Consider the following 113,681-nt stretch of genomic DNA (forward strand, 5'->3'; position numbering starts at 1 on the left):
CAGAGGCGTTCTTTGGAGTCGGCGATGGGCAGTGCGCCCACATTCAGCTCGCGCATGAGCTGCGCGGCCCGGTCGAGTGTCTCGTGCGCGGGGATCCACTGCGCCCCGCTGTGCATGATGTCCTTGGCGGTGGTCATGGCGTTCGTCCCTCCGGATGCCGGTACGGGAACCACTACGGAACCCTTCTGGAATCACTTCCGGAACCATTGACGGTCCGAGCGCATCAATCGTCGTCGGGCCCGTCGGCGCACGCGACCGCTGTAGGCCAAACGGGTGAACGCGGATGGTCGGGGGCAGCCGCGGGCGGCCCGGTGCTCCCGCGCGGGCGGAGGGGCGAATCGGAGAGGCGAACCGGTGCGCGCGAGCGGCTGCGACCGGCGCAGGGGAAGGGGTCGCCCGAGCACCGTCCGTCGGTCCGGACGCGCCCGGACCGACGGACGTGCCCGGACCCGCCCGGACCTGGCTCACTCGCTCGGACGTGCCCGCCCCGCCTTCTGCGGGCGCTGCGGGCGGGGCCGGCGCCCCCCAGGGCCTTCCCGGCCGTCAGGGGCTCTGCGTACGCACCTGCGCGCCCCGCTTCTTCAGCAGATCCACCATCAGCTCGACCTCGGACCGCTGTGCCGCCACCATGCCCTCGGCCAACTCCTTCTCCGGGGCCACGGTGCAGAGCTTCACACAGCCCTCGGCCATCGCCACCCCGCTGTTGTGGTGGACGATCATCAGCTGGAGATACTCGATCTCCGCTTCCTTGCCGTTCAGCTTCCCCAGCCGTTCGAGCTGCGCCGGTGTCGCCATGCCGGGCATCGGCGAGCCGTCCGACGACGCCTCATGGCCCGCGTGCCCGCCCTGACCACCCTCGTCGGCCATCCACGCCATCGGCTCGGCGTCCGCGTCGACCTTCGGCAGACCCCACAGATCCAGCCAGCCCAGCATCATGCCGCGCTGATTGGCCTGCGTATTGGCGATGTCGTACGCCAGCCGGCGCACTTCCTCGTCCTCGGTGCGGTCCCGCACGATGAACGACATCTCCACCGCCTGCTGGTGGTGGACGGACATGTCCCGCGCGAACCCCGCTTCCGCCGAGTCCGACGCGGGCGTACGCGGGCCGGAACCGTCGCCGTCGCCCGCGGTGGCGACCGTGGCCGCGCCCGCGAAGAGAAGCGCCAGGACGACCGCGGTGATCGCCGCCCAGTGGGTACGGGTCATACCCCTCATTTACCGCTCAGCCCGCTCGTGCACGCCGCTCCCGGCTCGGGAGTCTGCGGGCCCTGGATGTACTTCGTGAAGAACTTGCCCACCTTCGGGTCATCGGCCGACTCGACGGTGAGCTGCTTGCCCCACGCCGTGAGCATGATCGTGCCCGCCTGGTCCTTGACCGGGCTGATCATCGAGTAGGAGGTCTTCTTGACCTTCTCCTCCAACTTGGAGACCTCGGCCTTCGGGGCCTTGTCGTTGTAGGTCACCCAGACCGCGCCGTGCTCCAGCGAGTGCACGGCGTTCTCGTTCGGGATGGGCTCCTTGTAGACATTGCGGTCGCAGTTCATCCACGCCTGGTGGTGGTCCCCGCCGACCGGGGGCTTCTCCGGGTAGCTGACCGCCTTGGTCACATGGTTGCGGCCGAGCTTCTTGGCGTCCCAGCTCTTCTCGCCCTCGATGGGCTGCTTGGCCTCGGCGGCCTTCTGCTGCTGCTCGTCGTTCTCCTTGTTCAGCACATAGCCGCCGAAACCCACGAGACCGGCGACGACCAGGCCGCTGATGGTGATCGTGATGATCCGGTTGCGGCGCTCGCGGGCCTGCTCGGCCTTGCGCATGGCCTCTATGCGGGCGCGGCGGTCGTTGGCGGCGGAATTCTTACGGGAAGCCATCTGTATGTCGTCCTTCGTCATGAGGCGACCGGAACCGATACGGAGCCGGTTGAAAGGGGGATGCCAGGGGCAGGGTCCGAACCAGAGGCCCTAGGCCGCTTCTGATGGATCTTGCTGGGCTCGCGTGCCCTGGCACCGCGCTCCCCCTGGGCCTGGCGGCCCGGGAGGTGCCCCCACGCCGCGTTGTCGTCGGTCGCCTATGCTCCGCATGGACTCCCTCCTCCGCCTTGCGATCCACGGCACCAGACCCCGCTCACTGATCCAGCCTGATCCATCAGAAACGACCTAGATTCGGAGCACCTGAAGGACGTGCAGGCCGGGGGCGCGCGGCAGAGCGTCGGAACGGGGCCGACCGCCGGAACCCGACGGCTGGTCGAGACGCGGGGCCTGATCCGCTTCGACGGGAGGATCGTCCAGCGGCGGCGCGGTGAGCACGGCGGCGTCGAGCACCGGCCGCAGACCGCAGGAGCCGTTGTCGTACGGACACGAGAAAGCGGTCACCGGGTAGCCGGAGGCCGGCGGATGCTCATCAGCGGGCGGACTCAGACAGATGAAGAGCGCACCGATGAGCGTCGCCGCGGCACTCAGCAGTGCCATGGGACGCGTGCTACGCGCGGTGCGGTTGTGCCGCCGAGCCCCCATGTCCGCAGATCGTAGCGAGCGAGTGCTCCGTACACCTCATACGGGGCGGTAATACGTCCATCGCACAGCCGTTCCGCCCCTTCCCGCCGCCGTCCGGCGGCTCGCCCTTCGCTGTCCCCGAGCCGCCCCGCCGTTCGTTCCGCCGCCCTTCCCGGCACCGCCCGGCGGCCCGCCTTTCGTCTGTCCCGAGCCGTTCCGCCACCTGTGCCGTCGCCGTCCCGCCGCGGCCATTCCGGTCGCGCGCCGCCCGGCCCGCACGGTCCGGAGACCTCGGGCTCGTCTCCGAGTGGGCCCTGACACACAATGGGGCTCGGGCCGGGTTCGCAATGTGCCGGAAACCCGAGGCTGCGATGCTCGCGGGAGCAGGTCGGCTTGACCAGCAAGGATTGGGTGGAAATGGATAAGCAGCAGGAATTTGTGCTCCGTACGCTGGAAGAGCGCGACATTCGCTTCGTGCGCCTGTGGTTCACCGACGTGCTCGGTTTCCTGAAGTCCGTGGCCGTCGCCCCCGCCGAGCTTGAACAGGCGTTCGATGAAGGTATCGGTTTCGACGGCTCCGCGATCGAGGGCTTCGCCCGCGTCTACGAGTCCGACATGATCGCCAAGCCGGATCCGGGCACGTTCCAGATTCTGCCCTGGCGTGCCGAGGCCCCCGGCACCGCGCGCATGTTCTGCGACATCCTGATGCCCGACGGCTCGCCCTCCTTCGCCGATCCGCGCTTCGTACTGAAGCGGATGCTGGCCAAGACCTCCGATCTGGGGTTCACCTTCTACACCCACCCCGAGATCGAGTTCTTCCTGCTGAAGAACAAGCCGCTGGACGGCTCCCGCCCGGTGCCCGCCGACAACTCCGGCTACTTCGACCACACCCCTCAGAACGTCGGCATGGACTTCCGCCGCCAGGCGATCACCATGCTCGAATCCATGGGCATCTCGGTCGAGTTCAGCCACCACGAGGGCGCGCCGGGCCAGCAGGAGATCGATCTGCGGTACGCCGACGCGCTCTCCACCGCCGACAACATCATGACCTTCCGCCTGGTCATGAAGCAGGTGGCCCTGGAACAGGGAGTCCAGGCGACCTTTATGCCGAAACCGTTCAGCGAGCACCCGGGCTCCGGGATGCACACCCATCTGTCGCTGTTCGAAGGCGACCGGAACGCGTTCTACGAGTCCGGCGCGGAGTACCAGCTCTCCAAGATCGGCCGCTCCTTCATCGCGGGCCTGCTGCGGCACGCGGCCGAGATCTCGGCCGTCACCAATCAGTGGGTCAACTCCTACAAGCGCATCTGGGGCGGCTCCGCCCGCAGCGCGGGCGCGGGCGGCGAGGCCCCCTCGTACATCTGCTGGGGCCACAACAACCGCTCCGCCCTGATCCGCGTCCCGATGTACAAGCCCGGCAAGACGGGCTCCTCCCGCGTCGAGGTCCGCTCCATCGACTCGGGGGCCAATCCGTACCTCACGTACGCCGTCCTGCTGGCCGCCGGCCTCAAGGGCATCGAGGAGAGCTACGAGCTTCCCGCCGGTGCCGACGACGACGTCTGGGCCCTCAGCGACGCGGAACGCCGGGCCATGGGCATCGAGCCGCTGCCGCAGAACCTGGGCGAGGCCATCTCGCTGATGGAGCGGAGCGAACTGGTCGCGGAGACGCTCGGCGAGCATGTCTTCGACTTCTTCCTCCGCAACAAGAAGCAGGAGTGGGAGGAGTACCGCAGCGAGGTCACCGCCTTCGAACTGCGCAAGAACCTGCCGGTGCTGTAGTCCCGTTCCGCAGTCCCGTTCCGCTCCCGTCGCCCTGGTGCGGCGGCCGGACGGCGCGGCCGGCGGAAGCCGGCGTCAGCCTGTACGGCCCCATCGCACGCGAGCCCCGACCCTTCCCCGACATGCGAACCCGGCGGTGTCCGGCGACCCTGGAAGGGCGGGGGAAATGTGCGGCGAAAGGGTGACCCCATGTCCGTGATGGACAAGCTCAAGCAGATGCTGAAGGGCCATGAAGCCCAGGCCGACAAGGGCGTCGACAAGGCCGGCGACGCCGTCGACACCAAGACGCAGGGCAAGTACAGCGGCCAGGTCGACCAGGCCCAGCAAAAGGCGAAGGACGAGTTCGGCCAGGGCGGCCAGGGCGGTCAGCCGCCAACTCCCTGATCCGACACGGGAATCCGGGCACGGCTCTGGTCCGGTACGGCTCCGAAGCGAGTACGGCTCTGGTCCCGTATGGCTCCGAAGCGAGTACGGCTGTGACCTGAGTACGGCTGTGATCCGAGTACGGCTCTGACAAGGCGCGTCCCGACGCGATCACGCTTCGGGAGCGGACATCGGTCCGGGCCGGAGGTCTGCGCCTCCGGCCCGGACCGATGCGCGGGGCCACGGGCCGTACGGCCTCACCGTCGGCAAGCGGCCCGGACGGCTCGGGGTGCGATCAGCGCTCCGCGAGCGGCGTGGGCGCCTCCTGGACCGTCCAGCCGTTGCCGTCCGGGTCCTTGAAGAACAGGAAGCTGTTCCAGACGCCTCCCGGACCGTCCTCCCAGCCGCTGTCGCCCACGTGCTGGATCGGGCTGACGTCGACCGAGCCGTTGAGCAGGGCCTCGCGGGCCGCCGCGATGTCCGTCGTGCAGAGCTGAAGGCCCTGGAGCTGTCCGGGAGCCAGCGCCTCCTGGCCGGGGTTGCCGGGCATGCCGCTGCTGAGGGTGATCGAGCAGCGGGAGCCGGGCGGGGTCAGCTGGATGATCCTGATGCCGGGAGCCACCTCCTGGTCGACGTCCACCTTGAAGCCGCAGCCCTCCTCGTAGAACCGCTTGGAGCGGTCGAGATCGGTGGCCGGGACCATGATCACTTCAAGTGTCAGTTCCATCGTCGGGGTTCCCTTTCGAGGTGGGGGCGGTCTTCGGTGCGCACGGCCGAGACCCGGAAGACCTCGGTGGATCCGGGCCGGACCGCCACGCCGGATCGGTCCGACGCCGCCGGATCGGTTGCTGGATCGGTCGCCGGATCGGGGTCGCCGCAGCGGGTGTCCGGTCCGGCCGGAGGTCCCGTGCCGGGCGCGGGGCCGGGCTCGGTCATGGCGTACACGTCCTCTCGTCGTACGAAGCGTCGGCCAGGGCGACCGTACTGACGACCGGCGCGCACCGGTGTGAAGAAATTTATCAGACACCTGTTCGAAGGGTGGGGTTCTTCGGTCGGTCCGCCAGGCGCCGGAGAGGGCCGCCCGACACGGGCCGCCGAGGCGATCCCCGTCCTGCCGCTCGGCCCCTTCATTCCGCTTCCCGCGGCGAGGAGCTGCGCGCAGGCCCCTCGGGGCACGGTTTGAGGCGTGGGCCGGGGCGCGTACGCCTGGCAGGATCCGAGAGGTGAACCCCGGCCCCGCGCCCGCCTGCGACTAGGGTCTGTCTGGTGGATCGGTCCGGATCGGCGAGGCGCGATGCCAGGCACGCGAACCCGGCGGACGCCGACGGTCCGCCCCTCGGCCCGACGGCCCGGCAGGACCGCCGGCCGGGGCGAGGGGCCGGGCCGATCGCCGGACGTGACGAGGGACGAGCGTGGAACGGGAGCACGGGATGACGGTGCCGGGACGCAGAAGCAGTACGTTCACCCGACTGCTGAGACACGGCTTCACCGACCCCGCCGCCGCCGAACGGCTGCTCGATCTGCCCGTCATGGCCCCCGTGCGCGACGACCCCGTACTCCTCGACGCCCTCGGCGCGTCCGCCGACCCCGATCTCGCGCTCCGGGGCCTCGTACGCCTGGCCGAGGCACAGCCCGACCCCGCCGCCCGACAGGTCCTTCTCGACACCCTCGTCACCGCCAAACCCCTCCGCGACCGGCTCCTCGGTGTCCTCGGCGCGTCCGAGGCGCTCGGCGACCATCTCGCCCGGCACCCCGGCGACTGGCGGACGCTCGTCACCTACGAGGCCGCCGATCTCCACCCCGGCGTCGAGGAATTCGAAGGCTGCCTCGCCGACGCGGGCGACCCGGTCTCGCTGCGCGTCGCCTACCGGCGCTGCCTGCTCTCCATCGCGGCACGCGACGTCTGCGGTACGACCGACGTCGCCGAGGCCGCCGCCGAACTGGCCGATCTCGCCACCGCCACGCTGCGCGCGGCCCTCGCCATCGCCCGCACCGCCGCACCCGAGGACGCCGCCCTGTGCCGGCTCGCCGTCATCGCCCTCGGCAAATGCGGCGGCCACGAACTCAACTACGTCTCCGACGTGGACGTCGTCTTCGTGGCCGAACCGGTCGGGGACGCCGACGAGAACAAGGCCCTTCAGGCCGCCACCCGGCTCGCCTCCCACCTGATGAGGATCTGCTCCGAGACCACCGTCGAGGGGACCATCTGGCCGGTGGACGCCAACCTCCGTCCCGAGGGACGGAACGGCCCCCTCGTACGGACCCTCTCCAGCCACCTCGCGTACTACCAGCGCTGGGCGAAGACCTGGGAGTTCCAGGCGCTCCTGAAAGCCCGCGCCGTCGCCGGGGACCCCACCCTCGGCGACGACTACATCGCGGCCGTCTCACCGCTCGTGTGGCAGGCCGCCGAACGCGACAACTTCGTCGCCGACGTACAGAAGATGCGCCGCCGGGTCGTCGACAACATCCCCACCGCCGAGGTCGAGCGCGAACTGAAGCTCGGCCCCGGCGGGCTGCGGGACGTCGAATTCGCCGTACAGCTCCTCCAGCTCGTACACGGCCGCAGCGACGCCACCCTCCACAGCGGCAGCACGCTGGAGGCCCTGGAGGCGCTCGCGGCGGGCGGCTATGTCGGGCGGGTCGACGCCGCCCAGCTCGAAGACGCCTACCGGTTCCTGCGCGCCATGGAACACAGCATTCAGCTCCACCGGCTGCGGCGCACCCACCTCGTCCCCGAGGACGAGGCCGATCTGCGGCGGCTCGGCCGCTCGCTGGGACTGCGCACCGACCCCGTCGCCGAACTCAACCGCGAATGGCGGCGGCACGCCTCCGTCGTACGGCGGCTCCACGAGAAGCTCTTCTACCGGCCGCTGCTCGACGCCGTCGCCCAGCTCGCCCCCGGCGAGGCCCGGCTCAGCACCAGTGCGGCCGGGCAGCGCCTCGAAGCCCTCGGATACGCCGACCCGACCGCCGCGCTCCGGCATCTGGAGGCCCTCGCCTCCGGCGTCAGCCGCAAGGCCGCGATCCAGCGGACCCTGCTGCCCGTCCTGCTGGGCTGGTTCGCCGACTCCGCCGACCCCGACGCCGGGCTCCTCGGCTTCCGCAAGGTCTCCGACGCGCTCGGCAAGACCCCCTGGTACCTGCGGCTCCTCCGCGACGAGGGCGCGGCGGCGGAGAATCTGGCCCGCGTGCTCTCCGCCGGGCGTCTCGCGCCCGATCTGCTCCTGCGCGCGCCCGAGGCCGTCGCCATCCTCGGCGACCCCGGCGGGCTCAAGCCGCGTCGGCGCGACCATCTGGAGCCGGAGGTGCTCGCCGCCGTGGGGCGCGCCGAGACCGCCGAGGGCGCGGTCGCCGCGGCCCGTGGCGTACGCCGCCGGGAACTCTTCCGTACCACCGCCGCCGACCTCATCGGCTCCTACGGCACCGAGGAAAGCCCGGCACGGGCCGACACCGGCGCACTCGTCGACCAGGTCGGCAGCGCCGTCACCGACCTCAACGCGGCGACGATCGCCGGCGCGCTCCGAGCGGCCGTGCGGGCGCGGTGGGGCGACGAACTCCCCACCCGGTTCGCCGTCATCGGCATGGGCCGCTTCGGAGGCCATGAGCTGGCCTACGGCTCCGACGCGGATGTCCTCTTCGTCCACGAGCCGCGCGAGGGCGTGGACGACCAGGAGGCCGCCCGAGCCGCGAACACCGTCGTCGAGGAGATGCGGCGGCTCCTCCAGCTGCCCACGGCCGATCCGCCGCTGCTGATCGACGCGGACCTGAGACCGGAGGGCAAGAGCGGGCCCATGGTCCGGTCCCTCGGCTCCTACGAGGCGTACTACCGGCGCTGGTCCCTCGTCTGGGAGAGCCAGGCGCTGCTGCGGGCCGAGCCGATGGCGGGGGACCCCGGGCTCGGCGACCGGTTCATCGAGCTGATCGATCCGCTGCGGTATCCGGCGGAGGGGCTGGGCGAGGACGCCGTACGCGAGATCCGCAGACTGAAAGCGCGCATGGAGACCGAACGCATGCCGCGAGGGGCCGACCCGACGCTCCACACCAAGCTCGGGCGGGGTGGGCTGAGCGATGTGGAGTGGACCGTTCAGCTTCTTCAGATGCGGCACGGTTGGGCCGAGCCGGGACTGCGGACGACGCGTACGCGTGAGGCGCTGGCGGCGGCGCACGCGGCGGGGCTGATCGGCACGGAGGACGCGGAGATCCTGGACGAGGCGTGGATCCTCGCGACCCGTGTCCGCAACGGGGTGATGCTCGTGCGCGGGCGGGCCGGCGACACGTTCCCGTCCGACGGGCGTGAACTGGCGGCCCTGGGGCGGTACTTGGGGTACGGCCCCGGTCATGTGGGCGACATGCTGGACGACTACCGGCGGATTACGCGGCGGGCGCGGGCGGTGGTGGAGGTGCGGTTTTACGGGGCGTGAGGGGTGCGGGTGCGGGGTGCCTGCGGGCGCGGGTGGTGCGGGGGCTTGTTCGGTGCGGGTTGCTTGCTGCCGCCGGTGGTGCGGGCGCTCGTTCGGTGCGGGGTGCCTGCGGGTGCCTGTGGTGCCGGGCCTTGTTGGGCGCGGGTTGCCTGCTGCCGCAGGGGGTGCGGGCGCTCGTTCGGTGCGGGGTGCCTGCGGCTGCCTGTGGTGCCGGGCCTTGTTGGGTGCGGGTTGCTTGCTGCCGCAGGGGGCGTGGGGGGCGGTCAGTGTGGGGGCTTGGGGTGCCCGGGGCCGCAGGGGGTGTGGGGTTGGGGGTCAGGGGAGCAGGGTGTGGAAGTGGGTGAGGCAGGCTTCCAGTGCCAGTTCGAAGGCCGCGTTCGCGCGGTCCGGCGAGGGCGTTGCCAGGGCCTCGGCCAGTCGGGGCGTGCTGGTCTCGTCGGAGAGGACCCACATGGTCTCCGGGGCCGCCAGGTCCAGCGCTGAGCCCAGGATCAGGTTCTCCAGAGCGGTGATCACATTCAGGACGTCGCCCAGGGCGAAACCGTGGTCGATCAGTAGTCGGACGGCCCGCTCGTACTGCTCCAGAACCTTCGGCGCACGGACCGGTGACGACATCAGGAGCGGGATGGCGCGGGGGTGGGCCGCGAAGGCCGCGCGGTAGGTGCGGGCCCAGCCCGCGATGGCTTCTTCCCAGGTCGGGGCGGACAGGGCGGACGCATCGATCGCCTCGGTGACCCGTTCGCGCAGCAACTCCACGATGCCGTCGCGGCCGTCCACATGGTGATACAGCGAGGCGGTCTGCACCCCGAGCCTCCGGGCGATCTGCGGCACGCTGAAGTCGCCCTTCTCGTCGACCAGTTGCAGCGCCGTCGTGGTGATGCGCTCGCGGTCGATCAGCGGTGTGCGCGGCCGTCCCATGATTCCGAATCTCCCGCAGGTGTCTTCCCGGATCCCACGACGGAGGTTACATTGCCAAAACCGAAAGCCTTTAGGTTTTCTGTCGAGGGCGTTCCGGCTCAAGCACAGCCGCGGCGGACTCATCAACAAGGAAGGCGAGGAATCGTGGCAGCAGCCGACATCGTTCTGACCGGGGCCAAGGTCCGCACCCTCGACCCCGACCGCCCGTACGCGACCGCCGTGGCCGTCGAGAACGGCCTGATCGTCGCCGTCGGCGACGACGCGGACGTACGGGAGTGGCGGGGACCCGGTACTGAGACCGTCGACCTCGGCGGGGCAGTGCTCGTGCCCGGCCTGACCGACTCCCACAGCCACCCCGTCTGGGGCCTGCAGCTCGCGACCGGAGTGGATCTGACCGCCGTCACCGACCTCGAAGGGCTGCGGGCCGCTCTGCGCACGGCGGAGCGCGTGGACGGCTGGGTGCTGGGGTGGGGGCTCGACCACAACGCGTTCGGCGGCCGGGAGCCGCACCACAGCCTGATCGAGGAAGCGGTGGCCGGGGCCCCCGCGCACCTCCGGCTCTACGACGGGCACTCCGCGCTCGTCAGCGAGGCCGGGCTGCGGGCGGCGGGCATCGACGGGCCGCGCGTCTTCGAACAGCGGTCGAGCGTGGTGTGCGACGCCGACGGGCGTCCCACCGGGCATCTCATCGAGCACGCGGCGATGGATCTGGTCAGCGGCGTGCTGCCGAGCGCTCCGCTCGCCGACCGGGCGGCCCGGCTCGCCGAACTGCTCTCCGACATGGCCGCCACCGGGCTGGCCTCCGCCCATGTGATGGACCTCGGCGGGGACGCGCTGGAGGTGCTCGCCGCCGTCGAGTCGCGACAGGACCTTCCGGTACGGCTCCGGCTCGCGCCCTGGTGCATGCCCGGCGCGGGAGACGACGACCTCGCCGAGCTGATCGCCCTCCAGAAGGAGCGTGGGCGCACCTGGAAGGTCGGCGGAGTGAAGTTCTTCATGGACGGCACCGTCGAGGGCGGGACAGCCTGGCTGGAGCACGCGGACTGCCATGGGCAGGGGACGGACGCCTTCTGGCCCGAGCCGGCCGCGTTCAGCGCGGCCGTACGCCGACTGCACCGGGCCGGTGTCCCCACGGCGACCCACGCCATCGGGGACGCGGCCGTACGTCATGTGCTGGACACCGTCGAGTCGCTGGGCACGGGCGGGCCGAGGCACCGGATCGAGCACATCGAGACCGTGCCGGACGATCAGCTCGGCCGGTTCGCACAGCTCGGGGTCGCCGCCTCCATGCAGCCGCCGCACACCGAGTTCACCCGCGCCGACCACTCCGACGAGTGGTCGAAACGCCTCGGGGACGAGCGGGCGTCGCGCGCCTGGCGCTGCCGTGATCTGCGCGACGCCGGAGCGGTCCTGGCCCTCGGCTCCGACTGGCCCATCGCGCGATTCGACGCCCGCCACGTCCTCGCGACGGCCCTCGTACCCCGTGGTGCGGCGAACGGCCGGGGGCTCACGGGCCTCATGGCCCTCGAAGGCTGCACATCCCATGCGGCCCTCGCGGCGGGCGAGTCCGAGGTGGCGGGCTGTATCGCCCCCGGCTACCGCGCGGACCTCACCGCGCTCGGGGTGGACCCCGTCGAGGCCCCCTCGGACGAGGTGGCCGAATCCCCGGTCCGCCTGACGGTCACGGCCGGCCGTATCGTCCACCGGGGCTGAGGGCCCTTGCCGTGCGCCTGATCCACCGGCGTCCGCCCGCCTCCGCGCCGGGCGGGCGCTCCGGGCCGAGGCACCCCGCCGTGCGGCGCGCACCGGTCCGGGCGGGTGTGACGGCCGCGTCGGCATGGTGCGCTGGGAGGGCCAAGGGGCCGCTGACCCTCTGCGACCCGGACACGCGAGCCCAGCAAGATCCAGCAGAAGCGGGTTGGCTGTTGTGTCCATGTGATGGTGCTTCCTTTGTTGAAGGCGTGGCTTGGAGGGCTGTGCGGCCGAAGGCGCGCCCGGCGAGGCCGTGTGCGCGGATCGTCGGCTGAGGGGTGCCGTCGAGTGGGGGCGGGCGGGGTGTGCGGGGTTCGTGCGTGGGTGAGTGGGTGCCGGTGGCATGGGAGAAAATCGGTTGGGTCGCTCCTTCCGTCCGGCTAAGGTCCGAGCCCATGACAGGTATTTCGGGCGTCGCCGGTCTCGCGGCCGTGAGGTTCCGCCGCTTCTAGCGGCGGAGCATCCCCCAGAACGTTCCGCCGCTTCAGTGTGTACGCGCCGAGCGGCCCCTTGTGCTGCCCGGCTCACCTCGAAGCCGCGGAGAACCTGTGCCCACGTACCGCCCTGGCCGGCATGAGCTCGGTCAGAACTTCCTCATCGATCAGAACACCATCACCGCCCTTGTCGACCTGGTCGCGCGGACCGAAGGGCCGATCATCGAGATCGGGCCGGGCGACGGCGCGCTGACCCTGCCCCTCCAGAGGCTGGGCAGGCAACTCACCGGCGTCGAGATCGACGATCGCCGGGCCGCCCGCCTGGACCGCCGCACCAACGGCTCGACCACCATCGTCACCGGTGACTTCCTCCGCTACCGCGCCCCGGTGACCCCGTATGTGCTCGTCGGCAACCTCCCGTTCCATGAGACGACTCCGATGCTCCGGCGCATCCTCCGCTCGCCCGGCTGGAGCGATGCCGTACTGCTGGTCCAGTGGGAGGTCGCGCGTCGGCGCGCGGGCGTCGGTGGGGCGACGCTGATGACGGCCCAATGGTGGCCCTGGTTCACCTTCACACTCGTCAGCAGGGTCCCGGCAGCCGCTTTCCGGCCCCGGCCGAGCGTCGACGGCGGACTGATGACGATGAGCCGTCGACGCCTTCCGCTCATCGGACCCAGCGAACGGCCGGATTACCAGGAACTCGTACGCCGGGTGTTCAGCGGCAAAGGGCGCGGCCTGGCGCGGATCGTCCGGACCGCGGCTCCCGAGCTTCCCGCGGACCGGATCCAGCAGTGGATCCATCGGCACGGGATCGAACCCACGGCGTTGCCGAAGAACCTCACCGCCGAAGCGTGGGCCGATCTGTACCGGCAGGCAGGGCGGGCAGAGCAGGCAAGGAAGGCACGGCGGACGCCGGAGGCAGCCGGGGCGCGGATGCGGCGACAGCGGGACGCGCCGCCCGGAGCGACCGGGTCAGCCCGGCGAGCAGAGGCCCGTCCCCGCGGCCGGGGTCGCCGATCAGAGTGACCGCCCCCCAAACGGCGGTCGGCGGTCGACGTTCAGCGGTCGGCGGTGTCCGCGTCAGCCGCCCGCGGGGGAGTCGGAACCGAGGTCCGCGACGCCCTGCCAGGCGTCATGGAGGGGGCGCGGCCCGGTTTCGCTCCACCTCCTTCAGCCGGCCGGTCGCGACATCGAAGATGAATCCGCGGAGGGAGTCCTTATGCGGAAGGAAGGGGTTGACGTCGATGCGGCGGAATGACTGACGCACATCGTCCTCCAGATACTGGAAAGATTCCGGGGACCACGGAGGGCGGATTCCGGTTTTCTGCTCGATCTGCCGTTTGAACTCATCGTCGGTGAACGTGGTCATTCCGCATTCCGTATGGTGGATGAGCATGATTCTGTTGGTGCCGAGCAGGCGCTGGCTGACCGTCAGCGAGCGGATGACGTCATCGGTGACCACGCCGCCGGCATTGCGGATGACATGTGCATCTCCCTCTTTGAGTCCCAAGATGGCATAGATGTCCAGGCGGGCGTCCATGCACGCGACGACGGCCAGCTTCCTGGCCGGCGCGAGCGGGAGCGGGCCGGTGAAGGCCGCCGCATACGAATCGTTGTTCGCCAGGTACTCGTCGACCACGGACATGATTTCCCCCGTATTCGTCTGACTGTTGATCGACCTCGGACTATTGGCCGACGCCGGTTTCTCCTCCACCGCAAATGTACGGACCCGGAATTCGAACACGGAAGAGCTTGGCTGGTATACGCCACGGCGCCCTGGAAATGAGGCGGAGACCGGCCCCGACCGACGCCTTCTCCGAAATCCGCTGTGGCCCATGGGTCGTGATATGTGTGGTGGGGCTGATGCGGCTCAGATGGTTTATGCGACTAGAGAGGCAGTGATTGGCTGTAGATGTCCGAAGTGATCTGTGGGGTCACTTCCCGTCCGTTCACGGCACCCGGAATGGGTTCACTGGTGTAGACCTCTTGTGTGCCTCCGGCGGCGCGGTTACGTTTCTCCGTGGTCGCGCCGGGCCGCCCGTCGGCAAGGCGCGGGAGATCGTGTGATGGCACGTCACTTCATTTGCTGGACAAGGGAGTTGCGTACATGACCAAACGTCTCGGGGGTCTCGCGCTGACCGTCGCCGCCGCCACGGCAGTCGTCGTGCTCGGCACCGCCACATCGGCGACCGCGATGCCCGGCTGGTACGTCCGCAGTCACCATGCCTCCCTGGCCGAGTGCGAGGCGGTCGGCCAGGCGGGCGGAGTCTGGGGCGCGCTCTATCTCTGCCGCCCGTTCGTGGGCAAGCCCGGTGTCTACGAGCTGTGGGTCCGGTACTGACAGGTCCGGACCCACGCGCCGACCAAGCCGCCCTCTTCGCCCCCTCGGAGAGGGCGGCTTCCCTGCTTCCGGCTTCCCTTCTTCGTGACTCCTGAGTTCCCGGCTCCCGGCTCCCGGCTCCCGGCTCCCGGCGGTGCGCCGGCGCGGCAGGCGTCCGTCAGCCCCTCACGGGTCGGCGGGAGACGCGGCGGGCGTGGGCCACTCGTTGCTCACCCCGGCCCATCTGCGCAGGGTGGTGCTGACCGCCGTGCGGTCGGCCGGGCGGAGCTGGGCGAATCCGAAGCCGTCACCGTGGGACGGCGCGGTGTAGGTGTACGAGTCCTCGCCGCCCTTGTCGGTGCGGAAGCGTTCGGCCCCGCGGGGGTCCGTCGCACCGTAGAGGAAGATCATCCGGGAGGAGTCCTCCCGTACCCATTCATCGACGTCCCGCATCGCCTTGCGCTGGAAACGCAGGGGGATGTCGCGGGGCACGAGGGTACGCGGCACGTTGATGCCCGGATAGCGCAGCAGACCTTCCAGATGCGGTACCCGGAGCCGCGGATGACCGGTCTGCGTCCCGGCCAGATAGTGGTGCGCCCCGAGTCGGTACAGGCTCTCGTCGGTGTACTCGCCGATGTGCCAGCTGATGTAGTCGAAGACCTGCTTCCCGGTGGCCGAGGGGAGCGGTAGCAGATAGCAGTAGAAGCTCCCGCCCATCCAGAAGTTCCATGGGATGTTGTGCACGGTGAGTTCAAGGGCCCGGTCGGCCGAGCCCGTCACATCGAAGACCCAGCCTTTCCGGCGGGCGAGTTCCTCAAGGTGCCGCAGTATCTCCTCCCGGTTCACCAGGACCTGGCGCTGGAGGGCCGACAACCGGGCGCGGCACTCAGGGGTGCCGACCTCCGCGAAGAACTTCTCGTACGCGGAGTCGTCGTCGTCCCGTACGTGGTTCGCGGCCCCGAAGACGACCGTGCCCGCCACGTCATCGGGGTAGAAACGGCGGTGGTAGACGGCGGCGTTCCCGGACTCGGCGCGACCGGTGGACACCCACTTTCCGTGGTAGATCGTCCCCAGCACCCGCCGTACGCGGTGCAGGTCACTCGCCATCTGCCAGATGTCCAGCTTCGACCAGTCCGACGGATCGGGCCGCGAACTCCCCATGAAACGGTGCTCCACGGCCACCGTGTTCGCCCGCAGATAGTCTTCCGCGTCGTTGGTGTTTCCGTAATCGATGTCCAGGACGGAACGCGTCGGCCTGAGCGCCGTGGGCCGCTCCTCGCCCCGGTGGAAGACCTCGATCCGCTGCTTGAACGTTCCCGCCTTCGGTCTGCGATGGTCGACTGGCTGCTCATAGGCGAACCAGAACCTGATGTGTCCCCGGATGTTGGGGTCCGTGTCCCGGATGAGGGTCATTCCGGGAATCGCCAGCAGGCGCTTCCTGATCCTCGTCACCTCCGGAGGTTCTCCCGGCTCTCCCGGCTCTCCCGGCTCTCCCAGCTCCAAGGACTCCGCGGGCTTCCGGGACACCGGGGCGGCTCCGGCCGGGACGCCGCCGACGCTCACCGTGCCGACCAGCATCGCCGACGCCAGGAGCCATCTCAGTACCTTGCGCATACAACCTCCCAGAACATGTCACAGGGGGTCTCACAAAGGTCCTGAGGGAAGTTAGCCGCGCGCCCCGGCCGTCACCAGATCCGGAACCGCCACTTCCTGTCCGGAAAAGACGTTTTGGGCGGACTGCGCGTCGGGCTTCTCCTGAAGCGGCGACGCGCGGCGGGGCTCCTTCATGGGTGCGCCGCTGGCTCAGCTGCCGCTGAAGACGGAGTTCCCCGCCATGACGGGCCGGAAAGCTGACGCGAGCTACGCCCGCACCGTCGGCCACAGCCGCTTCCGCTCCGGGTCCAGTACCGGCAGCTTCGGCAGGCGGTGGGGGAGTGAGCCGTACCAGGCGTACGAGAGGGCGAAACCGAAGACGAGACAGACGACGCCGCCCACCGCGTCCAGCCAGAAGTGGTTCGCCGTGGCCACGATGACGACCAGCGTCGCCACGGGGTACAGCAGGCCCAGGATCTTCGCCCACGGCGCGGACGCCACGACGAGGATGATCACCCCGCACCAGACGGACCAGCCGATGTGCATCGACGGCATGGCCGCGTACTGGTTGGACATGTTCTTCAGATCGCCCGAGGCCATCGAACCCCAGGTCTCGTGGACCAGCACGGTGTCGATGAAGCCCTCGCCGTTCATCAACCGAGGCGGCGCGAGCGGGTACAGGTAGTAGCCGACCAGGGCCACACCCGTCGTCGCGAAGAGAACCAGCCGTGCCGCCGCGTAGCGGCCGGGGTGCCAGCGGTAGAGCCAGACCAGGACGCCGATCGTCACGATGAAATGCAGGGTGGCGTAGTAGTAGTTCATGGACACGATCAGCCACGTGACCGAGTTCACGGCTTGGTTGACCGAATGCTCGACCGCCATCCCGAGGGAGTGCTCGAAGTCCCAGATCCAGTCCGCGTTCTTCAGCGCCTGCGCCTTCTGCTCCGGCACCGCGTTGCGGATCAGTGAGTACATCCAGTAACTCACCGCGATCAGCAGGACTTCGAACCAGATTCGCGGTCGGCGGGGCGACCTCAGACGCTGCATCCGGGTACGTTCGACGAGGGGCTCATCGGCGTTCTCGCCCACCATGGGTGACGGTGCGGCCGTCCGGCCTTCCAGTGTCTTCACGGTCGTTTCACCCATGAGACGAGAGTCTGCCAGATTCGCGCCCATCGACCGATCATCCCCCGGTCTGGTCCGGAGCGCACCCCCTCGTCCCCGCGGACGAGGGATGCGGCCGAAACGGCCGGTTCGCGAACGGCCGCCGGTTCCCGGTCGGGAGGCCGCCGAACCCCGTACCACCAGCGCGGACACGGAGACGGGCTCACTGTACGCGGAGATACGGGGAACCACTAAGGGTGGGGTGGGGTGCGCTTGACGGTCGCCCGGCCGTACATCAGACCGTCCACCAGACACAGGTCCCTCCCGGAACGCGCGCCGTGCCGCCGGTGAACTCCAGCGCCGCCGACGACAGCACCGGACGGCCGGGAACGGGCAGCTCGACCTCCTCCGACAGCGTGTTCAGCGTGCAGACCAGACCGGGGCGGCGGAACGCCAGCACACCGGCCGGAGCCGCCAGCCACTCCATGTCGCCGTCACCGAGCCCCGGCAGCTCCTTGCGGAGCGCGATCGCCGACCGGTACAGCTCCAGCGTGGACCGCGGATCGCCCGTCTGCGCCTCGACCGAGAGCCGCGCCCACTGGGCCGGCTGCGGCAGCCAGCTGCCGCCCGGACCGAATCCGTACGGTTCATCGGAGCCCGACCAGGGCAACGGCACCCGGCAGCCGTCCCGCAACCCGTCCTGCCCGTCACCGCGGAAGAACGCCGGGTCCTGCCGTACCGCGTCCGGCAGCTCCACGACCTCCGGGAGCCCCAGCTCCTCGCCCTGGTAGACATAAGCCGAACCGGGCAGCGCCAGAGTGAGCAGCGCCGCCGCGCGGGCGCGCCGCAGACCCGTGCCCTCGCCGCCGTACCGGGTGGTGTGGCGTACGACGTCATGGTTGGAGAGCACCCAGGTGGTGGGCGCGCCCACGGACCTGGTCGCGTTCAGTGACTCCTCGATGACCCTCCGCATCTCCTCCGCGTCCCAGTCGCACGTCAGGAACTGGAAGTTGAACGCCTGGTGCAGCTCGTCGGGGCGCACGTACAGGGCGAGGCGCTCGGCCGACGGCGCCCACGCCTCCGCGACGCCGATACGTTCGCCGCCGTAGCTGTCGAGCAGCAGCCGCCAGGAGCGGTGGATCTCGTGCACACCGTCCTGGTCGAAGAACGGCAGCACCTGCGCGCCGATCATCTTGGCCTGCTCGCGCAGCCCGATGTCCGGCAGCCCGGCCGCCTTCACCATGCCGTGGGCGACATCGATCCGGAATCCGTCCACGCCGAGGTCCAGCCAGAACCGGAGGACCGAGTCGAACTCCTCCCGCACCGCCGGATGCTCCCAGTTGAGGTCCGGCTGCTGGGGCGCGAACAGGTGGAGATACCAGTCGCCGCCCGTACCCGCCTCGCCCGCCTCCGTACGCGTCCACGCGGGGCCGCCGAAGACCGACTCCCAGTCGTTCGGGGGAAGTTCGCCGTCCGCGCCCCGGCCGGGACGGAAGTGGTAGCGGTCGCGCTCGTCCCCTCCGGCGAGCGCGGCCCGGAACCAGGCGTGCTGGTCGGAGGTGTGGTTCGGGACGATGTCGACGATGACCCGCAGCCCCAGGCGGTGCGCCTCCCGTACGAGATCGTCCGCGTCCGGCAGGTCGCCGAACAGGGGGTCGACGGCCCGGTAGTCGGCCACGTCATAGCCGCCGTCGGCCTGCGGCGACGCGTAGAACGGGGTGAGCCACACGGCGTCCACACCCAGGTCGGCGAGGTAGGGCAGCCGGTCGCGGACGCCCCGGAGATCGCCGATGCCGTCGCCGTCGCTGTCGGCGAAGGAGCGTACGTACACCTGGTAGATGACGGCCTCCCGCCACCAGCCCGCCGAGGGTGCGGCGGGCTGGTCGCGGAGGGTGGGAGCGAGCTCCTGGGTCATATACGGTCCCTTGAAAGTCGTCAAATCCGTCTTCGTGCGGTCATCTATAGGGATCTTTCCCCCGTACGAGGATGGTCCACGCGTATCGCGCGTATCCGGATGCGAAGCCTCGGTCGGGTCCCGGCGGGTCCCTTCCCGGTGGGTCCCCGTCGCCTTCCGCTCGGCTGGTCCCGTCGGTTCCGGGGCTCTTCGCCCCCGTGCCTCACCGTCGGCGCCCCGGTTGATCCCGCCGGTCCCGGTCGACTCGTGGCGCTGCCCGCTGTCGGCCCGGCCGCCACTGCTTCCGGACGACGCAGGGGAACCCAGAACCCAGAAACGGAGGAGGAGGCCGTCGTCGAACCCCACCGCGCCCGGTGCGGGCCGACGCAGATCGGGGGCCGACCGCGGCGGAACCGCATCGGCGCGCGGGCACTTCGGACGTCAGCGCGACGCCGACCCTTGGACGTCAGCGCGGCGCCGGCACCTTGGACGTCAGCGCGGGCGCGATCGACAGCAGCCGGCCCATGAGTTCGCCGAACGGGCCGCTGATCGGCTCGTCCGCCAGCATGCCGACCACCACGCCCGCCATCTCGTCGTCGTACGCGGCGCTGACCGCGCACAGCGCGGCGAAGTCGTGGACGAGCTGCAACTCCAGCTCCCCGCGCGGAATCTCCCGGCCGTCCAGCCAGAGCAGCGCCGTCGACTCGGCGAGCGACACCCAGGAACGGACCACCAGGGCCAGCCGGACCGGCGGATTCTCGATCCCCAGATGCCCCATGATCTGGACGTAGGCGGCCTGCCGGACCTCGTCGATCATCGCGTTCGTCGTCGTGGAGCCGACGGCCGGACCGCCCCGCATCAGCGCGGAGAAGCCGGGTCCGTGGTCGTCCACGAAGTCGAAGAATCGGCGCATGACCCGCAACAGCCGGGCCCCGAGCGGGCCTTCGTGAGGCTCCTGGAAGCGCCCGGCCAGATCGTCGGCCGCGCGCCGCAGCGCCGCCTCGTACAGACTCTGCTTGCCGGGGAAGTAGTGGTAGACGAGCGGCCGGGAGATTCCGGCGGCGGACGCTATCTCGTCTATCGACACCTCGTCGGGGGAGCGGGCGCTGAACAGTTCCAGCGCCACACCGATCAGCTGCTGCCTGCGCTCCTCGACGCCCATCCTGCGGCGTACCCCGGTCGTCATGCGTACCAGCCTACCGACTGCTGTGCGGGCATTTGTTCTACCCTCCGCCCGGACGGGGCGGGGCAGCGGTGAGACGGTCGTGCGGGCGTGGGCGGCTTCGTCGAACGAGACCTCGTGGACCGAGAGTTCGACGCGGACCGCAGCCGCGCCGACTCCGTGGACTCCGCCGACGTCTCGGCTTTCTCGGGCCGTCTCGGGCCGTCTCGGGCCTTCCCAGTCCTTCCCAGTCCTTCCAAGGAGGAAGCACCTATCCGCCGCTCGTCCTCCATCCGCTGAACCTCGCCGTCCCCCGCGCCCCGCTCCCGCCGTTCATCGCCGTCATGAACAGGCCCGCATCCTGCGAATCCGCCGAACCCGGCACCGCGACCGTCGCGATCGTGCGCCAGGTCCCGCCGGAGTCGACCGACAATTCTCCGGTGAACGACGGCTTCCCGGCGGACGACCCTTCCGCGCCGCGCGTCAGCCGTAGCAGCACCGGCGCGCGCACCCCCGTGATGCGCCGGTAGGTGTCCAGCGTCCCGTCGCCGTTCGCGTCGTACGACAGGACGACGCCCTGCCGAGGCGTGACCGCCAGGCTGAGGAAGCCCAGCGCTCCGGGCGTGGCCAGGCTGTTGCGGACGACGATGCCCGCACGGGCCCACGCGCCCGTGTTCTCCTGGGAGTCCACCCGCAGGACGACGCTCACGCCCTCGGCCATCGCGCCCGCGCGGTACGCCGTACCGAACTGCGTCCTGCCGCGCCACATGTCCTCGCCCGCGCCGTTGATCGCGTAACGGTCCCCGATCCGGCCGAAGACCGCCGCGTTGCCGCTGTAGGTGCGCCACTCGGGGCCCAGGGGCGCGGCGACGTGGAGCGCGCCCGGCTGGGTCACGGTCACCGGTGTCTCGCCGGACGGCCCGTAACGGACGGAGAGCCGGTACGGGAGGGGGCGCAGCGGCTCGGTGAGCGGGTCGGCGGGGGCGGTCACCCGCCAGGAGACCGAGCCCGTGCCGCCCGCCGGGACGCCGTCGATCGAGGCCGGGCCCTGCGGCTCGGGCGCCATGTCCGGTGCGCTCAGCGCGAACTCGACCCGTCCGGTGCCGCGCAGCCCGTTGAGATTGCGGAACGTCGCCGTCATGGTGCCGGAGCTGCCGGGCCGGAACGCCGGTGGATCCAGCGTGACCGACGCGAAGCCCTGGTACGGAGCGGTGGCCAGCGCGTCGTACACCCGCCGTGCCGTGCGGTGGGCGTCACCCGTCGGCCGGGTCGGATGGGCGCGGCGGTCCTTCGTCCACGCTTCCTCTGCCGGGTACCAGTCGAAGGACTTCGGCGTCCGGCCCGCCGCCAGCGCCGAGGCCACCTCCCCCAGATACGCCTCCCACTGCGGCAGGTGCACGTCCGCGATGAGCCCGTGCCAGTCCCGGTTGGCGTAGTTGCCGATCCGGTCGGCCACCGGCCGGTCCCCCCAGGTGGTGATCAGCGCGCGGGCGGTCCGCTCCAGCTCCACCGCCTCCGCCGGGCTCGTGGCGAGCCGTTTGGCGTCCTCCAGCCACGGCCCGAGGAGGAACGAGCGATGGCAGCCCGCCATCGTGTCGGCGAGCCGCATCAGCTTCAGCCAGAGCGCGGACAGGGCGCGGAAGGCGTCCGCGTCCCCGCTCGCGTACGCCGCCCGCATCGGCAGCTGGAGGGTGCGCGAACGGTTGGCGAGCGCCTGTCGGGCCACATCCGTCAGATCGTGCCGATAGGCGTCGGAGTCGCGCAGTCCAGGGCGTACGTTCAGCAGCGCCGCGAACGCCCGGTCGAACCCGGCCGGGTCGAAGGCCGTGCCGATGGACCCGGTGAGTCCGGGGCGGCGGCCGAAGAGCGAGTCGTGGGGGCGGCCGTCGGAGCTGGTGAGCCGGTACGCGGTCGAGGCGAGCGCGGCGAAGGCGGTACGCGCCGAGGAGTCCTCCCCGCCGTAGCGGACGGCGGCGTACTCGGCGAACCAGGCGTCCCGGTCGACGCGTTCCTCGCGCCAGGCCAGCTCGGTGAAGAGTTCCAGCGCGGCCGGGTCGCGCTCGGCGGCCTCCGGCATATAGGCGGTGCCCACGAGCGCGCTGCCGGGCTTGTCGCGCCAGTCGGTGAACCTGGCCGTCCACCGGTCGGTGTTCGCGCCGATCGTCGTACGTCCGCCGAAGTTGGGGATGGTGCCGAACGCGTACGGGGCTCCGCCCCACTCGGTCTCCCGGTCGGTGACCGTGTCGAGGTCGGAGAGGCCGTCGACGATCAGCACACGGTCGGTGTCGACGGCGTCGAGCAGCGCGGGCCGCGGATTGGACTGCCAGCCGAGGATCACCCAGGTGGCGCGGGGTCGGGCGGTCCGCAGCGCGGTCTCGACCGCGCGGGCCGCGTCGGGCACGGGGACGTCTCCCGCCGTGCCGCCCTCGTGGAGGAGGTCCATCTTGACGAGGGCGCTGTCGCCGAGGAGTTCTCGCTGATGGCGGTAGAAGGCCGCGGCGATCTCGGGGAACACGGGGGTGCGCGGATCGAGCCAGTCGGGTCGGCGCAGCCCGTTCCAGGTGCCCTGGGGGATGACGCGTGCGCCGGGGTTGCGGGCGGTGAAGCCGTCCGGGACCGTGCCGAAGTAGCCGGGAAGGACCGGCCTCATGCCCAGTTCGCGGAGTCGACCGGTGATGCGGCGGCCCAGGTCGGCGCGGCGGTCGATGAGCGCGGAGGAGAGCGGCCCGCCGTAGCCGCTCATGTTCTGCAGCAGCCACCACGCCTGGTGGGAGGGGGCGGGCAGCCAGGTGCGGGCCTCGGTGTCGGAGTAGCCGAAGTCCATCAGCAGGCGGTGGTAGACGGCCTCCTGGCCGGGCGTCACCAGCACCTCGTTGCAGCCGTGCAGGGCGAGGACGTCGATCAGCCGTTCCCAGCGGGCCCAGTCGGCGTAGGGGGCGGTGTAGCCGTCGTGGGTGTCGTTGTACGCGAACCGGTGCGGGACGGTCGCCGAGCGCTCCAGCGGCCGGTGCGGGGCGGGCAACCGGTCCGGGAGGTCGAGCTGCGTACCCGACCAGGAGATATGCGTCCGGCAGACGTACTTGAGGTACCAGTGGACCCCGGTGAGCAGCACGGCGGGTGAGGTGCCGGCGACCTCGATACGGCCGTCGGCGCCGGTCACCCGGAACCGGTCGGGCCCCTCGTCCGCCCGGAGCGCGAGCCGGAACCGGCCGGCGTGGCGGGGCAGCAGCCGGCGCAGGGCCGCATGGGCGGGGGAGGCGTCCAGGGGAGCGGGCTCGGAGGGTGGCAGGGGGGCCGTCGGCGGGGCGGCCACGGCGGTCGGCGCGGGCCCGGCGACGGCCGCGACCGCACCGATCGCTCCCGCGGCGGCCAGGACCGTCCGTCTCGACGGCCTCGCCCGGTCCGGCGGTTCCTTCGATCCCGAGGGCCTCAGTGGCGCCGAGGGCTCCAGCGGCCCCGAGGGCCCGAGCGGTCCCGCGGACCTCAGCGGTCCCGAGGGTCCTTCCGGCCCCGACGGTCTTTCCAGTCCTGGCAGCCTCGCCTGTCTCGACTGCTCGAACATCGGCGCTCCTCCGTGTTACCCACGTCACAGCTGGTGCGTGCGTGGCGCAGGTTACCCGGCGTTCGACCTCGGGGAGGGGCGTCGAAGGGGGACGATGTCCGGATGCGGACGTGGACGAAGACGGGCGTGAGGCGTACAGCCCGCGCCGCACTGGCAGTTGTGGCTCTCGCCCTGGTCGCCGCGTGCGGATCGGACGGCGACGGTGATCGGCGTGGCGACGGGGACGGCGACAAGGCTCCGAAGACGGTGACCGGCACGCTGGAGCAGTTGGCCGCGCGCGCGGAGTGCGAACCGAACATCCAGACGGACGCCGAGGAACTGCGGCAGGCGAACTGCGAGACGGGTGACGGCCGGTATGTGCTGACCACCTTCGCCACCGACCGCGGTCTGCGCGAGTGGGTCAATGAGGCCAACGACTACGGCGGTACCTATCTGGTCGGCCGCCGGTGGGTCGCCTCCGGTGACGACGACACCATCACCGCGCTCCGTGACCGGCTCGGGGGCACGGTGGAGAACGGCTCGGAGCACCACGGCGGCAGCGGCGACGGGGCGACCACCGGCGACGGGAGCGGCGCTCCGAGTGAGGACCACTCGGGCCACGGCGGCGGCTGACGGCGGTGGCTGACGGCGACGCGGGGGCGCACGGAGTTCCGGTCGGGGCCGCGCCCGGTGCGGTCCGCGGGCGGTGGCCGGCCGTACGGGGCCGAGGGTCCGCGTTCCGGGGTGCGGGCACCCGTACGGAGAACTCGGCCCCCGGAAGCGGAAAACGGCCGGTCCGGCCCCTCGCGGGGACCGGACCGGCCGTCTCGGCGGGTCATCGGTACATCACACCACCGGTTCTGCCGACGAACGGATCACCGGCATTTCCGACCGCGGTTGATGCAGTCGACCATCCTGTTCATCAGCTTCTCGTCGAAGACGTTGATGAAGTCACCGTGGTCCGTGATCGGCTTGTGCAGCTGCTCGGGGAAGGAGTCGACCGCGAAGCCGGGACCCGGAGGGACGTCGTACACGATCCGCTGGACCAGCTGAGGGATCGCCTTGAATCCGTTCTCGCACTTGCCCTGACTGTTGGCGAAGGCGACATGCGTACGGTGGTTGGCGCTGTCGATGTTCTGGCCGTCCCAGCAGCTCTGGAACTTGAAGGTACGGACGACCTGGCTGCCCTCGGGGCAGATCGGGTACTTGTCCTTGAGCTGGCGGTTCTCGAAACCGGTGCAGCTCCATGAGGCGTTGGCGTTGCCGGGACCGTTGACGAACGCCTTGGCGTCGCCCGTGATGATGCGCAGGAGCCGCGGCATGGCCGTGACCTTGCTGTTCGGGTTGCCGACGAAGTTGATCGTCACCTGGGACGGAGTCTGGATCTCACCGACGTTCTGGTCCTTGCCGCCGCCGTCTTCATCGGCGTCGTTCTCGTCCTGACCGTTCTGGAGACGCAGGACGGGCCAGAAGTACGAGGACCGGTCGCCCCGGTTCCGGCAGGTGGTTTCACCGCCTGCGAGGTCGTCGTCGCTGGCGAAGGCGTCGTTGGCCTGGTTGCCGATGTAATCGTGCATATGGTGCGCTCCGTTGGAGACGCCGGGAGCGACGATCACATTGTCGGGGTTGAAGAGACCGTTCGCATTGACACCGCAATTGGTGGTGAAGGTGCCTTTGGAGGCGTTCTTACGGTTGTTGACCTTCTTCACATTCGGCCGCACGGACTGGATCTCGACGAAGTCGGACTCCTCCGGGCCGTTTCCGGCCTGACCGCCGTTGCCGCCGCCGTTGCCGCCGCCGTTGTTTCCGCCGTTCCCGTTCCCGCCGTTGCTGTTTCCGCCCTGGCTACTGCCGCCGCTGTTGCCCCCGTTGCCGTTCCCGCCGCTGTTGCCCGCGTTGCTGTTCCCGCCGTTGTTGTTCTCCCTGTCGTCGTCATCGTCGTCATCGCCGCGCAGGGTGCAGGGAGCCATGCCGCGCATGCCCCGCCACTTGGCGCCGTCACGGCTGACGGCCGCGGTGATCCGGTCGATGCTCGCCTGGCGCTTGCTCTCCAGGGGATCGAGGACGGAGTTGTCGGCCAGTCCCGGATCACGCCTGATCCGTTCCTTCTGATCGGCGAACAGCTTGTAGGCATCGGTGATCTGACTGTCCATCGTGGCCAGTTCCCGGTCGACCACGCCCCGCACCCGCAGAGGCAGATCGCGGGGCAGCCCGTTCGCGACCTCCGGGCAGTCGATGGTCGACGCCTGTGCGACGTTCTGCGTGCGTTGCCCGCGCTGGCCGGACTGGCCTTCGCCCGCGGAGGCGTACACATCGACCGCTACGAGTCCACCCCCGCCCATGATCAAAGCGGCCGTGGCGATGATCGCCCGGTTCGCCAGCGTCGAGCGTTTTCTCGTATTGCGTCCCATGGAACTCCTCTGCTTCGTTGCCGGGTGAGTGGGTGGGTTTTTTGGGGGGTCCCGGCAGAGGGAGAAGCGCGACCATTCATACGGGTGGGGGCCGTGGGGTGTTCAGGGAACGCCGAAATTTGTGGGAAGCTCCATGAGAAATCCCTCAGCAAGCGGGTGATCTCGGACACGTGTCGGCGGTGTCCGCGCAGGTGGGTCACCCAGGGATGTCCGCATGGAGCATGAGCCCGGCCTCATACGGGCGGCGGGGGGCGCCAGGGCATCCCCCGGCGCGCGTCAGCCGCGGTCCAGATACGCCAGTACCGCCAGCACCCGCCGATTGTCGTCATCCGACACAGGCAGCCCCAGCTTGGCGAAGATGTTCGAGGTGTGCTTGGCCACCGCCCGCTCCGTGACCGTGAGCTGGCTCGCGATCGCCGCGTTGGAACGGCCCTGGGCCATCAGCTCCATGACCTCCAGCTCGCGCGGGGTCAGCCCGCCCATCGGCTTGTCCTGCGAACGCCGCGACAGGAGCTGCGAGATGACCTGCGGATCCATCGCCGTTCCTCCATGCGCCACCCTCCGTACCGCGTCGACGAACTGATCCGCGTCGAAGACCCGGTCCTTGAGGAGATAGCCGACCCCGCCGTTGCCGTCGGCCAGCAGTTCACGCGCGTACAACTGCTCCACATGCTGGGAGAGGACCAGCACCGGCAGCCCCGGACGCGCCCGCCGCGCCGCCAGCGCGCACTGGAGTCCCTCGTCCGTGTGCGACGGCGGAAGCCTGACGTCGACAAGGGCGATGTCGATGTCCGGCTCCAGCTCCGTGAGCGCCCGGCTCAGCTCGGGCCCGCTCTCCACGGCGGCCAGGATCTCGAAGTCGTACGCCTCGAGAAGACGCACCAGGCCGTCACGGAGCAGAAAAAGATCTTCGGCTAGAACAACTCGCAAGGAATCTCCATGGTGACCATGGTGGGACCGCCCTCCGGAGAGCTGACGGCAAGGACGCCGTCGAATGTACCCAGCCGCCGCTCGACTCCGCTCAGCCCGGAGCCCGCGCCGATCACCGCGCCCCCCGCCCCGTTGTCGGTCACCGCGATCCGCAGCGCGCCGTCGCCGTACGTCAGGTCCACCCATATCCGGTCGGCGCCCGCATGCTTGACCGCGTTGGCGAGTGCCTCGCTGATCGCGAAGTACGCCGCCGACTCCACCGGGGCCTCCGCCCGGCCCGGCAGTTCCACGTCCACCTCCGTCGGTACGGGCAGCCGCAGCGCCAGGGCCTTGACCGCGTCGCCGAGCCCCCGCTCCGCCAGCACCGGCGGATGGATGCCCCGGACCAGGTCGCGCAGCTCGGTCAGCGCCTCGGCGGAGGACTCCCGTGCCTTGACGACCAGTTCCTTCGCCTTCGCAGGGTCCTTCTCGATGAGCGCCTCGATGGTGCCGAGGTTCATGCCCACCGCCACCAGCCGGGCCTGCGCGCCGTCGTGGAGATCGCGCTCGATCCGGCGCAGCTCGGCCGCCGAGGTGTCCAGCGCGTCGTGCCGGGTCTCGGTGAGCCGGTCGATGCGCTCCTCGAGCTCCTCCCGGCGGCTGGGGGTGAGCGCCGAGGCGGCGATCCTGAAGTGGGTGCGGACGAGGAGGGGGCCGGTCTTCACGGCGGTGGTGAGGAAGACCAGGCCGGTCAGGCCGGCGAGCACGGCCGTTCCCCAGCCGCCGACCGGGACGAAGGTGTACCAGTACGGATCTTCCGCGGCCACGATCGGAATCCACAGCCCCATGACGAGCAGCACCCCGAACAGCCCCTGCAACAGCAGCCCCGGCACGAGGATCGCCGTGACGGCCCCCGCCGTCATGTCCAGCAGCAGCCACTGGAGGTCCCGCCAGGTCGCCGGGTCCTTCAGCAGCAGGGTGCACCGCTCGACCTGACCGGTGATCCCGGTCCGCAGATCACGCGGAAAGGGGCGGTACGTCGCGGGAATGCGCGTCGACGCCCACCGGGCCGCCAGTAGCCTGCGCTGACCGGCGTGCGCCCGTACCAGCTGGAGGACGGCCGGAGTGGTGAACACGCCCACGCCGATCGGGATCAGGGCGATGGAGACCACCGCCAGGACGAAGAGCGTGATTGAGCCGGCCAGCGCCAGCAGAGCGAGCGCCAGCCCCCGCGCACCGGCCACCAGCGCCGTGGCCGGCTCCCTCGTTGCCTCCATGGACTTCTCCTCGTCGTGTCGCGATCACCTCATTCTGTCCCGATCAGCGGGTGGGGGCATTGGGCCCATCCCCCGGACCGGGGTGTAGCTGGCACCACCCCGCCGGCCTCGCTCTACGGCTCCGGGAACGGGGGCCTCGGCGGCTGGGACGGCAGCGCGCCGGTTCCTACCGTCGGGGGACGACTTACCAGGCGCTGGTCCCAGGGGGCGAATGCAGCATGAAACGCAATCTCGCGGCACGCATCGGAGTGTGGAGCGCGTACCACCGTAAAACGGCGATCATCGGCTGGCTGCTCTTCGTCGTCCTGACGGCCGGCGTCGGCGGGGCCGCCGGCCTGGTCGAGATGTCCGAGTCAGAGCAGGGCGCCGGCGACTCCGCGCGGGCCCAGAAGATCCTCGACGACGCGGGGCTGGACCGGCCCGCGGGCGAACTCGTCCTCGTCACCAGCGAGACGGCCGGAGGCTGGAAGGACACGGCGCGCGAACTGACCTCGGCGATCGAGAAGACCGGCGAGACGCAGAAGATGCAACCGCCGCTGGCCTCGAAGAACGACCGGGAAGCGCTCATCCGCTTCGAGATCCGGGGCGACTCCGAGACCGCGTCCGACCGTGTACAGCCCGTGCTCGACGCCGTACGCCACGCGGACGGGGCCCGCGAAGGCGTCGAAGTCCATCAGTTCGGCGAGGCCAGCGCCGGGAAATGGCTCGGGGATCTGCTCTCCGAGGACTTCAAGAAGGCCGAGTTCACCGCCGTTCCGCTCGCGCTCGGCATTCTGCTCGTCGCCTTCGGGGCCGTCGTCGCGGCCCTGCTGCCGGTCGGTCTGGCGCTGACCGCGTGCATGGCGGCCTTCGGCCTGCTCTCGCTCGCCAGCCACCAACTGCATCTGTTCCAGACGACGTACTCCGTGATGTTCCTGATGGGCCTCGCCGTCGGCGTCGACTACTGCCTCTTCTATCTGCGCCGCGAACGCGACGAGCGGGCCGCCGGCCACGACGCCGACACCGCGCTGCGGATCGCCGCCGCGACCAGCGGGCGCGCCGTCCTCGTCTCCGGCTTCACGGTGATGCTGGCGATGGCCGGAATGTTTCTCTCCGGGCTGATGCTCTTCGAGGGATTCGCGCTCGCCACGATCCTCGTCGTCTTCATCGCGATGCTGGGCTCCGTGACCGTGCTGCCCGCGCTGCTGGCCTGGCTCGGCGACCGGATCGACGCGGGCCGGCTGCCCTTCCTCAACCGCCGCCGCGACCGTGCGCACAGGCGCGGAACGGCCGAGAGCGGCGCGGTCGCGGGCGCGGTGCTCAGGCCCGTACTGGCACGGCCGAAACTGTTCGCCGTCGCCGGAGCGGTCCTGATGCTGGCGCTGGCCGCCCCCGCGATGGGCATGAAGACGGAGCAGCTCGGATGGGAGAAGCAGTTCGGATCGGACGCGGCGCTCTCGGTCGCGCACAAGAAGATCACCGAGGCGTTCCCCGGCGGTCCGGAGCCCGCGCGGGTGGTCGTCCAGGCCGACGACATCACCGCGGAGCCCGTACGCGCCGCGCTGGCCCGGTTCGACCGGGTCACCGTCCACCAGGCGAAGAACATCGCCGAGATCGAGATCCCGCTCGCGGGGAACGGCACCGACGAACGCTCCAAGAAGGCGCTCGCCGAACTACGCGACACCACCGTGCCCGCCGCCTTCGACGGCACCGGAGCGCGCGCCCATGTCACCGGCGAACTGGCGGAGTCCGTCGACTTCAACGATCAGCTCAAGCGCGGCATCGTCCCGGTCTCCGTCTTCATCACCGCCGTGACGTTCCTGCTGATGCTGTTCTGCTTCCGGTCGTACGTCATCGCCGTGACGTCGATCCTGCTCAACCTGCTCTCGGTGGCCGCCGCGTACGGGGTCATGGTCGCCGTGTTCCAGCACGGCTGGGGCGCGTCCCTGATCGGTACCGAGGCGGTCGGCGCGGTCCAGAGCTGGATTCCGCTCTTCGTCCTGGTGGTCCTGTTCGGACTCTCCATGGACTACCACGTCTTCGTCGTCTCCCGGATCCGCGAGGCACACGACCAGGGGGCCGGGACCCGCGAGGCGATCAGCGAGGGCGTACGCCGAACGGCCGGCGCGGTGACGGGCGCGGCGACGATCATGGTGGCGGTGTTCGCGGTCTTCGGCACGCTGTCCATGCAGGACATGAAGCAGATGGGCGTCGGCCTGGCGGTCGCGGTCCTGCTGGACGCCACGATCGTACGGATGGTCCTGCTGCCCTCCGTCATGGCGCTGCTCGGCGACCGCAACTGGCACACCCCGAGGGCCCTGCGCCGCCTCCCCGAACTGGACCACTCGGCCCCGGCCCCTGCCGCGCCCGAGCACGCCACCCGGACGCCCTGACCTCACCGGAGGGGCCTGTCCCGGCACCACCGGCGCGACAGGCGTCTCCAACCCCGGCCACGGGTGAGGTCACCTCGCCCGCGGCCGGGGCGGACGCGTCTTGGGCCCGTCCGGTACGCGGGGGCGCACGCCTCCGGCCCCGGCACACGACGCCTTCGCCCGTCCCGCGGCCGAGAACGGGACCGGGTCCGGGCCCGGTACAGCCGTCCGCGCCTCGGTCTCCTGCGCCTCAGCCTCCCGCGCCCAGCACCTCCGCCTCGACCTCCGGCGCGAGCCCCACCCCCGGCCGGTTCCCCCGCGCCGGCGCCGTACCCCCGGCCGACCGGAGCCAGGACCAGGTGTCGGCCACGGTCTCCCGGATGGGACGGCACCGCAGACCCGAGGCGACGGCCCGGTCGACGTTCAGCGTGAACACCGCGTTGTAGAGGTCACGCGCCTCGGCCGGCGGAACCCAGATCGGCAGATCGTTCCACGGCTCGACGCCCGCCGCGAGAATCGTCGCCGCGGGCGTCCACCGCAGCTCGGCCGCCGACCCCGTGACGTCGAGACAGGCCGTCAGGATCTCCTCCATCGTCGTATGACCCGGCTCGCTCACCAGGTTGTACGGTCCGCTCAGCCCCGCCTCCGCCGCCGAGACCGTCCACTCGGCGAGGTCACGCGCGTCGACGTACTGCACCGGCGCGTCCCGAGGCTCGGGCGCGAGCACCGGACCACCGCGGGCGATCCGCTCCAGCCACCACGGCAGCCGCCCGACGTTCTCCCGGGGGCCGAGGATCAGACCGGCGCGCACCAGCAGCGACCGGTCCTCGCCGAACGCCTGGACCGCGGCCAGCTCACCACCCCGCTTGGCCTCCGCATACGGTGCCTCCGCCGCGTCCGGCGAACCCCCGGAGAGCGGAGCCGTCTCATCGGAACCGGCCGGGGGCGGCCACGCGTACACCGAGCAGCTCGACACATAGACATAGCGCCCCACCCGGTCCGCGAGCAGCCGCGCCGAGTCCCGTACGGCACGGGGCGCATCCGACCAGGTGTCCACCACCACGTCCCACTCGCCCTCGGCGAGCGCCGCGAGACCCCCTGGCGCGGTGCGGTCGCCGACCAGAGCCGTCACCCCCGGCGCGGCCTCGTTCCGCCCGCGGTTGAAGAGGGTCACATCCCAGCCCCGGGCGAGCGCCGATTCGGCGACCGCGCGACCGACGAACTCCGTACCACCCAGAATCAGCAGTCTCATGAACGCGACTCTGCCTCCTCGCGCCGGCCGGGGCCAGCGTCTCGGCCCTTCGCGAAAGCCCGGTCGGGGCTCCCGCGAAAACAATTCCTCCGCACTCTCCCCTCCGTCCGCCGCGTGATGGGAGCATGTGCGGACCATGACAGATGCCCGGTCGCCGATGCGCGTCCTGCGGGCCGCGCTCTTCGCGGCGGTCTGCCTCTCCTTGGCCGCCACAGGGCATTCGTTCACATCTGGGCACGACCTTCCGCTCGCGATACTCCTGCCCGCCTTCGCGGTGACCGCGTCCGTCGCATGGCTCGCCGGAGGCCGCCGTCGCGGAGCGCTCTCCATCGGCGCCGGTCTGCTGGCGGCGCAGGCCGCGCTGCACCTGCTCTTCGCCCGCGCCCAGTCGCCCGGCGTGGAGCCGGCCACCCACCACGCCGGGGCGTCGTCGCCGCCGCACATCGCGCCGAATGGGGTCTCGCCGGGGACCGCGGCCGGGACCGGGGCGGGCGCGTCGACGGGGTCCGGCTCGGCGGCCGGCCCCGACCCCGGCGTCGTCGACGGCCTCTACGCCCTCCTCGGGCCCGCACCGGTGAGCATGCTCGCCGCCCACCTCGTCGCCGCCGCCTTCTGCGCGCTCTGGCTGGCCCGCGGCGAGGCCGCGTTCTTCCGCCTGGCCCGCGCCGTCGGGGCCCTCGCCTTCCGCCCGCTGCGGCTGCTGTTCGCCGCCGTGCCCCCGCCGCCGGACCCACGGCCGCTCGCGCGGCCCCGGCCGGGCGCGGCGATCCGCTGCCGAGGCGTCGTCGTCATCGGCCACACCCTGGTGCGCCGTGGGCCGCCCGCGCTCCCGTCCACCCGCGCCACGGCCCCCGGAGCAGCCGTCTGACCTGGGGCCGGTTCCCCATGTCGACACCAACTCCCCAGGATCACCATGGCCATTGACACCCCTGCCCAAGGCAGGACCGAAACCGAGCAGGAGACCGCGACAGGCTCCGTCTGGAGCGCCCTGCGGCCCCTCGTCCTGCGCATGCACTTCTACGCGGGGCTGTTCATCGCCCCGCTGCTGCTGGCCGCCTCGGTCAGCGGACTGCTCTACGCCCTCTCCTTCCAGGCAGAGAAGATCGTCTACCGGCACGAACTCACGGTCCCGGCCGGTGAGCGCGCCCTTCCGCTCGCCGAACAGATCGAAGCCGCCCGCAAGGCCCGCCCGGACGGCACGGTCACCGCCGTCTGGCCGAGCCACGAAGAGGGCGCCACCACGCGGGTGCTGATGAAGGCCCCCGGCGTCGATGAGAACAAGTCCCTCGCCGTCTTCGTGAATCCGTACACCGCCGAGATACGCGGCGAGCTCAGCTCCTACGGCAGTTCGGGCGCGCTGCCGCTGCGCAGCTGGCTCGACGAGCTGCACCGGGATCTCCATCTGGGCGATCTCGGCCGTCACTACAGTGAAATGGCCGCGAGCTGGCTGTGGGTCGTCGCGCTCGGCGGTCTGCTGCTCTGGCTCGGCCGCAGGCGCGCCAACCGCCGCGCCCTGTTCGTCCCCGAGAAGGGGGCCAAGGGCCGCCGTAGGACGCTCTCCTGGCACGGCACCGTCGGTCTGTGGGCCGTGGTCGGTCTCGTACTGCTCTCCGCCACGGGTCTGACCTGGTCGCGTTACGCGGGCGAGAACATCGGCGCGGTCCAGGACCAGCTCGGCGGGGCGACGCCCAGCGTCTCGGCGGCCATCGGAGGCGGAACCGGCGCGGGCGGCGGCGATCACGACGGCCACGGCGGCTCGGCCCATGGCGCGCATCACGGCGCGGATGTCGGCGTCGACGCGGCTCTGGAGTCAGCCCGAGCCGCCGGGATCGGCGGCAAGATCACGATGACCCTGCCGAGCGAGGGCACCGGCTATGTGATCAAGGAGACGGACGCCACCTTCCCCGTCCATCTCGACTCGGTCGCCGTCGACCCCGCCGACGGCAGGGTCATCGACGAACTGCGTTTCGGCGACTACCCCGTACTGGCCCAGCTGACCCGCCTCGCCATCGACGCCCATATGGGCGTCTTCCTGGGCCTGGCCAATCAACTGGCCCTGGCCGCCGTCGCCTTCGCGCTGATCGTGCTGATCCTGTGGGGATACCGGATGTGGTGGCTGCGCAGGCCCACGAAGGGACGGAAACTCGGCGGCGGCCGTCCGATCCCGCGCGGAGCCTGGCGCAGGGTCCCTCTCGCCGTCCTGCTGCCGCTCGCGGCGGTCACCGCGCTCGTGGGCTGGTTCGTGCCGCTGCTGGGCATCAGCCTGCTGGCGTTCCTGGTGGTGGACATCGCCGTCGGCGCGGTGGCGAAGGCGAGGTCGCGCAGCTGACCTGCCGGGACGGCGCCCGGTCCCGCACCCCCGCGGGACCGGGCCGCCGGGCCCGGAGGCCACCGGTCATCGGCCACCGGTCACAGTTCAACTGCCGCGGGTCGTCGGCCACCGGCCGGGGATCACGGCGCGTACTTGTAGCCGACCCGTCGCACGGTCTGGATCGTGTGGCGGTGCTCGGCCCCCAGTTTGCGGCGCAGCCGGGCCACATGGACGTCGACGGTACGGCCGTCTCCGACATGGCCGTACCCCCAGACGGTGGTCACCAACTGATCGCGGGTGTGCACCCGGTGCGGACGCGCCACCAGATGAGCCAGCAGCTCGAACTCCAGATACGTCAGATCCAGCGCCCGGCCGTTCACCGAGGCGATCCGCTCCGGGGCGTCGATCCACACCGGCCCGGTCTCTCCCGGCCCTGTCCCACCCGGCCCTGTCCCACCGGGCCCTGTCTCACCCGGTCGGGCCTGACTCCTCGCCGGCCCGGTCCCGCTTCCGCGGGTCGTACCGCCGAAGGCCCCGGCCGGGGTGAGGCCGGCCGCGGCGGGCGCGGCCGTGGGGTGCTGATCGGCCGGTACGAGAACGAGATAGCCGAGCATCGGCGGCCGGCCGGGCAGGCTGGGCACATGGCGCTGAGGCACGGGCAGCCAGGTCGCACCGGGAGGCAGGAACTCCGGAACGTCCACCACGCCCACGGGGCCCCAACCGCCCCCCGGCGCGACCTCGTCGGGTTCGACGGCCCGCAGCCGGTGGCGTACGGGACGGGCGGGGCGATGGGCCGGGCCGGGGGAGCCGGGCCTCGCGGAGTGGGCGGCGGTGGAGGAAGCCGCGGAGACGGCGGCAGAGGCGGCGGCGGCAGCGGATACGGTTGCGGTCGCGGTCGCTGCGGAGACCGCGGAGACCGCTGAGAACGGGCGGGTGTTCGCCATGAGAGTTCAGCTCTCTTTCGCGCGGAATGTCGACGAGTCGATAGACGGACCTACGTCGTGCGCGCTGGCCGAAGACCGGATGAGCGGCTTTAGAGGGCCTGCGCGTTCACCGCGCGACAACACACCCGGTCGAAGTCGTGGTGCTGCCGGGAAGGCCAGAACGGCTCAAGGTCGCCGCGACCCGTCGCGTCTCTCAGAAAGCTGGCCATGGCCTCATTGAACCAGATGATCCCCGCCCCAACGAGGGCGTCTCTCACAGACCGAGACGCCGATCCCGTCACATCTGCCGCCCGCCCCGGCTCGCGCCTCCCGGCGCTCGCGCCCGTCCAGCCGCACCCGGGCGCACGGACGAGGGGGTGCCCGCCGTGCCGTGGCGGGCACCCCCTCGGACGCCTGGCCCCCGCACCTGGTGCCGGGGCGGGCGGTCAGACCTGTCCGGCCTTCTCCAGCGCGGTGCAGCAGGTGTCCACCATCAGACGGGTCACCACATACGGGTCGACATTGGCGTTCGGCCGCCGGTCCTCGATGTAGCCCTTGCCGTCCTTCTCCACCTGCCACGGGATACGGACCGAGGCGCCCCGGTCGGAGACGCCGTAGCTGTACTCGTTCCACGGGGCGGTCTCGTGCAGTCCGGTCAGCCGGTCGTCGATGCCCGCGCCGTAGTTCTTGACGTGGTCCAGCGGCTTGGAGCCCTCGCCCAGCGACTCGCAGGCGGTGGTGATCGCCGCGTAGCCGTCGGTGCCGCCCGCGTCGCCGCGCATGGCCTTCGTGGAGAAGTTGGTGTGCGCGCCCGCGCCGTTCCAGTCGCCCTTCACCGGCTTCGGGTCCAGCGTCGCCGCGACGCCGAAGTCCTCGGCGGTGCGGTAGAGCAGCCAGCGGGCGATCCACAGCTGGTCCGCGACCTCCACCGGCGCGAGCGGGCCGACCTGGAACTCCCACTGGCCGGGCATGACCTCGGCGTTGATGCCGGAGATGCCGAGGCCCGCCTTGAGGCAGTTCTCCAGGTGGGCCTCCACCACATCACGGCCGTGGATCTCGTCCACGCCGACACCGCAGTAGTAGCCCCCCTGCGGGGCCGGGAACCCGCCGACCGGGAAGCCGAGCGGACGGTCGCCGTCGAAGAAGGTGTACTCCTGCTCGATGCCGAAGACCGGCTCCTGCGCGGCGAACCGCTCGAAGACCTCGACCAGCTGCGCACGGGTGTTGGACGAGTGGGGGTTCATGTCCGTGTCCAGGACCTCGCACAGCACCAGGATGTGGTCGCCGCCGCGGATGGGGTCCGGGCAGGTGTAGACCGGCTTGAGCACACAGTCGGACGCGTGACCCTTGGCCTGGTTCGTGCTGGACCCGTCGAAGCCCCAGACGGGAGGCTCGGCGCCCTGTTCGAGGATCTTCGTCTTCGAACGGAGCTTGGCGGTCGGCTCGGTGCCGTCGATCCAGATGTACTCAGCCTTGAAGGTCACGGGGCCTCATCCTTTGCGGGTGCAGCGGTATGCCACGCAGTTTCGCAACACGCGATTTCCCGGCCGTTGCCCTGATGTGAACCCCGTGTTACGCGCGTCTCCCGGATGCCACACGCACCGGGTCGACTCTCGTGAGGCCCATCTTTCCCTTCCGGAACGCTTGCGGGCGGTTCCGGTTCCGGTTCCGGACGCTTTTTCAGTTCGCGGCCGGTGCGGGTTTTCCGAATGACGTACGACCGAGGGGCCGGAGAACAGAGGATGTTCCGGCAGCCTCACACCCCTGCCGGAAACCACTCCGACCTGCCGTTCAGCCCTTGAGCCGGTGTTCCACCCCGTGTTTGAGCAGCGATTCGAAGCCCGCGTCCCGAATTCTCCGTACGAGATCGGATGTGCTGGTTCCGAGGGATTCGGCCGTACGCTCCAGGTGCCAGTCGCCGTCGTGCAGTGAATTCAGCAGATGGCCGCGGCGGATCTGCGCCTCGGAGAGCCGGAAAGTCTTGAGATAGGCCACCCTGCCCTTGGAATCGGTGATCAGCTCGCCGATGTGCTGCTCACGCCCCCGGTGGAAGGGCGGCAGAAAGCGTGAGAGCGTGAACGACCCCATGGAGTAGACCCGTTCGAACATATACGACTCGTCGAGAAGACCGGCCGCCAGCACCGAATCGTGGTTCCGCGTCCACTCCCGCTCCTGCTCCCGTGCCAGGGCCCGCAGATCCGCGAGCGTGCGCACATGGCGGTCGTCGCGGACGATCGCCTCGAAGGCGCCCACCGGGCGGCCGAAAAGGGCGTGCTGGTGGACCAGTTCCCCGTACAGATCCTCGATCAGGGACCGGTGCAGGGCGCGGTAGTCGGCGGGATGCGGGACGGCGAAGGCCGAGGCGAGCGAGTCCGCCGCGTACACCAGCACACCGCACTGGTCCGGATGGATCTCGAACACCCGTAGCGCGTCCGCGAGTCCGTGCAGCCGCCGGCCGGCGTACGCCGCCTCCGCGCGCGGCGACAGACCCTGGCGTACCGCACGCTGGGACCACTCGTCCCAGACGATGGACGGCCCGCCGAAATGCAGGGCCAGATACCCCTCCAGCGCGAGATGCAGCGGGAGGAAGCGCAGCCGGGTACCGGCGCGCCCGCCGTCCCGGCCGCCGCGCTCACCGCGCCCGGCGGAGCGCCGCCGCTTGGCGAGCCGGTGGTGACGGCGGACGGGGACACGGTCGGGGCTCGCGTCACCCAACTGCGTTCCGTACGCGGCACCGGCGCCGCCGTCGCCGGACCAGTCCGCCACGAAGCCGTGGGGAATGTAGGAGACATAGCGTCGGCCCGCCCCCATGTCGACGGAGGAGTGACCGTCTTCGGCGGTGTCGCACAGGCCGTCGCACGCGTCGTCCCCCGCCCCGCTTCCCGTGCCGTAGACCTCATGGCGCAGCCGCAGCCCGTCCACCGGCGCCGCGCGCACCAGCGGCACCAGCCGGATGCCGCCCCACACCTGGGAGGGCGCGGCCGCCAGCCCGGTCATGTCAAGCCTGCTCATCGTGCTCCTCCCGTCGGTGGACGTTCTTTTCGTGGCCGCTCAGGAAGCGCTCGGTACGGCGGTCCAGATACGCCTGGAGGTCGGCGAGCCCGGTACGCCCCTCGGCGAACTGCGCGATCTCCACGAGAGCCGCCAGATCCTCCGCGTCGCGGATTCCGGCCGTGGGCACGCTCGGCGCGAGCCGCCGCACGTCAAAACCGTCCGCGTCGTACACGGGGTTCACATGGACGACGCTCGTCCGCCGCTCCGGATCGAGCCGCGTCCGCCACACCCGCAGCACCTCACCGGCGAGCCCCGGCGGCGCGTTGTCCCAGCCGTCCGAGACGATCACCAGCCGCTCGGGGGAGTCCTCCAGCGCGTCGAGTATCCGCGTGCCGAGCGGGCTCGGCCCCCAGGGGCGTACCAGCAGCGGATCCCGGCCCCCCGACGTCCAGTGCGCCCGGTACGAACCGGCCAGCGCCTCCAGCAGATAGTGCGAACCCAGCGCCACGGCCAGCGGACGGCGGCGCTTCACACCGGATCCGTACGACGAGTAACTGTCGTCCAGCACCGCGGAGACCCGCCCCCAGGTCCCCGCGTACGGCCCGGCCGCCCGGCGCGCGGCGGTCCGCAACGCTCCCCGCAACTCGGCGCCGCGGCCCATGCGCTCCTCGCGGGGGAGCGAGAGAACGTACAGGGCGAGCCGGGTCAGCGGCATCCCGCCGAGATCGGCCGCCGTGCCGGCACTGCTCCGCGTGCGCAACCGCTCCAGCCGGGTCATGCGCGGCGCGATCCGCTCCAGGAACACCTCGCGCGGGACGCCGTGCCGGGCGGCGAATCCCTCGGCGACGGTGAAAGGCAGCTCGTAGACCGCCTCCTGCGAGTAGTGGGCGCGGCGGTGGGCGTCCAGGAAGGCGTGCTCGTAGCGGACCCGCTTGCCGGGCCGGAAGAGGAAATCACCCAGTTCGTCCCCGACCGGGAGATGGGCGTGCCGGGCCGTCGTCTTCAGCCCGCGACGGTACTTCACCGCGTCATGGCCGGGATCGGGCCGGGCCGCCAGCCAGTCGCGCTGGATCGCACGGGTGCGGCGATTGTTGACCCTGGCGTCGCTCAGCGCCCGGAACAGCCGGTAGACCCGCTGCGGCGGCAGCGCCGCCAGCCGGGCGGCGATCAGCCGCCCCTCCGCGCGCTTCTCCTCCTCCCCGCTCGCCTCGCCCGCGCCGCGCAGCAGCCGTTCGATGACGGCCGCCGCGTTGTGGTCGTTGATGTCGAGGGAGAGCGTGGCCGCGTACAGGGGCCGGTAGTTGACGTACACGTACTCGTGGAGAAAGGACAGCGACAGTTGCTGCCCTCGCGCGTCGGAGTGGAACTCCCGCTGCCCGGTCGCCGTGATGGCGGCGTTCACGAACAGGAGCACGTCCTCCGCGGCGATCAGATCGGCGTGGGTGTCCTCCGGCATGGTTCCCCCGTGGGCGCGGCTATGGGAGACCGGCCGGGGAATGGGGGTGCGATCAGCGAAATCACTGCATCAGAAGCAAGTCTCGGAAGTCGCACCGGAGTCCCGCGGCCGGTCACCGGCAAACGTAACACCCGGTGCGACGTGCGCCGCGGGATTTTCCGGGCCTGTGGACCTTCGCGCGTGGGGGTGAAGCCATCAGCCGACGCGCTCGATTCGCGCCTTGCGGATGAGGAACTTGCCGGGCTCGCGCACCTGCTCGAAAGCGGCGTTGTTGAGCAGGGCGCAGCTCCCGGAGACCGCGGTCACCTTCACGGTCGTCGACTTGTCGTTGTCGAGGTTGGTCACCTTCAGCGTGGTGCCGATCGGGAACTGGTTGCTGGAGGCGGCGGGAGCGCCCGCCTCACCGGACAGCGTCACGGTCGAACCGGCGCAGACGACCTGACCGGTGGCCCCGCCGCCACCCTGGCCGCCGCTGTTTCCTCCTGTGCCGCTGTTCCCGCCTTGGCCGCCGCCGTTTCCGCCTTGGGCGCCGTTTCCGCCGCCCTGGGCCGGGGGAGCGGTGGACGGCTGCTGCTGGGCAGGGGGCTGCGCCGCCTGGCCTCCTCCGCCCCCGACCGGACAGCCGGACGCGGCCTGCTTCCGCTTGATCTCCTCGATGACGGCCTGACGATTGGCTATCCGGGCCTCCGACTGCGCGTCGGGATTGGCACGCTGGCCCGCGATGAACCGCTCGTTGTTCCGGAGGGCCGTGTTCAGCCCGTCGCAGGCCACCGACGCCTGACCGGTGCCGGTCATCGCGAACGCCGTGCCACCGGCGGCCAGGGCCGCGCCGAGGAGCAGGGCGATCTTCTTCTTGCCGCCGAGGGTTTTCTTACGCGACACGTAGGGCTCCTGTTCGGTTCGATTCCGTGGTCGGGTCGACTCCGTGTGCCGTTACGTACGAGTAGCTCAGGGGTTCTTCTCAGGTTCCCCACCCGCCTCTTCCTTAACTTTTCTTAAGGCCGGGCGACCGCTGAAAGGGCTGTCGCGAGGCTCCGCCGGTGATGCGGGGCCGTGCCTGTACGGGGTTCTCGGCCTGGTCCGTCCGGGCGGGCGGACGTCAGGCGCGGCCCAGAGCGTCCCGTACCGCCTCCTCCGTACGCCCCACGACAGCCGTCCCGTCGTCCGCGGTGATGATGGGACGCTGGATCAGTTCGGGATGACCGGCCAGCGCCTCGATCCACCGCTTCCGCGCACTCTCGTCCCGGGGCCAGTGCTCCAGTCCGAGTTCCTCCGCGGCGGCTTCCCCCATCCGGGTGATGTCCCAGGGTTCCAGCCCCAGCCGCGTGAGTACGTCGCCGATCTCGTCCGTACTCGGTACGTCCTCCAGATAGCGGCGCACGGTGTACGAGGTGCCCTCCGCGTCGAGCAGTTCGAGGGCGCCGCGGCACTTGGAACACGCGGGATTGATCCAGATCTCCATACCGTCAACGTACCGCCCGGACGGATACGCTCCGGGCCCGCCTCGGCCACCGCCGGGAGCTGTCGCCGAAGGGACCGCCGCGGCCGCCGCCGGAGCTTTCGGGGAACTCGCGCCGGTGTTTCTCCCCTGCCCCCGTCCCGCCCTCGCTCCGCCCCCGCCGCGCTCCTTCCGTGCTCCTCGTGAGCCCCTTCAAATGCCGTCTGGCCAGCGGCGATTGTCAGTGCCGGGAAGTAGACTGGACAGTAGTTCGGGATGGTCCCGTCACTGCGCCTGGAGGTTGCCGATGGCCGTATCCAGACTCATGAGGAACCCCGCCAAGCCTGGGCACGCGGCCCAGTACACACCGCTGAAGAAGAAGCCGCTGCCGGCCGGACAGCCGCGCGAGTGGTATGTGACGCACAACCGCCGGTTGAAGGCGATGCGCCTGGCGATCGCCCTGCTCGACTCGGGTGTCTACCACCCGGCGACCGCGGACAACGTGAGGATACGGACGACGGCGGACCAGATCGGGGTGCACCCGCCGTCGGACACGACGTGCCGGATGGTCAGGGCCCTCATCCGGTACGGCCGCTGACCAGTACGGCCGCCGATGTGAGACCGATGGCCCGTCACCCGCTGCGGGTGGCGGGTCATCGCCAATCCGGGCCCGGCCGGGGTCGGTTGGGCGGGCGCGGGGGCATGCTGGAACCACAGGGTCCGAGCACCTTGGGGGGACCGCCATGTGGCACCTGTACCGCACCTTTCGCAGACTCCGACCGCTTCCTGCCCACCGCACTCACCGTGCCCGCGGGGAACATCGCGCCCACGGGGAACACCGCGCCGACCGGGCGCACCGCGCTCACCTCACCGCCGCCCGCGTCGGCTGTGACGCCTCACTCCGGGCCCTGCCCGGCGCTTCGGCCGACGGGGCGCTCCGCGCCGCTCCCGGCACCGAGCCGCGCCCTGTCGCCCGTGCCGCCCTCGGCTCCGCTCTCCGCTTCGCCCGCCGCCCGCGCGGCCTGCGCCGCACGGCACGCCGCCTCCTGGCCTTCTCGACGGCCGGCCTGCTGAGCGCGGCCGTCGTGCTCACCCTCGCCCCGCCCGCCGCCGCCGAACCGGCCACGCCGGTCGCGTACGACACGGGCGCGACCGCGACCCGTTACGCGGGTCTCGCCTTCGACACCTGTACGGCCCCGCCCCTGGCCGCGATGCAAGCGTGGACGGCCTCCCCGTACCGTGCCGTCGGCGTCTACTTCGGAGGGGTCAACCGCACCTGCGCCCAGCCGCAGCTCACCCCGTCGTGGGTGACGTCCGTCGCCGCGCTGAAATGGCGGCTGCTGCCCATATACAAGGGTCTGCAACCACCGTGCGGCGCACGGCCCACCGACGCGAAGATCAGCCTCACCCCGGCGACCGCCAGGTCCCAGGGCGTCGCGGCGGCCACCGACGCCATAGCCAAGGCCAGGGCTCTCGGCTTGCAGCCCGGCAGCGCGTTTTACAACGACATCGAGCACTACTCCCAGACGGACACGGCCTGCCGCACCGCCGTGCTGTCGTACATCTCCTCCTGGACGAAGGAGCTGCACCGGCTCGGCTATGTCTCGGGCGTATACATGAATCTCAACCTCGGGGCCAAACAGCTCTCCGACGCCTACACCTCCACCGCCTACGCCCGCCCCGACGCGCTCTGGACAGCCCGCTTCGACGGAGTCGACTCGCTGCGCGGCTGGACCGCTGTCCCTGACTCCCGGTGGGCGGTCCACCAGCGGGCCAAGCAGTTCCGGGGCACGCACGACGAGACCTACGGCGGCGTGACGATCAGCATCGACACCAACCGCCTCGACACACCGGTCGCGACGCTCGCGTACCCCTACTCGGTGACGAGCACGACCCCGCTCAACGCCCGCACCGGTCCTTCGACGAACTACACCACCGCGAAGACCCACGCACCTGGGGCCGCCCTCAGGGTGGTCTGCCAGACACCGGGCTCCAGCGTCGGCGGCACCGCTGTATGGGACAAGCTCTCCGACGGCACCTATGTCAGCGACCGCTATGTGAGCACCCCGTCGAAAACGACCTACAGCGCTCCGCTCCCACGCTGCACCTACCCGTACCAGACCACCGCGACCCTCACGGAACGCAGTGGCCCCGGCGCCTCGTACGCCGGGAGGGGCACCTCGCCCAACGGCGCTCTGGCGTGGGTGTACTGCCAGCGGGCGGGCTCAAGGGTCGGCACCACGACGGTCTGGAGCCGGCTCGACAACGGCCGCTATGTCTCCGACTACTACGTGTCCAACCCGAGCAACACGACCTACAGCAGGCCGGTCCCACGCTGCTGACACCACACCCGAAACCGCGCCCGGCACCTTGCCCGCCCGCCCGGACGGGTCCGGTGGAACCGCAGGCCCGGTGAAGTGGGCGAGGGGCGGTGGCAGGGGGTCAGTGGGCGATCCCGTCGATCAGCTCGCGTGCCCCCTGCCGCAGCAGAGCCACGGCCACCGAAGTCCCCAGGGTCGCCGGGTCGAGGGGCCCCGCCCACTCGTGCGCGTTCAGGACCGTCTTGCCGTCCGGCGTGAACACCTTGGCGCGCAGCGACAGATCCCCGCCGCGCTCGGCCCGCGCGTACCCGGCGATCGGCGAATTGCAGTGCCCCTGCAGCACATGGAGGAACATCCGCTCGGCCGTCGCCTCCCGATACGCGGCCGGGTCGCCCAGCCCGCTGACGAGATCGATGATCGCGGTGTCGTCCTGGCGGCACTGCAGCGCGAGGATCCCCGCGCCGATCGGCGGACACATCGCCTCGACCGAGAGAATGTCGCTGATCACATCCGTACGCCCGATCCGCTCCAGCCCGGAGACGGCGAGCATCAGCGCATCCGCCTCCCCGGCGGCCAGCTTCTCCAGCCTCCGGTTCGCGTTCCCGCGCATCGGGACACACTCCAGATGCGGGTGTGACGCGGCCAGCTGAGCGATCCTGCGGACCGAGGACGTTCCGATGCGCGTGCCCGCCGGCAGCGCGTCCAGCGTCAGCCCCTCAGGGTGGATCAGCGCGTCCCGGATGTCGTCCCGCTCCAGGAACGCGGCGAACGTCGTCCCGGCGGGCAGTGGCCGGTCGGCGGGCACGTCCTTCACACAGTGCACCGCCAGATCAGCCTCCCCCGCCACCAGCGCCGCGTCCACCTCCTTGGTGAACGCGCCCTTCCCGCCCAGCTTGGCGAGATCCCCCATCCACCGGTCCCCGGACGTCGTGACCGGCACGACCTCGGTCCTGATCTCCGGGTGAAGCACACTCAGCTCGGTACGGACACGCTCCACTTGGGCGAGAGCCATGGGTGAGGAGCGGGTGACGATACGGATCAGCTCAGGCGCAGACATGCGGAACACCATAGGGCGTCCGGCCCCATGGTCATTTCACCCACGCGAACGACCGTCGGTCCGACATCCGGTCGACGCGCCCTCCACAGGCGTGCGTGCGCCCACGTCGTCGCAGGTCGATGCCCCGGCCCCGGAAACCGACCCCGCCCTTCCGGACCGAAGTCCTCCGTGATCCTGATCGGCAGCACCAACGCCGCCGGGGCAGGCGTCAAGGCCCTGCCCCAGCGAAAGGAAGACGACGAGCAGGAGTGACAGAGAGGGGCCCTGGGGAAGCCCAACTACCCTAGGGCCCCGCTCACCACAGTGCATCACCCCAGGCCACCCACGGGCTACCGGGAACGAGACACCGCATGAACTCCCTGGCCGAATGACGGCAGATACGGTCAGGCGTCGCCGGTGTCGGCCGGTGTCGCCTCACCGAGCATGGCGAGGGTCAGCACGTCGCCGGCGACGCCCCAGCCGCCGTCGGCGACCTCTTCGACCAGAACCATGGTGTTGTTGCGGGCGCGCTCGCCGTAGATCTCGACGTACAGATCGGTGGTGCGGGTGACGATCTCCTCCTTCTGCTCCGGGGTGAGGGTCTTCTCGGGGACCTTGAAGTTCGCGAAAGGCATGGCCGGTCGTTCCTTCTCTCGGTTGGGGTGATGCAAGGGGGTCACAGGGAGCTGCCCGGGGTGAGCAGGCTGTCCAGTCCGATGCGTCGGAAGAAGTCGGCGCGGACGCGGTCGGCGACCGCGGAGACGACTTCGCTGCCGTCTCGGCTGGGGTCTATGTGGGTGCGCAGTGGCCGGGTGCCGTGTGGCATCGCGACCAGGCGCGCGACGGCTTCGGCGACCTCGGCCCCATCGGCGTCCGGAGGGATGAGCGCGGCCAGGCGCTTGCCCAGATCGTCCATCAGGGGTGGGTGACGCCGGTTGTAGGCTTCCGCACGGTCGACGTCGGTGGGGGGCATCCGCGTTGGCGAAGTGGTTGGTGCCTGCGGTGAACGCCCCGGGCACCACGATCGCGGTGTCGATGCCGAACGGGAGCACCTCGGCGCCGTAGCGCGCCAGGTCCGCCACCGCGGTCGCGTTGCGGGTCGCGGTCCGGCGGATGCCCGCGTACACGGTGTGACCGGTGCGGGCCAGAGCACGTACGGACAGCGCGCCGATACCGCTGGAGGCCCCGGTGACCAGGATGACCTTCCCGGTGTCGTCATTCCTCATGACAGGGTCCTTCGTCGATCCATGGGGTGATTGCGGGCGGCTCAGACGATGCCGCCGTTGGCGCGGATGACCTGTCCGTTGATCCAGTGGCCTGCCGGGGAGGCCAGGAACGCGACGACCTCGGCGATGTCGGCCGGGGTGCCGAGTCGCTCCAGCGGGGACAGGGCGGCCAGGCGGGCGATGGTCTCCTCGTCTTTGCCGTCCAGGAACAGGTCGGTGGCCGTGGGACCGGGCGCGACGGCGTTGGCGGTGACGTCCCGGCCGCGCAGCTCGCGGGCCAGGACCAGCGTCAGCGCCTCGACCGCACCCTTGCTGGCGGAGTACGCGCCGTAGTCCGGGAAGGCCAGCCCGACCACGGACGTGGAGAACGTCACGATCGCACCGCCGGAGCGCACCCGGCGGGCGGCCTGCTGGACGACGACGAACGTGCCGCGGATGTTGGTGCGGTGCAGGTCGTCCAGGACGGCAAGGTCCAGGTCGGCGATCGGCGCCATGCGTGCCCGCCCGGCCGCGTGCACGACGACGTCGACACCGCCGAACTCTGCTTCGGCCGCGTCGAACAGGGCCGCGACGGCGTGTTCGTCGGCGACGTCGGCGCGCACGGCGATGGCCCGGACGCCGCAGGCGGCGGCCTCTTTCACGGCGGCCTCGGCTTCGGCCCGGTGGCCGACGTAGCCGACCACGACGGCGTACCCGTCGGCGGCCAGTCGGCCGACGGTCCGGCGGCCGATGCCGCGCGAGCCGCCGGTGACGATCGCGACACGGGGTGAGGCGGCGGGCCGGGCCTGGGCAGTGGTCCCGTCGGGGGGAAGTGGGTTGGGCATCGCTGACTCCTGTGGTGGATGCGGATCGGGTCGCGGTCTTGCCGTCGCCCTGCTGCTTCCTCCACCATCGGCCGGTCCCTCACCCCCAGCCAGGGCTGCGTCCACCCAGGGGATGCCGCCCCCTGGATACGGCCCGGCACGCGAGCGACCATGAAGGGGTGAACCTTCCGGAACTCGGCGCCTTCCTCAGGACACGCCGCGACCGCATCCGCCCCGCCGAGGTCGGTCTCCCTCATGGCCCGCGCCGGCGTGTCCCCGGGCTGCGCCGCGAGGAAGTCGCCCAGCTGGCAGGGCTGTCGGCCGACTACTACACCGAGTTGGAACGCGGCGGCAGCAAGCACGGCGTACAGCCCTCGGCCCAGACCCTGGCCGCCCTCGCCAGGGCCCTGCGCCTGAACGGCGATGAGCGCGACCACCTGTTCCACCTGGCCGAACGGCCGGTCCCCCCGTCGGCACACGGACCGTCGGCACATGTGCAGCCCGCGCTTCTCGGACTGTTGGACCGGCTGTCCCACACCCCCGCGCGTGTCATCACCGACCTCCACGAAACCCTGGTGGAAAACGACCTGGCCCTGACCCTGCTCGGCAAGTCCCCGGCACACCGCGGCCCGACGGCAAGCTTCGTCTACCGCTGGTTCACCGACCCGCAGACGCGCGAGATCTTCCCGCCCGAGGATCACTCACACCACTCCCGGGTGTTCGTGGCCGACCTCCAGGCAGCGGCCGCCCGGCGCGGCCGGGACCCGGAGGTCACGAGGATGGTCGCCGTGCTGCGCCGCCGTAGCCAGGAGTTCGCAGCCCTCTGGGACACTCATGACGTCGCGGTACGCCGCATGGACCACAAGAAGATCGTCCACCCCACGCTCGGCGTCATCGAACTCGACTGCTACAACCTGCTCAGCGAGGACGGACGGCAACGCCTGCTGTGGTTCACCGCGCCGCCCGGAAGCCCGGGAGCCGAGCAGCTGGAACTGCTGTCCGTCATAGGAACCCAGGACCTGAGCGTCACCGAGGGCATGGCACCGAAGGGGTTGTCTGCGGCGGAATCCGGAATGACCGTTCGTTCGACGTCCTGAATGACGCCAAGACCTGGTTCGCGACAGCCCAGACCGACGTACGGTGCCAGGAGTTCGTCGACCCGCGTGACGGCGACCTGTCGGTCAAGGACTACATCGGCGTGCACTGGTGGCCGGCTCAGAGCGGCGACCCGTCCACGATCGAGCGCATCGAGCAGCGGGTGCGGCGCCACATCGTTCCGCACCTCGGAGCGCTCCGGCGGCCTGGAACAGCACGCGAACGGACAGCGCGCCTGGGAACCCTCCCGCGAGCACGGCTTCCACGAACTGCGCCACTTCTACGCCTCGGAGCGGTTGGAGGCTGGTGAGTCGGTCGTCTCGCTCACCCAGCGGCTGGGGCACGCCGACCCCGGGTTTATGCTGAGAAAGTACGCGCACTTCCTGCCCCGTGCAGATACCCGCGGCACCGCTGCCGTCGACGCCCTGTTCGGCGACCGGGAAAGGGGCCAGGGAACGCTCCCGGGCTCCGAAGTCCCGCAAAGACGCCGCCGCGTCCCTCGTCTGGCCCGCGTTTCAGCAGGTCAGACGGGGGATGCGACGGCGTCCGTCTGTCAGATGTCGAAGAACTGATGTGGCGGGTCTGCTACCTCGGGCGTTAGATCAGACACCCCTCCTGACCTGAGAGGGAGCGGTCGTCGTTGGTCGTTGTTGGTCACCGTTGGCCGCCCTCTGACGGCCCGAGGACGGCCCGGCCCGGTCTCCCTAGGTCTGGCCTGACCCTGCCGGACACTCGATAAGAGCGCCCGACCGCCGATGCGGAAGGTCGACATGGCAGCGGTGCGGAGGATACGAGATTCGAACTCGTGAGGGGTTGCCCCCAACACGCTTTCCAACTGTCCGCACGGCCGTGCGGGGGCGTCCGTAAGGGTTCACGCGGCAGGTCAGACAGGGCGCGCGTACGGCGGTGAACCATGGCGTCCGTCAGCGCACTGGACAAAGACCAGGACAACGAGCGGCTCAGAGTCGAGGTCTCAACTCATACAAGATGGGGACTGCTCATGTTTCAAGCTGTGGTTGAGCCGGGTCGTCGCTCGGGTGCCGGGGCGCTACGACCTGTGGTGCCGTCTCAGGAGTCACGGGTGTCCATCCACCTGCGGTGGATTCGACCAGTTCCAGGAAGTCCTTGTGTGCTCGCTTGGTGGAATCAAGCACCTCGTGCCATGTTTTTCGAGTCACGTTGGGGTCGTTCTCAAGCGATGAGATCGACACCTCATCGAGGCGGTCAATGCTATCGACCACGAAGGTGAGCCTACGGTAGGGAAACTGGCGTCCCAGCTCGGGATTTTCGTCGAGGAACTTCCGCAATGAATGGAGGTATCGCATTGCGTTCAGGAATTCCGCGTCGGTCAGCTTATAGCCGAGCCTCTTGATTTCTACGATCCAGAGAACCCCTGAGTCGTGAAGCAGTACGAAATCAGGCTCTTTCGCCTTCCGCTCGATCGCTGTGGTGTTAATTTCGGTGTTGTACTTCTTGGCGTACCAAGATTCGAAACTCGCCCTGACTCGTTTCAGGGACTCGTTCATGCCCAGCGGCGTCCACTCGGGAGCCAGGAGCCATGGTGCCTGCTCGATTAGCTCTTGGAGCGGCCTCTCCAGAGTTCTTCCATCAGAAATCAGCGCCTCCAGCTTGGCCACAACCTCCAGCCGTTCGGCTGCTACCTGACCCAGAGAATACATTTCCGCAATGTGTGCCTTCTGGAAGAGGTCCATAACGGCATCCACGGTGGTTTCGGTCGTGTCGGCCACTTCCCGCAGTGCCTGGAGAAGGCTCCGATGCGGGCCGAGGGACATTGCTAGATTGCTTATACGCTCCACATGTTCAGGATTTCGGAGTGAATCATTGTCCGTATCTCGAACAAGGAGAGCAGCAGCTTCTTTAACGGAATCCCTGTAAACCGGGTCTGCAGGCGCTGCCTCGATCAGTCTTTGTTCCAGACTTGACGTCTCCATGAAGAAGCGTGTCTTTGCGCGCCGAATATGTTCTTCACTGCGCTTCGCAAGCTCCTTCATCAGCGCCTGACCCCACTGGCTCAGAGCTTCTCCTAGGTCCGAAGACCAGATGATGTCTTGCCTATCAGATCGGACTAGATCCTCGTCTTCATCCAGCCATTCGGCGTGGAGCTCACCCACAATGGAGCTTCGCAGTTTGAACTCTCCAGTGAAACCCGTGGCAATGCCAAAATCCATCGTTTGTGCCACGAATTTCCCGCGTGCGTAGATTCGTACGCCAGCCATGTTGGAGTCCTTGTAGGACTTCTCGCTGTAGGCGACGTATCCGGTTACCGGGAGGAAAGATGATTCGAAGGGAACTGGTCTATCGGCGAGCTCAATCCTAGTTCCCTCCAGTAGATCGATCTTGAGTTGCCCGAGCGTGAACTGATCGGTCACGGATGAAGAATTTTTGACACATACTCGCCAGTCGGCGCGTTCAAGGCCAAATCGTGCAGCGAGTTGCCTATTCAGCTCTTCCTTGCTGGGAACGCGCTTCCGCGAGAAGTTCCTCAACTTGATCGTGGTTCCATGGTCCTTAGACCATGTGCCATCCAGCTCACCAATCTCGGGATGATAGTTCTTTTCCGTGTCTGCCAGCATATCGGCAAGGTTGAGGATTAAATGCGAGGTGCGGTATCCGTTCTCGGTCTTTTCGCCACCAGCGGAGACAACCTCCACAGTCTTGCAGATACCGAATGGGGCAAGTTTTCCGATTCCCTTTCTGCCCATCACGGGACGGTTCTTGCCTCGGGACTTATCGCTACCCGTTCGGGTGCGCCTGTCGGCACCGACGGTCAGGTAGTGTCGATTAATCTCGGAGGGGGTCATCCCGTGGCCATTGTCAGAAATTGCGATTTCGTATTGCGCGGAGAGGTTGGGTGCCTTGGGGTCGAAGAGGAAAGCTCCCCAAGGCACTGTGACAGTGACGTCTTCTGCATCCGCGTCGTACGAGTTGGCAATGAGTTCAGCCAAGACGGCCGAAACGCGGTCGTAGAGTTTGATGCCGAGCTTGTCGATCGTGAGCCGGCTGATGCGCATTGTGTAGACGTGCGCAGACTCGCTGCTGGGTGAGTCTGCTGCTGACTGCTCAGGCCCGGCCGGGCCGGGCATGGGAAGCTGTTCCGGCTGGTTCGACGGGTCCAACATCAAGTCCCCCTGGTCCGGCGACAGTGAATCAGACATTCTGCATGATGAGTCGTCAGCTTGGCTAGGGGGCACGCGGGTTGCAGGGAGCGTGCACCATGGCCATGATGCGCTACGTTGAGCTAACATCCAGCCGTGACGAAGCCAACTGCCATCGACCTCTTCGCAGGAGCCGGCGGAGCCACCCAGGGCCTCGTGGGGGCTGGCTTCTCTGTCCTGGGCGCGGTCGAGAACGACTCTGATGCGGCTGCTACACATGCCAAGAACCATCCAGGTTCACACTTGTGGGAAGTGGATATCCGCTCGCTACAAGCTTCCACGATGCGTAGGCAGTTGGGGTTGGCCCCCGGTGAATTGACACTGCTTAAGACGTGTCCCCCTTGTCAAGGATTTTCGTCGCTTGCATCTGGCAAGGGGCTGACTGACCACGAGCGTAACGATCTCGTTTTGCATACAGTTAGATTCGTGCGCGCGTTGATGCCGCAGGCCGTTCTATTGGAAAATGTTCCTGGGCTAGGAAAAGACGCGCGCCTCCAAAGTGTGCGGGATTCGCTTGATTCTCTTGGCTACGTCTCAATGGTTTACCGGTTCGAGGCGTCCGATTTTGCTGTGCCGCAACGTAGGCGTCGTCTAATCATGCTCGCTGTCAGAGGGAAGAGGCGGAGCCTCCCTCAAGATATTGCCAAGGTAATTCCCGACCTGCGCGGTTCTGTGTCGGTCAGGGCCGCATTCTCCGAACTGGAAGCGGCTAACAGGGCAGATGACCCGCTAGATCGCTATCGGAAAAGTTCTGATAAGGTTAGGCGTCGCATTGAGTCGATCCCTGTTGGCGGGGGGCGCCTAGACCTGCCAGAGGAACATCAGCTCGATTGCCACAAGAAGGTTGGCGCGAAGCATGCCACCGCTTCGTATGGGCGCATAAAGTGGGATTCACCTGCGTCAACGATGACCACCCGCTGCACTACTCCCGCTTGCGGTACGTTCGTTCATCCGGAACAGCATCGCGGCATCACGCTGAGGGAAGCTGCTACGTTGCAGACCTTTCCGACGGACTATGATTTTCAAGGCGACTACGGGTCGATTGAGCGACAGATCGGAAATGCCGTGCCTGTCCGGATGGCAACCGTCCTCGGAATGGCTGTTTGGCGGACGCTGAATGTCTAATCTGAGCTATTTGCCTGCAGAGATAGCCGGCAGGTAGGTGAAACCAAGACAGACGCGGCCTCACCTAGAGGTCGCGTCCGTCTTCCGTGTGCGCGGTTTCAGGAAGAGAGGAATCCCGGCTTCTCCCTGCCCAGGTCTTGCAGGTGGTTCAGGTAAGCCTGTGCAGCCGTTTCGGTGCTGTAGCGCGGCCTCATGACGGCCGCGAGTTCTCGATTGGTCATGATCAGGGACGGGACAGACTGACGCTCGCCCTGTAGGGCGCGTGGGTGCGCGTACTGCGGCGAACGATTGCGGACGTCAGCGCACTGGACAAAAACCAGGACAACGAGCGCCCCCTGTCACCCCTTCCGAACAGGCAGTTCGAACCGTGCCTTGTCGTCCGCGTGCAACACCTTGGGAGGGCCGACGGACAACAGGTCGTGCGGCATGGCAAGCTCGCCTGCCGGTCGTTGGGCAAGCCACCCGGAACGCCTGTGGGGCGGTGCCTCTGTGCGTACGTGCTTGAAGCCGAACCGCTCGTAGTAGGAGTGCAGCCCCGTGTTCGTGCGCCACGTGTCTATGCGCACCCAGGTTCGCCCTTCCAGTGCTGCTAGCCGCGACATCCAGTCGATGACTCGCGTTCCCAGGTTCCGACCGGATGCCTCGCGCGTGACCATCAGCTTGTACAGGTACAGCGCTGTTTCTGGATGGTCGGCGTCCGTCCAGAAATCCCTATCGACGGGGCCACGACTGACGGTGGCAAGCACATTGTCGCGCTCGTCGACAACGACCCATGCCCGCCCTTCATCTATGCTGGCGCGCCATTTCACGATGGCCCGTTCGCCCGTATCCGGGTCGCTCCACTGGTCGGTTCCCTTGGTGCGCAGCCACCGTTCCGCCTCCGCTCGGAGGGCCAAGAGGGCGGGTACGTCGTCCGCCGCCGCGGGGCGGAGGTGCTCAGTCCGTGCTGACTTCATAGAGGATCTTGTGCCTGTCTCCGGGGAGGATGGTGACCATGCAGCGGAGGGGGCGACCGTCCGCGTCATATCCCGTACGGGTGTGCTCTGCGACGGGTGTTGCCGCAGGTAGGGCGAGTAGTTCCGCCTCGGGGCGAGTCGGCATGCGCACCGAGATCTCGTCCACGTATTTGGCTTGGACGAGTCCCACGGAGGCCAAGATGCCGCCCGGTGCCGAGACGTCTCGGGGCTCCATCAAGGGCGTGCCGTTCACGAGTTCCTGAGGGAAGTACGAGTCGGCGAGCGCGTAAGGCCGGTTGTCTATGAACCGGACACGCTTGCGCGCCACAGCCAAGCCGTCCTCAGGGAGTTCGAGACGCATGCGCACGTGGAGCGGAGGCTCCACGATCGAGACTGCGATGTCCTGCCGGGGGGCGTTCCCTTTCTCGGCAATCGCGCTGGCCCACTGGTCACCAGCGGTTCGGCCTTCAACCGTTGTGGCGTGGCGACTGCGACTCTCCAACGTCGTCCAGTTCCACACGACAGGCGCATAGTCCTCGCGGACGTACTTCCCCTGACCCTGCCCGGTGACAACCAGACCTTCTTCAACGAGGAGGCGGACGCCGGCGCGGATGGTCTCGCGGCTGTAGCCGTACTGACTCATCATCTTCGATTCGCTCGGGAGTGCTTCACCCCCTGCGAGCGCCCCCGACAGGATCTGTTCGCGCAGGTCATAGGCGATTTCTTGTGCCTTCGTCATACCGCGGCGCACTGATATTGCTCCCCTCTGCTCCAACTCCTCCGTACAAGTTAGACCAGGGGGCTTGACTCTCCAAGTGCGACTCAGGCAATCTCTTGGGGCGGCACTCCTCCAGACAAGACGGACAGGATGTCACGTACGGTTCTGCCGTACAGGTGCGCTCCCGAGGAAAGCCCCAGCTCAGGCCGGGGTCGGTACGGAGGAAGCGTTCGTTCCTTGAGAATTCAACAGAGTGACTTTGATTGGCGGGGGTGGTTCCCCGTCCCCGTGGCGGCCGGGTGAGGACCGCCGACGACCGTTCGTGCCGGGTGGGAGCTGATGTTCCGGCTGGTTCGTGGTCGTTCTGCTGGCGTCGAGCAGTGCGAATAGGACGCCCCGAGGGGTTGAGGCTCGGGACCGGTGGCCGTGGCGACGGCGCTGGTGAAGCCCTCAACACCCCTTCATCCCTGAATGGGAGATCTGATGTTCCGACGATTGCGCGAGGCGCTGTCCGTGCTGGACCGGTACGGGTGGCCGCGCCCCTCGCGTCATTGCTTGATCCGCCGCGTGTGGTGGTGCTGGGAGTTCCCGGCACCAGCTTGCGCGGCTGGTTCTTTCCGCACCGCGTGTGAGCGGTGCGGCCGGTTGCCTCCTCCGCCCGTCCGGCCCGCTTCGGCGTGCCGTACGGGCGGGGTTGAGGGGAGCCGAGAGCTCCACGACGAAGTGCGCCGCCCGGAGAGGCAACTCCGGACGGCGCTTACAGGCATACCTGAAGAGGAGGTCACCTGTGGTGACGAGTCTGACAGACGCGCAGAAGGCGGAGATAGCCCGGAGGAACGCGGAGGCGAACAAGCGGTCGCAGGATGCGGCGCGGGTTCGGGGTGGTCGGTGATGGGCTGGGGACGTTCGCAGCCGTCGCAGCAGCCGTCTGAGGCGTTCGCGGCCGAGGAGCAGCACCGGGCGGATGGTCTGGCACAGAGGTGTCAGGAGATCACGTCGACTCCGGGGCACCCCTCGCAGGGGAGCCTTCCGTACTACCAGGCCGCGTATCAGAACGCGTCCGGGAACGCCGCCGCGAACACCTCACAGCCGAGGTGACGCACGGCGCTTGAGCACAACCGCCCCGATGGTCGCAGGCCGGGTTCGACTCCCTGCCGGGGCACTCCCCTTCATTTCTGTTCTTGAACGGCGCGCGCCCCGGAGCTGGCACTCCGGGGCGCTGGTTCGGGCCGTTCCCATCCCCTTCAGCGAGGAGTTCCGACCCATGAGAAACATCGTTGCACTTCGGGCGCTCGTTACCGCCCTTGACCCCGGCCCGGATCGTGAGCCGACCAGTGTGGAGCTGGCGGCGATTGAGGCGGAGATGCCGCTGATCGCGGCTGAGGTCGAGTTGCTGGATGCGCAGATCACCGCGATCGACCGCAGCATCCCTTCGGAGTTGGACGTGCGGCGGGTGCGCCGGGCGCGGCGGCGGGTGCTGGCCGCCCGCCGGACGCTCGCGAACCGTGCCGGCACGGCAGGCATGCCGGGGGGTGCGGCATGAGCGCGCTCACGCTGGGGGAGCTGTCCGCTCCGCTGCTGGTGCTGCGTGTGCTGACGACGGAGTTCGGGCACCTGCCCGCGCCGCACATCGAGGTCTCGACGCACTTCCCGGACCGGCTGGAGCTGTCGTTCCATGAGGACTTCGCCGGGTTCGAGGCGTGGCGTGAGGCACTGGCCATCGACTCGGAGGCCGTGGGCCATCACGTGCAGGGCGACGGCCGGACCGGGGTCCTGACGGCCCGGACCGACTTCGCCGGGGCGTCGCTGCGGCTGATCGGCTACGCGACCGCCCCGGACGCTGCGGCGGGGGGTGCGGGATGAGTGCCGGTTACGACGCGGTGGGTGCCGCGCACGCGGAGGTGAAGGCCGAGATCGCCCGCACCGACACCAAGACATCGCTCTTGCTGGCGTTTGTCGGTGCCCTGCTCGCCGGGGTGTGGACGGTCGCCAAGGCGGTCCGGCCGCCGCTGGCCGCGCTGCTGGTCGGCGGCGGTGGCGTGGTCCTGCTGCTGGCGGTGGTGGGGCTGCTGCTGTTCGCGGTCCGCCCCCACCTGTCCGGCCGGCATGGTTTCCCCCGCTGGGCCACCGAGACCGCCGAGCAGATCGCGGAAGGTCTGCGGGTGGACACCCGGTGCGCGGACATCGCCGGGCTGTCGCGCCTCGCGGTCGCCAAGTACCGGCGTCTGCGGCAGGCGATCGACCTGATCGCCGTGGCCGGGCTGTTGCTCGCGGCTGGTGCTGTGATCACGGCGGGGGGTGCTCTGTGAACCGCACTGCGAAAGCGCTGCTCGTTCTCGCTCTAGTCGCCGTGGTCGCGATGGCGTTCCGCGTGTCGTGGAATGCGCTGCGGGACGTCGCTGCGGCGACCGGCGCGGACGCGACGGCGGCGCTGCTGTATCCGTTCGTGGTCGACGGCCTCATGGCCCTCGCGCTGGTCGCGACCCTGGTTCTGACCGGCCGGGACCGGACCATCGCGCTGCGGGTCCTCGCCACGTACACAATCGCCTCACTGGTCCTCAACTATGTTCACGGTCTGGTCCCGGAGTTGCATGGCCGGTCGGTCGACTGGAGTCGGCTGGCCGACTGGGACCCGGCCAACTGGGCGCTCGTGCTGCTGGCCACGTCGTTGCCGGTCGGGGCTATCTACTTCGGTTCCGATCTGGTCGCCAAGGTCCTCCACCACCAGACCCGACCGGCCGACTCCGCGAATGCGGAGAAATCGGTTCAGACGACTGTGGAACGGTCGATGTCTGACCTGCACCAGTCGACCCCCGAACCGCCCGCCCGGTCGGCTCCCGCGCCGCTACCGGCCGACCCGACTCCCGCCCCGACTCCGGTACCGGTGCTGGCCGTGGCGGCGGCCGACCACACACCGCAGCGCCGGGCGACCGGCCGACTCCCGAAGTCGGCCCGCACACCCCGACCGACCCGCACACCCGACCAACTCCTCTCCGAAGCGCGGGAGGTGACGGCCGACTGGCCCGACTCGGGGTTGACGGCCGAGGCGGTCCGCAAGGCGGTCCGTACGTCGTCCGCGAACGGCCGGACCCTGCGGGACAAGCTGCGGGCTGAACGTGCGGAGCGCGCCGGCGGGTCCGGGCCGGGTGCGGGGGTGGCAGCGTGATGCGCCGGCCCCGGTTGCTCGATCTGTTCTGCTGCGCCGGCGGTGCCGGCATGGGCTATCACCGGGCCGGGTTCGACGTGGAGGGGGTCGACCTGATCGACCGCCCCCGCTACCCCTTCCCCCGGCATCAAGGCGACGCGCTCGCCTACCTCGCCCGCCTGATCACCACCGGGGAGATCGAGCGGTACGCGCTGGTGCACGCGTCCCCGCCGTGCCAGGCCGGATGCGCGCTCACGGTGGGCACCAACCGGTCACGCGGCTGGGGCCGCGACCATGTCCAGCTCATCCCCGAACTCCGCGTCCTGCTGGACGCGACCGGTCTTCCGTACGTGATCGAGCAGCCGGGCGGCCGTGCCCCGATCCGCAAGGACCTCAGTCTCTGCGGGGAACAGTTCGGGCTCGGGGTCATCCGGCACCGCGCCTTCGAGCTGGGCGGCTGGAGCACGGGGCAGCCGGCGCACCCCCGGCACCGGGGCCGGGTCCGCGGCTACCGACACGGCCGCTACTACGACGGCCCGTACGTCGCCGCCTACGGGACCGGCGGCGGCAAAGCCACCGTCCCGGAGATGCAACAGGCCATGGGCATCGACTGGACCGACGTCCGCGAGGAACTCACCGAGGCGATCCCGCCCGCCTACACCCACTGGATCGGCCGACGGTTCCTCGGCTCGACGCACCGGCCGGACGCCGACGCACACCGGGCGGTCGCCTGATGTCCCCCGCATTCGGCACCTGCTACGACCCGACCGGCCAGGTCCACGGCATCCCCACCTACCCGTGGCGCTACGCCCCGGACGGATACGCCACCCGCCGCCAGTTGCGGGCGGCGGGTCTGCGGCCGGGCGGGCAGCCGGTCGCGGCGCAGATCATGCGCGGCACGCGGTACGGCGGGGTGCGGGTCGCCTACCTCTACCGGATCGACCGGGCCAAGCCCGTGCGGCCGATGACGTCCAGGAAGTGGGGCGCGCTCGCGCTCGCGATGCTCGCCCGCCGTACCTGCCCCGCCTGCCAGTTGGACGCCGGATACGTCATCCCCACCTCGCTCGGCACCTGCGTGACCTGTGCGGACGTGCTTCCGCGCACAGCCTGACCCCTTCCCTCTCACCTGAAGGAGAACCCCTATGGAGTCTTTGCCTGAGCCTGCCCGTGTGGTGCGGCTTCCGGACGGCACCCACGTCTACGCCGACCGTCTGCCCACCGTGCCACAGCAGTACAGCGGCCCGCAGGTCGTTCATCAGCACGTCCACCAGGCACCCCCGGACCGCACCGTGCAGCGCGTCGCGCTCGGTACCGGCATGGGTGCCGGGGCGGTGGCGGCCGGGGTCTACTTCGGCCCCCTGCTCGTCGGCGTCCTCACCGCCATGGCCGCGAACCTTGCCCTGCTCGCCCTGATCGCCGCTGTCTGCGCCTGGGGCGTCGTCACCGTCGTCAAGTCGGTGGGCGGCGCGGACGGCAAGAACGCGGCGAAGAACATCCGCTCTGCCCGTCGCCGCTGACGGCTGCCTGTCCCCGCCTGCCCGTCGTCCTCGACGTGACGGGCGGGGGTGGGGAGCCGGACAGCCCGGCCCGCCGGAAGGAGAACGTCACATGGCGCAGGAGCAGGAGCCGAGGCTCACTACGGGCGAGAAGGCGAAGGTCGCGTGGTACGTGGCGCGGATGGCGAAGCGCGGTATCGCGGACCCCGACCGGGAGCGCGGCACGGTCGACCTCACTGATCTTCAGCGGAAGGTCGACCGGGTCATCGACCGGGCCCGCAAGCGTGAGGAACAGGCCGCGAACAGCGGCCGCAAGTAGCTGTACCCCAGGGCGGCCGTCACTGGCCTAGGAACCGTCCGGCCGCCCTGGGTCCAACCCCATTCACCACCCCGCTCGGGGGTGGGAACAGGAGTGATCAGGATGACTGAGAAACCCGAGGCTGCGCATCTGCGGCCCGTGCCGGATGATGTGCCGGCGGTTTCGGTGCCGGTGGACAATCCGGCGTTGCCGGAGCCGAAGGTGAGCGTCGAGCGGCGCAAGCCGGTGCTTGCCGGGTGGCTGACCAACCGGCGCGACTTCGCCGCGACGGCCCGCCACAAGGGCGCGAACCTCGGCTACAGCACGCTGTTCCACGGGGTCCGGCTCCCGGTGTATGCCGGGCGTCTGGCGCTGATGGCCCCGCGGGGAGCGTGCCGGTTCATCGCCTCCACGAACCGGTGGGTGTGGGACCGGGAGGCCGCGCCGCTGCGGGCTCACGCGGTGCGGACCGAGGACGTTGAGGAGTACATGCGTCTGGCGCGGCTGCGGTCCGGGCGTATCCGGCTGCGGGGACTGGTCACGCTGGTCGCCGCGGTGTTCGGTATCGGGTTCGCCCTCTACCTCTATGTCCTTGCCCCGGTGTTCCTGTACGCGTTCGCCGCCGGGGGTGTGCTGCTGCTCGGCATGGGCGGGCAGCAGCCGGACGCCCCGGTCATCGGTCCGGCGGTGCTGAAGACGGAGGTGCAGAAGCTCACCGGCTCCATCGTGCTGCGCGGTCTGGACTCGATCGGGAACGCGAAGGTCACCGCCGCGATCAAGAAGGGCGGGGACATGAACGGGCTGCGGTTCGTCTCGGAGATCGTGCGGGACGGGCCCGGTTACCGCGCCGATCTGGACCTTCCCTACGGGGTCACCCCGGAGGACATCATGGAGGCCCGCAAGCCCCTCGCTTCCGGCCTGCGCAGGAAGACGGGCTGCGTGTGGCCCTCCCCCGACCCCGAGCAGCACGAGGGGCGGCTTGTTCTGTGGGTGGGGGACAAGCCGATGAACGAGACCAGCAAACCCGCCTGGCCGCTCGCCAAAACGGGCACGGTGGACCTGTTCCGGCCGGTCGTGTTCGGCAACGACCAGCGCATGCGGGATGTGGCCGTGACCCTGATGTTCGCCTCGGTCGTCGTCGGCTCCATCCCGCGGATGGGCAAGACGTTCCTCATGCGGCTGTTCCTGCTGATCGCCGCTCTCGACCCGCGGGCCGAGGTCCACGCGTTCGACTTCAAGGGCACCGGCGACTTCGGAGCCCTCGAACCCGTCTGCCACCGCTACCGCGCCGGTGAAGAGGACGACGACATCACCTACGTCGTCGAAACCCTGCGGGAGCTGAAAGAGGAGCTGCGCCGCCGGGCGAAAGTCATCAAGTCCCTCCCGCGCTCGCGATGCCCGGAGTCGAAGGTCACCCCGGAACTTGCAGGTGACAAGCGTCTCGGGCTGCATCCGATCGTGGTCGGGTTCGACGAGTGCCAGGTCCCGTTCGAGCACGACGAGCACGGCAAGGAGATCGAAGCGATCTGCACCGACCTGGTCAAACGCGGTCCCGCGCTCGGGATCGTGGCCATGTTCGGCACCCAGCGCCCCGACGCCAAATCCCTGCCCACCGGCATCTCGGCGAACGCGGTGCTGCGGTTCTGCCTCAAGGTCATGGGACAGCCCGCCAACGACATGGTGCTGGGCACGAGCATGTACAAGTCGGGCTACCGGGCCACCATGTTCTCTCGCTCCGACCGCGGCATCTGCTGGATGGCCGGTGAAGGAGACGACCCGCGCATCGTCGCCTCGGCGTTCGTCGACGCGGTCGCCGCCGAACGCATCGTGGCCCGCGCCCGCACCGCGCGCGAGGCATACGGCAACGTCACCGGCCACGCCATCGGCCACGGCCCGGAGAGCACAGGAGGCGGGTCGGACATCCTCGCCGATGTCCTCGACGTGATCGCGGACGGCGAGAAAGCCGTCTGGTGCGAGCGGATCGCCGCACGTCTCGCCGCCGTACAGCCGGACGTCTACGGCGGCTGGCAGGGCGAGAACGTCACTGCCGCGCTCAAGCCCCATGGCATCAAACCGGGGCAGGTCTGGGGCACCACCGACGACGGCGACGGCGCGAACCGGCGCGGCATCAAACGCGCCGACATCACCACCGCCATCACACGCCGTAACGCGGATCGGGCCGCCGCCTGACCGCAGCACGGTTGCTAGACCTAGCAGCCTCCCCCGCTAGGTCTAGCAACCCCACTAGCAACCCACAGGGCCCTTGATCAGGCAACTAGCGTCTAGCGGCCCACCTGCGCAAACCCCCGGAACCCGCCCTGAGACAGGAGTTGAGCCCTCTATGGCGCTCGCTAGCCTCGCCATCCTGCTGACCCTCGCCGGTTACGCAGCGTTGTGCACCATCCGGCCGTTCAAGGCATGCCGCACCTGCACCGGCACCGGCATCCGCGCCGCGACCCGGCGCGGCCCCCAGCTCTGCCGCCGCTGCCGCGGCCACCGCTACCGCCTCCGCACCGGACGCCGACTGCTCAACACCAGCCGCGACATCCACACCGACGGCACCACCAACCACCACTAGGGGAACCCGTGCGCCTGCGCATCCGCACCACCAACTGGCCCCGTCGCGCGCTCATCCTCACCGACACCCCCCGCCCCGACTGCCCCGGCTGCGACGGCGAGGGCGGATACAACCGCGACTACGGCGACTATCACACCGGCGAGTACGCCGGGACCGAATGGGACCCCTGCCACTGCTGGAACGAAGACCACTCCTGGGTCCTGTTCCCCCTCCCGCGACTCCCGCGCCGCCGACAGCCCTACACCGACCCGTGGAGCAGCGGCTACAGCAACGAGCCGCCGTTCTAACCACGCCAAGGGCGGCCCCGTCTCGCCAAAGTCCGGGCCGCCCTCGCCATCCAGCACTGTGATAGAGAACTGGAGACACTCAGCATGACCCATGACCGCACCACCGCGCTGCTGTCCGCAGCGCTCGATCTCGCCCGCCGGGGTGTGCCTGTGCTTCCGCTGCGGGCCAAGCGGCCCCCGGCGAACTGCGCCGAATGCCGGGATACCGCGTGCGGGGGCCGTCCGCACATGCGGGTTCCGGGCCCGTGCGCGTGCCCGCTGCCGTGCCACGGCTGGGCCGCCGCCAGCAGCGACCCTCGCGTTCTCACCTCGCCTCAGTGGGCGGCCGACTGGCGGCACGCGTCTGCCGTCGCCTACCACCCCGGCGGAGGCGGACTGACCGTGGTCGACCTCGACAACGCGGCGGCTGTCGCGTGGGCCCGCGCAACCCTGCCCGCCACCCGCACCGTGCCCACCACACGCGGAGAGCACTGGATCTACCAGGGCGCCATGCGATCAGCGAACGGCGTCCGGCCCGGCGTCGACATCAAATCGTCCATGGCCTACGCCCGCTGGCTCGGACCCGGCACCGGCACCACGGCCGAACTACCGGATGCCGTCCGGGCCCTGGCGGACAGGGAAGAGCCCACCAGGCCGAGGGTGGGTTCCTCGGTTCCCGTCCGGCACGCCGTCACCGTGCCCGCTCCCGGTGGGGGCGGGGGGTGCCGGCACCGCACTCCCACGTATCTGGAGCGCGGCATCTGCATGGCTGAGCAGCGGATCACCGAGGCCCGGAGCGGGATTCACGCGAGCGTCTACGGGGTATTCCTCGCTGTCCTGTCCACGCACGGCCGGTGCGGCTGCCTCACCGAGGCGCACATCGAGCGGCTGTTCACCGCCGCGCACGCCAAGGGCGAATCGCCCCGGCACTGCGCCGACTCCTGGGCGAACGCGCGCACTGCCCTGGGGATGTGACATGTCGGAGGACGAGAAGGCCCCGGCACGGCAGATCATCACCGACTACGCACAGCAGCATTTCCGGTACTTCCGCACCGCGGACGGGACCGTGTACGCGCAGCGCAACGGCCACCCCGTGGCCCGCCCGATCCGCTCCCAGGGAACGACCGGGAGCCATCGACAGGAACTCATGGTCGACCTCTTCCGTGACGGGGTCGGCGTGTTCAACGGCACGGCCTTGAAGGAGGCACTCGACTTGATCGAAGCGCTGGCTCTGACCGAGGACGTCCAGCCCACCCACATCCGCGTGGCACCCGGTTTCGACGGGGCGACGTGGCTGGACCTGGGCCGCGACGACGGCCAGTCCGTCCGCATCCACCCCACCGGGTGGGACGTGCGCACGCCGGACCCGCGTGAGGTGTGCTGGCGGCGTACCCAGCTCACCGGCGAACTGCCGTTGCCGGTCAAGGACACCGACGGCAAGGGCATCGACCTCCTGTTGAGGCTGACCAACTTCTCGGGGCCGTCGAGCGAGTGCCTGGCCATCGCCTGGCTCATCGGCTGCTTTGAGCCGTCCGTTCCCGTCCCCGCGCCGTTCCTCACCGGCCCGCAGGGGGCGGGCAAGTCGACCGCAGGGCGGATGCTGGTGCGGATCATCGAGGGCATGACCGGTGACCTGCGCCGGGCCCCGAAGGATGAGGAGAACCTGATCACGGCCGTCGCCGCCGGATGGGTCACCGCGCTGGACAACTTGTCCCACCTGCCACCGGACCTGTCCGACCTCATGTGCTGCATCGTCACCGGTGCCGAGAGCATCAAGCGCGCGCTGTTCACCGACGGCGACGTCGTCCGCTCCCGCTACCGCCGCCCCATGCTGCTGACCGGTATCGACGTCGGCGTCATCCGCCCCGACCTCGCCGAACGCCTCCTACCCCTCCGTCTCGTGCGGCCCCGAGTGCGGCGGACCGAGGCCGAGTTGTGGGCGGAGTACGCGGAGGTCCTGCCCGTGGTCCTCGGCTCCCTTCTGGATCTCACGGTGAAGGTCCGGGCCGCCGAGGCGGACACCCCCACCGATCTCCGCATGGCGGACTTCGCCCACCTGTGCGCGCAGCTCGACGCCACCACGGGACTTGGGGCACTGGCCGCCTACCGGGCCAGTCTGGACGACCTGAACGACGACGTCATCGAGGGCGACCTGTTGGCGCAGACCGTACTGAAGCACGCCGCCGGTCTCGCTGCGGGAGGTGAGGCCCGGATGACGTCCTCGGAGTGGCTGCACTGCCTCACCGGTCTCTACAGCGGCGAGGAATGCCGCCCCCTTCCTAAAGGGTGGCCGACCACCGGAAAAGTCCTCTCAGACCGCCTCAAGCGCCTTCAACCCACCCTCGCCGCCCGAGGCGTCCTCATCGACTGGGGCCGCACCAGGGAAGGCCGCTACATCGAGATGAGCCGCCCGGCGGACCCGGCCCCGGGCCAGCAGGAAGCCGCGTTCTGACTGGCCGTCGGGACAAGCAAGAGGAGCACGCCGCGCCGGGTGCTCCTCTTGCTCCTCCGGCGGCGCAAGCCGCCCTGCAAAGGTCGCGCCGCGAAGCGGCCCCTTCTTCACGCCCTGAGCGAGCGACGCACCACCACAGACACCACCCCCCCTTTTTTCCTAAGAAGGGAAGCGCTGCGTCACCCGCGTCACCAGCACCCGACAGACGGCCGGTGACCTGCGGCAAAGGCCGTGACGCAGAGACCGAATCCTGCGTCACCCCTGCGTCACCGCGTCACCCCGTGACGCGAGCCTGTGTCACCGGTGACGCAGCCCGAACCTGGCTGCGTCACCGAAAGTCGCAGGTCAGAAGCGGGATTGACGCAGATGACGCGGTGACGCAGAAATCCCAGCTTCGGACACATCAGCCACCCCGCGGAGGACGCCTTGAGCGCGACCGCCCATCCTCCGGCCGACCCCCGCGCAACGCTCCGGTCCGGCCTTCCCGACCGCTATCTCACCCCCGAGGACATCGCCGCCCTCTTCGGCGTCCCCCTTGAAACCGTCTACCAGTGGCGCAAGAAGCGATCCGGCCCGCCCGGCTTCCGCATCGGCAAATACGTGCGCTACGACCCCGCCGCCGTCCGCGACTGGGTCACCCACCAGAGCAACGCAACAGCAGCCTGACACCACCTCAGCCCGTGGCGCTCTCACCGGAGCGCCACGGGCCTCTTCATGCACCGAAGGGACACCACTGCATGGCAGGCCACATCCAAGACCGCTGGTACAAGACCGAAACCAACACCGACGGCAAGACCACCCGAGTCAAAACCGACCGCTACGGCACCGGACTGCGATACCGCGCCCGATACATGGCACCGGACGGGAACGAGCGCAGCCGGTCGTTCCCTGACAGGCAGAAGCGGCTTGCCGAGTCCTGGCTTACGCAGATCGCGGCCGATATGACACGTGGCCAGTACGTCGACCCGTCGGCGGGGAAGGTGACGTTCCAGCAGTTCACCACGGGCTGGCTGGCCTCTGCGACGACGGACGTGGCCACGATTACGGCTATGGAACTGCGGTTCCGGCTCCACGTCTTCCCGTACATCGGGTCCCGCTCGCTGAGTGCGTTCCAGCCGGGGCACATCCGAGCTTGGGCGCGTGCGTTGAAGGACTCTGGCATGGCCGCGTCGTACCAGCGCGTCGTCTTCGCCAACGTGTCCGCAGCGTTCGGCGCGGCCATGGACGACGGCATCATCGTGCGCAACCCCTGCCGCGCTGGCTCCGTCCGCGCGCCCAAGCTGGACGCGCGGAAGCTCAAGCCGTGGACTCGTGAGCGGGTCTTCAAGGTACGGGCTGGACTACCGAACGAGTATCAGACGCTTGTCGACGCGGGCGCGGGCTGCGGGCTGCGGCAGGGTGAAGTCTTCGGGCTGGCACCTGATGAGGTCGACTTCCTCGGGGGAGTCGTCCACGTCGTGCGACAGGTCAAGATGGTGGGTTCGCATCTCGTGTTCGCCCCGCCCAAGGGCGGCAAGCTGCGGGATGTGCCCCTGTCTGATGCGGTGTCGTACGCCCTGGCCGCACACATCACCCGTCGGCCGCCGATCGAAGTCACGCTGCCGTGGAAGACCCCGGACGGGCCGCCCGTCACGGTGGCACTGCTCTTTTACTCGCGGGAGCGGAAGCCGTTGAACCGGAACTACTTCAACATGCATCTATGGAAGCCCGCTCTCGTCTCCGCAGGCGTCATCCCGGAGCGTGAGCCGGGGGAGCGGTTCGAGGCGTCGCGCGAGCACGGTATGCACGCGCTCAGGCACTTCTACGCCTCCGTCTTGCTGGACGCGGGGGAGAACATCAAGGCCCTTGCCGAGTACCTGGGTCACTCAGATCCGGGCTTCACGCTCCGGACGTACACGCACCTGATGCCGAACAGCCAGGCACGCGCCCGCAACGCCATCGACGCGATGTTCAGCGTTCCCGTAGACGACGACCAAGGGGAGGAAGCGGAGCAAGCCGCAGGGTAAACGCGGCCCGTAAAAGGGCCGTCGGCCGTGGCTCCGGTGAGCGGAGCGCACGGCCGACGGCCCATGGACGGCCCAGGGGAGCGAAAAGCCGCTCTGACCTGGGACGTTCCTAAATGTCGAAGTACAGCTCGAACTCGTGCGGGTGCGGACGGAGCTGGATCGGGGCGATCTCGTTCGTCCGCTTGTAGTCGATCCACGTCTCGATCAGGTCAGCCGTGAAGACGCCGCCCGCCTGCAGGTACTCGTTGTCCGCCTCCAGGGCGTCGAGCACCGCGGGGAGGGAGGTCGGGACCTGGGGGACGCTCGCGTGCTCCTCGGGGGCCAGTTCGTAGAGGTCCTTGTCGATCGGCTCGGCCGGCTCGATCTTGTTCTTGACGCCGTCGATGCCCGCGAGGAGAAGGGCCGAGAAGGCCAGGTACGGGTTGGAGGACGGGTCGGGGGCGCGGAATTCGACGCGCTTGGCCTTCGGGTTGGAGCCCGTGATCGGGATGCGCATCGCGGCGGAGCGGTTGCGCTGCGAGTAGACCAGGTTGACCGGGGCCTCGAAGCCGGGGACCAGACGGTGGTAGGAGTTCACCGTCGGGTTGGTGAAGGCGAGCAGCGAGGGGGCGTGCTTGAGGATGCCGCCGATGTAGTAGCGGGCGGTGTCCGACAGGCCCGCGTAGCCCTGCTCGTCGTAGAAGAGGGGAACGCCGCCCTGCCACAGGGACTGGTGGACGTGCATGCCCGAGCCGTTGTCGCCGAAGATCGGCTTCGGCATGAAGGTCGCGGTCTTGCCGTTGCGCCAGGCGACGTTCTTCACGATGTACTTGAAGAGCATCAGGTCGTCCGCGGCGGCCAGCAGCGTGTTGAACTTGTAGTTGATCTCCGCCTGGCCGGCCGTGCCCACCTCGTGGTGCTGGCGCTCGACCTGGAGGCCCTGCCGGTCCAGCTCCAGGGAGATCTCGGCGCGCAGGTCGGCGAAGTGGTCGACCGGCGGGGCCGGGAAGTAACCGCCCTTGTAGCGGACCTTGTAGCCGCGGTTGTCCTCGACCGCGCCCGTGTTCCAGGCGCCCGCCTCGGAGTCGATGTGGTAGAAGCCCTCGTTGGCGGAGGTGTTGAAGCGTACGGAGTCGAAGACGTAGAACTCCGCCTCCGGCCCGAAGTACGCGGTGTCCGCGATCCCGGTCGAGGCGAGGTAGGTCTCCGCCTTCTTCGCGATGTTGCGCGGGTCACGGCTGTACTGCTCGCCCGTGATCGGGTCGTGGATGAAGAAGTTGATGTTGACCGTCTTGTCGCGGCGGAAGGGGTCCAGCCGCGCCGTCGACAGGTCCGCGCGGAGCGCCATGTCGGACTCGTGGATGGCCTGGAAACCGCGGATCGACGAGCCGTCGAAGGCCAGCTCCTCGGTCGGGTCGAACACCGAGGCCGGGATGGTGAAGTGCTGCATCACGCCCGGCAGGTCGCAGAACCGGACGTCGATGAACTTCACATCCTCGTCGGCGATGTACTTCTTCGCTTCGTCGGCGTTCTGGAACATCCAACTCCTCCTACTCCCGACCCGGGGATGGGGCGGGGTTGAAACTCGTCCGTGCGGCCAGTGCGGTGGCACACGCAGGAACCGACCATAGGCAGATGGGATTTCTCCAGCATGACCCAATTGTTTCGCACAAGTTAACCGGACCGGTGTGAACGTCGCCTACGTCACTCCGGGAGACCCGGCCGGAAGGGGACCGTCCAGGGCGCAGTACCGTGGACGGGTGGACAACAGGCAAGTAATCGGATCATGGCTCTCCGGGCCGCGCGCGGCGGCCGAGGACATGGGCGCCGACTTCGGGTACCGCGGCCAGCGGCTCGGTCTGCCGCAGGAGGGGCCGGGCGCCATGGCCCCGCTCGGAAGGCGCTTCGGCGCCCTCTTCGTGGACTGGGGGCTCTGTCTCCTGATCGCCTACGCGTTCTTCGCCGACGGCGACCGCCAGGCCGCGGGGAACTGGGCGCTCGGCGTCTTCCTCGTACTGAGCGTGCTCACCGTCGGCACCATCGGCTTTACTCCCGGCAAGCGGATCTTCGGGCTCCGTGTCGCCTCCGTGGACGGCGGCCAGCTCGGTTTCGGCAGGGTGGTGCTCCGGAGCGTGCTGCTCTGTCTGGCGCTCCCGGCCCTCATCTGGGACCGCGACGGACGCGGACTGCACGACCGCTTCGCCCGCGCCGCACAGGTCCGGATCTGACCGGAGGACGTACGAGCCAGTACGAGCCGGTACGAGTCAGAGGACGTACGCGGAAGGGGCGCTCCGGATGTCCGGAGCGCCCCTTCCGCGTCTTCGACCGAGCCGGGGACCGGGGCCCGAAGGCCCCGGCGCATCGCCGGACTCAGCGCATCTTCGGGCCGCCGCGCGGCATCCTCATGCCCTTGGGCATGGGGCCCTTCGGCAGCGGCATGTTGCTCATCAGGTCGCCCATCGCGCGGAGCCGGTCGTTCGCCGCGGTGACCTGCGGGCCGGTGAGCACACGGGGCAGCTTCAGCATGGTCGTACGGACCTTCTTCAGCGGCACCTGGCCCTCGCCCGTGCCCACGACGATGTCGTGCACCGGCACATCCAGCACGATGCGCGCCATCCGCTTCTTCTCGGCCGCCAGCAGCGACTTCAGCCGGTTCGGATTGCCCTCGGCGACCAGGACGATGCCGGCCCGGCCCACGGCCCGGTGCACCACGTCCTGGCTGCGGTTCATCGCCACCGCGGGGGTCGTCGTCCAGCCCCGGCCCACGTTCTGCAGAACGGCGGCTGCCGCGCCCGGCTGGCCCTCCATCTGGCCGAAGGCGGCCCTCTCGGCGCGGCGGCCGAAGATGATGGCCATCGCCAGGAACGCGAGCAGGAAGCCCAGGATCCCGAGATAGACCGGGTAGTCGATCAGGAGACCGATCCCGAGGAAGACACCGAAGGTGACGATTCCCACGGCCGCGATGACCAGACCGATCTTCGGATCGGCCTTGCGGGTCATCTTGTAGGTCAGAGCGATCTGCTTGAGTCGCCCGGGGTTCGCAGCAGCGTCAGTGCTGTCGGAGTTTGCCTTCCTCGCCATACAACGAAGTTTACGTGGCCCGGGAAGCGCGGTGGGCCACGGCCTCCTGTACCTGGAGCGCCTCGACGCGGTCCCTGGCCCGGCGGCGGTCCTCCAGGACGGCCGTCCACGCGTTGCGGCGGGCGGTGCGCTGTCCGCCGCCGAGGAACAGCGACTCCACGGCGCGCAGCGCATCGGTCACGGACGGGATGGCGGTTGCGCGTACGGGACGTACTGGCGCTGCCTGCATGGTCGAGGCCCCCTTCGGGTGTGGATGACGACGGGATCCGGATGACGCGCGGTACGGGCGACGGCGACGGGGTGTGCGCGGTGCCCGTTCGCTCGTGGTCGGTGGGGGAGGGGTCGCGTGCGGTGCGTAGAACCAGGGTTACCGATTGGTGTTACCAGGCAGTGACGGGGCGGTCAAACACCGATGAAACCTTTACGCCCCGCCCGGAAACGATGACGCGGCCCGTACACCACCCCGACCTGCGGGGGCGTGCGGACCGCGTTCCATCTGATGTTACCTGACGGTATTCATTTGTGCCTGAATTCACACAGCGCGGAGTCCCGCCGCCTCGCCGTCGGACTCCGGGACAGCCCTTACGCCACGGCCTGGCCGCGACGCTCCATCGCCTGGCCGTACAGCCGCCCCGCCCGGTACGACGAACGGACCAGCGGGCCCGACATCACTCCGGAGAAGCCGATCTGCTCGGCCTCGTCCTTGAGCTCCACGAACTCATGGGGCTTCACCCAGCGCTCCACCGGATGGTGGCGAACGGAGGGCCGCAGATACTGCGTGATCGTGATCAGTTCGCAGCCCGCCTCGTGCAGCTGGCGCAGGGCCTCGCTGACCTCCGCGCGCTCCTCGCCCATGCCCAGGATGAGGTTCGACTTGGTGACCAGGCCCGCCTCGCGGGCCCGCGTGATGACATCGAGGGAGCGCTCATAACGGAAACCGGGACGGATCCGCTTGAAGATCCGCGGCACGGTCTCGACATTGTGCGCGAAGACCTCGGGGCGGGAGGAGAAGACCTCGGCCAGCAGCTCCGGCACCGCGTTGAAGTCGGGGGCCAGCAGTTCGACCTTGGTGTGACCGTCCGCGCGGTCCGCCGTCTGGGCGTGGATCTGGCGTACGGTCTCCGCGTACAGCCAGGCTCCGCCGTCCGCCAGGTCGTCACGGGCGACGCCGGTGATCGTGGCGTAGTTCAGGTCCATGGTGACGACGGATTCGCCGACCCGGCGCGGTTCGTCACGGTCGAGCGCCTGGGGCTTGCCCGTGTCGATCTGGCAGAAGTCGCAGCGGCGCGTGCACTGATCGCCGCCGATGAGGAAGGTGGCCTCGCGGTCCTCCCAGCATTCGTAGATGTTGGGACAGCCGGCTTCCTGGCACACCGTGTGCAGTCCCTCGCTCTTCACGAGCTTCTGCATCTGGGTGTACTCGGGGCCCATCTTCGCCCGGGTCTTGATCCACTCGGGCTTGCGCTCGATGGGGGTCTGGCTGTTCCGGACCTCCAGGCGCAGCATTTTGCGTCCGTCGGGTGCGACAGCGGACACGTGGCGCCCCTTTCTGCTATCGCGGCATTCGATTCTGCGGCGCACACCAGAGTACGCCCGTCAATTGTTCGGCCTCACTTCAAGCCAACCCGCCGACGCGAGGGGCCATTCCCGAGCCGTTTCCCGCCAGGGCCTTCACCCGGCTTCCCTCCGGGCCTCCATCCGGCGCCCGCCGTGAGGCGTTCACCGGACTTCCTCATCGGTCTCATCGGTTCAGAGCGCCGCTTCGACCGCCCTCGGCCGCGGATCCGCGTTCTCCAGGACGTCCCGCAGATGCTTCTCCACCACCGGCAGCACCTCGGCGATCGTGATGTCGCGGCCCAGTTCGACGGCGAGGGACGCCACGCCCGCGTCCCGGATCCCGCACGGCACGATCTTGTCGAACCAGGTGTTGTCCGGGTTCACATTGAGCGCGAAGCCGTGCATGGAGACGCCCTTGGCGATACGGATGCCGATGGCGGCCAGCTTGCGGTCCTCGCGGCGCTGGCCGGCGTTGGAGGGGGCGTACTCCGGGCCGTTCAGGCGGGGGTCGAACTCCTCGTCCCGCAGCCGCGGGTCGAAGTCCAGGGAGAGACCGCCGGTCGACGGGCGCTCCTCGAGAGGGTCGCCCAGCACCCACACACCGCTGCGGCCCTCGACCCTGCTGGTCTCCACGCCGAACTCGGCGCAGGCGCGGATCAGGGCATCCTCGATCCGGCGTACGTGCGCGACGACGTCGACCGGGCGGGGCAGCTTCAGGATGGGGTACCCCACCAACTGCCCCGGACCGTGCCAGGTGATCTTCCCGCCGCGGTCCACGTCGATCACAGGGGTGCCGTCCAGCGGGCGTTCACTGTCGTCCGTGCGCCGCCCGGCCGTGTAGACGGGCGGATGCTCCAGCAGCAGACAGGTGTCCGGAATCACATCCGCGAATCGGGCTGCGTGGACCTCGCGCTGCTTCTGCCACGCCTCCTGGTACTCGACCGCTTCCTCACCGAAGCCCAGCCGGACGAACCGCAGCTCACTCAAGGCACTGCCTCCCTTGAAACCCTCGGCCTGCACGTACCGCACGCCCCAGCCACTGTACGGCGGCCCGCCGTCCGGACGGCGGGAAGGGGCCTGCTGTCAGCGGGGCCCTCAATCCTCACACGTTCGGATGAAGCTCGGGCGAAGGTGCGGGTCCGGACGGCGGGGGCCGCTAAATTCGCGCCGTTCCATGTGGGCTGCGAGCGGCCCGGAAGGCAGGAGACCGCACAGCTGATGACGGAACAACCCCCCCAGCGCACCCCGAACCGCCAGTTGGCCGCCCTCATCGCGGAGGCCGGTTTCTCCAACGCCGGGCTCGCCCGCAGGGTGGATCAGCTCGGACTCGAACACGGGCTGGATCTGCGCTACGACAAGACCTCCGTGACCCGCTGGCTCCGCGGCCAGCAGCCACGAGGGACGACCCCGGCGCTGATCGCCGAGGTGTTCACCAGAAGGCTCGGGCGGCGGCTCTCGGCGCAGGACCTCGGGCTCGACGCGTGCGCGCCCGTCTACGCGGGGCTGGAGTTCGCGTCCACGCCGGAGGAGGCCGTCGACATCGTCGGCGGGCTGTGGCGCAAGGACTCCGGCAGCCATGCGGAACTGCGGAAGATCGCCTTCACCCCGGCGGGACTCGTCGTCCCCAGCCGTGACTGGCTCATCGGGCGCGCGGACGAGCGGGTCGGCCGGGGCGACGCCGTCTTGGGCGTCGGGGTCGGTGCGGGAGGAGCAGCCGCGGGGGTCGGTGCGGGTGTGGGGCCGGGTGCGGGGGCCGCCGCGGGGGCGAGTGCCGGTGGGCCTGGGGGTGGCGGTGTCCGGCGCGACGGCGGGGCCGTGCGGATCCCCGTACTGGGGAGTGGGGGCGTCCCCCGGCAGCGCACCAACGACCGGACCGCGGACCGGAGTCCCGGACAGCGCGTCTCCAGCGGCGACATCGCGGCGCTCCGGTCGGTCGGCGAACTGTTCCGCACGCTCGACAGCGCGTACGGCGGCGGGCACGCGCGCCAGGCCCTGGTGCGGTATCTCGAACACGAGGCCGAGCCGATGCTGCGCGGAACCTACGGGGAGGTGACCGGGCGGAGGCTCTTCGCCGCGGTCGCCGATCTGACCCGGCTGGCCGGCTGGACCTCGTACGACATCGCGGCGCACGGACTCGCCCAGCGCTACTTCGTCCAGGCGCTGCGGCTCGCGCAGGCGGCGGGGGACCGGGCGTACGGATCGTTCGTCCTGGTCACCATGAGCCGCCAGGCGGTCTATCTGGGCCACGGCCGGGAGGCCGTACAACTCACCCGCGTCGCCCAGCAGGGGCTGGGGCCGGCCGCGCCGCCCGTGGTCCAGGCGCTGCTCCACGCCGTCGAGGCGCGGGGGCACGGGGTGCTCGGGGAGGCACGGGCCTGTACGGCCTCCCTCATCCGGGCCGAACGGGCGCTGGAGGCGGCCCGGCCGGGGGACGAGGTGCCGTACTGGGCCCGGTTCTTCGACGAGGCGCAGATGGCGGACGAGTTCGGGCACTGCCACCGGGACCTCCAGCAGTACCGGCCTGCGGTGCAGCACGCGGAACGCTCGCTGTCGCTCCGTGCGCACGGGCTGGCCCGCAGCCGCCTCTTCTGCCGGGTGGTCCTCGCGTCGGCGCGGCTGGGGCTGGGGGAGCTGGAACGGGCGTGCGTGCTGGGGGCGGAGGCGGCGCTCCAGGCGTCGGAGATGCGGTCGGTGCGGGCACTGGAGTACGTACGCGACTTCGAGCGCCGCCTGGAGCCTTACCGGGACGCGGCGGCCGTGCGGAACTACCGGGAACGGGTGGCCGCGCTGGCGTGAGGCGGGGGAGCGCGGGCTCCACGCCGGGGAGGGACCGAAGGCCGGGAGCCGGGGGCGTGTGGGGCGTCGCCCTCCGGGGCGGGTGCCCGGAGGGCGGGGCCGGGGGTCAGGCGGCTGCCGGGAGCGGGGGCTGCTCCGCGCCGGGCCGGAGCGCGAAGTCCTGGAGGATCGCGTCGGCCGCGCGGCGGCCGGAGAAGAGCGCGCCTTGGACCGTGCCCGTGTCGCGGTGGTCCCCGCAGACGTACAGACCCGCCAGCACCCGGACCGGGCGGCGCGGATCGTGGGGCGGGAGCATCGCCGGCACCGCCTCGGCGGTGTGGTGGACCGCCAGCAGGTTCCAGTCGTCCGTGGACACCCCGTACAGGCGCGCGAGTTGCTCCCGTACCGCACGGTCCGGACGCGGGGGCGGCGGGCCCAGGACCGTCGAGGAGATCAGCACCCGCCCGTCCGGAGCCCGTGAGGGGTCCACCTCGCTCATCACCGCCGTGTGGGTGACCGGACCGGACCCGTCGGCGTCCAGCACCAGCGCCGCGCCCGTCGGCGGCGGGGCCGGCGCGGTGTGGTGCACGACCGTCACCTGGTGGAACGGCGGCACCCGAAGCCCCGGCAGGAGTTGCGCCGCCTCTCGCGCGCCGGTCGCCAGAACCAGCGCACGGCAGGTGAGTTCGCCGTACTCCTCCGTGCTCACCCGGCTGATGGAGGCGTCCTTCACCCGTACGCCCGTGAGTACCGTGCCGGGCGGGAGCGCCGCCGCGAGGCGTTCCGGCAGGGCCGCCGCGCCGCCCTCCGGGACGCACATCCGGCCCCGTGCGAATCCGCGCAGGGCGATGTCGGCGCACCGGCTCGACGTCGTCAGTTCCGGGTCGCAGAGCAGGGCGGACAGCAGGGGGCGGAGGAAACCGTTCACCGTGCGGGGCGGGAGACCGCGCGCGGCGAGCGCGGCCGAGACCGAACGCTCCGGACGGGCCGTCAGCCGCCCCGACGACGTGCCCGCGAGGCGCGCGAGGGAGGCGCCGAGCCTGGCCTCGTCCAGCGGGCGGGGCGCGCTGGCGAGAGCGCGTGCGAGGGTGAATACGCCCCGTGCGCTCCCCGGCTCTCTCGTCCGGCGGACGGTCTCGGCGGTGCGGTGCAGCCGACCGCCGCTGTGGACGAGCACGCCCGGTGAGAACAGCCGCAGAGCCAGGTCCTCGAGGCCCGTCGTGCGGCGCAGTCCGGGATACGAGGTGTTGAGCAACTGGCCGACGCGGTCGAGCCGGAATCCGTCGATCTCCTCGGTGGCCATCCGGCCGCCGGGCCGTGGAGCGGCTTCCAGCACGCTGACGCTGACGCCCGCGCTGGTCAGCCGAAGGGCCGCCGAGAGACCGGCGACGCCGGCTCCGACGATGATGACGTCCGCGTGGTCCGCACTGTGAGCGGTGCTGATGAGCACGTGCCCTCCCCGAGGTCGGCGCGGCTGCCGGGGGTTCGTCCCCGCAACAGGCCCCTGAAATGCCGGAGTCCGGGTCGAGGGTAGGGAGGGGTGGGCGCGGTGCGATGAGCGCATGGGTGGGGCATGGTTGCGTGGGGGGCGCATTTCTTCGGGCGGGGGTGGGGCGCGGGGTGCCCTGCCGGTGGCGGGGTGGTCCCCGGGGCCGGCCCTTCGGGCACTGCCCCGGGTCCCGTGAGGTACCGCGCCCGGGGTCTTCCGTTTGGATCGGGCCGGATCGGGGAGCGGGGTCCGGTGACGTGCCTCGCGAGGCGGAGGGGGAGTCCGCGCGGTGCGAGGCGAGTGCGCCGAGGGTCACGCGGGATGGGCGCTCCCCCAGCGGGTGACCGGAAGGGCCGCGCCGGCCGGGTTCTCCCCGGCGGGTGAGCCGAGGTGCCGCGTTGGATGCGTGTCGGCGAGTGCGCCGAGGGGCCGCGTGGGTCGGGTGTCTCCCCGGCGGGTTCGCCGCAGCGGCGCGTCGTGCGGGGTTCTCCCTGGCGAGTGAGCTGGAGGGGCGCGCGGGTGTCGAAAGGGAGAGCGCGCGGAGGCCGCGAGGAACGAGCGGTCGAGCACGGTCGACTGTCGACGCACGCTCAGAGCGCCCCGGAGGCGAAGCGAGCCCAAAAAGAGGGGCCGAGTGGGCTGGAGGGGCGCGCGGGTGTCGAGAGGGAGAGCGCGCGGAGGCCGTGAGGAACGAGCGGTCGGGCACGGTCGACTGTCGACGCACGTTCAGAGCGCCCCGTGGGGGTCCCCCCGGACGGAGTCTGGGGGAGAACCGAGCCCTTAAAGAGAGGCGGCCAACGCGGCTCTGATCGAGTCGTCGATCGTGGGGAAGGCGAAGGTGAAGCCCGACTCCAGGAGCTTCGTGGGAATGACGCGCTGGCTGCTGAGGACCTCGGCGGCCATATCGCCCAGGGCGAGGCGGAGCACCCCCGCCGGGACCGCGAACAGGGCCGGCCGGTGGAGGGCGCGGGACATCGCCTTGGTGATGTCACGGTTGCGGACGGGGTCCGGGGCCGTGCAGTTGACCGGGCCCGAGAGGGACTCCGTGTCCAGGATGTGGCGCAGGGCGGCGACCTCGTCGTGGAGGGAGATGAAGCTCCAGTACTGGCGGCCGTCGCCCACCCGGCCGCCGAGACCCGCCTTGAACAGGGGGAACATCCGGCCCCACGCGCCGCCGCGGGCGACGACGAGGCCCGTACGGGCGAAGGCCGTCCGGATGCCCGCCTCCTGCGCGGGAGCGGCCGCCTCCTCCCACTCCACGCAGACGTTCGGCAGGAAACCGTCGCCCGGCGGGGCGCTCTCGTCCACCGCGCGCTCCCCGGTGTCGCCGTAGTAGCCGATCGCGCTTCCGCACAGGAGCACCCTCGGCGGGGTGTGCAGCGAGGCGACGGCCTCGGCGATCGCGGCGGTGCCGAGGACGCGGCTGTCGCGGATCTCCTTGCGGTACGCCTCGGTCCAGCGGCGGTCGCCGACCCCCGCGCCCGCGAGATTCACGACGGCCTCGCAGCCCACCAGGCCGGCCGTGTCGACGTACTGCCGGTGGGGATCCCACTCCACCTCGTCCCCGGCCCGAGCGGGACGCCGCACCAGGCGCACCACCTCGTGGCTGTCCGAGCGCAGTGAGCGCACCAGTGCCGTGCCGATGAGTCCGGAGGAGCCCGTGATCGCGATCCGCATGGGCCCATCCTGCCCCCGCGGGGCTCCATGACACAGTTGCGCCCATGGCAGAGTCGCCCGCGTCACCCACGTCGCCCACGCCCTCCATACGTCTCGCGTGCCGCGCCGATGAGGCGGCCCTCGGAAGGCTCGACCGGGAGACCTGGTCGACGCTGCACGCCGTGTCACCGAGGCCGACGCCTCCGTACGACCCCTTCTTCGACTCCAACCACCGGCCCGACGACTACCTCGTCGCCGAAGACGGAGCCGCCGCCGGCAAGGGAGCCGCCGCCGGAAAGGGAGGCGGCGCGGAAGGCGGAGGCAGCACTCTCATCGGCTACATCCGGGTCGTGGCCCCCACCGCGCTCGCCTGCAATCAGCACGTTCGCCAGATACAGGGACTCGTCGTCGCGCCGGCCGGCCGCGGGCGCGGGATCGGCCGGGCGCTGCTCCGGAGCGCGTGCGACGAGGCACGGCGGCAGGGCGCGGTCCGCATCACCCTGCGGGTGCTCGGGCACAACACGCCCGCGCGGGCGCTGTACGAGTCCGAGGGCTTCGCCGTCGAGGGGGTGCTGCCGGGGGAGTTCTGGCTCGGCGGCCGGTACGTCGACGATGTGCTGATGGGGCGTAGCCTCCGCTGACGGCGTCACCGGCCGCGCGCCCGGCGTCAGTCGGCGCCGAAGCGCTCCCAGAGCCGTGGGAAGCGCCCTGCCAGCGCCGCGTCGTCGTCGAAGTCGAACGGCGTGCCCACCGGTTCCGCCGTCTGCGGTGTGATCCCCAGTTCCGGTGCGACCACACCCGTGAGCTGCTCGTACGCCTCGTCGGCGGCGTAACCCAGATCCTCGCCGTCTCCGTCGACGTCCTCGTCGAAGTCGTCGAGCAGTTCGGCCAGTGAGTCCGGGTCGTGCAGCGCCCCCTCGAAGACCTCCCGGCCCTGACCGATCAGCCAGCAGCGGAAGTAGTCGAACGCGTCGTCGCTGGCCCCCGCGAGGAGCACGGCCGCCGCGCCCCACAGATCCCAGGTGTACGCGCGGTTGTAGCGGGCCTCGAAGTGGCGCGCGAAGTCCAGTACGGAGTCGGGGTCGAGCCGGAGCAGCCGTTCCACCAGCAGGTCGGCCTGGTCCTCGGGGTCGCCCTCGGCGGCCTCGCGGGTGCTGTCGACGATCTCCCAGAACTCCGTCTCGTCCATCACGGGTCCAGCATCGTGCTTGGGCGGGGGCCGCGCACGCGGAGCCGTCGAAATGCCGTCCGTCGCGCGGGAGGGCCAAGGGGCGTGAACGCCGGGCGTAAGCCGGACAGAAGATGTCCGGTATCCGTGCGACGGTCGTTCCCATGACGACACAAGGAGCATTGACGGGGAAGGTCGCCCTGGTCGCGGGGGCCACGCGGGGAGCGGGCCGCGCCATCGCCGTACAACTGGGAGCGGCGGGCGCGACGGTCTACGTGACCGGCAGGACCACCCGTGAACGGGTCAGTGAGATGGGCCGGTCGACGGAGACCATCGAGGAGACGGCCGAACTGGTCGACGCGGCGGGAGGCAGCGGCATCGCCGTGCCGACCGATCATCTGGAGGCCGGACAGGTACGGGACCTCGTCGCCCGGATCGACCGCGACCACGGACGGCTCGACATCCTCGTCAACGACGTCTGGGGCGGAAACGGCCTCGTCGACTTCAACACCAGGATGTGGGACGTCGATCTGGAGCGCGGGCTGAGAATCCTCGATCTGGGTGTCCGGAGTCACATCATCACCAGCAGCCTCGCGGTTCCCCTGGTGGTGCGTCAGCCGGGCGGCCTGGTCATCGAGGTCACCGACGGCACCGCCCGCTCCAACAAGGGCTTCCGTGAGAACTTCTACTACGACCTGGCCAAGAACGGCCCGATCCGGATGGCGTACACCCTCGGCGAGGAGCTGAAGGGCGTCGGCTGCACGGCCGTCGCCGTCACACCGGGCTTCCTCCGCTCCGAGGAGATGCTCGACATCTTCGGCCTCACCGAGGAGAACTGGCGCGACGGGATCGTCAAGGAGCGGCACTGGGCGCTCTCGGAGTCGCCCGTCTACATCGGCCGGGGCGTGGCCGCCCTCGCGGCCGACTCCGGGAGGCACCGCTGGAACGGGCAGTCGCTCGACAGCGGGCAGCTCGCCAAGGAGTACGGCGTCACGGACGCGGACGGCAGCAGGCCGGACGTCTGGGCGTTCATCCTCGCGGAGAAGGCGGGCGACCGGCCCGTGCTGGACGACTACCGCTGACCGGACGACCGCCGCTGAGCGGTCGCGGCCGATCGGGCAGCGGGTGCGTTCCGCCGGTCGCCGGTCGTTCCGCCGGACGGCGCTCGCGACCCGCGCCGACGGCGTCGGAACGGAAGCACGCCGCACCGAAACCGGCTCTACGTCGCGCCGAGTGCCGTGGCCGGGGGGCACGGCACTCGGGTGCCGGATCCGCGACGCCGTCGTTCCAGGGAGCCGGAGCCCCGGATCCCTGCCGTACGCACAGCCGTACGGCCGCCGGGCGGCGGCCCGGACGACGTCACTCGTACAGCTTCGCCGTCCGCGCCGCCGCCCGGGCGAACTCCGCCCGCAGCGCGGCCGGCTCCAGCACCTCCACGTCCGGGCCCAGGGTGAAGAGCTGCGTGTACGCCACCTCGTGGGACTCGACCGGCAGGGTGAGGGTCACGCGGCCCTCGCCGTCCGGGGGTTCCGCCGCCTCCAGAGCCTCGCGGGCCGCCAGCCGGTCCGTGAGGAACGGCAGCCTCCGCGCGCCCTCCGCCGTCACCCTGATGACCACCTCGGCACGGAGGATGGAACGCGCGAACTCGGCCGCCTGCCCCTCCCAGAAGGCCGGCAGATCGAAGTCCTGGTCCCGTTCGAAGACCCCGTCCGGTTCCGTCGCGCCGACCGAGGCGAACCGGTCGATCCGGTACACCCGGAACGAGTCCTCCACCCTGGCGCACAGGTACCAGACGCCCGCCTTGAGCACGAGACCGTACGGCTCGAGCTCGCGTTCCACCTTCTCGCCGCGGCGGTTGCGGTAGGTCGCCCGGACGCGCCGGTCCTCCCACACCGCCTCGGCGATCGCCGGAAGGAGCCCCGGTGTCTCCGGTTCGTGGTACCAGCCGGGTGCGTCGAGGTGGAAGCGCTGGGCGGCGCTGTCCGGCGCGTCGCTGAGGGAGGGCAGGAGTGCGGCCGAAACCTTCAGCCGGGCCGCGGACGCCGCGTCCTCCAGGCCCATCTCGCGCAGCGCGCCGGGCAGGCCGGAGAGGAACAGCGCCTCGGCCTCGTTGCGGCCGAGGCCGGTCAGCCGGGTGCGGTAGCCGCCGATCAGCCGGTAGCCGCCCGCCCGGCCCCGGTCCGCGTAGACCGGGACCCCCGCCTCCGACAGCGCGAGCGCGTCCCGCGTGACGGTCCGCTCCGACACCTCCAGCTCACGGGCCAGCTCGGTACCGGTCATGGAGGGCCGGGACTGGAGGAGCAGCACCATCTTGATGAGGCGGGCAGCGCGCATGACCCCATGATGCCGCCCCTGGGAGGCGGGGCCCCTCCGGGCGTATCAGACCAGCGGCTCCTGTAGCTCCGTCACCCACTTCTCGATGTCCTCGGGGCATTCGAGGGTGACCTCGCGCGCGTACCCGGCCGACCGCTGGCCGCTCGCCTCGATCCAGTGGGCCAGGGTCTGGGCGGTCGGCACGACGGCGTCGAGGGAGCCGTGGTGCACGATCGTCGCCGCCCGCTCGATGGCGGGCAGGTCCACGATCGCGAAGTCCGGGCCGGGCCGGGGCTCCGCGGAGACCGCGACGGCGGCGTGGACGAGGACCGAGCCGTCGTCCTCGGGCGTGTCCTCGTAGTACGCGATGCCGGGGCCGGCCGTGGTGACGCCCGCCGTGTCGAGGCGGCGGAACAGCTCCTCGTACAAGGGCTTGATGACCGGTCCGATGTCGTGGGGTTCGTAGCTCGCCGCGACGGCCGTCAGTTCGGCCACGCGGACGGCGGGGATGTTCTTCACGATCACTTCTTCAGTGGGCATGCGCCCCTCGCGTTCGATGGAACGGAGCCTCGCCTCGACCTGGGCCAGTCCGGCCGACGCCGCGGTCACCGTCTCCGTCAGCTCGGCCCGCCGCAGGATGAGCATGCCGCGCAGTTCCTCCGTGCTCACCCGGTCGTCGAGGATCCGCCGCACCTGTTGGAGTGTGAAGCCGAGATCCTTGAGCGCGATGACGCGGTTGAGCGTGGCGAGCTGTGCCGCCGTGTAGAAGCGGTAGCCGGTGAACGGGTCGGTGTGGGCGGGGCGCAGCAGCCCGATCGCGTCGTAGTGACGCAGCATGCGGGCCGACACACGTCCGTGCCGGGCGAAGTCTCCGATGGTGAACATGACCCCCCAAGTGCATGCCTTGCCACGGTGTCAGGGTCAAGCATCCCCGATCGTCCCCGGCGCACGGCCGATGGTGGATGGCCGATGGCTGGTGGCCATGCACCGGCGGCCGGCGGCCGTGCGCCGGTGGTCACGCGCCGGAACCGCGCCGGAGGAACCGGAAGGACCGAAAAAACCGGAAGAACCAGAGAAACCAGAGAAACCAGAAAAGGGGAATCACCCCCGGACGGTGGTGCGAGCCGCCCAGGGGTGATCATCGGGAGCGTCAGAGCCCGTAGCGCTCCCGGGCCTCCTTCACCGCGGACGCGGGCATCTCGCCCCGGCGGGCCAACTGCGCCAGCGCCGCCACGGTGATCGACTGGGCGTCCACGCCGAAGTGCCGGCGGGCCGCCTGCCGTGTGTCCGACAGACCGAAGCCGTCGGTGCCCAGTGAGGTCCAGTCCTGCTCGACCCACTGGCTGATCTGATCCGGAACCTGGCGCATCCAGTCGCTGACCGCGAGCACCGGCCCCGGCGCGCCCTCCAGCGCCTTCCGGACGTACGGGGTGCGGTCCTCGCCCCTCAGCAGCGCCTCGTCCGCCTCCAGCGCGTCGCGGCGCAGCTCGCCCCAAGAGGTCGCGGACCAGACATCGGCCGTGACACCCCAGTCGGCGGCGAGCAGTTGCTGCGCCTCCAGGGCCCAGTGGATCGCCGTGCCGGAGGCGAGGAGCTGGAGCCGGGGGGCGTCCTGGTACGGAGCGACGCCCTCCTTGAAGCGGTACAGCCCTCGGACGATGCCCTCTTCGACGCCCTCCGGCATCGCGGGCTGATGCTTGGGCTCGTTGTAGACGGTCAGGTAGTAGAAGACGTTCTCGGCCTCGGGCCCGAACATCCTCCGCAGACCGTCCTTGACGATCACCGCGATCTCGTACGCGAACGCCGGGTCGTAGTTGAGGGACGCCGGGTTGGTGGCCGCGATCAGATGCGAGTGGCCGTCGGCGTGCTGGAGGCCCTCGCCGGTCAGGGTCGTACGGCCCGCGGTCGCGCCGACGATGAAGCCCTTGCCGAGCTGGTCGGCGAGCTGCCACATCTGGTCGCCGGTGCGCTGCCAGCCGAACATCGAGTAGAAGATGTAGAAGGGGATCATCGGCTCGCCGTGCGTCGCGTACGACGTGGAGGCGGCGATGAAGTCCGCCATGGCCCCGGCCTCGGTGATCCCCTCGTTGAGGATCTGGCCGTCCTTGGCCTCCTTGTAGTACATCAGCTGGTCGCGGTCGACCGGCTCGTACGTCTGGCCCAGCGGCGAGTAGATGCCCGCGGAGGGGAACAGCGACTCCATCCCGAAGGTGCGGGCCTCGTCCGGGACGATGGGGACCCAGCGCCTGCCGGTCTCCTTGTCCCGCATCAGCTCCTTGACCAGGCGTACGAACGCCATGGTCGTGGCCATCTCCTGGGTGCCGGAGCCCTTCAACAGGGCCTTGAAGGCGCGTTCGTCCGGAGCGGGAAGAGTGACCGCGTGCACTCGGCGGGCGGGGGCGGGACCGCCGAGTGCAGCGCGGCGTTCGTGGAGGTAGCGAACCTCGGGGGAATCGACGCCGGGGTGGCCGTAGGGCACCAGGCCGTCGTCGAAAGCGCTGTCGGGGATCGGGAGTCCGAGCAGATCGCGCATGCCCTTGAACTCGTCGATCGTGAGCTTCTTCATCTGGTGGTTGGCGTTCTTCGCCGCGAAACCCTTGCCGAGGGTGTGCCCCTTGACCGTCTGCGCGAGGATCACCGTCGGCGCGCCCTTGTGGGCGAGGGCCGCCCGGTACGCCGTGTACACCTTGCGGGCCTCGTGGCCGCCGCGGGAGGTGTAGAAGCACTCGGCGATCTTCGCGTCCGTCAGGACCTTCGCCATTTCGACGAGCGCGGGCTCCGCGCCGAAGAAGTGCTCGCGGATGTAGGCGACGTCACGGGTGACGTACGTCTGGAACTGCGCGTCCGGGACCTCGCGGAGGCGGCGTACGAGCGCGCCCGTCGTGTCGAGCTGGAACAGTTCGTCCCAGGCGGAGCCCCACAGCGATTTGACGACATTCCAGCCGGCGCCGCGGAACTGGGCCTCCAGCTCCTGCACGATCTTGAAGTTGGCGCGGACCGGGCCGTCGAGACGCTGGAGGTTGCAGTTGATGACGAAGGTCAGATTGTCCAGCTGCTCGCGGGCCGCGAGGGCGATGGCCGCCGTCGCCTCCGGCTCGTCCATCTCGCCGTCGCCGAGGAAGGCCCAGACATGGGAGCCGGAGGTGTCCTTGACGCTCCGGTTGTGGAGGTAGCGGTTGAAGCGCGCCTGGTAGATCGCGGAGAGCGGGCCGAGGCCCATGGAGACCGTGGGGAACTCCCAGAGCCAGGGCAGCCGGCGCGGGTGCGGATAGGACGGCAGCCCGTTCCCGCCCGCTTCCTGGCGGAAGTTGTCGAGTTGCTCCTCGCCGAGACGGCCGTCGAGGAACGCACGGGCGTAGATGCCGGGGGAGGCGTGGCCCTGGATGTACAGCTGGTCGCCCGAGCCCTCCCCCTCCTTGCCGTGGAAGAAGTGGTTGAAGCCCGTCTCGTAGAGCCAGGCGGCGGAGGCGAAGGTGGCGATATGGCCGCCTACGCCGAGCCGGGAGCCGCGCGTCACCATGGCGGCCGCGTTCCAGCGGTTCCATGCGGCGATACGGGTCTCCATCGCCTCGTCGCCGTCGAAGGCGGGCTCGGCGGAGGTGGGGATGGTGTTGACGTAATCCGTCTCCAGCAGCCTGGGCACGGGGACTCCGGCCGCCTCGGCGTGCTGGAGCGTGCGCCGCATCAGATACGCGGCACGATGCGGGCCGGCGTGCCGGGTGACGGCGTCAAGGGAAGCCGCCCATTCGGCGGTCTCCTCGGCGTCGCGGTCCGGGAGCTGGTCGAGCTCGCTCGGAAGCTTGCCTGTGAGGTCGGTCATGGTCGCCGCCTTCCGGACTGGGAGGGGGGTGGAGATAAAGGTGCCCTTGTCTGGCAGGACAGGGCGGGGTCCCCGGCGAACCGGGGGAGGGGTTGTTGCCCAATGCGACTGTAAGCCTCTGATCGATGATCGATCAAAGTCCTAGGAGGTAAAACTTCTCCGGAAGGCGAAATTGGCATTCCGTGCCTCGAAATCAGGCACGGAGTGCCGGAATATTGGCTGGTTTTGTCGCTGTTCGCCGGTCTCCGCGTCGCGCGCACGGCGGCCCGGGTCCGGGGCCGGTCGGGGCGGTGCGGGGCGGGACGCCGGTGGTCGGGGCGTGTGGCGACGGTGCAGGGCGATGGCGTACGGCGATGGCGTACGGCGTCCGGGCGCGCGGAATCGCCTTCCGGAGGGCGTGCGCGGCGGCGTGCGGGCCGTTGTGGCCGCTCCCGTAGGGGCGAGTTCCGGCCGGTCGGGGACGCGGGGTGGGGCTGGCGCGGCGAACCGCGGGCCCGGGTGTCAGGCCCTCGGGGCGCAGCCCAGGACGTGGGCCTTGACCAGGGTGCCGATGTCCGGGTCGTGGCGGAGGAAGGCGTCCACCAGCGCTTCGTGCTCCTCCGCGTACGACTGCTGGACCGTGCCCAGCCAGCGGATGGAGAGCGCCGTGAAGACCTCGATGCCCAGCCCCTCCCAGGTGTGCAGGAGTACGCCGTTGCCCGCCGCGCGCACCAGCTCGCGGTGGAAGGCGACCGTGTGGCGGACCTGGCCCGCCGAGTCGCCCGCCCGGTCCGCCGCGTACAGCGCCTCCACATGCGGTTGCAGGGCCGAGCAGTCCTCGGCCAGCCGGCCGGCCGCCAGCTCCGCGGCGATCTGCTCCAGCCCGGCCCGCACCGGATAGCTCTCCTCCAGGTCGGCCGCGGTGAGATTGCGTACGCGTACGCCCTTGTTCGGCGCGGATTCGATCAGCCGCAGGCTCTCCAGCTCCCGCAGCGCCTCACGGACCGGCGTCTGCGAGACCTGGAGCTCGGTGGCGATACCGCGCTCGACGATGCGTTCCCCGGGCTTCCAGCGGCCGCTGACGATCCCCTCCACGATGTGCTCGCGGATCTGCTCCCGCAGCGAGTGGACGACGGGCGGGGTCATGAGGGCTCCCGAGGGGGGATAGCGCGCGGATGGGGGTGCCATTATTGCTCCCGCTCGCCCGCTCCGGGGTTTTCCCACCGGCTGACGCGCTGATCCCGGCCTGGCTCGACGTCCGTTCCGGCCTGGCTCGACGTCCGTTTTCGGGGCCCGGAACCAGCCGTTTTCGGGGCTCGGAACCAGCCGGGGCCGCCGCCCGCGTCGCCCCCGCTCCCGTACGCGAACCGGGTGGGGGATCCGTAGGGAGCCGCACACGTGCCGAGTGGGGAGCAGAGCGGGGACCGGCCTCCGGGGCGCTTCCGGAAACGCGGAGCCCCCGCCCGGAAGACGATCCGGGCGGGGGCCGCATGCGGTGTGCCGGTCCGGGCCTACAGGCCCAGCTCGACCTCGAACTCGCCCGCCTCCAGGATCGCCTTGACCGCCGTCAGATAGCGGGCGGCGTCGGCGCCGTCCACCAGACGGTGGTCGTAGGAGAGCGAGAGATATGTCATGTCACGGATGCCGATCACGGTGCCCTCGGCGGTCTCGATGACCGCCGGGCGCTTGACCGTGGCGCCGATGCCCAGGATGGCTGCCTGGGTCGGCGGCACGATGACCGTGTCGAACAGCGCACCGCGCGAACCGGTGTTGCTGATGGTGAACGTCGCGCCCGCCAGGTCGTCCGGACGGATCTTGTTGTTGCGGACGGCGCCCGCCAGCTCGGCCGTCTTCTTGGCGATACCGGCGATGTTCAGGTCGCCCGCGCCCTTGATGACGGGGGTCATCAGCCCCTTCTCGGAGTCCACGGCGATGCCGATGTTCTCCGTGTCGAAGTAGGTGATGGTGCCCTCGTCCTCGTTGATCCGGGCGTTGACGATCGGGTGCGCCTTCAGCGCCTGGGCCGCCGCCTTCACGAAGAACGGCATCGGGGAGAGCTTGACGCCCTCACGGGCGGCGAAGCTGTCCTTGGCCTGGGCGCGCAGCCGCATCAGCCGGGTGACGTCGACCTCGACGACCGAGGTCAGCTGCGCCTGGCTGTGCAGCGCCTTCATCATGTTGTCGCCGATGAGCTTGCGCATCCGGGTCATCTTGACCGTCTGACCGCGCAGCGGGGACACCTCGAGGGCCGGAGCCTTCGCGGTGGCCGCGGGAGCCGCGGCGGGAGCCGGGGCCGGGACGGCGGCGCGAGCGGCCTCGGCCGCGGCGACGACGTCCTGCTTGCGGATACGGCCTCCGACGCCGGAGCCCCTGACCGCGGAGAGGTCCACGCTGTTCTCGGCGGCGAGCTTACGGACCAGGGGGGTCACATAGGCGTCACCGGCCGACGGCGCGGCGGGTGCGACAGGAGCGGGCGCGGCCGGAGCGGCGGCCTGGACCGGAGCCGGCGCGGGAGCCGCAGGAGCGGGCGCGGCCGGAGCGGCCGCCTGGACCGGTGCGGGCGCGGGTGCGGGTGCCGGGGCCGCAGGCGCGGCGGGCGCGGGTACCGGGGCGGGAGCCGGGGGAGCGACCGGAGCGGGGGCCGGAGCGGCCACGGGCGCCGGGGCGGCGGGCGCGGCCGGAGCCACGGGCGCGGCACCCGCGGTGCCGATCACGGCCAGCTTCGCGCCGACCTCCGCGGTCTCGTCCTCCGCGACGACGATCTCCAGCAGCACACCGGCCGCCGGGGCGGGGATCTCGGTGTCGACCTTGTCGGTCGAGACCTCGAGCAGCGGCTCGTCCTCCTCGACGGACTCGCCGACCTCCTTCAGCCAGCGGGTGACGGTGCCCTCCGTGACGCTCTCACCGAGCGCCGGAAGGACCACGTCCGTACCGGAGGCCGCGCCGGCCGGAGCGGCGGCGGGCGCCGGAGCCGGTTCGGCGACCGGAGCGGCGGGAGCCTCGGCCACCGGAGCGGGCGCCGCAGGGGCGGGCGCCGGTTCGGCGACAGGGGCGGGGGCCGCGGCGGGCGCGGGTACGGGCGCGGGAGCCTCGGCGGCGACCGGAGCCGGAGCGGCGACAGGCGCGCCGGAGCCGTCGTCGATGATCGCCAGTTCGGCCCCGACCTCGACGGTCTCGTCCTCGGCGACCTTGATGGACGCGAGAACACCCGACGCGGGGGCCGGGATCTCGGTGTCGACCTTGTCGGTCGAGACCTCGAGCAACGGCTCGTCGGCCTCGACGCGCTCGCCCTCGGCCTTCAGCCAGCGGGTGACGGTGCCCTCGGTGACGCTTTCACCGAGCGCCGGAAGGGTTACGGAAACCGACATGGTTTCAGCTGCTCCTAACGATGGGTTCTCCCCAGCACAAGCGAAGCGGCGAGCGTGGGGAAGTGCGGAAGTGGTCGTCGCGCCCGAGGGGCTCAGGCAGTCCGGGAAGCTCGGTCAGCTCAGTCATGTGCGTGCAGCGGCTTGCCCGCGAGGGCCAGGTGGGCCTCGCCGAGCGCCTCGTTCTGGGTCGGGTGCGCGTGGATGAGCTGCGCGACCTCGGCAGGCAGAGCCTCCCAGTTGTAGATGAGCTGCGCCTCGCCGATCTGCTCGCCCATACGGTCACCGACCATGTGGACGCCGACCACGGCACCGTCCTTGACCTGGACGAGCTTGATCTCGCCCTGGGTCTTGAGGATCTTGCTCTTGCCGTTGCCCGCCAGGTTGAACTTCAGGGCGACGACCTTGTCCGCACCGTAGATCTCCTTGGCCCTGGCCTCGGTGACGCCGACGGAGGCGACCTCGGGGTGGCAGTAGGTCACCCGCGGCACGCCGTCGTAGTCGATCGGGACGGTCTTGAGACCGGCCAGGCGCTCGGCCACCAGGATGCCCTCGCCGAAGCCGACGTGCGCGAGCTGGAGCGTGGGGACGAGGTCGCCGACCGCCGAGATGGTGGGCACATTCGTCCGCATGTACTCGTCGACCAGGACGTAGCCGCGGTCCATCGCGACGCCCTGCTCCTCGTAACCGAGACCCGCGGAGACCGGGCCGCGCCCGACGGCGACCAGCAGCACCTCGGCCTCGAAGGTCTTGCCGTCCGCGAGGGTCACCCGGACACCGTTCTCGGTGTACTCCGCCTTCTCGAAGAAGGTGCCCAGGTTGAACTTGATGCCGCGCTTGCGGAAGGCGCGCTCAAGAAGCTTGGAGCTGTTCTCGTCCTCGACCGGGACCAGGTGCTTCAGGCCCTCGATGACGGTGACGTCCGCGCCGAAGGACTTCCACGCGGAAGCGAACTCGACGCCGATGACCCCGCCGCCCAGCACGATCGCGGACTGCGGGACACGGTCCAGCTTCAGCGCGTGGTCGGAGGAGATGATCCGGTTGCCGTCGATCTCCAGGCCGGGCAGCGACTTCGGTACCGAGCCGGTGGCGAGGAGGATGTGACGGCCCTGGATGCGCTGGCCGTTGACATCGACGGAGGTGGGCGACGACAGCCGGCCCGAACCCTCGATGACGGTGATCTTGCGGGAGGAGATGAGACCCGTGAGGCCCTTGTACAGCCCCTGGATCACCTCGTCCTTGTACTTGTGAACGGCTGCGACGTCGATGCCCTCGAAGGTGGCACGGACACCGAACTGCTCCGACTCACGGGCCTGGTCGGCGATCTCGCCGGCGTGCAGCAGAGCCTTCGTGGGGATGCATCCGTAGTGCAGGCAGGTGCCGCCGAGCTTGTCCTTCTCGATCAGGGCGACGTCCAGGCCCAGCTGGGCCCCGCGCAGCGCCGCAGCGTAACCGCCGCTACCGCCGCCGAGGATCACTAGGTCGAAAACGGTGCTGGCGTCGTTCGCCACGTCACGTCCTCCATGCATGTGCGCCGGTCGCCGGTTCCCCTTTTCCCTGGGGACGACCGGCCGTTCGGCTGGTGTGCGGCCGATGTCTCGTCGGCCCTGTGGTGGGGCCCTGTCCTGCCGAGAACCCATCTTCGCATTTGTTCGGGGAAGACGGGACGCTGGGCAGCGGTCTGGCAGCGTCTGATCGATCACCTCATCGGTTACCGGTCCGTAGAACGTAGGAACACGGCATTCGATTCCCTCGGAATGTCATGTTGGCGACATTTCGTCGACAGCGAACGGAACCTTCGGGGGCATGCGCGTACGGCTCCGGGCGCGCTGCCCGGAGCCGTACCGAAACCGTGCCCACCCCGTACGGAACCTCTGCCGGAGCCGTGCCGGGACCCCTGGGCGGAGTCCACGCGGCCCGGCGGGGGCCGGCGGTGGACCGGCGGGGGAGCGACCTCAGCCCAGGTCGCCCTCGCCCATGCGCTCGGCCAGCCTCACCAGGGTGCGGACCGAGGAGCCGGTGCCGCCCTTGGGGGTGTACGCGAACGGCGCGCCCTCGTGGAAGGCCGGGCCCGCGATGTCCAGGTGCGCCCAGGTGATGCCCTCGCCCACGAACTCCTTCAGGAAGAGGCCGGCCACCAGGCCGCTGCCCATCCGCTCGCCCATGTTCGAGATGTCGGCCGTCGACGACTCCATGCCCTTGCGCAGCTCCGCGGGGAGCGGCATCGGCCAGGACTGCTCGCCGACCTCCTCCGCGGTCTCGTGGACGGCGGTGCGGAAGGCGTCGTCGTTCGCCATGATCCCGAAGGTGCGGCTGCCGAGGGCGAGCATCATCGCGCCGGTCAGGGTCGCGACGTCCACGATCGCGTCCGGCTTCTCCTCGGACGCCTTCCACAGCGCGTCCGCCAGCACGAGCCGGCCCTCGGCGTCGGTGTTGAGCACCTCGACGGTCTTGCCGCTGTACATGCGCAGCACGTCGCCGGGACGGGTGGCCGAGCCGGACGGCATGTTCTCGGCGAGGGCGAGCCAGCCGGTGACGTTCACCGGGAGGCCGAGCCGGGCCACGGCGACGACGGCGGCGAACACGGCCGCGGCGCCGGCCATGTCGCACTTCATCGTCTCGTTGTGCCCGGCGGGCTTCAGGGAGATGCCGCCGGAGTCGTAGGTGATGCCCTTGCCCACCAGGGCGAGCGTCTTGGCCGCCTTGGAGTGGGTGTAGGTGAGCTTCACCAGGCGCGGCGGGTTCTGCGAGCCCTGGCCCACGCCGAGGATCCCGCCGAAGCCGCCCTTGGCCAGAGCCTTCTCGTCCAGTACCTGGACCTTGACGCCGGTCTCCTTGCCCGCGGCGGTGGCCACGGCCGCGAACGACTCGGGGGTGAGGTCGTTCGGCGGGGTGTTGACCAGATCGCGGGCGCGGTTGATCTCCTCCGTGACCGCGATGGCACGCTCGGCCGCGGCCTTGTACTCCTTGTCGCGCGGCTTGGCGCCCAGCAGGGCGACCTCGGCGAGCGGCGCCTTCGCGCCCTTGCCGTCCTTCTTGTCGCCGCCCTGGTAGGCGGTGAAGGCGTACGCGCCGAGGAGCGCGCCCTCGGCGATGGCCTCGGCGTCCTCCGCGGCCTCGATGGGCAGCGCGAAGGCGGCCTTCTTCGAACCGGCCAGCGCGCGGGCCGCGGTGCCCGCCGCACGGCGCAGCGACTCGGCCGGGTAGGCCACGGCCTTCCCGGCGCTCTCCGGCACCGGCCCGAGACCGACGGCCAGGACGACAGGCGCCTTCAGGCCGGGCGGCGAGGGAAGCTTGGTCACCTCGCCCTCGGCGCCGGACGCGCCCAGGGTCTCCAGTACGGACGCGAGCTTGCCGTCGAACGCCTTGTTCACGGCCGCGGCGCCTGGCGCGACCACCGGGCCCTTGGCCCCCTTCGCGACCCCGACGACGAGGGCGTCGGCGCGCAGGGTCGCCGCGCCGGCAGTGCTGAGAGTGAGAGCAGTCACGGTGGTGATTTCTCGCTTCCGTTGAGTTTCCCGGCCTGTCGGGGCCTTCGAGGGTTGGTGGCGGGTACCAGGCGGTCTGCCGAAATCCCGCCCGACAAGAGCGTACGCGCGCTCAGATGTCACGCTCACGGCGGCGCTGTTCACTCTCGCGTGGTGTCCGTCTCATGTGTGAGCCGGAGCCCGCGAAGAATCGGCCGCACTCGCCGAGTTCGGCGGCCGAGGCGGTGGGCCGCCGTGGCTGTCGCGCCGTCGCGGGGTGCTCGCACCGGTGCCGTACGCGAACCGGCCGAGCCCGGAACCGGCCGGGGCCCAAAGCCGGTTGAGGCCCGGAACCGGTTGAAGCCCGCTCGGCAACCGAGGAGCGACGAACCGGCCGTCTGCCGCCACAGCACAAGCCGCCACAGCACAACTAGTGCGGCCCCAGCACCAGAGCCGCCAGCGAGACCGTCGCGGCCGTCTCCGCGAGCGCGCCGAACACATCGCCGGTCACCCCGCCGAAGCGCCGTACACAGTGACGCAGCACCAACTGCGCCCCGGCCAGCCCGGCGAGGACCGCGATCGCGAGGTGCAGCGCCCCGAAAGCCCCTGAACTCCAGCCCGCCTCCGGGATCCAGCCCGGCCCCGGGCCGGTGCCGAGGAGCGCGCCCGCGCCCGCGCAGACCGCCGTGACCAGTGCGGCGACGAGCACCCCCGTGCGGACGGGCACCGACCCCGCGACCGCCGCGCCCAGGCCGTCGGGCCGGGCGGCCGGAACTCCGGTACGGGCGGCCAGTGTGAGCGCGAGGCGGGCGGCGACACCGGAGACCGCCAGGGCCAGGGCCCCGTACGACCAGCCCCGGCCGAACAGCGCCGAGACCGCCGCGACCTGCGCGAGCAGTACGAAGAGCAGGGTGATCACGCCGAACGGGCCGATGTCCGACCGCTTCATGATCCGCAGCGCGTCCTGTGCGGGCTTGCCGCTGCCGAGGCCGTCGGCCGTGTCGGCGAGACCGTCGAGATGGAGCGCGCGGGTGAGGACCGCCGGTACGGCGACGCCGGCGACGGCCGCGAGCAGCGGACCCGAGCCGGCCAGCAGCAGCACCCCGCCGACCGCGCCCGCGACCAGACCCACGACCAGCCCGGCCAGCGGAGCGCACACCATCCCGGCACGGGCCGCGTCCCGGTCCCACCGGGTGACGCGGACGGGGAACACGGTCAGGGTGCCGAAGGCGAAACGTACGCCGGCCAGATCACTCACACCAGATCACTCACGGGCGAAGAGTAGCCCGGCGGGTCACGCGGGCGACTCACCGGGCAGAAGCCGCCGTCGACCACTACACGGGCTAAATTGCGCATAAATTACTAAATGGGGAGTTTCTGGCATATGGGTACGTGGTTCCACGACAACATCATCGAGCCGGGGAAGCTCCCGACGCTTCTCGCCCTCGCCTCCTTCGTCCTCACCTTTCTCGTCACCCGTGTCATCACCCGGCTCATCCGGGCGGGCCGGGGGCCGTTCCGCAACATCACGCCCGGCGGCGTCCACATCCACCATGTCGTCCCCGGTGTGATCCTGACCGTCGTCGGCGGGTTCGGAGCGGTCGGCAGCGGCCGGTACGGATGGGCCGCCGCCGTCTTCGCGGTCGTCTTCGGGATGGGCGCGGGGCTCGTCCTCGACGAGTTCGCGCTGATCGTCCATCTCGACGACGTCTACTGGACCGAGGAGGGCCGCAGAAGCGTGGAGGTCGTCGTCCTCGCCACCGCCCTCGCCCTGCTGGTCCTCGGCGGCTTCTCGCCCCTCGGCGTCGACTCTCTCACCGCGCAGGAGCGCCAGAACCGCGCCACCGTCCTCAGCACCCTGCTGCTGAACCTCCTCTTCGTGCTGATCACCTTCGTCAAGGGCAAGACGACGTCGGCGCTCCTCGGCATCTTCGTGCCGTTCGTCGCGATCTTCGGGGCCGTCAGGCTGGCCCGTGCGAACTCGATCTGGGCCCGGCGCTTCTACCGGAACCGGCACAAGGCCCGTGCCAAGTCGGTGCTCCGCACCTACCGGCACGACCGGCGCTGGAACGGGCCCCGCAGGAAGTTTCAGGATCTGATCGGCGGTGCGCCCGACCGGCTCCCCTCGCGCAAGCGCTGAGCGGTCCGCCGCCCCCGCAGCGCCCACAGCGCACAGAGCACCAGCGCGCCCGCGATCGCCGCCAGATGCTCCTTGCCCGCGAGATTCGGCTGGACGATCACTTCCACGATCATCGCCACGATCACCAGCGCGCCCGTGAACCACGCCCGCGACCGCCAGCACACACAGATCGCGAGGCCGACGACCGCCGCCGACGGGCCGGTGTCGACGATCCGCGCGTCGGACTCCGGCAGCCCGAAGAGGCCGCCGGGGCCGACCGCGACGCCGATCCGCGCGTACAGGGTCCCGGCGAGCGTGGAGACGTACGCGATCACCAGCGTCCGCGTACGGCCGAGGCAGATCTCCGCGATCCCGAACACCAGCAGCACCTGGGCCAGCGCGCCCCACACCGGAAGGTCGAGCGCCGGCACGAACAACGACAGGGGGGTGCGCAGGAGAGCGAGCCAGAGCGGGTCCTCCGCGCGCACGAACCCGATGTCGTGGACCAGCGCATAACCCCACGACTGGTTCTGGAGGATCTGGCAGAGGGCGATGAGGCAGATCGACGTCAGCGTCATCGGGACGGCCCGCCACCTCTCGGTGACGAGAGCCGTCCGCACCGTCTCGTACAACGGCCCCCACTCGCGCCGTGCGAAGGCCCTCACGGCTTCGTTCACCGTTTCGACCCCAGATGTCTGCGGTGCAGCCAGCCCGGCAGGCCCGGCGCCTCCATAAAGCCCTCGGCGCGCGCCGCCGCCACGCCGATGCGCGGCAGGTCCGCGCTCTTCTCGAAGAGCAGGAACCGGGGTTCCCAGATGGGCCGGTACTTGGCGTTGGCGCGGTACAGCGATTCGATCTGCCACCAGCGGGAGAAGAACGTCAGCAGCGAACGCCACAGCCGCAGGACCGGGCCCGCGCCGAGTCTGGAGCCGCGTTCGAAGACGGACCGGAACATCGCGAAGTTCAGCGAGACCTGGCGGACGCCGATCTCGTCCGCGCGCCGCAGGAGTTGGATGACCATGAACTCCATCAGGCCGTTCTCGGAGCCGCGGTCGCGGCGCATCAGATCGAGCGAGAGCCCCTTGGCCCCCCAGGGCACAAAGCTGAGCACGGCCCGCAGCCGGCCTTCGCCGTCGGTGCATTCGAGCATCACGCACCGGCCGTCGCCGGGGTCGGCGAGCCGCCCGAGCGCCATCGAGAACCCGCGCTCGGTGGCTCCGTCGCGCCAGTCGTCCGCGCGCCGCAGGAGCACGTCCATCTCGTCGGGAGGGATCTCCTCGTGACGGCGGATCCGCACCTCGTACCCGGCCCGTTCGACGCGGTTGTACGCCTGGCGCACGGTCCGCATCGCGCGCCCCTCCAGGGTGAAGTCGGCGGTCTCGACGATCGCCTCGTCGCCCAGCTCCAGCGCGTCCAGCCCATGCCGGGCGTAGATCGTCCCGGCTTCCTCGCTCGCGCCCATCACGGCCGGGATCCAGCCGTGTTCGCGGGCCTGGGCGAGCCAGGGCTCGATCGCGCCGGGCCATGCCTCGGGATCGCCGATCGGGTCGCCGGAGGCGAGCGAGACCCCGCCGACCACCCGGTAGACGACGGCCGCCTTCCCGGTGGGGGACCAGACGGCGCTCTTCTCGCGGCGCAGCGCGAAGTAGCCGAGCGAGTCGCGGTCGCCGTGGCGCTGAAGCAGCACCCGCAGCCGCTCCTCGTCGTCCTCGGAGAGCGGGTCGACGGCGCGGCGGGAGCGGAAGGCCGCGTACAGCACGGCGAGCAGCAGCAGGGTGGAGACGACGTTGATGACGACGTCGACCCAGCCGGGTGTGCTGATGCCGGGGAAGCGGGAGTCGTCGGCGGCGACCGAGACCAGCCGCATCGCGCCGTAACGCCAGCGCTCCAGGAAGGTGGAGCCGGTGGTGGCCGTGTTGGTGGCGCCGACGAGGAGGGCCGCGGCGAGCGAGGTGACCAGCAGTCCGCCGACGGCGACGACCGCGGCCAGCCTCGGGTTCGAGCGGTCGCCCTTCGCGTAGAACTCACGCCGTCCCAGCAGCAGCGCGAGGGTGAAAGCGGCGGTCAGCGCGAGTGAGACCCAGTTCTGGGCGTGCGCGCGGACGGCCGGGTCGATGGCGACGGCCAGCCCGAGGAGCGGCAGGAAGAGCCCGGCCAGGACGAGGTTGAGGATCCAGGCGGCCCGCTTGCGGCGGCGCATGGTGATCGCCAGGAAGAGGGTGAACGCACCGGAGGCGAAGCCCGCGGTCAGCAGATACGGAGTGAAGTAGTCGTCGACGTTGTGGCGGCGGATGTCGTTTCCGAACGACACCCACACGGCGCTCAGGAAGTTGATGAAGGTGACCGCCCGCAGATACCAGACGGCGAACGCCGCGCTGCGCCGGGAACGGGCGGTGCCCCGGGCGGTTCTCTCACTCGTACCGGTACTGGACAAACGGACCTCTCCCATGAAAAGCGATCATATGGGGCATCGCTGGTCATGGTGGGCGACGGCCGGTGGCGGCCGTACTCGGCGCGTCAGTCCGTGTCGCTCTCCGTCGGCTCTCCCGTACGCGGCGACCGCGCGGACTCCGTCGACGCGGACTCCGCGGGCACCGACTCGGCCGACGCGGACTCCGCGGGCGTGGACTCCGCGAGCGGGGGATCCCCGGGCGCGGACTCCCCGCGCTTGGACTCCGTACGCTCGGGCAGTTCGGCCGCGAGAGCCGCCGCCGCCTGAACGAGAGGGAGGGCCAGCAACGCTCCGGTTCCTTCCCCCACAGTGACGCCCTGATCCAGCAGCGGGTTGAGCGCCATCCGGTCCAGCGCCTTCGCCTGGGCCGGCTCACCGCTCAGCTGACCGGCCAGCCACCAGTCCGGCGCGCGGAACGCCGCCCGCTGACCGACCAGCGCGCACGCCGCCGATACGACCCCGTCCAGGATCACCGGCGTCCGGCGCACCGCGCACTGGAGCAGGAATCCCGTCATCGCCGCGAGATCCGCGCCCCCGACCGCCGCCAGCAGCTCCAACTGGTCGCCCAGCACCGGCCGGGCACGCCTCAGCGCGTCCCGGATCGCCGCGCACTTGCGCATCCACGCCAGATCGTCGATGCCCGCGCCACCGCGTCCGGTGACCACCGAGGCGTCCGTCCCGCACAAGGCCGCGATCAGCGTGCACGCGGGCGTGGTGCCGCCGACGCTCAGATCACCGAGCACCACCAGATCGGTGCCCGAGTCGGCCTCCTCGTCCGCGATCGCCATGCCCAGGCGTACGGCGGCCTCGGCCTCCTCGATCGTCAGCGCGTCCTCGATGTCGATACGGCCGCTGCCGCGCCGCACCCGGTGGCGTACGACGTCCTCCGGCAGCAGGGCCGGATCGCAGTCCAGGCCGGCGTCGACGATCCGCACCGGCACACCCATCCGGCGGGCCAGCACGGCGAGCGGGCTGCCGCCGTCCAGCACCCGTCGCGCCAGCAGGTGCGCGGAGCCCGCCTCCCGGCCGGACACGCCCAGTTCGGCGACCTTGTGATCGGCCGCGAACAGCACCACGCGCGGGCGCTCCACGGCCTTCACCGGCACGGACCTCTGCGCGGCCGACAACCATTCGCCCAGCTCGTCGAGTCGGCCGAGGGCGCCGGGCGCGACGATGAGCCGCTCCCTGTGCTCCTCGGCCTCCCGCCTCAGACCCCCGTCGGGACGCTCGATCAGATCGGAGAAGTCATCGAGATTCAGCCTGCTCATTCGCCGAACAGTACCGGCTGTGCGGCAGCTCAGCTCCGCAGGACCAGGGCTTGGCCGGCGACCACCAGAAGCACATGCTCGCATTCGGCGGCGAAGGCCGCGTTGAGGCGTCCCAGCTCGTCCCGGAACCGCCGTCCGGAGGCCGTCGCGGGCACCACGCCCGACCCCGTCTCATTGGTCACCGCGACCACCGTGCGCCCGGTCTCCCGTACGGCCGCGACCAGTTCGCCGACCCGCTCCCGCAGCGCTCGTTCACCGTCCTCGCGCCACTTCGCGTCGTCCCACGCGCCGACCCGGTCCATCGCGTCGGTCAGCCACAGCGACAGACAGTCGATCAGCAGCGGCGGCCCGTCCTCGGCGAGCAGCGGCACGAGATCGCAGGTCTCCTCGGTGCGCCAGGAAGCGGGACGCCGCTCCCGGTGCAGCGCGACCCGGTCCGCCCACTCCGCGTCGCCGTCCCGCCCGCCGCCCGTCGCCACGTACAGCACATCCGGGAACGCCGCCAGCCTGCGCTCGGCCTCCAAGGACTTTCCGGACCGCGCGCCGCCGGTGATCAGGGTGCGGCGCGGCACATCGGGCACCGCGTGGTACTCGCCGACGATCAGCGTCGCCCCGTCCGGCACCGCGCGGGCCCCCGCCGCCGTGAGCCTGCGCTCCAGCTCCGGACCGCCCGGCACATCGTGGTCGAGATGCACGGCGATCACATCGGTCGTCGCGCCGATCGCGCCGGCCGCCCGCAGCCGCGCGATCGCGTCAGGCCGTCCCACGACGTCCGCGACGACCATCTCGTAAGCGGCGAGCCCCTCGGCGAGACCGGCCGGAGCGCCGCCCGGCGGCAGATAGAGCAGCCGGTCGCCGTCGGGCGAGGTCACCTCGTACCCCGTTCCCGGATGGTCCATCGGCACCGCCCGCACCCGGTGCCCGCTGATCAGCGTCAACACCCGCCCGTCCGGCACACGGCCCGCCGACGGCAGCCCCGCCGGGAGCTCCACCGCCGGTCCGTCGTGCGGATGCGTCAGCAGCACCTGGCGTACGCCGACGAGCGACTGCCCCGCCCGCGCGGCGGCCAGCGCGGCGCCGGGGGTGAGATCGAGCAGCAGCGCCCCGTCCACGAGCAGCGCGGTCGCCGCCCGCGCACGCGGGCCGCGGGCGACGGCGCACACGGCGCACGGGCAGTCGGACCGGGGCAGTCCGGCGGGAGCGCCGGTTCCGAGCAGAGTGAGTTCCACCCCCTGATCCTCCCGCGTCGCCGTTGCCCGTGCCCGCCCGGATACGCTGCGGGCAGGACAGAGATCACCGAGGTCCCTGGGAGGCGCACATGGCATGGACGTGGCGGTTCGAGAAGTCCGACGGAACGGAGGTTCAGCCGGCGGTCGAGCCGGAGGAGTTCACAACCCAAGGCGACGCCGAGTCATGGATCGGCGAGTACTGGAAGGAACTCCGCGACGGCGGCGCGGACCAGGTGTTCCTCTCCGAGGACGCCACCAGGATCTACGGTCCGATGAGCCTCCACGCGGAGTAGCCCCGATCCGCTCAGGGCACGAGAAGGGGGCGCGCCCGCGCGAAGCGGCGGGCGCGCCCCCGTTCTCGTGCCGGGCCGGTTCCGGTTCCGGTTTCACCGTGCTCCGCGCGGCCCCTCGTTCCGTACGGTCCCTCGTTTGTCGCGGACCGATTCCGGCTCCGTCGCCGGGCGCCCCCTTCCGGCAGCCCGGCGACGGAGCCGGCGGGTCTTTCACATCTCGCCCAGCGTCACTTCCGCCTTCTTCTGCTCACCGTCGCGTACATACGACACCGAGACCTTCTCGCCGGGGCTGTCCGACGCCAGCGCCTCCGCGAGGGAGGTGATCGTCGTGATCGGGGCGGAGCCCACCTGGGTGATGATGTCGCCCTGCCGCAGCCCCGCCTTGTCCGCCGGACCGCCGGACGCGACCTTGACCACCACGACCCCCGACGGCTGGAGGTTCTCGTCGAGAACGGTACGGGCCGTGATGCCCAGGGCGGCGCGGCCGGAGTCCGTCACCTTGCCGCTCTTGATGATCTGGTCGGCCACTGTCTTCACCATCGAGGCGGGGATCGCGAAACCGATGCCGGGTGCCGCGCTGTTGCCCGCCTGGGGCTCCGTCGCCGCCAGCGTCGGGATGCCGATGACCTCGCTGTCGAGGTTGACCAGCGCGCCCCCGCTGTTGCCCGGATTGATCGCCGCCGAGGTCTGCACCATGTTGCCGATCGTCGCGCCCGTGCCGCCGCCCGACCCGCTCTCGGTCACCGTCCGGCCGACGCCGGAGACGATTCCCTCGGTGACACTGCTGGACAGGCCGAGCGGCGAACCCATCGCCAGCACGATCTGTCCCACCGCGACCTTCGACGATTGGCCGAAGGTCGCCGCCTTCAGCCCGGCCGGGACCTGGTCCAGTTTGATCACCGCCAGGTCCTGCTCCGGATACGAGAACACCAGCTTCGCGGGCAGGGGATTCTTGCTCGTCGCCACGGTGACCGTGAAGTTCTTCGCCCGGTCGACCACATGGGCGTTGGTGATCACATGGCCCTCGCCGTCGTACACGACGCCCGAGCCGAGATTGTCCCCCGCCTCGATCTGCACGACCGACGGCAGCACGTTCTTGATCACGGTCTCGTAGTCCGACTGGAGATCGCTCGTGACCTTGGGCGCCGCCGCGCGCGCCGAACTCTCCGACTCCTTGGCGGACGAGCCGGAGGAGCAGCCGCCGATCAGGGCGGCCGTGGATATCGCGGCGGTCAGTGACAGCAGCAGCCGCCGGGTACGCGGACCGCGCCCGCCGGGCCGGGCGGAGGGGCGGGAGACGTGGTTGTGGGGTGCATCCATATCCGAAGTGTCGCTTTTATCCGCCCTGTACGGCCTGCTGTACGCCTCCGATCAGGTGGCACCGCCCTGGGGACCCGCGGGATCACGGGCGGCGCCAGGGAGCGCGCCCCTCGACCGATCCCGAGGTTCCGCGGTCCCTCTCGGCCCGCCGTCACTCAGCCCGCCGCCGTCACCTCGGCCTCCGCCAACTCCGCCGCCCCCGGAGAGGACGCCAGGAACTGCGTCGCCGCCAGCTCCCCGTACAGCGGATCCGCCGCCACCAGCTCCATGTGCGTGCCCACCGCGCGCACCTTCCCCGCGTCCATGACCACGATCCGGTCCGCCAGCGTCACCGTGGAGAGCCGGTGCGCCACCACCAGCACCGTCACCTCGCGGGAGATCTCCGCGACCACATCCCGCAGGGCCATCTCGTTGACCGCGTCCAGCTGCGAGGTCGCCTCGTCCAGCAGAAGCAGCCGCGGCCGGCGCAGCAACGCCCGAGCGATCGCCACGCGCTGGCGCTCACCCCCCGACAGCTTGGAACCGCGGTGGCCGACCACCGTCTCCAGACCGTCCGGCAGCCGGTCGACGAGCGCGTCCAGCCTGGCCCGTACGAGAACGTCCCGGATGTCCTCGTCCGTGGCGTCCGGCGCGGCGAAGACGAGATTCTCGCGCAGGGTCCCCGCCAGTACGGGCGCGTCCTGCTCGACATAGCCGATGGCGGCCCGCAACTCGGCCAGCGGCCAGTCGCGCACATCCCGCCCGTCCACGAGGATCCGGCCGCCGTCCGCCTCGTAGAAGCGTTCGATCAGCCCGAACACGGTGGTCTTGCCCGCGCCCGACGGCCCCACGAACGCGGTCATCCCCGCGCCCGGCACCGTGAAGGTGACCCCCTGGTGGACGTACGGAAGGTCGTCGCGGTACCGGAAGGCCACCTCCTCGAAGGCCACCGACGCGGGCCCCTCCGCGGGCTCGTCCACGGGCCCCGACCCCAGGTCCTCCATCTCCAGCCGCTCCGCCTCCACGATCCGCGCGATCGCCGCCGACCCCTGCTGGTACTGCGTCGCCGCCTCCACCAGCTTCGACACCGGGTCGATCAGATAGAAGAGGAAGAGCAGGAACGCCACCAGCGTCGAGATGGAGATCGCACCGGACGCCACCCGGGCCCCGCCGATGCCGAGCACCGCCAGGAACGACACCTGCACCGCGAGCCCCACCGACGACCACGCCACGGACTGCCACTTCGCCGACCGCACGCCGTGCCGCCACGCCTCGTGCGCCGCCTCCGCGATCACAGCGGTCTCCCGCTCCTCCGCTCCGGACGCCTTCAGCGTCCGGAACGCGCCGAACGCCCGCTCCAGCACCGTGGAGATCGAGCCCACCGCCTCCTGCGCCCGCTGCGTCGACCGCGAGATCTGGGGCATCACCAGCGCCACACAGCCGCCGACCAGCACGATCACACCGAGCGTCACGCCGAGCAGCACCGGGTCCATCATGCCCATCAGCACGATCGTGGCGACGAAGGCGAGAGCACCGGTCACCGCGGAGACGACCGACTGGGTGGTCACCGCCCGCAGCAGCGTCGTGTCCGAGGTGACCCGTGACATCAGATCGCCCGGCTGGGTCTTCTCCACCTCCGGCAGCCGCAGCCGCAGCAGCCGCCCGATCAGGGTCCGGCGCGCGGCCAGCACCACCGACTCGGCGGTGCGCTCCAGGATGTACGCGCCCACCGCCTCGATGGCCGTGCCGATCACCACCAGCGCCGTGAGCAGCACCAGCACCCCGGTGATCGAGTCGTCTTCGCCGAGCCGCTCCACCAGCGACTTCGCGGCGAGCGGCTGAGCGAGCCCGGCGACCGTGCCGACCAGCGCGAGCGACGCCCCGAGCGCGACAGACCAGCGGTGCGGGCGGAAGTGCCGGTACAGCGCCCGCCATGTCTCCCCGGCCGGCAGCTTCACCGCCGGACTCGCGGACGGACCGGCGCTCTCGCCGGCCTTGTCCGTGAGGGGTCCACCGGTCCCGGCAGGCCCGGCGTCGTCATTTCGAGTGGTGTCTGAGGCGCTCACTTGAGTGAGGACGCGAGAGCCACCGTGTTACCTGAGCGCCCCGCGAGATTCGGCCTGCGGGCCCCGGCCCATGGGAGCACCCGGCGGAACCCCACCGCGGACGCGGGCTCTCAGCCGCGCACCCCGCACAGGTGCAGCAGTGCCGCCACCCGCCGGTACGGCTCCGTGCGCCCGGCCCGGTCCTCCGCCGTCAGCAGCCGCTCCAACTCGTCCGCGGCCGGGATCACGGTGTCGGCGCTCCAGTCGGTGAAGACCTGCACCCCGTACCAGGCGTGCAGCGGCGCCGCGATCCCCGCGAGCGTCGACGTCAGCGAGTCGAGCCGGTCGGCCCGCAGGGCGAGGCCCCGCTGGTCGGTGTACTCGTCGGACTCCAGAGCGGTCAGCGCCCCGGTCCAGTCGCCCGTGAGCCCCGGCCCCATGGCCAGCGCGTCCGCGTTCCGTACGAGGAGGGAGAGCAGCCCGCCCGGCGCCAGCATCCTGGCGAGGCCGGCGAGCATCGCGTCCGGCTCCGGCGACGACATCAGCACCCCGTGGCAGAGCACCACGTCGAAGCTGCCCGGCAGGAAGTGCACCCCCGTCTCGCGGCCGTCGCCCTCGATCAGCCGCACCCGCTCGCGGATCCCCGCGGGCTCGGTGGACAGCGACTCCTGGGCGGCCCGCAGCAGTCCGGGGTCGGATTCCATTCCGGTGATCGTGTGTCCGGCCCGCGCCAGCCGCAGGGCCTGCGCGCCGCGGCCCATGCCGACGTCGAGTATCCGCAGCCGCTGTCCCACGGGGTAGCGGGCGACTATCTGCTCATCGAGCTGACGGGCCAGGAGCACCTGCCGGACGGTGTCACGCAGCCCACCGGGCACCACAGGGCCGCCCGGTGCGTCCATCACACCGCGGGCCTCGGTGCTCAGGGTCGCTCTCCGCGCTTGACCTGCGGCTTCGGCAGACGCAGTCGGCGCATCTGGAGCGTGCGCATCAGACCGTAGGCGACCGCGCCGCGCTTGGGCTCGTCGGGGAACCGTTCCCTCAGCTGCTTCTTCAGCCGGATCGCCAGACCCGCCGAGTCCACGAGGATCATGACGATGACGCCGAGCCAGAGCAGCAGCGCGATGCTCTGCAGCTGACCGATCCGGACCATGCTCATCACCAGGATGAGCACCGCCATCGGCAGGAAGAACTCGGCGATGCAGAAGCGCGAGTCGACGAAGTCGCGGACGAACCGGCGCACCTGTCCCTTGTCACGGGCCGGCAGATACCGCTCGTCACCGCTGGCGAGGGCCTCTCGCTGGCGCGCCATGTCCGCGCGCCTGGCCTCTCGCTGGCGCTTCATGGCGGCCTTGCGGTCGAGCGGCGTCGTGGCGGCACGACGGCGCTGGCTCTGGGCCTCACTCCGCTTGGGAGTGGGGCGGCCCTTCGGGGCCTGGGGGTCGCGGGTCTGCTCGGAGAGGTCCGCCGTCACCTTGTCGGTGGGGGCCTTCTCTGTCTTGGCACGGCTACGGAACACAAAACACAAGGGTACGGGGTGCCGTGCATGGACCGAACGGCGGAGGGGAACGATCCCGCAACACCGTGCGTCCATAAGGGACAGAAGGACGGCGCGGGAGCCGGCGCGGGAGCCGGAGGCCGGTGGGGTTCCGGGCGGGTGCGGGACCGTCGTACGGCGACGGGTCCGGATCCGGTCGGCACGGGTGGAGCCCGGTGGTGTCCCTGACGGTCATCTACTCCTTGCGCCGGATCGGAAGCAGTACGCAGTCGTCCTTGGGGAGGAGCGCATCCGCGCTCGAACAGTGCGGTAATGGATGCAGGGCCCGTACTGTGGGTTCTGTTGGAGTGCTGGAGCCGTAGTCCGTCAGAAGGGGGCGCGCGAAGCCCATGAGCGGTGTCATGAAGCGTATGGGGATGATCTTCCGCGCGAAGGCAAACAAGGCCCTTGACAGGGCCGAGGATCCGCGCGAGACCCTCGATTACTCGTACCAGAAGCAGCTGGAGCTGCTTCAGAAGGTGCGCAGGGGAGTCGCCGATGTGGCGACCTCCCGCAAGCGCCTGGAGCTCCAGCTCAACCAGTTGCAAGGACAGTCGACCAAGCTGGAGGACCAGGGCCGCAAGGCGCTGGCGCTCGGCCGCGAGGACCTGGCGCGCGAGGCGCTGTCCCGTCGTGCCGCGCTTCAGCAGCAGGTCAGCGATCTGGAGACGCAGCACCAGACGTTGCAGGGCGAGGAGGAGAAGCTCACCCTCGCGGCTCAGCGGCTGCAGGCCAAGGTCGACGCCTTCCGTACGAAGAAGGAGACGATCAAGGCCACGTACACCGCCGCCCAGGCGCAGACCCGGATCGGCGAGGCGTTCTCCGGGATCTCGGAGGAGATGGGCGACGTCGGCCTGGCGATCCAGCGGGCCGAGGACAAGACCGCGCAGCTGCAGGCGCGGGCCGGTGCGATCGACGAGCTGCTGGCCTCCGGCGCGCTCGACGACCCGACCGGGATGGCGAAGGACGACATCGCCGCCGAGCTGGACCGCATCTCCGGTGGTACTGATGTGGAGCTGGAGCTTCAGCGGATGAAGGCCGAGCTGGCGGGCGGCAGCGGCTCCTCGCAGCAGGCCATCGAGGGCGGCAGTGCGACGGCGCAGGACGCCTCCCGGCAGCAGCAGAACACCAGGCCCAACTTCGACAAGCACTGACAAGCACTGACAAGCACTGACAAACCGACAAGCGACAAGCACTGACGAGCGCTGACCAGCACCGGCAAGCACCCGCAAGCACTGACAGGCACCGGTCGGCCGACCGACCGGTGACCGACCTCCGGCCGAGCGGCGGTCGATCGGCCGGTGACCGAGAAGAACGACACCACGTCCGGCAGGACCGAGCAGTAGGGACTCGTCATGATCGTGCGGATCATGGGGGAGGCGCAGGTGAGGCTGGCGGACAGCCACTTCGCCGAACTGGACAAGCTCGACGACGAGCTGCTGGCGGAGATCGAGCAGGGTGACGGTCCCGGTTTCCGCCGGACTCTCAGCGCGCTTCTGGAACGGGTCCGGGCGCTCGGGGAGCCCCTGCCGGACGACTCCCTGGAGCCGTCGGATCTGATCCTCCCCGACCCCGGCGCCTCGCTGGAGGATGTACGGGAGATGCTCGGCGACTGGGGTCTCATCCCCGACTCCGCACCGTCCCAGGAGTAGTTCCCCGCAGCCGCGCCACCGTCGCCGGGCCACCGCACCCGGTACCGCACTCCAACAACGTGCCCCGCCCGGAAGCCTCCGGCGCGGGGCACGCGCGCGTACGCCCGTGTCCGCCCGCGTCCGTGCGCGGGAATCCGCCCGCCCGCACACACGAGGCTCAAGGCCGCACCCCCGGACTCCGGCCGCGTACACGCGTACCCACGGGAGACCCGGCCGCCGAGGAGGCCGATCGCACAGGAGGCGGACCGCACAGGAGGCGGACCGCGGAGGGAGACGTCCGGACGCCGGGGAACACCGCATCCGTACACGCGCGCCGCGACACGCCGTAACGTTGCTTGGCGTGACCTCCCTCGCCGCCGGGTTCGCCCGCACTCGACGCTGGCTCCGCGAGCACCCGCTGGCGCTCGACGGCGCCCTCGCCGTACTCGTACTGATCTGCATGGTCATCGGCTCCTTCGCGGAGCCCTACGGACGGCACGGACCGGAGTTCGGCGCGCGCACCCCGGAGGCGCGCAGCCTGGTGCTGATGGTCCTGGTCTCGGCGGTCCTCGTCTACCGCCGCAGCCGTCCGGTGGCGGTCCTGGTCTTCGTCGGCGCGCTGACCGTGATCGAGCTGATCTTCGGCGACCGGCCCGCCCCGGTCGCGATGGCCGTCGTGATCGCCCTCTACACGGTGGCCTCCCGCACCAACCGGCCCACCACCTGGCGGATCGGCCTGCTCACGATGACCGTGCTCACCGGCACGTCGATGTTCTTCGGCACGGCCCCCTGGTACACCCAGGAGAACCTCGGCATCTTCGCCTGGACCGGGATGGCCGCGGCGGCGGGAGACGCCGTACGGAGCCGGCGGGCGTTCGTCGACGCCATCCGGGAGCGGGCCGAGCGCGCCGAGCGGACCCGTGAGGAGGAGGCCCGCCGCAGGGTCGCGGAGGAGCGGCTGCGGATCGCCCGTGATCTCCACGATGTCGTCGCCCACCACATCGCCCTGGTCAATGTGCAGGCGGGCGTCGCCGCGCACGTCATGGACAAGCGCCCCGACCAGGCCAAGGAGGCGCTCGGACATGTGCGGGAGGCCAGCCGCTCCGCGCTGAACGAACTCCGTACCACGGTGGGTCTGCTCAGGCAGTCCGGCGACCCGGAAGCCCCCACCGAACCGGCGCCCGGCCTCGATGTGCTGGATCAGCTGGTGACGACCTTCCGGCAGGCGGGCCTGGTGGTCGAGGTGGCCCGCGCCGACGGCGGAGTCCGGCGGCCCGCCGCCGTCGACCTCGCCGCGTACCGGATCGTCCAGGAGGCGCTGACCAATGTGCGCAAGCACGCGGGACCGGACGCGAAGGCCGAGGTGAGCGTGATACGGGTCGGTTCGACCCTGGAGGTCACGGTGCTGGACAACGGATCAGCCCCGGAGACGCGCACGGCCTCGCCCCATGCCACGGCCCCGTACGACGGCGCACCCGGCGGCGGTCCGGACACCGGTACGCACAGCGCTCCGGGAAGCACTCCGGGAAGCGGTCCGGGCAGTGCTTCCGGCGGTGCCTCCAGCCATGGGCAAGGCGCCATCGCGGCCGGCGGCCCCGGCGGCGGACCGGCCGTCACGGCGGTCCATGGACCAGGCGACGGATCGGGTCACGGCCGCGCCAACGGCCACGACCAGGCAGCCGCCATCGGCGGCGGCCACGGCCTCCTCGGCATGCGGGAACGCGTCTTCGCGCTCGGCGGCAGACTCAATGCGGGCCCCCGATACGGAGGCGGCTTCCGCGTACAGGCGATACTTCCCCTGAAAGCTCGCACGGGGGAGGACGGATGACGATCAGGGTTCTGCTCGCGGACGATCAGACGCTGCTGCGCAGCGCCTTCCGGGTCCTGGTGGACTCGGAACCCGATATGACCGTGGTCGGGGAGGCCGCGGACGGCGCCGAAGCCGTCGCCCTGGCCCGCTCCGAGCGCGCGGACGTCGTCCTGATGGACATCCGGATGCCCGGCACGGACGGGCTCGCCGCCACCCGCATGATCAGCGCGGATCCCGGACTGGCCCATGTACGGGTCGTCATGCTGACCACCTTCGAAGTGGACGAGTACGTCGTCCAGTCCCTGCGGGCCGGCGCGTCCGGCTTTCTCGGCAAAGGCGCCGAACCCGACGAACTGCTCAACGCCATCCGTATCGCCGCCGCCGGCGACGCGCTGCTCTCGCCCGTCGCGACCAAGGGCCTGATCGCCAAGTTCCTCGCCCAGGGCGGCGATCCGGACGACGACGACAACCCCTCGTCCGCCACCTACTCCGAACGCCTCGGCGCTCTCACCGTGCGCGAGCGCGAGGTCCTCGTCCTGGTCGCCGGCGGCCACTCCAACGACGAGATCGCCGAACGCCTCGTGGTGAGTCCGCTCACCGTCAAGACCCATGTGAACCGCGCGATGGCCAAACTGGGCGCGCGCGACCGGGCGCAATTGGTCGTCACCGCCTATGAGTCGGGTCTGGTCCGTCCAAGGGCGGAGTGAACCGGGCCCCCCGCGTACTCCAATCGCGGTATGCGCGAGATAAAGAAACGGGACCTGGGGGCGAGACGACCGCCGTCCGCATGGCTGATCGTATAAGCGGGCAGCCGACTGTGCCCGCAGACCGCTCGGCCCGCCCGACCGTACGCCTGTCTCCGGCGACTTCCCGCCGCGCTAGCCAAAGAAGAGAGACCCCATGTCCTGGCTGTCGAGAATCAGCCTGAAACAACGTGCCCTGGTGGGGCTGACGTCGATCGTGGCGATCGTCTTCGGGGCGATCGCCATCCCCCAGCTCAAGCAGCAACTGCTGCCGTCCATCGAACTCCCGATGGTCTCGGTGCTCGCCCCTTACCAGGGCGCTTCCCCCGATGTGGTAGAGAAGCAGGTCGTCGAGCCGCTGGAAGACTCCATCAAGGCCGTCGACGGCATCAAGGGGATCACCTCCACGGCGAGCGAGGGCAACGCCGTGATCATGGCCGGCTTCGAGTACGGAGACGGCACCAAGCAGCTCGTCGCCGATGTCCAGCAGGCCGTGAACCGGGCCCGTGCCCAGCTGCCCGACGACGTCGACCCGCAGGTGATCGCCGGTTCGACGGACGACATTCCGACCGTCGTCCTCGCCGTCACCTCGGACAAGGACCCGCAGGCGCTCGCCGACCAGCTGGAGCGCACGGTCGTCCCCGCCCTCGAGGACATCGACGGCGTCGGCCAGGTCTCCATCGACGGCGTCCAGGACCTCCAGGTCTCCGTCACCCCCGACGAGGCGAAGCTCGCGGCGGCGGGCCTCACCACCGCGGCCCTCGGCGACGCGCTCAAGGCGGGCGGCGCGACCATGCCGGCCGGCTCCTTCAGCGAGGACGGCCAGAACCGCACGGTCCAGGTCGGCGGCGGCTTCACCGACCTCAAGCAGATCGAGGAACTGCGGATCGCCCCGGCGGCCCCCGCGAAGGGCAAGCCCGTACGCCTCGGCGACATCGCCAAGGTCGAGCAGACGACGTCCACCCCCGTCTCCCTCACCCGTACGAACGGCAAGCCGAGCCTCGCGGTCCTCGCCACCATGGACAACGACGGAAGTGCCGTCGCCATCTCCGACGCGGTCAAGGAGAAGCTGCCCGATCTCCGCCGGGACCTCGGCTCCGGCGCCGAACTGACGGTCGTCTCCGACCAGGGCCCGGCCGTCTCCAAGTCGATCTCCGGTCTGACCACCGAAGGCGCGCTCGGTCTGCTCTTCGCCGTGCTCGTGATCCTGGTCTTCCTGGCCTCCCTGCGCTCCACCCTGGTCACGGCGGTCTCCATCCCGCTCTCCGTGGTCCTCGCGCTGATCGTGCTGTGGACCCGCGACCTGTCGCTCAACATGCTCACGCTCGGCGCGCTGACGATCGCGATCGGCCGGGTCGTCGACGACTCGATCGTCGTCCTGGAGAACATCAAGCGGCACCTCGGCTACGGCGAGGAGCGCGAGAGCGCGATCATCACCGCGGTCAAGGAGGTCGCCGGCGCGGTCACCGCCTCGACGCTGACCACCGTCGCCGTGTTCCTGCCGATCGGCCTCGCCGGCGGCATGATCGGCGAGCTGTTCGGCTCGTTCTCGCTGACCGTCACCGCCGCCCTGCTGGCGTCGCTGCTGGTCTCGCTCACCGTCGTGCCCGTGCTGTCGTTCTGGTTCCTGCGCGCCCCGAAGGCCGTACGCGGAATGGACCCGGACGAGGCCCGTCGCATCGCGGAGGAGAAGGAGGAGCGCAGCAGGCTCCAGCGCGCGTACGTTCCAGTCCTGCGGTTCGCCACGCGCCGCCGGATCACCAGCGTCGTCCTCGCGGTCGTCATCTTCCTCGGCACGGTCGGCATGGCCGGCCTGCTGAAGACGAACTTCTTCGACCAGGGCGAGCAGGAAGTCATGTCGCTCAAGCAGGAGCTGCCGCCGGGCACCAGCCTGGAGGCGTCCGACGCCGCCGCCAAGAAGGTCGAGAAGGTCCTCGACGGCATCGACGAGCTGAAGAACTACCAGGTCACCGTCGGCTCCTCCGGCTTCATGGCGGCCTTCGGCGGCGGCACCGGCTCCAACCAGGCGTCGTACCAGATGACCCTGAAGGACGCGGCCGACTACGAGAAGACCCGCGACCGCATCGACGCCGAACTCGCCAAGCTGGACGGCATCGGCGACACGACCATCGCGGCCGGCGACGGCTTCGGCAGCCAGGACCTGAGCGTCGTCGTCAAGGCCGCCGACCCGGCCACCCTGAAAGAGGCGTCCGAGAAGGTACGCGAGGAGGTCGCCGGCCTCAAGAACGTCACCGACGTCCAGAGCGATCTGGCGCAGAGCGTCCCGCGGATCTCCGTCAAGGCCAACGCCAACGCCGCCGCGGCCGGTTTCAACGACACCACGCTCGGCGCGGCCGTCAGCCAGGCCGTCAGCGGCACCCCCGCGGCCAAGGCGATCCTCGACGACAGCGAGCGCGATGTCGTCATCACCTCGGCCAAGCCCGCCAAGACCATGGCGGAGCTGCGGGAACTCTCCCTCGGCACGGTGAAGCTCGGTCAGATCGCCGAGGTGAAGCTGGTGCCCGGCCCGGTCTCGATGACCCGGATCGACGGCTCCCGAGCCGCCACGATCACGGCGAAGCCGACCGGCGACAACACCGGAGCGGTCAGCACGGAACTCAACTCCAAGCTGAACTCCATCGATCTGCCAGAGGGCGCCACCGCCTCCATCGGCGGTGTGTCGGAGGACCAGGACGAGGCATTCGCCTCGCTGGGTCTGGCGATGCTCGCGGCCATCGCGATCGTCTTCATGCTCCTGGTCGCCACCTTCCGCTCCCTGGTACAGCCGCTGATCCTGCTGGTCTCCATCCCGTTCGCGGCGACCGGCGCGATCGGACTGCTGGTGATCACCGGCACCCCGATGGGCGTCCCGGCGATGATCGGCATGCTGATGCTGATCGGCATCGTGGTCACCAACGCGATCGTGCTGATCGACCTGATCAACCAGTACCGGGCCCAGGGATACGGAGTCGTCGAATCCGTCATCGAGGGCGGCCGGCACCGGCTGCGCCCGATTCTGATGACCGCCCTGGCGACGATCTGCGCCCTGCTCCCGATGGCCCTCGGCGTCACGGGCGAGGGCGGCTTCATCGCCAAGCCGCTGGCGGTGGTCGTGATCGGCGGTCTGATCACCTCGACCCTGCTCACCCTGCTGCTCGTGCCCACGCTGTACGCGATGGTCGAGCTGCGCAAGGAGCGCCGCGCCAAGAAGAAGGCGGCGAAGCGGGCGCAGAAGTCGGGCGACGCCGACGCCGGAAAGGACGGAGACGCGGGCGCCGGAAAGGACGGAGGGGACCTCACCCTCGCCGATCGGTAGCGCGGATCCGGTGAACACGCCCGGCCGCGGCCCCTGCCAGGGCCGCGGCCGGGCGTCTTTGCGTCACGATGGTGCCCTCTGGCCCCTTCCGCAGGAGCGTCGTATGACGGAGTTCCTCCTCATCCCCGGTGCCGACGGCCATGCCTGGTACTGGCACCGGGTCGTGCCCGAACTGCGCGCCCGGGGCCATGAGGCCATCGCCGTCGATCTGCCCGACGACGACACGGCCGACCTCTCCGACTACACCGACGCCGTCATCGGCCAGCTCGGCCCCGCGCCCGGCCGGCTGGTCGTCGTGGCCCAGTCCCTGGCCGGCTTCATCGCACCGCTGGTCTGCGAACGTATCCCCGTGGAGCGGCTGATCCTCGTCAACGCCATGGTTCCCGCGCCTGGCGAGACCGCGGGGGAGTGGTGGGACGACACCGGCCAGCCCGAGGCCCGCAGAGCCATGGCGTTACGGGACGGCCGGGACCCCGACGCCGCGTTCGACCCGCTGGTCGACTTCTTCCACGACGTCCCGCCCGAGGTCACGGCCCAGGCGATGGCGGGCACCCCGCCCGGCGCGCCCTCGGAGGCCCTGTTCGCGGACCCCTGGCCGCTGCCCGGGTGGCCCGACATTCCCACGCGCTTCCTCCAGGGCAGGGACGACCGGTTCCTACCGGCCGGATTCCAGCGCCGGGTGGTGGCCGACCGGCTGTGCCTGCCCACGGAGGAACTTCCCGGCGGCCATCTGATCGCCCTGAGCAACCCGTCCGCCCTGACCCACCTGATCTGTCTGTCCGGCTCGTCCGGCGTCTGAGGTGCCCGTCCGATCCATCCGATCCATCCGATCCGTCCTACCTGTCCGGGCGGTCCGGCGTCCGCGGGGCCCGCCTGACCTGTCCGTCAGACCCGTCCCTCCGGCCCGCCCGGCGTCGAAGGAGGGACCCGTACCGAGGGTTGCGCGAGACCGAGGGTTACGCGAGCGCCAGCATCCTCTCCAGCGCCAGCTTCGCGAAGCTCTCCGTCTCCTTGTCGACCTGGATGCGGTTGACCATCGAGCCCTCCGCCAGCGACTCCAGCGCCCACACCAGATGCGGCAGATCGATCCGGTTCATCGTCGAGCAGAAGCAGACCGTCTTGTCGAGGAAGACGACCTCCTTGTCGGGATGCGCGTTCGCCACCCGGCGTACCAGGTTCAGCTCGGTGCCGATCGCCCACTTGGAACCGGCGGGAGCCGCCTCCAGCGTCTTGATGATGTACTCCGTCGAGCCGACGTAGTCCGCGGCCGCGACCACCTCGTGCTTGCACTCGGGATGCACCAGCACGTTCACGCCCGGAATCCGCTCCCGTACATCCCGGACCGACTCCAGCGAGAAGCGCCCGTGCACCGAGCAGTGCCCGCGCCAGAGGATCATCTTCGCCGCGCGCAGCTCCTCGACCGTCAGCCCGCCGTTCGGCTTGTGCGGGTTGTAGACGACACAGTCGTCGAGCGACATGCCCATGTCCCGTACGGCGGTGTTGCGCCCGAGGTGCTGGTCGGGAAGGAAGAGCACCTTGGTCTCCCCGCGCTCCCCCTGCCCGAACGCCCACTCCAGCGCCCGCTTCGCATTGGACGAGGTGCAGATCGTCCCGCCGTGCTTCCCGGTGAACGCCTTGATGTCCGCCGAGGAGTTCATGTACGAGACGGGCACGACCTGCTCGGCTATCCCTGCCTCGGTCAGCACGTCCCAGCACTCGGCGACCTGCTCGGCCGTCGCCATGTCGGCCATCGAACAGCCCGCCGCGAGGTCCGGCAGGACGACCTTCTGGTCGTCCGAGGTCAGGATGTCCGCGGACTCCGCCATGAAGTGCACACCGCAGAAGACGATGTACTCGGCCTCGGGCCGTGCCGCCGCGTCCTTCGCCAGTTTGAAGGAGTCGCCGGTGACATCGGCGAACTGGATGACCTCGTCCCGTTGGTAGTGGTGACCCAGGACGAAGACCTTGTCGCCGAGTTTCGCCTTGGCGGCGCGCGCACGCTCCACCAGATCCGGGTCGGAGGGGGACGGCAGATCGCCGGGGCACTCCACGCCGCGCTCGCTCTTCGGGTCGGCCTCACGGCCGAGCAGCAGCAGGGCGAGCGGAGTGGGCTGCACGTCGAGCAGGGCGTCCTGCGACTCCGTACGGGTTTGGGCGGTGGTCACGTCACGCACCCTTTCTTCTTGTACACAGACCTTTATCGTCTACTTGACGTTATCTATCATAACCGCTTCATGTCACTTTGACGATCTCCATAGCGTCGATGTGACGCACCCCCCGGAGTCCAGCCATGTCCCCGACCCGGCGGATATGCGAGCATGAGGGGGAAGAGATGCGACGTGACGCGAAGTGATGCTGAAATACGACGCCGGCCCGGAATGAATCCGCGGCCAAGCCTGTTGCAATCGTCGGCAAGCAGTCTCCGTACATCCCCCTGCCTCCGGTGGGGAGACTCATTCCGGGAGTGATGAAGCAGATGTCCGTATCGGACGAGACCACCACCGTGAGCGACGGCATCCTCCTGTCCGACGCCGCCGCCGCCAAGGTCAAGGCCCTGCTGGACCAGGAAGGCCGGGACGACTTGGCGCTGCGCGTCGCCGTACAGCCCGGAGGCTGCTCCGGCCTGCGCTACCAGCTCTTCTTCGACGAGCGTTCGCTCGACGGCGACGTCGTCAAGGACTTCGACGGTGTGAAGGTCGTCACCGACCGGATGAGCGCTCCTTACCTGGGCGGCGCGTCCATCGATTTCGTCGACACCATCGAGAAGCAGGGCTTCACCATCGACAACCCGAACGCGACGGGTTCCTGCGCCTGCGGCGACTCCTTCAACTGAGCGCGGTACGCCGCGCGAACGACGCCGAACGACACGCCGAAGGCGGCGGCCCCTTCCGGGGGCCGCCGCCTTCGGCGTGTCCGTCAGCCGTGAGACGCCCGGTCAGCCGACCGGAACCGTCTTCCCCGTCTGGGCGTCCACGACCTCCCGGCCGCCCAGCGGCTTCTCAAGCGTCACCTTCTCCGTCAGCTCCTTGGCGAGGGCGATGCACACCCTTCCCGGACGCGGCTCCGACTCGGTGATCGTCACCCGCACCCGGCCGTCGCTCTCGTTCGCCCGCGCGGTGTAGTCACTGCACACCCCGCCCCAGAACGTGACCGTCAGCGTCCGCCCGTCCGCGGTGTACGACTGCACCCGGCGATCGCTGTCCGGGACGGCCGGATCCCGGGACGGCCCGGTCCCCCGCGTCGGCTGCGGCTGCGGCTGCGACGGCGACGAAGGCTCCGCGGGCGTGGCGCCGCCCGCGCTCCGGGTGAGGAACCTCGGCTCCACCGCCGGCTGGGCCATCGTGTACGGCCGCGCTCCGCCGCCCGGCGCGATCCGGAACAGCCAGGACGGTACGAGGGACGACTTCCCGTCCACGTACCGCGCGGCCAGCCCGAACACGGCCCTGTCCACCGTCATCCACTGCGGCTCGGCGGGCCCGCACACCGTCGAGCGCCCCACGCCGTCGT

At 70.3% G+C, this 113,681-nt stretch carries 98 protein-coding genes and 2 pseudogenes (2 of these 100 running past the window's edge); 43 read left to right on the plus strand and 57 right to left on the minus strand.

The genetic code is table 11. The features are described from left to right. The 4 genes from ACWEFL_RS03835 to ACWEFL_RS03850 all read right to left on the minus strand — a co-directional run. Positions 1-137: the start of a CBS domain-containing protein gene (locus ACWEFL_RS03835; RefSeq protein WP_451706935.1), read on the minus strand. Its footprint begins 283 nt before the window's first position; the window shows 137 of its 420 coding nt (coding positions 1-137); the start codon lies at positions 135-137; its stop codon lies beyond the left edge, outside the window. 406 nt (positions 138-543) lie between these two features. Further along, entirely contained in the window at positions 544-1,206 is a 663-nt protein-coding gene (locus ACWEFL_RS03840; protein WP_451706937.1) for a DUF305 domain-containing protein, read from the minus strand. 5 nt (positions 1,207-1,211) lie between these two features. Further along, the gene (locus ACWEFL_RS03845; RefSeq protein ID WP_451707317.1) at positions 1,212-1,865 is read right to left on the minus strand and encodes a DUF3105 domain-containing protein; all 654 of its coding nucleotides are present in this window, start codon (positions 1,863-1,865) and stop codon (positions 1,212-1,214) included. 285 nt (positions 1,866-2,150) lie between these two features. Then, complete coding sequence (locus ACWEFL_RS03850) at positions 2,151-2,462, minus strand: hypothetical protein (protein WP_451706940.1); 312 nt, start codon at positions 2,460-2,462, stop codon at positions 2,151-2,153. Positions 2,463-2,903: 441 nt separating this feature from the next. Here ACWEFL_RS03850 and glnA (ACWEFL_RS03855) point away from each other — a divergent pair, with 441 nt between their 5' ends. Together glnA (ACWEFL_RS03855) and ACWEFL_RS03860 are read left to right on the plus strand one after the other, a co-directional pair. Next, a complete protein-coding gene (glnA, locus tag ACWEFL_RS03855) occupies positions 2,904-4,265 on the plus strand; it encodes a type I glutamate--ammonia ligase (RefSeq protein WP_451706943.1) in 1,362 nt (453 codons plus the stop codon). 189 nt (positions 4,266-4,454) lie between these two features. Continuing rightward, the gene (locus tag ACWEFL_RS03860; RefSeq protein WP_451706945.1) at positions 4,455-4,649 is read left to right on the plus strand and encodes an antitoxin; all 195 of its coding nucleotides are present in this window, start codon (positions 4,455-4,457) and stop codon (positions 4,647-4,649) included. A gap of 274 nt (positions 4,650-4,923) precedes the next feature. Here ACWEFL_RS03860 and ACWEFL_RS03865 read toward each other — a convergent pair whose 3' ends face one another. Both ACWEFL_RS03865 and ACWEFL_RS03870 read right to left on the minus strand, forming a co-directional pair. After that, positions 4,924-5,355: a VOC family protein gene (locus ACWEFL_RS03865; RefSeq protein ID WP_451706948.1), complete on the minus strand. Its 432-nt coding sequence runs from the start codon at positions 5,353-5,355 to the stop codon at positions 4,924-4,926. Next, positions 5,346-5,564 carry a hypothetical protein gene (locus ACWEFL_RS03870; protein ID WP_451706951.1) on the minus strand — a complete coding sequence of 73 codons (219 nt, stop codon included), beginning with the start codon at positions 5,562-5,564 and terminating at the stop codon, positions 5,346-5,348. Before ACWEFL_RS03870 ends, ACWEFL_RS03865 begins: the two co-directional genes overlap by 10 nt. A gap of 494 nt (positions 5,565-6,058) precedes the next feature. On the opposite strand from ACWEFL_RS03870, the gene ACWEFL_RS03875 reads away from it, so the two are divergent. Continuing rightward, positions 6,059-9,049, plus strand: a complete 2,991-nt coding sequence (locus ACWEFL_RS03875; RefSeq protein WP_451706953.1) for a bifunctional [glutamine synthetase] adenylyltransferase/[glutamine synthetase]-adenylyl-L-tyrosine phosphorylase — start codon at positions 6,059-6,061, stop codon at positions 9,047-9,049. 315 nt (positions 9,050-9,364) lie between these two features. On the opposite strand, the gene ACWEFL_RS03880 is transcribed toward ACWEFL_RS03875, so the two are convergent. Next, entirely contained in the window at positions 9,365-9,967 is a 603-nt protein-coding gene (locus tag ACWEFL_RS03880; RefSeq protein ID WP_451706956.1) for a TetR/AcrR family transcriptional regulator C-terminal domain-containing protein, read from the minus strand. 144 nt (positions 9,968-10,111) lie between these two features. Between ACWEFL_RS03880 and ACWEFL_RS03885 the strand changes: the two genes are divergently transcribed. Both ACWEFL_RS03885 and erm read left to right on the plus strand, forming a co-directional pair. After that, positions 10,112-11,680 carry an amidohydrolase gene (locus tag ACWEFL_RS03885; RefSeq protein WP_451706958.1) on the plus strand — a complete coding sequence of 523 codons (1,569 nt, stop codon included), beginning with the start codon at positions 10,112-10,114 and terminating at the stop codon, positions 11,678-11,680. Positions 11,681-12,267: 587 nt separating this feature from the next. Further along, positions 12,268-13,047 (plus strand): annotated as a pseudogene (gene erm, locus ACWEFL_RS03890) (23S ribosomal RNA methyltransferase Erm); the annotation flags it as partial. 238 nt (positions 13,048-13,285) lie between these two features. Here erm and ACWEFL_RS03895 read toward each other — a convergent pair. Beyond that, a complete protein-coding gene (locus ACWEFL_RS03895; RefSeq protein WP_451706960.1) occupies positions 13,286-13,798 on the minus strand; it encodes a beta-class carbonic anhydrase in 513 nt (170 codons plus the stop codon). Between the two features lie 462 nt (positions 13,799-14,260). Here ACWEFL_RS03895 and ACWEFL_RS03900 point away from each other — a divergent pair, with 462 nt between their 5' ends. After that, complete coding sequence (locus ACWEFL_RS03900; protein ID WP_451706963.1) at positions 14,261-14,494, plus strand: hypothetical protein; 234 nt, start codon at positions 14,261-14,263, stop codon at positions 14,492-14,494. A gap of 165 nt (positions 14,495-14,659) precedes the next feature. On the opposite strand, the gene ACWEFL_RS03905 is transcribed toward ACWEFL_RS03900, so the two are convergent. The 5 genes from ACWEFL_RS03905 to ACWEFL_RS03925 all read right to left on the minus strand — a co-directional run bounded on the left by ACWEFL_RS03905 (position 14,660) and on the right by ACWEFL_RS03925 (position 23,599). Next, positions 14,660-16,087 (minus strand): S28 family serine protease, encoded by a 1,428-nt coding sequence (locus ACWEFL_RS03905; protein ID WP_451706966.1) that lies wholly within the window; start codon positions 16,085-16,087, stop codon positions 14,660-14,662. A 246-nt stretch (positions 16,088-16,333) separates the two neighbouring features. Further along, positions 16,334-17,212 carry a phosphatase PAP2 family protein gene (locus ACWEFL_RS03910; RefSeq protein ID WP_451706969.1) on the minus strand — a complete coding sequence of 293 codons (879 nt, stop codon included), beginning with the start codon at positions 17,210-17,212 and terminating at the stop codon, positions 16,334-16,336. 253 nt (positions 17,213-17,465) lie between these two features. Next, complete coding sequence (locus ACWEFL_RS03915; protein ID WP_451706971.1) at positions 17,466-19,085, minus strand: glycoside hydrolase family 13 protein; 1,620 nt, start codon at positions 19,083-19,085, stop codon at positions 17,466-17,468. A gap of 445 nt (positions 19,086-19,530) precedes the next feature. Beyond that, positions 19,531-20,250, minus strand: coding sequence for a TetR/AcrR family transcriptional regulator (locus ACWEFL_RS03920; RefSeq protein ID WP_451706974.1), 720 nt, complete (start codon positions 20,248-20,250; stop codon positions 19,531-19,533). Between the two features lie 247 nt (positions 20,251-20,497). Beyond that, positions 20,498-23,599, minus strand: a complete 3,102-nt coding sequence (locus ACWEFL_RS03925; RefSeq protein WP_451707319.1) for an alpha-N-acetylglucosaminidase — start codon at positions 23,597-23,599, stop codon at positions 20,498-20,500. A 291-nt stretch (positions 23,600-23,890) separates the two neighbouring features. On the opposite strand from ACWEFL_RS03925, the gene ACWEFL_RS03930 reads away from it, so the two are divergent. Next, positions 23,891-24,400: a hypothetical protein gene (locus tag ACWEFL_RS03930; protein ID WP_451706976.1), complete on the plus strand. Its 510-nt coding sequence runs from the start codon at positions 23,891-23,893 to the stop codon at positions 24,398-24,400. A gap of 242 nt (positions 24,401-24,642) precedes the next feature. On the opposite strand, the gene ACWEFL_RS03935 is transcribed toward ACWEFL_RS03930, so the two are convergent. From ACWEFL_RS03935 to ACWEFL_RS03945, 3 genes are all read right to left on the minus strand, one after another. Continuing rightward, the gene (locus tag ACWEFL_RS03935) at positions 24,643-26,178 is read right to left on the minus strand and encodes a DUF1996 domain-containing protein (protein WP_451706979.1); all 1,536 of its coding nucleotides are present in this window, start codon (positions 26,176-26,178) and stop codon (positions 24,643-24,645) included. 276 nt (positions 26,179-26,454) lie between these two features. Next, a complete protein-coding gene (locus ACWEFL_RS03940; protein ID WP_451706982.1) occupies positions 26,455-27,108 on the minus strand; it encodes a response regulator transcription factor in 654 nt (217 codons plus the stop codon). After that, positions 27,093-28,364, minus strand: a complete 1,272-nt coding sequence (locus ACWEFL_RS03945) for a sensor histidine kinase (RefSeq protein ID WP_451706985.1) — start codon at positions 28,362-28,364, stop codon at positions 27,093-27,095. Before ACWEFL_RS03945 ends, ACWEFL_RS03940 begins: the two co-directional genes overlap by 16 nt. A 218-nt stretch (positions 28,365-28,582) precedes the next feature. Here ACWEFL_RS03945 and ACWEFL_RS03950 point away from each other — a divergent pair, with 218 nt between their 5' ends. Continuing rightward, on the plus strand, positions 28,583-30,736 hold the full coding sequence (locus tag ACWEFL_RS03950) for an MMPL family transporter (RefSeq protein WP_451706988.1): 2,154 nt from the start codon (positions 28,583-28,585) through the stop codon (positions 30,734-30,736). A gap of 229 nt (positions 30,737-30,965) precedes the next feature. On the opposite strand, the gene ACWEFL_RS03955 is transcribed toward ACWEFL_RS03950, so the two are convergent. After that, positions 30,966-31,967, minus strand: coding sequence for an NAD-dependent epimerase/dehydratase family protein (locus ACWEFL_RS03955; protein WP_451706991.1), 1,002 nt, complete (start codon positions 31,965-31,967; stop codon positions 30,966-30,968). A gap of 136 nt (positions 31,968-32,103) precedes the next feature. Between ACWEFL_RS03955 and ACWEFL_RS03960 the strand changes: the two genes are divergently transcribed. After that, positions 32,104-32,835, plus strand: coding sequence for a hypothetical protein (locus ACWEFL_RS03960; RefSeq protein ID WP_451706993.1), 732 nt, complete (start codon positions 32,104-32,106; stop codon positions 32,833-32,835). 45 nt (positions 32,836-32,880) lie between these two features. Continuing rightward, positions 32,881-34,296: a PepSY-associated TM helix domain-containing protein gene (locus ACWEFL_RS03965; protein WP_451706996.1), complete on the plus strand. Its 1,416-nt coding sequence runs from the start codon at positions 32,881-32,883 to the stop codon at positions 34,294-34,296. A 122-nt stretch (positions 34,297-34,418) separates the two neighbouring features. On the opposite strand, the gene ACWEFL_RS03970 is transcribed toward ACWEFL_RS03965, so the two are convergent. From ACWEFL_RS03970 to ACWEFL_RS03995, 6 genes are all read right to left on the minus strand, one after another. Continuing rightward, on the minus strand, positions 34,419-35,222 hold the full coding sequence (locus ACWEFL_RS03970; RefSeq protein WP_451706999.1) for a winged helix-turn-helix domain-containing protein: 804 nt from the start codon (positions 35,220-35,222) through the stop codon (positions 34,419-34,421). A gap of 425 nt (positions 35,223-35,647) precedes the next feature. Further along, the gene (gene glnII / locus ACWEFL_RS03975) at positions 35,648-36,685 is read right to left on the minus strand and encodes a glutamine synthetase (RefSeq protein WP_451707002.1); all 1,038 of its coding nucleotides are present in this window, start codon (positions 36,683-36,685) and stop codon (positions 35,648-35,650) included. A gap of 307 nt (positions 36,686-36,992) precedes the next feature. Then, positions 36,993-38,213, minus strand: coding sequence for an ARPP-2 domain-containing protein (locus ACWEFL_RS03980; protein ID WP_451707005.1), 1,221 nt, complete (start codon positions 38,211-38,213; stop codon positions 36,993-36,995). Next, on the minus strand, positions 38,200-39,651 hold the full coding sequence (locus ACWEFL_RS03985; RefSeq protein ID WP_451707008.1) for a hypothetical protein: 1,452 nt from the start codon (positions 39,649-39,651) through the stop codon (positions 38,200-38,202). Before ACWEFL_RS03985 ends, ACWEFL_RS03980 begins: the two co-directional genes overlap by 14 nt. 195 nt (positions 39,652-39,846) lie before the next feature. Further along, positions 39,847-40,533 (minus strand): hypothetical protein, encoded by a 687-nt coding sequence (locus tag ACWEFL_RS03990; RefSeq protein WP_451707011.1) that lies wholly within the window; start codon positions 40,531-40,533, stop codon positions 39,847-39,849. Between the two features lie 217 nt (positions 40,534-40,750). After that, on the minus strand, positions 40,751-41,113 hold the full coding sequence (locus ACWEFL_RS03995; RefSeq protein WP_451707013.1) for an ArsC/Spx/MgsR family protein: 363 nt from the start codon (positions 41,111-41,113) through the stop codon (positions 40,751-40,753). A 283-nt stretch (positions 41,114-41,396) separates the two neighbouring features. Here ACWEFL_RS03995 and ACWEFL_RS04000 point away from each other — a divergent pair, with 283 nt between their 5' ends. Continuing rightward, a complete protein-coding gene (locus tag ACWEFL_RS04000) occupies positions 41,397-41,687 on the plus strand; it encodes a hypothetical protein (protein ID WP_451707015.1) in 291 nt (96 codons plus the stop codon). Between the two features lie 145 nt (positions 41,688-41,832). Continuing rightward, complete coding sequence (locus tag ACWEFL_RS04005; RefSeq protein ID WP_451707018.1) at positions 41,833-43,431, plus strand: glycoside hydrolase domain-containing protein; 1,599 nt, start codon at positions 41,833-41,835, stop codon at positions 43,429-43,431. Positions 43,432-43,531: 100 nt separating this feature from the next. On the opposite strand, the gene hemC is transcribed toward ACWEFL_RS04005, so the two are convergent. The 5 genes and pseudogenes from hemC to ACWEFL_RS04030 form a co-directional block, all read right to left on the minus strand. Then, a complete protein-coding gene (gene hemC, locus ACWEFL_RS04010; RefSeq protein ID WP_451707021.1) occupies positions 43,532-44,467 on the minus strand; it encodes a hydroxymethylbilane synthase in 936 nt (311 codons plus the stop codon). Positions 44,468-44,850: 383 nt separating this feature from the next. After that, positions 44,851-45,081 carry a tautomerase family protein gene (locus ACWEFL_RS04015; RefSeq protein WP_451707321.1) on the minus strand — a complete coding sequence of 77 codons (231 nt, stop codon included), beginning with the start codon at positions 45,079-45,081 and terminating at the stop codon, positions 44,851-44,853. 41 nt (positions 45,082-45,122) lie between these two features. Continuing rightward, complete coding sequence (locus ACWEFL_RS04020) at positions 45,123-45,419, minus strand: hypothetical protein (RefSeq protein WP_451707332.1); 297 nt, start codon at positions 45,417-45,419, stop codon at positions 45,123-45,125. A 115-nt stretch (positions 45,420-45,534) separates the two neighbouring features. Continuing rightward, a pseudogene (locus tag ACWEFL_RS04025) lies at positions 45,535-45,672 on the minus strand (SDR family NAD(P)-dependent oxidoreductase); the annotation flags it as partial. Between the two features lie 41 nt (positions 45,673-45,713). Then, positions 45,714-46,496 (minus strand): SDR family oxidoreductase, encoded by a 783-nt coding sequence (locus ACWEFL_RS04030; protein ID WP_451707024.1) that lies wholly within the window; start codon positions 46,494-46,496, stop codon positions 45,714-45,716. Positions 46,497-46,654: 158 nt separating this feature from the next. On the opposite strand from ACWEFL_RS04030, the gene ACWEFL_RS04035 reads away from it, so the two are divergent. After that, positions 46,655-47,572 carry an MmyB family transcriptional regulator gene (locus ACWEFL_RS04035; protein ID WP_451707026.1) on the plus strand — a complete coding sequence of 306 codons (918 nt, stop codon included), beginning with the start codon at positions 46,655-46,657 and terminating at the stop codon, positions 47,570-47,572. 996 nt (positions 47,573-48,568) lie between these two features. On the opposite strand, the gene ACWEFL_RS04040 is transcribed toward ACWEFL_RS04035, so the two are convergent. Continuing rightward, a complete protein-coding gene (locus ACWEFL_RS04040) occupies positions 48,569-50,746 on the minus strand; it encodes an ATP-binding protein (RefSeq protein WP_451707029.1) in 2,178 nt (725 codons plus the stop codon). 96 nt (positions 50,747-50,842) lie between these two features. Between ACWEFL_RS04040 and ACWEFL_RS04045 the strand changes: the two genes are divergently transcribed. After that, positions 50,843-51,871, plus strand: coding sequence for a DNA cytosine methyltransferase (locus ACWEFL_RS04045; protein ID WP_451707031.1), 1,029 nt, complete (start codon positions 50,843-50,845; stop codon positions 51,869-51,871). Between the two features lie 338 nt (positions 51,872-52,209). Here the strand turns inward: ACWEFL_RS04045 and ACWEFL_RS04050 are convergent, their stop codons facing one another. Further along, positions 52,210-52,827, minus strand: coding sequence for a GNAT family N-acetyltransferase (locus ACWEFL_RS04050; protein WP_451707033.1), 618 nt, complete (start codon positions 52,825-52,827; stop codon positions 52,210-52,212). Then, positions 52,808-53,566 carry a GntR family transcriptional regulator gene (locus ACWEFL_RS04055; protein WP_451707036.1) on the minus strand — a complete coding sequence of 253 codons (759 nt, stop codon included), beginning with the start codon at positions 53,564-53,566 and terminating at the stop codon, positions 52,808-52,810. The genes ACWEFL_RS04050 and ACWEFL_RS04055 overlap by 20 nt, the downstream gene beginning before the upstream one ends. A gap of 870 nt (positions 53,567-54,436) precedes the next feature. On the opposite strand from ACWEFL_RS04055, the gene ACWEFL_RS04060 reads away from it, so the two are divergent. The 16 genes from ACWEFL_RS04060 (at position 54,437) to ACWEFL_RS04135 (ending at position 65,786) form a co-directional block, all read left to right on the plus strand. After that, positions 54,437-54,643 (plus strand): hypothetical protein, encoded by a 207-nt coding sequence (locus ACWEFL_RS04060; RefSeq protein WP_451707039.1) that lies wholly within the window; start codon positions 54,437-54,439, stop codon positions 54,641-54,643. A gap of 166 nt (positions 54,644-54,809) precedes the next feature. Further along, entirely contained in the window at positions 54,810-55,088 is a 279-nt protein-coding gene (locus ACWEFL_RS04065; protein WP_451707041.1) for a DUF6284 family protein, read from the plus strand. Beyond that, a complete protein-coding gene (locus ACWEFL_RS04070; protein WP_451707044.1) occupies positions 55,085-55,408 on the plus strand; it encodes a hypothetical protein in 324 nt (107 codons plus the stop codon). The genes ACWEFL_RS04065 and ACWEFL_RS04070 overlap by 4 nt, the downstream gene beginning before the upstream one ends. After that, complete coding sequence (locus ACWEFL_RS04075; RefSeq protein ID WP_451707047.1) at positions 55,405-55,854, plus strand: Pycsar system effector family protein; 450 nt, start codon at positions 55,405-55,407, stop codon at positions 55,852-55,854. The genes ACWEFL_RS04070 and ACWEFL_RS04075 overlap by 4 nt, the downstream gene beginning before the upstream one ends. Continuing rightward, positions 55,851-56,711 (plus strand): DUF2637 domain-containing protein, encoded by an 861-nt coding sequence (locus ACWEFL_RS04080; protein ID WP_451707050.1) that lies wholly within the window; start codon positions 55,851-55,853, stop codon positions 56,709-56,711. Before ACWEFL_RS04075 ends, ACWEFL_RS04080 begins: the two co-directional genes overlap by 4 nt. Continuing rightward, a complete protein-coding gene (locus ACWEFL_RS04085) occupies positions 56,711-57,424 on the plus strand; it encodes a DNA methylase (RefSeq protein ID WP_451707052.1) in 714 nt (237 codons plus the stop codon). The genes ACWEFL_RS04080 and ACWEFL_RS04085 overlap by 1 nt, the downstream gene beginning before the upstream one ends. Continuing rightward, positions 57,424-57,801 (plus strand): RRQRL motif-containing zinc-binding protein, encoded by a 378-nt coding sequence (locus tag ACWEFL_RS04090; RefSeq protein ID WP_451707054.1) that lies wholly within the window; start codon positions 57,424-57,426, stop codon positions 57,799-57,801. Before ACWEFL_RS04085 ends, ACWEFL_RS04090 begins: the two co-directional genes overlap by 1 nt. Before the next feature lie 31 nt (positions 57,802-57,832). Continuing rightward, on the plus strand, positions 57,833-58,207 hold the full coding sequence (locus tag ACWEFL_RS04095) for a DUF6251 family protein (protein ID WP_451707056.1): 375 nt from the start codon (positions 57,833-57,835) through the stop codon (positions 58,205-58,207). 91 nt (positions 58,208-58,298) lie between these two features. Beyond that, positions 58,299-58,505, plus strand: a complete 207-nt coding sequence (locus ACWEFL_RS04100; protein WP_451707059.1) for a DUF6257 family protein — start codon at positions 58,299-58,301, stop codon at positions 58,503-58,505. Between the two features lie 102 nt (positions 58,506-58,607). Then, positions 58,608-60,674 (plus strand): cell division protein FtsK, encoded by a 2,067-nt coding sequence (locus ACWEFL_RS04105; RefSeq protein WP_451707061.1) that lies wholly within the window; start codon positions 58,608-58,610, stop codon positions 60,672-60,674. 151 nt (positions 60,675-60,825) lie between these two features. Then, positions 60,826-61,062, plus strand: a complete 237-nt coding sequence (locus ACWEFL_RS04110) for a hypothetical protein (RefSeq protein ID WP_451707064.1) — start codon at positions 60,826-60,828, stop codon at positions 61,060-61,062. Positions 61,063-61,070: 8 nt separating this feature from the next. After that, the gene (locus tag ACWEFL_RS04115) at positions 61,071-61,349 is read left to right on the plus strand and encodes a hypothetical protein (protein ID WP_451707067.1); all 279 of its coding nucleotides are present in this window, start codon (positions 61,071-61,073) and stop codon (positions 61,347-61,349) included. Positions 61,350-61,433: 84 nt separating this feature from the next. Further along, positions 61,434-62,303, plus strand: coding sequence for a bifunctional DNA primase/polymerase (locus ACWEFL_RS04120; RefSeq protein ID WP_451707070.1), 870 nt, complete (start codon positions 61,434-61,436; stop codon positions 62,301-62,303). A 1-nt stretch (position 62,304) separates the two neighbouring features. Continuing rightward, positions 62,305-63,780: an ATP-binding protein gene (locus ACWEFL_RS04125; RefSeq protein ID WP_451707072.1), complete on the plus strand. Its 1,476-nt coding sequence runs from the start codon at positions 62,305-62,307 to the stop codon at positions 63,778-63,780. A gap of 426 nt (positions 63,781-64,206) precedes the next feature. Next, positions 64,207-64,446 (plus strand): helix-turn-helix domain-containing protein, encoded by a 240-nt coding sequence (locus ACWEFL_RS04130; RefSeq protein WP_451707074.1) that lies wholly within the window; start codon positions 64,207-64,209, stop codon positions 64,444-64,446. A gap of 71 nt (positions 64,447-64,517) precedes the next feature. Further along, positions 64,518-65,786 (plus strand): tyrosine-type recombinase/integrase, encoded by a 1,269-nt coding sequence (locus ACWEFL_RS04135; RefSeq protein WP_451707077.1) that lies wholly within the window; start codon positions 64,518-64,520, stop codon positions 65,784-65,786. Positions 65,787-65,895: 109 nt separating this feature from the next. Here the strand turns inward: ACWEFL_RS04135 and glnA (ACWEFL_RS04140) are convergent, their stop codons facing one another. Next, on the minus strand, positions 65,896-67,305 hold the full coding sequence (gene glnA, locus ACWEFL_RS04140) for a type I glutamate--ammonia ligase (protein ID WP_451707080.1): 1,410 nt from the start codon (positions 67,303-67,305) through the stop codon (positions 65,896-65,898). A gap of 220 nt (positions 67,306-67,525) precedes the next feature. Between glnA (ACWEFL_RS04140) and ACWEFL_RS04145 the strand changes: the two genes are divergently transcribed. Next, positions 67,526-67,993, plus strand: a complete 468-nt coding sequence (locus ACWEFL_RS04145) for an RDD family protein (RefSeq protein ID WP_451707083.1) — start codon at positions 67,526-67,528, stop codon at positions 67,991-67,993. A 142-nt stretch (positions 67,994-68,135) separates the two neighbouring features. On the opposite strand, the gene ACWEFL_RS04150 is transcribed toward ACWEFL_RS04145, so the two are convergent. The 4 genes from ACWEFL_RS04150 to lipB all read right to left on the minus strand — a co-directional run bounded on the left by ACWEFL_RS04150 (position 68,136) and on the right by lipB (position 71,390). Next, positions 68,136-68,846 carry a DUF4191 domain-containing protein gene (locus ACWEFL_RS04150; protein WP_451707086.1) on the minus strand — a complete coding sequence of 237 codons (711 nt, stop codon included), beginning with the start codon at positions 68,844-68,846 and terminating at the stop codon, positions 68,136-68,138. Positions 68,847-68,856: 10 nt separating this feature from the next. Then, positions 68,857-69,075 carry an SCO2195 family GlnR-regulated protein gene (locus ACWEFL_RS04155; RefSeq protein WP_451707089.1) on the minus strand — a complete coding sequence of 73 codons (219 nt, stop codon included), beginning with the start codon at positions 69,073-69,075 and terminating at the stop codon, positions 68,857-68,859. Between the two features lie 353 nt (positions 69,076-69,428). Then, positions 69,429-70,382: a lipoyl synthase gene (gene lipA, locus ACWEFL_RS04160; RefSeq protein ID WP_451707092.1), complete on the minus strand. Its 954-nt coding sequence runs from the start codon at positions 70,380-70,382 to the stop codon at positions 69,429-69,431. Between the two features lie 213 nt (positions 70,383-70,595). Further along, positions 70,596-71,390 (minus strand): lipoyl(octanoyl) transferase LipB, encoded by a 795-nt coding sequence (gene lipB / locus ACWEFL_RS04165; RefSeq protein ID WP_451707093.1) that lies wholly within the window; start codon positions 71,388-71,390, stop codon positions 70,596-70,598. A gap of 231 nt (positions 71,391-71,621) precedes the next feature. Between lipB and ACWEFL_RS04170 the strand changes: the two genes are divergently transcribed. After that, positions 71,622-73,199: a regulator gene (locus ACWEFL_RS04170; RefSeq protein WP_451707096.1), complete on the plus strand. Its 1,578-nt coding sequence runs from the start codon at positions 71,622-71,624 to the stop codon at positions 73,197-73,199. A 106-nt stretch (positions 73,200-73,305) separates the two neighbouring features. Here ACWEFL_RS04170 and ACWEFL_RS04175 read toward each other — a convergent pair whose 3' ends face one another. Together ACWEFL_RS04175 and ACWEFL_RS04180 are read right to left on the minus strand one after the other, a co-directional pair. Continuing rightward, positions 73,306-74,628, minus strand: coding sequence for an NAD(P)/FAD-dependent oxidoreductase (locus ACWEFL_RS04175; protein WP_451707099.1), 1,323 nt, complete (start codon positions 74,626-74,628; stop codon positions 73,306-73,308). A gap of 819 nt (positions 74,629-75,447) precedes the next feature. Next, positions 75,448-76,344, minus strand: coding sequence for a TIGR01777 family oxidoreductase (locus ACWEFL_RS04180; RefSeq protein ID WP_451707102.1), 897 nt, complete (start codon positions 76,342-76,344; stop codon positions 75,448-75,450). 44 nt (positions 76,345-76,388) lie between these two features. On the opposite strand from ACWEFL_RS04180, the gene ACWEFL_RS04185 reads away from it, so the two are divergent. Continuing rightward, positions 76,389-76,964, plus strand: a complete 576-nt coding sequence (locus ACWEFL_RS04185; protein ID WP_451707105.1) for an N-acetyltransferase family protein — start codon at positions 76,389-76,391, stop codon at positions 76,962-76,964. A gap of 26 nt (positions 76,965-76,990) precedes the next feature. On the opposite strand, the gene ACWEFL_RS04190 is transcribed toward ACWEFL_RS04185, so the two are convergent. Next, positions 76,991-77,512 (minus strand): DUF4240 domain-containing protein, encoded by a 522-nt coding sequence (locus tag ACWEFL_RS04190; protein ID WP_451707322.1) that lies wholly within the window; start codon positions 77,510-77,512, stop codon positions 76,991-76,993. Positions 77,513-77,655: 143 nt separating this feature from the next. Here ACWEFL_RS04190 and ACWEFL_RS04195 point away from each other — a divergent pair, with 143 nt between their 5' ends. Then, entirely contained in the window at positions 77,656-78,573 is a 918-nt protein-coding gene (locus ACWEFL_RS04195) for an SDR family oxidoreductase (RefSeq protein WP_451707107.1), read from the plus strand. A 277-nt stretch (positions 78,574-78,850) separates the two neighbouring features. Here ACWEFL_RS04195 and ACWEFL_RS04200 read toward each other — a convergent pair whose 3' ends face one another. The 8 genes from ACWEFL_RS04200 to ACWEFL_RS04235 all read right to left on the minus strand — a co-directional run bounded on the left by ACWEFL_RS04200 (position 78,851) and on the right by ACWEFL_RS04235 (position 91,693). After that, complete coding sequence (locus ACWEFL_RS04200; protein WP_451707111.1) at positions 78,851-79,825, minus strand: helix-turn-helix transcriptional regulator; 975 nt, start codon at positions 79,823-79,825, stop codon at positions 78,851-78,853. Positions 79,826-79,870: 45 nt separating this feature from the next. Next, positions 79,871-80,689, minus strand: a complete 819-nt coding sequence (locus tag ACWEFL_RS04205) for a MerR family transcriptional regulator (RefSeq protein WP_451707112.1) — start codon at positions 80,687-80,689, stop codon at positions 79,871-79,873. Positions 80,690-80,954: 265 nt separating this feature from the next. Then, entirely contained in the window at positions 80,955-83,624 is a 2,670-nt protein-coding gene (gene aceE / locus ACWEFL_RS04210; protein ID WP_451707115.1) for a pyruvate dehydrogenase (acetyl-transferring), homodimeric type, read from the minus strand. A gap of 501 nt (positions 83,625-84,125) precedes the next feature. Next, on the minus strand, positions 84,126-84,749 hold the full coding sequence (locus ACWEFL_RS04215) for a GntR family transcriptional regulator (RefSeq protein WP_451707118.1): 624 nt from the start codon (positions 84,747-84,749) through the stop codon (positions 84,126-84,128). Positions 84,750-85,114: 365 nt separating this feature from the next. Next, entirely contained in the window at positions 85,115-86,971 is a 1,857-nt protein-coding gene (gene sucB / locus ACWEFL_RS04220) for a 2-oxoglutarate dehydrogenase, E2 component, dihydrolipoamide succinyltransferase (protein ID WP_451707120.1), read from the minus strand. Between the two features lie 119 nt (positions 86,972-87,090). Beyond that, entirely contained in the window at positions 87,091-88,479 is a 1,389-nt protein-coding gene (lpdA, locus tag ACWEFL_RS04225; protein WP_451707123.1) for a dihydrolipoyl dehydrogenase, read from the minus strand. Positions 88,480-88,923: 444 nt separating this feature from the next. Continuing rightward, complete coding sequence (locus ACWEFL_RS04230; RefSeq protein ID WP_451707126.1) at positions 88,924-90,456, minus strand: leucyl aminopeptidase; 1,533 nt, start codon at positions 90,454-90,456, stop codon at positions 88,924-88,926. Between the two features lie 409 nt (positions 90,457-90,865). Further along, positions 90,866-91,693, minus strand: coding sequence for an adenosylcobinamide-GDP ribazoletransferase (locus ACWEFL_RS04235; RefSeq protein WP_451707129.1), 828 nt, complete (start codon positions 91,691-91,693; stop codon positions 90,866-90,868). Between the two features lie 126 nt (positions 91,694-91,819). On the opposite strand from ACWEFL_RS04235, the gene ACWEFL_RS04240 reads away from it, so the two are divergent. Then, positions 91,820-92,575, plus strand: a complete 756-nt coding sequence (locus ACWEFL_RS04240; RefSeq protein ID WP_451707132.1) for a hypothetical protein — start codon at positions 91,820-91,822, stop codon at positions 92,573-92,575. Here the strand turns inward: ACWEFL_RS04240 and ACWEFL_RS04245 are convergent. The 4 genes from ACWEFL_RS04245 to ACWEFL_RS04260 all read right to left on the minus strand — a co-directional run bounded on the left by ACWEFL_RS04245 (position 92,524) and on the right by ACWEFL_RS04260 (position 97,503). Next, positions 92,524-93,231 (minus strand): hypothetical protein, encoded by a 708-nt coding sequence (locus tag ACWEFL_RS04245; RefSeq protein WP_451707134.1) that lies wholly within the window; start codon positions 93,229-93,231, stop codon positions 92,524-92,526. The two genes, ACWEFL_RS04240 and ACWEFL_RS04245, sit on opposite strands and share 52 nt — an antisense overlap. Further along, positions 93,228-95,003 (minus strand): phosphatidylglycerol lysyltransferase domain-containing protein, encoded by a 1,776-nt coding sequence (locus tag ACWEFL_RS04250; RefSeq protein ID WP_451707136.1) that lies wholly within the window; start codon positions 95,001-95,003, stop codon positions 93,228-93,230. Before ACWEFL_RS04250 ends, ACWEFL_RS04245 begins: the two co-directional genes overlap by 4 nt. Positions 95,004-95,071: 68 nt before the next feature. After that, on the minus strand, positions 95,072-96,274 hold the full coding sequence (gene cobT / locus ACWEFL_RS04255) for a nicotinate-nucleotide--dimethylbenzimidazole phosphoribosyltransferase (RefSeq protein ID WP_451707139.1): 1,203 nt from the start codon (positions 96,272-96,274) through the stop codon (positions 95,072-95,074). A 29-nt stretch (positions 96,275-96,303) separates the two neighbouring features. Beyond that, positions 96,304-97,503 (minus strand): bifunctional adenosylcobinamide kinase/adenosylcobinamide-phosphate guanylyltransferase, encoded by a 1,200-nt coding sequence (locus ACWEFL_RS04260; RefSeq protein WP_451707142.1) that lies wholly within the window; start codon positions 97,501-97,503, stop codon positions 96,304-96,306. 89 nt (positions 97,504-97,592) lie between these two features. Between ACWEFL_RS04260 and ACWEFL_RS04265 the strand changes: the two genes are divergently transcribed. Beyond that, the gene (locus tag ACWEFL_RS04265) at positions 97,593-97,796 is read left to right on the plus strand and encodes a hypothetical protein (RefSeq protein WP_451707144.1); all 204 of its coding nucleotides are present in this window, start codon (positions 97,593-97,595) and stop codon (positions 97,794-97,796) included. Between the two features lie 210 nt (positions 97,797-98,006). Here the strand turns inward: ACWEFL_RS04265 and ACWEFL_RS04270 are convergent, their stop codons facing one another. From ACWEFL_RS04270 to ACWEFL_RS04285, 4 genes are all read right to left on the minus strand, one after another. Next, a complete protein-coding gene (locus ACWEFL_RS04270; protein WP_451707147.1) occupies positions 98,007-99,116 on the minus strand; it encodes a S1C family serine protease in 1,110 nt (369 codons plus the stop codon). Between the two features lie 155 nt (positions 99,117-99,271). Further along, positions 99,272-101,047 carry an ABC transporter ATP-binding protein gene (locus tag ACWEFL_RS04275; RefSeq protein WP_451707324.1) on the minus strand — a complete coding sequence of 592 codons (1,776 nt, stop codon included), beginning with the start codon at positions 101,045-101,047 and terminating at the stop codon, positions 99,272-99,274. Positions 101,048-101,271: 224 nt separating this feature from the next. Beyond that, the gene (locus ACWEFL_RS04280; protein WP_451707327.1) at positions 101,272-101,976 is read right to left on the minus strand and encodes a class I SAM-dependent methyltransferase; all 705 of its coding nucleotides are present in this window, start codon (positions 101,974-101,976) and stop codon (positions 101,272-101,274) included. 83 nt (positions 101,977-102,059) lie between these two features. Further along, positions 102,060-102,656, minus strand: coding sequence for a DUF3043 domain-containing protein (locus ACWEFL_RS04285; protein WP_451707150.1), 597 nt, complete (start codon positions 102,654-102,656; stop codon positions 102,060-102,062). A 368-nt stretch (positions 102,657-103,024) separates the two neighbouring features. Here ACWEFL_RS04285 and ACWEFL_RS04290 point away from each other — a divergent pair, with 368 nt between their 5' ends. From ACWEFL_RS04290 to ACWEFL_RS04315, 6 genes are all read left to right on the plus strand, one after another. Then, on the plus strand, positions 103,025-103,828 hold the full coding sequence (locus ACWEFL_RS04290) for a PspA/IM30 family protein (RefSeq protein ID WP_451707153.1): 804 nt from the start codon (positions 103,025-103,027) through the stop codon (positions 103,826-103,828). A 201-nt stretch (positions 103,829-104,029) separates the two neighbouring features. Then, positions 104,030-104,326, plus strand: a complete 297-nt coding sequence (gene pspAA, locus ACWEFL_RS04295) for a PspA-associated protein PspAA (RefSeq protein ID WP_451707156.1) — start codon at positions 104,030-104,032, stop codon at positions 104,324-104,326. Positions 104,327-104,657: 331 nt separating this feature from the next. Next, on the plus strand, positions 104,658-106,133 hold the full coding sequence (locus ACWEFL_RS04300) for a sensor histidine kinase (RefSeq protein ID WP_451707158.1): 1,476 nt from the start codon (positions 104,658-104,660) through the stop codon (positions 106,131-106,133). After that, complete coding sequence (locus tag ACWEFL_RS04305) at positions 106,130-106,822, plus strand: response regulator (RefSeq protein WP_451707161.1); 693 nt, start codon at positions 106,130-106,132, stop codon at positions 106,820-106,822. Before ACWEFL_RS04300 ends, ACWEFL_RS04305 begins: the two co-directional genes overlap by 4 nt. A gap of 193 nt (positions 106,823-107,015) precedes the next feature. Beyond that, on the plus strand, positions 107,016-110,174 hold the full coding sequence (locus tag ACWEFL_RS04310) for an efflux RND transporter permease subunit (RefSeq protein WP_451707164.1): 3,159 nt from the start codon (positions 107,016-107,018) through the stop codon (positions 110,172-110,174). 103 nt (positions 110,175-110,277) lie between these two features. Further along, positions 110,278-110,973, plus strand: a complete 696-nt coding sequence (locus ACWEFL_RS04315) for an alpha/beta fold hydrolase (protein WP_451707167.1) — start codon at positions 110,278-110,280, stop codon at positions 110,971-110,973. A 157-nt stretch (positions 110,974-111,130) separates the two neighbouring features. Here ACWEFL_RS04315 and nadA read toward each other — a convergent pair whose 3' ends face one another. Further along, positions 111,131-112,348 (minus strand): quinolinate synthase NadA, encoded by a 1,218-nt coding sequence (nadA, locus tag ACWEFL_RS04320; protein ID WP_451707169.1) that lies wholly within the window; start codon positions 112,346-112,348, stop codon positions 111,131-111,133. Between the two features lie 302 nt (positions 112,349-112,650). Here nadA and ACWEFL_RS04325 point away from each other — a divergent pair, with 302 nt between their 5' ends. Further along, a complete protein-coding gene (locus ACWEFL_RS04325; RefSeq protein ID WP_399239817.1) occupies positions 112,651-113,007 on the plus strand; it encodes a HesB/IscA family protein in 357 nt (118 codons plus the stop codon). Positions 113,008-113,109: 102 nt separating this feature from the next. Here ACWEFL_RS04325 and ACWEFL_RS04330 read toward each other — a convergent pair whose 3' ends face one another. Next, positions 113,110-113,681 carry the final stretch of a hypothetical protein gene (locus ACWEFL_RS04330; protein WP_451707172.1) on the minus strand. It continues 1,048 nt past the right edge of the window, so the window shows 572 of its 1,620 coding nt (coding positions 1,049-1,620); its start codon lies off the right edge, out of view; the stop codon is at positions 113,110-113,112.

The organism is Streptomyces sp. NPDC004838 (assembly GCF_053600955.1).

What these genes read in the sequence shown, in the direction of transcription:
- ACWEFL_RS03840 (WP_451706937.1), bottom strand. Translation starts at nt 1,206, where the DNA reads ATGACCCGTACCCACTGGGCGGCGATCACCGCGGTCGTCCTGGCGCTT.
- ACWEFL_RS03845 (WP_451707317.1), bottom strand. Translation starts at nt 1,865, where the DNA reads ATGGCTTCCCGTAAGAATTCCGCCGCCAACGACCGCCGCGCCCGCATA.
- ACWEFL_RS03850 (WP_451706940.1), bottom strand. Translation starts at nt 2,462, where the DNA reads ATGGCACTGCTGAGTGCCGCGGCGACGCTCATCGGTGCGCTCTTCATC.
- glnA (WP_451706943.1), top strand. Translation starts at nt 2,904, where the DNA reads ATGGATAAGCAGCAGGAATTTGTGCTCCGTACGCTGGAAGAGCGCGAC.
- ACWEFL_RS03860 (WP_451706945.1), top strand. Translation starts at nt 4,455, where the DNA reads ATGTCCGTGATGGACAAGCTCAAGCAGATGCTGAAGGGCCATGAAGCC.
- ACWEFL_RS03865 (WP_451706948.1), bottom strand. Translation starts at nt 5,355, where the DNA reads ATGGAACTGACACTTGAAGTGATCATGGTCCCGGCCACCGATCTCGAC.
- ACWEFL_RS03870 (WP_451706951.1), bottom strand. Translation starts at nt 5,564, where the DNA reads ATGACCGAGCCCGGCCCCGCGCCCGGCACGGGACCTCCGGCCGGACCG.
- ACWEFL_RS03875 (WP_451706953.1), top strand. Translation starts at nt 6,059, where the DNA reads ATGACGGTGCCGGGACGCAGAAGCAGTACGTTCACCCGACTGCTGAGA.
- ACWEFL_RS03880 (WP_451706956.1), bottom strand. Translation starts at nt 9,967, where the DNA reads ATGGGACGGCCGCGCACACCGCTGATCGACCGCGAGCGCATCACCACG.
- ACWEFL_RS03895 (WP_451706960.1), bottom strand. Translation starts at nt 13,798, where the DNA reads ATGTCCGTGGTCGACGAGTACCTGGCGAACAACGATTCGTATGCGGCG.
- ACWEFL_RS03900 (WP_451706963.1), top strand. Translation starts at nt 14,261, where the DNA reads ATGACCAAACGTCTCGGGGGTCTCGCGCTGACCGTCGCCGCCGCCACG.
- ACWEFL_RS03905 (WP_451706966.1), bottom strand. Translation starts at nt 16,087, where the DNA reads ATGCGCAAGGTACTGAGATGGCTCCTGGCGTCGGCGATGCTGGTCGGC.
- ACWEFL_RS03910 (WP_451706969.1), bottom strand. Translation starts at nt 17,212, where the DNA reads ATGGGTGAAACGACCGTGAAGACACTGGAAGGCCGGACGGCCGCACCG.
- ACWEFL_RS03915 (WP_451706971.1), bottom strand. Translation starts at nt 19,085, where the DNA reads ATGACCCAGGAGCTCGCTCCCACCCTCCGCGACCAGCCCGCCGCACCC.
- ACWEFL_RS03920 (WP_451706974.1), bottom strand. Translation starts at nt 20,250, where the DNA reads ATGACGACCGGGGTACGCCGCAGGATGGGCGTCGAGGAGCGCAGGCAG.
- ACWEFL_RS03930 (WP_451706976.1), top strand. Translation starts at nt 23,891, where the DNA reads ATGCGGACGTGGACGAAGACGGGCGTGAGGCGTACAGCCCGCGCCGCA.
- ACWEFL_RS03935 (WP_451706979.1), bottom strand. Translation starts at nt 26,178, where the DNA reads ATGGGACGCAATACGAGAAAACGCTCGACGCTGGCGAACCGGGCGATC.
- ACWEFL_RS03945 (WP_451706985.1), bottom strand. Translation starts at nt 28,364, where the DNA reads ATGGAGGCAACGAGGGAGCCGGCCACGGCGCTGGTGGCCGGTGCGCGG.
- ACWEFL_RS03950 (WP_451706988.1), top strand. Translation starts at nt 28,583, where the DNA reads ATGAAACGCAATCTCGCGGCACGCATCGGAGTGTGGAGCGCGTACCAC.
- ACWEFL_RS03955 (WP_451706991.1), bottom strand. Translation starts at nt 31,967, where the DNA reads ATGAGACTGCTGATTCTGGGTGGTACGGAGTTCGTCGGTCGCGCGGTC.
- ACWEFL_RS03960 (WP_451706993.1), top strand. Translation starts at nt 32,104, where the DNA reads ATGACAGATGCCCGGTCGCCGATGCGCGTCCTGCGGGCCGCGCTCTTC.
- ACWEFL_RS03965 (WP_451706996.1), top strand. Translation starts at nt 32,881, where the DNA reads ATGGCCATTGACACCCCTGCCCAAGGCAGGACCGAAACCGAGCAGGAG.
- ACWEFL_RS03970 (WP_451706999.1), bottom strand. Translation starts at nt 35,222, where the DNA reads ATGGCGAACACCCGCCCGTTCTCAGCGGTCTCCGCGGTCTCCGCAGCG.
- ACWEFL_RS03980 (WP_451707005.1), bottom strand. Translation starts at nt 38,213, where the DNA reads ATGAGCAGGCTTGACATGACCGGGCTGGCGGCCGCGCCCTCCCAGGTG.
- ACWEFL_RS03985 (WP_451707008.1), bottom strand. Translation starts at nt 39,651, where the DNA reads ATGCCGGAGGACACCCACGCCGATCTGATCGCCGCGGAGGACGTGCTC.
- ACWEFL_RS03995 (WP_451707013.1), bottom strand. Translation starts at nt 41,113, where the DNA reads ATGGAGATCTGGATCAATCCCGCGTGTTCCAAGTGCCGCGGCGCCCTC.
- ACWEFL_RS04000 (WP_451707015.1), top strand. Translation starts at nt 41,397, where the DNA reads ATGGCCGTATCCAGACTCATGAGGAACCCCGCCAAGCCTGGGCACGCG.
- ACWEFL_RS04005 (WP_451707018.1), top strand. Translation starts at nt 41,833, where the DNA reads ATGTGGCACCTGTACCGCACCTTTCGCAGACTCCGACCGCTTCCTGCC.
- hemC (WP_451707021.1), bottom strand. Translation starts at nt 44,467, where the DNA reads ATGTCTGCGCCTGAGCTGATCCGTATCGTCACCCGCTCCTCACCCATG.
- ACWEFL_RS04015 (WP_451707321.1), bottom strand. Translation starts at nt 45,081, where the DNA reads ATGCCTTTCGCGAACTTCAAGGTCCCCGAGAAGACCCTCACCCCGGAG.
- ACWEFL_RS04020 (WP_451707332.1), bottom strand. Translation starts at nt 45,419, where the DNA reads ATGCCCCCCACCGACGTCGACCGTGCGGAAGCCTACAACCGGCGTCAC.
- ACWEFL_RS04030 (WP_451707024.1), bottom strand. Translation starts at nt 46,496, where the DNA reads ATGCCCAACCCACTTCCCCCCGACGGGACCACTGCCCAGGCCCGGCCC.
- ACWEFL_RS04040 (WP_451707029.1), bottom strand. Translation starts at nt 50,746, where the DNA reads ATGTCTGATTCACTGTCGCCGGACCAGGGGGACTTGATGTTGGACCCG.
- ACWEFL_RS04050 (WP_451707033.1), bottom strand. Translation starts at nt 52,827, where the DNA reads ATGAAGTCAGCACGGACTGAGCACCTCCGCCCCGCGGCGGCGGACGAC.
- ACWEFL_RS04055 (WP_451707036.1), bottom strand. Translation starts at nt 53,566, where the DNA reads ATGACGAAGGCACAAGAAATCGCCTATGACCTGCGCGAACAGATCCTG.
- ACWEFL_RS04060 (WP_451707039.1), top strand. Translation starts at nt 54,437, where the DNA reads ATGGGCTGGGGACGTTCGCAGCCGTCGCAGCAGCCGTCTGAGGCGTTC.
- ACWEFL_RS04065 (WP_451707041.1), top strand. Translation starts at nt 54,810, where the DNA reads ATGAGAAACATCGTTGCACTTCGGGCGCTCGTTACCGCCCTTGACCCC.
- ACWEFL_RS04070 (WP_451707044.1), top strand. Translation starts at nt 55,085, where the DNA reads ATGAGCGCGCTCACGCTGGGGGAGCTGTCCGCTCCGCTGCTGGTGCTG.
- ACWEFL_RS04075 (WP_451707047.1), top strand. Translation starts at nt 55,405, where the DNA reads ATGAGTGCCGGTTACGACGCGGTGGGTGCCGCGCACGCGGAGGTGAAG.
- ACWEFL_RS04085 (WP_451707052.1), top strand. Translation starts at nt 56,711, where the DNA reads ATGCGCCGGCCCCGGTTGCTCGATCTGTTCTGCTGCGCCGGCGGTGCC.
- ACWEFL_RS04090 (WP_451707054.1), top strand. Translation starts at nt 57,424, where the DNA reads ATGTCCCCCGCATTCGGCACCTGCTACGACCCGACCGGCCAGGTCCAC.
- ACWEFL_RS04095 (WP_451707056.1), top strand. Translation starts at nt 57,833, where the DNA reads ATGGAGTCTTTGCCTGAGCCTGCCCGTGTGGTGCGGCTTCCGGACGGC.
- ACWEFL_RS04100 (WP_451707059.1), top strand. Translation starts at nt 58,299, where the DNA reads ATGGCGCAGGAGCAGGAGCCGAGGCTCACTACGGGCGAGAAGGCGAAG.
- ACWEFL_RS04105 (WP_451707061.1), top strand. Translation starts at nt 58,608, where the DNA reads ATGACTGAGAAACCCGAGGCTGCGCATCTGCGGCCCGTGCCGGATGAT.
- ACWEFL_RS04110 (WP_451707064.1), top strand. Translation starts at nt 60,826, where the DNA reads ATGGCGCTCGCTAGCCTCGCCATCCTGCTGACCCTCGCCGGTTACGCA.
- ACWEFL_RS04120 (WP_451707070.1), top strand. Translation starts at nt 61,434, where the DNA reads ATGACCCATGACCGCACCACCGCGCTGCTGTCCGCAGCGCTCGATCTC.
- ACWEFL_RS04125 (WP_451707072.1), top strand. Translation starts at nt 62,305, where the DNA reads ATGTCGGAGGACGAGAAGGCCCCGGCACGGCAGATCATCACCGACTAC.
- ACWEFL_RS04135 (WP_451707077.1), top strand. Translation starts at nt 64,518, where the DNA reads ATGGCAGGCCACATCCAAGACCGCTGGTACAAGACCGAAACCAACACC.
- glnA (WP_451707080.1), bottom strand. Translation starts at nt 67,305, where the DNA reads ATGTTCCAGAACGCCGACGAAGCGAAGAAGTACATCGCCGACGAGGAT.
- ACWEFL_RS04150 (WP_451707086.1), bottom strand. Translation starts at nt 68,846, where the DNA reads ATGGCGAGGAAGGCAAACTCCGACAGCACTGACGCTGCTGCGAACCCC.
- ACWEFL_RS04155 (WP_451707089.1), bottom strand. Translation starts at nt 69,075, where the DNA reads ATGCAGGCAGCGCCAGTACGTCCCGTACGCGCAACCGCCATCCCGTCC.
- ACWEFL_RS04170 (WP_451707096.1), top strand. Translation starts at nt 71,622, where the DNA reads ATGACGGAACAACCCCCCCAGCGCACCCCGAACCGCCAGTTGGCCGCC.
- ACWEFL_RS04180 (WP_451707102.1), bottom strand. Translation starts at nt 76,344, where the DNA reads ATGCGGATCGCGATCACGGGCTCCTCCGGACTCATCGGCACGGCACTG.
- ACWEFL_RS04185 (WP_451707105.1), top strand. Translation starts at nt 76,389, where the DNA reads ATGGCAGAGTCGCCCGCGTCACCCACGTCGCCCACGCCCTCCATACGT.
- ACWEFL_RS04190 (WP_451707322.1), bottom strand. Translation starts at nt 77,512, where the DNA reads ATGGACGAGACGGAGTTCTGGGAGATCGTCGACAGCACCCGCGAGGCC.
- ACWEFL_RS04195 (WP_451707107.1), top strand. Translation starts at nt 77,656, where the DNA reads ATGACGACACAAGGAGCATTGACGGGGAAGGTCGCCCTGGTCGCGGGG.
- ACWEFL_RS04200 (WP_451707111.1), bottom strand. Translation starts at nt 79,825, where the DNA reads ATGCGCGCTGCCCGCCTCATCAAGATGGTGCTGCTCCTCCAGTCCCGG.
- ACWEFL_RS04205 (WP_451707112.1), bottom strand. Translation starts at nt 80,689, where the DNA reads ATGTTCACCATCGGAGACTTCGCCCGGCACGGACGTGTGTCGGCCCGC.
- aceE (WP_451707115.1), bottom strand. Translation starts at nt 83,624, where the DNA reads ATGACCGACCTCACAGGCAAGCTTCCGAGCGAGCTCGACCAGCTCCCG.
- ACWEFL_RS04215 (WP_451707118.1), bottom strand. Translation starts at nt 84,749, where the DNA reads ATGACCCCGCCCGTCGTCCACTCGCTGCGGGAGCAGATCCGCGAGCAC.
- sucB (WP_451707120.1), bottom strand. Translation starts at nt 86,971, where the DNA reads ATGTCGGTTTCCGTAACCCTTCCGGCGCTCGGTGAAAGCGTCACCGAG.
- ACWEFL_RS04240 (WP_451707132.1), top strand. Translation starts at nt 91,820, where the DNA reads ATGGGTACGTGGTTCCACGACAACATCATCGAGCCGGGGAAGCTCCCG.
- ACWEFL_RS04250 (WP_451707136.1), bottom strand. Translation starts at nt 95,003, where the DNA reads ATGGGAGAGGTCCGTTTGTCCAGTACCGGTACGAGTGAGAGAACCGCC.
- cobT (WP_451707139.1), bottom strand. Translation starts at nt 96,274, where the DNA reads ATGAGCAGGCTGAATCTCGATGACTTCTCCGATCTGATCGAGCGTCCC.
- ACWEFL_RS04265 (WP_451707144.1), top strand. Translation starts at nt 97,593, where the DNA reads ATGGCATGGACGTGGCGGTTCGAGAAGTCCGACGGAACGGAGGTTCAG.
- ACWEFL_RS04270 (WP_451707147.1), bottom strand. Translation starts at nt 99,116, where the DNA reads ATGGATGCACCCCACAACCACGTCTCCCGCCCCTCCGCCCGGCCCGGC.
- ACWEFL_RS04290 (WP_451707153.1), top strand. Translation starts at nt 103,025, where the DNA reads ATGAGCGGTGTCATGAAGCGTATGGGGATGATCTTCCGCGCGAAGGCA.
- pspAA (WP_451707156.1), top strand. Translation starts at nt 104,030, where the DNA reads ATGATCGTGCGGATCATGGGGGAGGCGCAGGTGAGGCTGGCGGACAGC.
- ACWEFL_RS04305 (WP_451707161.1), top strand. Translation starts at nt 106,130, where the DNA reads ATGACGATCAGGGTTCTGCTCGCGGACGATCAGACGCTGCTGCGCAGC.
- ACWEFL_RS04310 (WP_451707164.1), top strand. Translation starts at nt 107,016, where the DNA reads ATGTCCTGGCTGTCGAGAATCAGCCTGAAACAACGTGCCCTGGTGGGG.
- ACWEFL_RS04315 (WP_451707167.1), top strand. Translation starts at nt 110,278, where the DNA reads ATGACGGAGTTCCTCCTCATCCCCGGTGCCGACGGCCATGCCTGGTAC.
- ACWEFL_RS04325 (WP_399239817.1), top strand. Translation starts at nt 112,651, where the DNA reads ATGTCCGTATCGGACGAGACCACCACCGTGAGCGACGGCATCCTCCTG.